This window comes from Pseudochrobactrum algeriensis, assembly GCF_018436245.1.
In the GTDB taxonomy this organism is placed as follows: domain Bacteria; phylum Pseudomonadota; class Alphaproteobacteria; order Rhizobiales; family Rhizobiaceae; genus Pseudochrobactrum; species Pseudochrobactrum saccharolyticum.
Window position 1 is genome coordinate 692,057 of sequence record NZ_CP075361.1, and the last position, 115,343, is coordinate 807,399.

Sequence of the window (115,343 nt, forward strand, 5' to 3'; positions counted from 1 at the left end):
TTGCCGGAGAGCACCTGCCTGATAAGGATTGGCGATCAGTCCTTTTACATGGTTCTGGCCGGATTGCTGGAGTTCTCGCAATGGTGCGGGGAGGGCAGGCAGCGGATGTGACGCAGCGATCACCAGAAAATCCGCTTCCCGCGTTTCGCCTTTATCTGTGGTAACCTGATAGCGGCCGGAGGCGCAGCGTTTTGCGCCGGTAGCGCTGGCACGAATATGCTGCACTTGTCCGCTTGCAAGCAGCGGTGCAAGTTGCTCCGCCATATAGGTGCCGAAAGTGCTGCGCCTTGCGTAAATCTGGCCGTTCTCCGTCATGGCTTCCGGATCATTGTTCAGGCTGTGCTGCTCTTCCATCCAGCGGGCAAAATGCGGCTTGTCCTCATAAAATATGCTCATCCGGTCGGAGAGAACATTGAGGCGGAAGGCATCCTCATTGGTGGAATAAGCCAGACCGGCACCAAGAGAGGAGCGCGGTTCTATGATTGTAATTTGAAGTTTTGCCGGATCGGTTATCGCTGCCAGATGATAGGCCAGAGAAGCGCCGGAGAAGCCGCCCCCGATAATGATGATGGATTTATGCCGGTTTTCATGATGCGGGCGGTCAGTGCAGGCAGAAGGCAATACAGTCAAAACATATATCCGGCTTCAGGTGACGATGCTGTAATCTGTAAGAAAAAATTATTACAGGTCGTTGCCAGTTTATAGTAATGAAATCCGGTTTTGCAATTCTACGGTAAAGTAATTTTCTTTGAAATGATGCCGGAATAAAAGTTTTCTCTCCGGTAATCAAAGGCCGAAGAGCTTTTTCAGGAACAATAATCCGCCATCGGTGCGGCGGATATAGCGCCGTGGCAAGCCAAACGGATCATCTGTTGCGCGGGCATGGCCGCGTTTTGTGGTGGTGGCGTGAACATAACCCGCTTGTCGGGCCACATCGCGCACAGCCTGTGTTTCGCCGCCATAAGGATAGCAGAAATTGGTGACTTCAGCGCCGAGTATCTCTTCAAGAATTTTCTTGGAACCGGCGATCTGCCGTTCTGCTTCCTGCAAATCCGCATCCGGCAGATAGATATGATCAAGCGTATGCGCGCCAACTTCATGGCCATGTGCAGCCCAGTCGCGCAATTGTTCGGCACTCATGCAGGGAATTTCAACCGCGCCTTTCGGAATGTCCCATTCATTGCGTCCGCCGATCTGATTGGCGACGAAATAATTGGTGGCAGTAAAACCCAGTTCATTCAGCACCGGCATGGCATGCTGATAGACATTGAGAAAACCATCATCAAACGTGATAACCGCAACCTTGCCCTGTTTTTTGCCCTCAAGATAAGGGCGGGCATCGCGCATGGACAATCCCTGATAGCCCAGTCTTTTCAGCCAGCGCATCTGCGAGCGGAACCGGTCCGGATGCACATGCAGGCTGCGAAACGGCTTGTCGCGCGCAGGCGGTACATCAATCGAATGATAGAGAAGAATGGGAATAGCAGAAGATTTCATCAGGCTTTTCCGGATTTGCGGGAATAGGTTTTGACGCTGTGCCGGTAGAAAGGCCGCATCAGTTCTCTGTGCAGTTTATGCGCCAGAGAGCGGTTCTGTTTCAAGGTGCTACCGCCCAGATTGGCCGATATTTCCTGTACACCACCCGGCACGACAGAAAGCGGTTGCAATCCGGTTACCCAGTTCATCTGGGTAAAAGTATCAACGGGGCGGTCAAATCTTTCTGTCGCTTTTAGCAAGGTCTGCGCGGCATCACGGGTAATCAGCTGGGCTACCATACCAAGCCCGACAGGTACCGGACGAATGACTTTCGTTGTTCCCTGTTCAAAAACAACAGCGCCGGTCTCACGGTCAGAACGGAACGGCAGACGCACCAACCCGCCTTCTTCTGCAATCTCTGTCGCCGCTTTAAAAGCAGCAGGAAAGTCCGCTGTCAGTGCCACATCATCTTCCAGCACAAGTGCTGCATCGAGATTTTGATCGATGATTGTCTGCCATGTTTTACGGTGCGACAGAAAACAGGCAATTTCGTTGCGGCTCAGGCGGAACGGATAATAAGGCTTGTGCAGGCGTGTCTGATAGGCTTGTGCGGCATCTGCATCGCTCAGCTGTTTTGCATCAACAGCTGTAATGATTTCTGCCGGTACCGGTAATTGGGAGATCAGTTCATTTACCTGCGCGCGGCGTTCTGTTGCGCGCTCCAGATGAATGATGAATGCTTTAATCTGCGGTTTCTGCATGACTAACCTTTGCCGGAGCGGCTTATATTTTTCGCTGATCGCAGCTTTGCGACCGCATATAAGAATTGCCTATAGCAGCTTAAAGGTCTTGTCGGAAAGTGAGAAATATTACCTATGTAAAATGGAAAACGGGCAGATAAAAAATCTGCCCGTATGTTGTGTTTTTGTAAAGCTTAGCCCCGTTTAATTGAAACGCGCAGCGATCACCGGATTGCGGGTATAATTCCGCAGAGCCTGACGCAGTAAACCACTTGCATCTGCATAAGTGGCAGGGAAATCTGCAGGCTGATATTTCATAATATGCGGTATCGCCGCTTTGAGTGATTGCAGAACATGTTGCGGCAACCGGTCTGAACATTGGGTCAGACGGCGGAAAATCACGCTGATGCGGACGGATTTTCCGTAAACGGCAACCTGTGGTTCCTGACCGGCCATATCCCAGTCTTCATAGGCATGAACAGCTTCGTGGAAGCCGTTCAGCAGATAAATTGATGCATGTCCGTTATGGAGCGGCGGCAGTAAACTTGACATTCCTGTCTCCTCTGTCGGGCTGCTTACTGCAAACTTTCCTTGCATGGAGTTCGCAGTAATTTGAAAAAATGCCTGTTTCTGTGTTTTGCGGCGCACAGACAGGCCGTTGAAAATATAAATCTGTTTCCGGCATCAAAGCCTGAACCGGAAAGTGTCGGCTGATTATCGCCTGATTATATGACAGTTCTATAATGGACGGCTGTTTCAGCCGTGTTTTCTGTTCGGGCTTTTAACCCGCAAAGACGATCATGAAACAAAGATCGTGCCTGTCAGAGTAACGAAAATATCGCTCTGGTAAATCCCGATATTATCGTACTTTCGGATAATGCTGTAAAAAAGAAAAATCTTTTTAAAATACAAAAAGAGAGAAGAGGCCCCGTCCTCTCTCCCTGTGGAAATGCAGTATTGTGTTTCAGCTTTTTCCAAGTTCAACAGAGCGGTTACGGGCAGCTTCAACCGCTTCGCTGACAAGATTTTGCAGGCGATTGTCGCCCATCAGCACTTCGAGAGCGGCGGCTGTTGTCCCGTTAGGGCTGGTGACATTAATGCGCAATTGCGATGGCGTATCCGTGCTTGTCGCAGCGAGCGCGCCTGCACCGTAAACTGTCTGCATGGCAAGCATGGCAGCAATATCCTGCGGCAGACCGGCGGCTACACCAGCTTGTGTAAGACATTCAATGAAATGAAACACATAGGCGGGGCCGGAGCCGGATATTGCGGTTACAGTATCCATCAGGCTTTCATCTTTGACCTGTGCCACCTGACCGCTGGTTTCCAGCAATTCTTCGGTGAAACGCATTACATCTGTCTGCACATTGCTATTGGCAAATGTCACCATCATACCCTTGCCAATCGCTGCCGGTGTGTTCGGCATACAGCGGATAATCGCGGCCTGTGTGCCCAGAATTTTCTCGAATAAGGCAACCGGTGTACCTGCAGCCACGCTGAGAAAAGCCGAGGCAGATGCATAGTTTTTATAGGCAGGCAGAATGTCCTGAATGACCTGTGGTTTGACCGCAATGATAATCAGCTGCGGAGAGCCGGTAATGCCTGTGCTGTCCGGCAGCGCTTTGACGCCGAGTTTTGCTGCACGTTCACGTAAACCGTCTGCCGGTTCAACCACTGTCACGTCAGAAGGCTGTAATTTGCCCGAGGAGAGCCATCCCTGCAGCATGGCAAACCCCATATTGCCGCAACCAACCAGAACAACAGTGTTATTTGCCATCAAATGCCTCTCCTGTGATTTGCCCGACCATAGAACATTCGACCGGCAGATGGAAATATCGTTCGCTGCACAGAGTGAAATTCCGGCTTCGTGACAGGCGCGGTGTCACATTAATCAGATAAATGTGAAATTTATTTCTTATAGTGGTTGCCAGAGTCATTAAGGTTTTGTTAACCATAAGGCAGAGTGATTTGCACCGGCTTCGCCGCGCTGCAAAGGCGTAACGGGTAAACGTGATTTACATTGTGAAATGCGTTGCTTCTGGCGTGTCGCTTATCTGCGAACAGTTTTGAAAAGCTTTCATGATCTGCTGTGAATTTTATTCCGGTCGGTCAGGTTCTTATGAGTCCGTTTTTTCGGGCAGAACAGGCGTTTCAGGCATGGAGTTTCCAAAAAAAACCTCGGTTTTGGCCGGATTTTTGGAATGTGCAGAGGAGGGGCAAAACACTCTGATACCGGATGCCGTTTGCGTGTCCGGCGCATATTATGCCTGCGTCTCTGACGCATATTATGAATGACTGTGTAAATAAATTTTAAGACGGGGCGGCATTATGGAACGTGATAATAAATTTTCCGGCACATTACCGCTTTTGGCCTATGCACCGCAGGACTTCGGCCTGAACATCCAGCGTTCCCGCGCTTACCGTGCACGTGCCGCAATGGGGCGCACCGGTGTGCAGCCGCTGCGCAGTCATGCGCAGGCTCCGGCACAGGCACCCGCACAGACATCGGTAAAAGCTGAGAGAGCTGTACTTGCCGAACCTGCACCGGTTTCGTCATCTTCGTTGTTCAAAAAACTGTGGCTGAACCTGTCCAGTCTTTTAAAGCGCGGCAAACAAGCTGAAACCGCTGCGGAACAGCCTGCGCAGCCGGTGGTTACAAGGCAAATGCCTGTCGCGCCTGTGGCAAAGCAAATGCCTGTCAAACAGGCCGATGCGGAACCGCAGGAGCTGAAACAGCAACCGGCGGAAGAGGTTATTGCGGAAGTGCGCCAGCCGGTTTCCAAAACCTATGCTGCCATGCGCAAAAATGCGCTCGGCAATGCCGCAGCAGATCAGACTATTCCTGAAGCTGCAGACCTTTCCCATGCACTGGCTGAAATCCGGCAGGCATTGCGTGAGCATGAGAAGCTGGCCAGTGCCAGACAGAATGAAAATTCGTCACGTTGATGCCGTTATTCCGATAGCATGACCGTTTTTTGATTGTCATCATCGCGCTGGCAGATTATGCGAGGGCAGGATGTGAGCGCGTGGCTTTGTGATCCCGCAATTTCGGCCTTGCATTGTTTTTTTGTCTGACGGAGTTGTGAGATGGCGACTGAGACGAGCGGCGCAAAAGTAATCGACGGTAAATTGCTGGCGGAAGATGTGGTGGTGGCGGTTAAATCCGCAACATCCGACTTGTTAAATACAACCGGCACAAAGCCTGGGATTGCTGTGGTGATCGTCGGGGAAGATCCGGCCAGTCAGGTTTATGTCGCCTCCAAAGGCCGCAAAGCACGCGAATGCGGCTTCCACTCTGTGCAGCACACATTGACTGAAGATACATCTGAGGCTGATCTGCTGGATCTGATCGACAGTCTCAATAATGACCCTGCCATTCACGGTATTCTGGTGCAGTTGCCGCTGCCGAAACATATTGATGAAGGTCGTGTCATCCAGACTATCGCGCCGGACAAAGATGTCGACGGTTTTCACTATATCAATGTCGGCAAGCTCGGTACCGGCGCTGTGGATAGTGCATTCGTGCCATGCACACCGGCTGGCAGTATGATTATGATTGAGCGCCAGCTCGGCCGTGATCTGTCCGGTCTGAATGCTGTTGTCATCGGCCGCTCCAATATTGTTGGCAAGCCGATGGCGAATTTGCTGCTTGCAGCCAATGCGACTGTCACTGTTGCCCATAGCCGTACCAAAGATCTGCCAGCCTTGGCACGCACCGCTGATATTCTGGTGGCAGCCGTCGGCCGTCCGCAAATGGTCAAAGGTGACTGGATTAAGCCGGGTGCAACTGTGATTGATGTGGGTATCAACCGCATTGATGCACCGGAAAAGGGCGAGGGTAAAACCCGTCTCGTCGGTGATGTGGATTATGCCGAGGCTGCAAAAGTGGCCGGTGCGATTACGCCGGTTCCGGGCGGTGTAGGACCTATGACCATTGCCATGCTGATGGCCAATACGCTGGTCGCCGCTTGCCGCGCTGCCGGTGTTAAGGCACCGAAATTTTGAAACTGTGTTAAGGCACCGAAATTTTGAAATTGTGCGAAAGCACCAAAATTTGATTTTAAGTAGTTAAAAGAACGGCGCGGTCATTTTGATCGCGCCGTTTTTTGTTACCTTTTAAAATACTGATGCGCCTTGATCTGCATGGCCTGCAATGTGCCGGAATGCGGAGAACAATTCCCGTCCCATACCAAAATAATTACGGGTAAGATCAGGTGTTTCAATATTGCGCGATTGCAATTCATCCCCGCTCAGCAAGACAGACAGGGTGCCTTGCACGGCATCAAGGCGGATAATGTCGCCTTCCTGAATCTTTGCAATCATACCATTATCAAGGGCTTCCGGTGTCACATGAATAGCGGAAGGCACTTTGCCGGATGCACCGGAGAGACGGCCATCTGTTACAAGTGCCACGCGCTGTCCACGATCCTGCAAAATGCCAAGCACAGTCATCAGCTTGTGCAGTTCCGGCATACCATTGGCCTTCGGGCCCTGATAGCGGACAACGGCGATGAAATCACCTTCGAGCTTGCCTGCCTTGAAAGCATCCTGCATTTCCGACTGATCGTGGAAGATTTTCGCAGGTGCTTCAATCACATGGCGATCCGGTTTGACGGCCGAAACTTTAATGATCGCGCTGCCAATATTGCCGCTCAGCACTTTAATGCCGCCATCCGGCTGGAAAGGCGCATTGGCTTTGGCCAGAACTTTTGCATCAGCACTCACTTCAGGGGCAGGGTTGCGTGCAATCGTACCATCTGCATTGAGTGCCGGTTCAATCGTATAGTCGCGTAAGGTTTCGCCCCAGACGGTACGCACATCTTCGTGCAGCAGTCCGGCATCCAGCAACTCACGGATCAGATAGCCCATGCCGCCAGCGGCGTGGAAATGGTTTACGTCAGCCAGACCATTCGGATAGACGCGGGCAAGCAGCGGCACAGCAGCCGAAATATCGGATATATCCTGCCATGTCAGTTTGATGCCTGCGGCTGCGGCCATGGCAATCAGATGGATGGTGTGGTTCGTGGAGCCGCCGGTGGCATTGAGGCCGACAACACCATTGACGAAAGAGCGCTCATCCAGCATCGCGCCGACCGGCGTATAATCATTGCCGCAGGCGGTGATTTGCAAAGCGCGCTTGGCGGCCTCCTTGGTCATCGCATCGCGCAATGGCGTATTCGGATTGATGAAGGATGAACCCGGAATATGTAGTCCCATGATTTCCATCAGCATCTGATTGGAATTGGCTGTGCCATAGAAGGTGCAGGTGCCGGGGCCATGATAGGATTTGGACTCGGATTCCAGCAATTCTGCACGACCGACTTTGCCTTCCGCATAAAGTTGACGGATACGGGCTTTTTCATCATTCGGCAGGCCGGAGGTCATAGGCCCTGCCGGAATGAAAATCGCAGGCAAGTGACCAAAGGTGAGGGCGCCGATCACCAGCCCCGGCACAATCTTGTCGCACACGCCGAGATAGACGGCAGCGTCAAACATATCATGGGACAGGCCGACGGCAGTGGCCATGGCAATCACATCGCGTGAGAACAGCGACAGTTCCATGCCCGCAAAACCTTGCGTAACACCGTCACACATTGCAGGCACACCACCGGCCACCTGCGCAATGCCGCCTGCTTCACGCGCTGCCTGTTTGATAAGCTGCGGAAACGTCTCAAATGGCTGATGCGCGGAGAGCATATCATTATAAGCGGTGATAATGCCGATATTGAGCAGCTGATCGCCTGCCAGTCCTGCTTTGTCGGAAGGGCCGCAGGCCGCAAAACCATGAGCCAGATTGGCGCAGCCAAGTGCAGTGCGCACAGGCTTGCGTGATGCAGCTTCACTGATCCGCCCCAGATAGGCTTCACGGGTCGAGCGGGAGCGCTCGATAATCCGGTTGGTGATCGCCTGCAGGGTTTGATTTACGGTCATTTCAGTCTCCCGTACCGGCAATTAACCGGTCATGCGCATTAATATTTAAACCGATTTAATAAGCAGTTTAATATACGGAAAGTAAGTATAGCGAAAGAGTGGAAAAAGGCTGATGCGTCTATAAAGCGCACGGGAATGGACGGGGGAGAAAGGAAGCACAATGTGGCTCATTCTCCGGCCGTATATCATCGGAGAATGAGCGGATATTGCAGTAATCGTTTTGGAATTATGGTGCCCAGTAAAGCTGTACGGCTTGTTTCGCATGGGCAAAAACAGCGCGCACGGGCATCAGATTAATATCTGCTTCGCTGAAATCACTGGCCAGTGCTTCTTCCAGAACAGCCAGTTTCTTCTGCCCTTCAATATGCAGGATCAGCAGATCGGCATTTGCAATCACCGGCAGTGTAAGTGTCAGGCGCGGTTCACCTGCGCCTTCAGCCTGCATTGGCAGCACAACAGCACGGGTTGTCGGATCAATGGCCTGATCCAGCCTGCTGCCGCCACGGAAGAAAGAGGCTGTATGGCCGTCATTGCCCATGCCGAGAACCACGACGTCAAAAGGTTTCGGCAGGGCATCAATGCGGTTTGCCGCAGTGACAGCAGCAACACTGGCTGTCTGGGCAGGAATATAAAGACTGACAAAAACGGCCTGCGCCGCCTTGTTTTGCAAAAGATGTTCGCGCGCCAGTTTCTCATTCGAACGGTCATTGTCCGGCGCTACAAAACGTTCATCGACAAGAGTAATCGTAACCTGTTTCCATGCCACATCCTGCATGGAGAGCGCCTCAAACAATTGTACCGGCGTTGTGCCGCCGGATACAGCGAGTACGGCCTGTCCTTTGGCCGCGACTGCTTTATTCAGTTGATCCGCGATTGTTCCGGCTAATTGCAGCGCCAAAGCGGATGGCTCTGCAAAATCATGCCTTTCAATATTGGTTATGTCAGTCTCCATCAGTGTTTCTGCGCCTTTACACCCCTATGTGGGGTGTGGTGCAGTCATTTTGTATCTTTATACAGAATACCGCCCCAGACGGTATTCATTTCCTGCCTTTTTAGCGGTGCTCCGGCCTCAATTTTTATTACGGTTATTGTATCCCAGTCTCCTCAGAGACTGTCATGCCCCTGTCTCGTAAGAGACAGTCATAAGAAGATCCTCGTAAGAGACAGTCATAAGCAGCATCTCGTCAGAGACTGTCATGCCCTCGGTCTCGTCAGAGACTATCATGCCCTCGGTCTCGTCAGAGACTATCATGCCATGTGCGGCCGTCACGCTCGATCAGGGCGATAGAGCCGGAAGGCCCCCATGTGCCGGATGTATAGCCCTGAACTTTCTGTTCATTGCTTTCCCAGGCTTCCAGAATAGGGTCAATCCAGCGCCATGCAGCTTCAACCTCATCGCGGCGCATGAACAGCGTCTGGTTGCCGCGCACGACATCCATAATCAGCCGCTCATAGGCATCCGGATTACGCTCGTCAAAAGAATCCGCAAAGCTCATATCCAGCGGAATATGACGCAGACGCATACCGCCCGGACCCGGATCTTTAATCATGATCCACTGTTTTACGCCTTCGTCCGGCTGCAGGCGGATAACCAGCTGATTGGCAATAATCTGCCCCGCACTGCTTTCAAAAATCGAATGGGGAATAGGTTTGAATGTCACCACAATTTCTGAAACGCGTTCGGCCAGTCTTTTGCCGGTACGCAGATAAAACGGCACATTTGCCCAGCGCCAATTGCCGATCTCGGCTTTCAGTGCCACAAAGGTTTCGGTATTGCTGGTGGTGCTTTCCAGATCATCGAGATAGGATTTAACCGGCCCGCCTGCAGAAGCGCCGGCGCGGTACTGGCCGCGTACAGTATTTTCCTGCGCATTGTCGGTGGTTATAGGTGTGAGCGAGCGCAGCACTTTAACTTTTTCATCATGCACAGCATCGGCTTCCAGTGAAGCCGGCGGCTCCATGGCGACAAGGCACAGCAATTGCAGAATATGGTTCTGCACCATATCGCGCAGCGCACCGGCTGTGTCGTAATAGCCTGCACGTCCTTCAAGGCCGACAGCTTCCGCAACGGTAATCTGCACATGGTCAATATGGGCTGAGTTCCAAAGCGGCTCATAAAGCGCATTGGCAAAACGCAGCGCCATCAGATTTTGCACTGTTTCTTTGCCGAGATAATGGTCGATACGGAAAATCTGGTCTTCGCGGAAAACACTGCCGATCGTGTCATTGAGGATTTGCGCGGATGCCAGATCACGGCCAATCGGCTTTTCAACGACGATGCGCGTATGATCGCTGATGAGATCATTGCTCTGCAGGCGCTGGGCAATATCACCGAACAGGCTCGGGCTGACAGCAAGATAAAAAGCGCGGATATCCGCCGGTTTGGTCTTGATGAGCTTTTTCAGTGCAGGCCAGCCCTGATCGGACTTGGCATCAACTGCCACATAGGAAATGCGTTGCAGAAACTGTTCGATCTGTGCTTCATCAATCTCGTCTTTTTTGACGTGTTCATGAATGGCATTGCGGGCAAATTCACGATATTCGGCATCGCCCATTTCACTGCGGGATGCACCGATAATGCGGGTCGGTTCGCTGAACTGTCCGGCACGCTGGCGCTGGTATAAAGCGGGGATCAGTTTACGTTCGGCAAGATCGCCTGAACCGCCGAAAACGATGCAGTCAAAGGGCTCTACCGGAATTGTCTGGCTGGTCATGAACCTGTCTCTTTATTCGCGTTTTCCTGATGAGTTCAAAGAATATCTCAGGATATGGAGAGAAAGTGGTGGGATTTGGTCCGGGAACGGAACGATGGTCGAAGCAGTGATTTGCATTATAATCTAGCGAAATAACAGCGTTGACAATAGTGGCTTTTTAAATCGATTTAATAAACCAATTTAAAAATGTTAATTTTACGGATCTTTATACCTGAGCAAACAGAAAACCGGCGCTTTCTCCTGCAAGATTCCCTTAAGCTCTGAAATGCTTTATGCATTGGGGTGACTGATTTGCATTGTAATGAAAGTTTCTGGAGAAGAGTATGGCACGATTGAAAGATAAAGTGGCTATTGTGACCGGTGCCGGTTCTGGCTTTGGTGAGGCAATTGCCCGTCGTTTTGCGCTGGAGGGCGCGAAAGTAACCGTTGCCGATATTAATCCGAAACGCGCCAATGATGTTGCAAGTTCTATCGGTAAAAGTGCTGTGCCGCTTGCTGTGGATGTATCGCGGAAAGATGATGTTGAACGGCTGGTCGGGGTGACACTGCAACAATTCGGCCGTCTTGATATTATGGTCAATAATGCCGGTTTTGCTTATAAAAACATGCTGCTGACCGATGTGCCGGAAGATAGTTTTGATCTGATTACAGCTGTGAATATGAAGGCGCTGTATCTGTCCACTCTGGCGGTTGTGCCGGTGATGCGTAAACTGGGCGGCGGCGCGATTATCAACACAGCGTCCATCGGTGCACAGCATCCGCGTAAAGGCCTGACCTGGTATAATGCATCCAAAGGCTGGGTGATGAGCGCGACGAAATCCATGGCGCTGGAACTGGCCGATGATAAAATCCGCGTCAATGCAATTTGCCCGGTGGAGAGTGAAACCGAAACTCTGAAACTGATCCTCGGTCAGGATACGCCGGAAGCCCGCGAAGCGCTCAAAGCTTCCATTCCTCTCGGTCGCTTCTCTAAGCCGGATGATATTGCCAATGCCGCTCTGTGGCTGGCCAGCGATGAAGCTGCATTTGTCACCGGTACATCTGTTGATGTGGATGGCGGCTACAGCCTGTAAAATAAAAATAGCCCGCCGGTTATGTGTAACCGGCGGGCTGTGGTGATTGATTAGTTGTTTATATGCGATCCATCATGGCGAACCATGAAAGCGCAAGGAAAAGCAGCGGTGCACGGAATGTGCGGCCGCCCGGAAATGCCGGTACTTTCAGCATTTCAAACTGACGCAGGCGTTCGCGATTATCAGTCACCGTTTCGGCATAAAGTTTACCCATAAAATTGGCGAGCATCACGCCATGGCCGGAATAGCCGCCCGCGCTGATGACATTGGGCATAACCTCACGCACAAAAGGCTGGCGCGGCATGGTAATGCCAACCGAGCCACCCCAGCTATGCGTGATCTCAATATCTTGGAGCTGCGGATAGATTTCCAAGATCTGGCGGCGGATATGGGTGGTAATGTCGCGCGGATTGTCGGCCGTATAGGCTTCGCGTCCGCCAAATAACAGTCGTCCGCCTTTGGAACGACGGAAATAACGCACCACAAAACGGGAGTCATCGACGGATTCACCACCCGGTAAAACGCGGCATGTATCATCCAGCGGTACAGTCGCGCCGATAAATGAGCGGATCGGCATCACATGGGCAGCGCTGACCGGCTCCAGATTGCCGCCATAGGCATTGACTGCGATCAAGGCTTTTTCCGCATTGATGATACCGCGCGCAGTTTTGACGATTACACGGCCATTGGATGAGGTAATGCCGGTAGCTTTGCTGTTCTCATAGAGTTTCGCACCCGCCTGAGATGCGGTTTTCGCCAGCCCGATCAGAAGTTTAAGCGGGTGAATATGGCCGGTGCCGCTGTCATAGGTGCCGCCGAAATAGCGGTTTGAACCGAGCTTTTCAGCAACCTCATCGCGTTCCATATAGCGCAGATGCGGATAGTTGAAGCGCGAGGCCATAATTTCGCTATGGGCTTTATATTGTTTGTCATAGCGTTGTTTATGCGTCACAGACATGTGTCCCTGCACATATTCCATGTCGATATTATGCTGCACAGCAAAACTTAAAAGATGATGTTTGGCTTCTTCCGCCAGATCAAAAAGTGCTTTGGCATGGTCGAAACCATATTGCTTTTCCAGATCTTCCGCACCGCAGCGCTGGCCGGTATTCAGCTGTCCGCCATTGCGGCCTGATGCGCCGTCACCGAAACGCGCTTCATCAAGCAGCACGACTTTAATGCCCTGAACCGCCAGATGATAGGCGGCAGACAGGCCGGTATAACCGCCGCCGATAATAACGACATCCGTCTGGACTGATCCGTCAAATTCGGGATAGCGCGGCCGCTCACTGATACTTGCCTCATACCATGACAGTCCTGGAGAAATCGGGCTCTGATAATGCTGTGACTGCTGCATTGGGTGCCTTGAGCTGGTGCTGTATGTCGGAGAGCAGAAAATTTATGACGTATATTTCGGCAGAAATTGTTCCGGCACATTGATTAAAAGCAACGTGCCGGAAGGAATATTATACGTTGAGCAGCAGATATTCCCGCTCCCACGGGCTGATCACTTCCATGAAAGTCTCAAACTCTGCACGCTTGATCGCGGCATAGGTGGTGGCAAAACTTTCACCGAGCAGAGCTTTCAGTTCCGCATCTTCTTCAAACAGGTTGACTGCCTCGATCAGACCGCGCGGCAGTTCCACCTCATTGCGGTTGACGGATGTTGCAACCGGCGCATCCGGCATGATCTTGTTTTTCAGCCCGATCAGACCGCAGGCAAGCGAGGCTGCCAGCGCCAGATAAGGATTGGCATCGGAAGACGGAATGCGGTTTTCTACACGTCGCGCCTGCGGGTCTGAACGTGGTACGCGCAGAGCGGTGGTGCGGTTATCGTAGCCCCATTTGACATTGACCGGCGCAGAAGCATCCGGTGTCAGACGGCGATAGGAGTTCACATAAGGCGCAAACATCACCAAGGCATTCGGCACATGTTTCTGCATGCCGCCGATGAAGTGATAAAACGCTTCGCTCTCGGTACCGTCTTCATTGCTGAAGATATTTTTGCCGGTCTTTTTATCAACAATAGACTGGTGAATATGCATGGCCGATCCCGGCTGTCCTTGAATAGGCTTGGCCATGAAAGTCGCATACATATCATGTTTGAGTGCTGCTTCACGGATGGTGCGCTTGAACATGAAAGCCTGATCGGCCAGTTCAATCGGATCACCGTGACGCAGGTTGATTTCCAGCTGACCAGCACCTTCTTCGTGGATCAGTGTGTCAATCTCCAGCCCCTGCGCTTCGGAGAAATGATAAATATCATCGATCAGTTCGTCGAATTCATTGACACCGGCAATGGAATAGCCCTGACCGCCGCCAATAGCGCGGCCTGAGCGCCCAACCGGCGGGGTGAGCGGATAATCCGGATCGGGGTTTTTGCGTACCAGATAGAATTCGATTTCCGGCGCTACAACAGGCTTGAGGCCGAGTTTGGCATATTCATCGACCACACGCTTCAGCACGTTGCGCGGGGTGAATTCCGCCACGCGGCCATCCTGATAAACGAGGTCGCACAGAACCTGTGCTGTCGGATCAGATTCCCACGGTACAACGGTGAGGGTGGAGAGATCGGCGACAAGGCGCAAATCACCGTCATCTTCCGGATAGACGAAGCCGTGACCATCATCAGGATAGTCGCCGGAAATGGTGACCATGAAGACGGCGGATGGCAGAGCCAGTGTGGAATTGGAGATGAATTTCTTGGACGGCATCATCTTGCCGCGGGCGACACCGGCCTGATCGGGCGTGATGCACTCAATATCTTCAATGTCGCGCCATGCCAGCCATTCAGAAGCTTCTTTCCAGTTTTTGACGCCGCGCAGCGACTTGACATAGGCTGGTGTACCGCGACGTACAGTTTTGCGCGGTTTTTTCTTCTCAGTAGGTGTGACAGGCATTAATCACCGGATAGCTGTTTACGTTAAGGTCACTATAGCTTCTCATGTGACCTTTAACAAACAGAGTAGCATTTGTGTGCGTAAGCGTAAGTCCTGTTGTCAAAAATATTTTTTGGCGGGAGCTGCTGAAAATGATGGCTTTTGAAATACGCAGGCTGCCCGGAAATACCTTGGAGAATTTGAGGATAATGCAAGGTAATCAGTCATGATATCAGAGCAGCCTGCGATTGTGCGGTTCCACCAGAAATAACGACCCTGAGGAAATGCGGGAAGGGTGGTTGGGGGGGATGGAGCCGAACCTGAGAAATCTGGATGCTGCCCTGCCGCCTTAAAAACGGCAGGGCAATAGGAGGATGCTTAGGAAAACTGTAAAGTTTAACTGCGGGTTACAACAACCGGCGTCAGCAGATCACCCCACTGGCCTTCGCCGTCCCGCATTGCCGCAGGCATGCAATTTAAAAGAGCATGGTGGCGAAGGCTGTTGAGCTTAACTACGGGTTACAACAACCGGTGTTAGCAGATCACCCCACTGGCCTTCGCCACCATGATGGCGGGCGGAGCGCACCAGCTCAACGGATACGCCGGCTTCAACTGCTTTCATAACAGCGTGGTTGAGGCGGTGAAGATCATTGGCCAGCATACGGATTGCAGCCTTCTGGTCTTCTGTCATAGCCGAAGCTTGTTCTTCGGCCCGTTCTTTAACCTGTGGTTTGGTCATCATGGTCTTTGTCCTTGGGTTACAGTCAGGTCGTGAGCTGAAGTTGCGTTTGAGGTGAATATCCGTAGCCGGCCGGGTGAAGGAGAAGCCGGCTACGGATGGCTGTCATGCAGAGTTGACTGGAGTCCGGCTCTGCTGATCCGTCTTCTGCTTATTCGGCAGCAGGGCGGAACTGGTCATGTTCGGTCGATTCACTCATGGCCGTTGTCGAAGACTGGCCGCCGGTGATCGCCATGGAAACGGCATCGAAATAACCGGTGCCGACTTCGCGCTGGTGCTTGGTTGCAGTGTAGCCGTTGGCTTCTGCTGCAAATTCAGCTTCCTGCAATTCCGAATAGGCCGCCATCTGACGATCTTTATAACCGCGTGCCAGTTCGAACATGCCGAAATTGAGCTGGTGGAAACCGGCCAGCGTGATGAACTGGAACTTGTAGCCCATCGCACCCAGCTCACGCTGGAATTTGGCAATCGTGGCGTCGTCGAGATTCTTCTTCCAGTTGAACGACGGCGAACAGTTATAGGCCAGCAGCTTGCCCGGATGGGCTTTATGCACGCCTTCGGCAAATTTACGCGCCTGTTCCAGATCCGGTTTCGAAGTTTCGCACCAGATCAGGTCGCAATGCGGAGCATAGGCCACAGCGCGGGCAATACATGGCTCAAGACCGTTCTTCACATGGTAGAAGCCTTCAACGGTGCGACCTTTGTCATAATCAACAAATGGCTGATCGCGCTCATCAATATCCGAAGTCAGCAACTTGGCGGCTTCCGCATCGGTACGGGCGATAACCAGTGTCGGCGTGCCCATAATATCAGCGGCAAGACGTGCGGCATTCAGATTACGGATATGGGCTGCGGTCGGGATCAGAACCTTGCCGCCGAGATGGCCGCATTTCTTTTCCGATGCCAGCTGATCTTCAAAGTGAACACCGGCAGCGCCAGCCTCAATGAAAGCCTTCATGATTTCAAAAGCATTCAGCGGGCCGCCGAAACCTGCTTCCGCATCGGCAACAATCGGCGCAAACCATGTGTCTACGGACAGGCCTTTGCCTTCTGCGGTTTCAATCTGATCAGCGCGCTGCAAAGTGCGGTTGATGCGTTTTGCCAGTTCCGGTGCTGCATTGGCCGGATAGAGTGATTGATCCGGATACATTGCGGAAGCGGTATTGGCATCGGCCGCAACCTGCCAGCCGGAGAGGTAAATGGCCTGCAACCCTGCACGAACCATCTGCATCGCCTGATTACCGGAGAGGGCGCCCAGTGCATTAACGAAGTTTTCCTCATGAATGAGTTTCCACAGACGGTTGGCGCCCATTTCGGCCAGACTGTAGCGGATTTCAACCGAACCGCGCAGGCGCTTTACATCTTCAGCAGTATGCGAGCGCTGCAAGCCGTCAAAGCGGCCTTTCGGTGCGGATGGAACCAGATTGTAAAAATCAGTCATGATCAAATATCCTGTAAAGCTGTGTCATCAGATTTTGAGTTGAATGCTTGTTTTGTCTGTGACCAGATTTACAGATGCTGCATATGTTGGCGAGAAAAATGCGCAATAACAGCATTTTATTCGGGTTATGCTGTATGTGTTTTGACAGTATGGGCTTGTAAATTTGTAAGTTTTGTAAATTTGACAAATCGTAAGAATTAGTCACATTCTTTACAGATCAGATAAGTCCGGTTGTTTCTTGGAGGGGGCAGACCTGTGGCAGAACGTAAAATATTTGCCGGTGCGCGTATTCGGCGTATCCGCAATGAGCGGGCGCTGACACAGGTTGCGATGGCCGAGGATTTGGGTATCTCGCCATCCTATCTCAATCTGATTGAGCGTAATCAGCGGCCGTTAACGGTGCAGCTGCTGCTGAAACTGGCCTCGGTCTATAAAGTGGATCTGGATCAGTTACAGGAAGAAACCGGCTCGGTGCTGGCCGGATTAAAAGAGGTGTTTTCCGAGCCTTTGCTTGCGGGGGAGTTGCCTGGTGATCAGGAGCTGATTGATATTTGCGAGGCTGCGCCAAACGCAGCTGCGGGCGTACTGAAATTATTCCGCGCCTATCGTGAGCAGCAAAAGCGTCTCACCGACCTGTCCGATATGATGGTGCGTGAAGGGAAGGCGCTGACACTCAGCCCGACGCGCCTGCCATTGGACGAAGTGCGCGAGGTACTGGCGCGCAAGCCGCATTATTTCGAGCGCATTGAGGCGGAGGCCGACAGTTTTAACCGCCTGCTGAAATCGGAAGACGGGCTGGCTGTTGCACTGAAACAATGGCTGAAACGTGAGCAGTCGATTACCGTGCGTACATTGCCAGCCGCGACTATGCCGAACTGGCGGCGGCGTTATGATCGCCACTCATTGCGGTTGTTTATCTCCGAGCGTTTGTCGATCTTTGACCAGACACGCGAGATTGCCATGGAAGCTGCTTCTATCCGTATGCAGGTGGTGATCGGAGCCGAGCTGGAAGATCTGAAGCTGAGTTCAGCGGAGGCCAAGCGCATCGCGCGTTTTGAGCTTTTGCGCTATGCAGCTCATGCATTGATGATGCCCTATACGCCGTTTCGCGAGGCGGCACAGCGTGCAAAATATGATATTGATGTGTTGCGCGCGCGTTTCAACGTGTCTTTTGAGCAGGTGGCGTGTCGGTTGACCAGTCTGCAAAAGCAAGGCGCTTCCGGTATCGCTTTCTTCTTGCAGGAGATCGATCAGGCCGGAAATCGCTTGCGACATTTCGGGGCGCAGGGGTTTCCGCAGGCGCGTTTTGGCGGTGCCTGTCCGAAGTTGCAAGTTTACAATGCTTTCTCCCACCCGCAGCAATATCTGGCCGAGCAGGTGGAGCTGCCGGATAAAACGCAATATCTGACCATCAGCCGCACGGTTGAAGGGCCGCAAACAGGCTTTGGTGAGCAGCCGCGCCGGACAGCGCTGATGCTGGGCTGTGATGCATCTGCGGCGCAGGATACGGTCTATGCTGCATATCTGGCGGGCATGTCTTCCGGCTCGGCTGTCAGTCCGGTTGGTACAGCCTGCCGTTTATGCGAGAGGCAGGCTTGCCTTGCCCGTGCTGAACCACCGCTCACCCGCCCGCTGGCGCTGGATGAAATGGTGTCAGGTTTCTCTACCTATGACTTCCAGTAAAGGGGCGGGGCATTTCCAGCAAAAGTGTGTAGCGCCTTCGCAGGAAAATCAGTTCGCCGGACTGATTTCTTTTCCCGCTACGATGCGTAGGAAAATGCGTAAAATTAAAATTTAGAGCGGGTAAGATTCGGGCATTTTGCCTGTCATGGTTTCTGTGTGGCATATCTTTGAAAGATAAGGCTTATATCCAAGTTCTCCGGCACCCGTTCTGACCGGATAAAATACCCCTTTGTGCGCCCTGAAGGACACACAAAGTTTAAAATTGTGTTCATTAAATTCAAATAATCGGCGCTATGCGGTTTAAGCGTCATCTTTCCGTTGACGAAAGCAAATTAATCTCAAAAGGTAACGGAGAATGCACATTGAAGGGCAATGTGTGAGGGATGATTTGGCTTGCAAGGCTTTTGCCCCATAAAGCTTTCTGGACGGAGTGACTGATGAAGATCAAAGCCCATTTGCTTTCATATGTTTCTGCCAGCTGTGTGGCACTTGCCGCGCTGCTGCCTGTTCTGCCGGCTGCTGCGCAGGAGCGCGTGCTGAACATCTATAACTGGTCTGATTATATTGATGATTCCATCCTGAAAGATTTTACCAAGGAAACCGGCATCAAAGTCGTTTACGACGTGTATGATTCCAACGAAATCCTTGAGACAAAATTGCTGGCCGGTGGCAGCGGTTATGACATTGTTGTGCCTTCCGCTGAATTTATGGGCCGTCAGATTCCGGCAGGCGTTTTCCAGAAACTGGATAAAGACAAACTGCCGAACCTGAAAAATATGTGGGACGAGATCACCAAGCGCACTGTCGCTTATGATCCGGGCAATGAATATTCGGTCAACTATATGTGGGGCACCACAGGGATTGGTTACAACAAAGCCAAGATCAAGGAAGCGCTCGGTGTAGACGAAATCGACAGCTGGGATGTGCTGTTCAAGCCTGAAAATTCGGCAAAGCTGAAAGATTGTGGTATTTATCTGCTGGATTCAGGCAGTGAAATGCTGCGTCCGGCTCTGCATTATCTGGGTTTTGATACCAATAATCCGACCGCTGAAAGCTTCGCCAAGGCGGAAGAACTTTATCTGAGTATCCGTCCGAATATCCGTAAATTCCATTCGTCTGAATATATTAATGCGCTGGCCAATGGTGATATCTGCATGGCTGTCGGCTATTCCGGTGATATTTTTCAGGCACGAGACCGTGCGGAAGAAGCCAAAAACGGCGTGGAAATCGGCTATTCGATCCCTAAAGAGGGCGCTCTGATGTGGTTTGACCAGATGGCCATTCCGGCAGATGCCAAACATGTTGAAGAAGCGCATGAATTTATCAATTATATCATGCGTCCTGAAGTGATCGCCAAGGCTTCGGACTATGTGTTCTACGCTAATGGCAACAAGGCTTCGCAGGAATTCATCGACAAGGAACTGCTGAATGATCCGGCGGTTTATCCGAGTGAAGAAGTGATGAAACAGCTCTTCGTTCCGATGCCTTACCCGCCGAAAATCAACCAGATGGCAACCCGCACCTGGACCAAGATTGTGACAGGTCACTAAGCAGATCAGGGAACAAACGGGGCAAATGCCCCGTTTGTTTTACGGCCTGTAACAAGCACCACCAACCGGATGCAAAGGCTTCCGGAATTTTATCCGCGACATTTCAAATATGTTTAAGGCTTACAAGACCCGCAATATGAGGGGAACAGCATGAAATCTTTTGGTAGTTTCCGCCGCAAGTTCTCACCCTGGAACGATCCGGCCGCCAAGCCCTATATTTCATTCGAGAACATCGTCAAAAAATTCGACGATGTTACGGTGATTGATGATCTGTCGCTGAATATTTTTAACCGCGAGTTTTTTGCGCTGCTGGGCGCATCGGGTAGCGGTAAATCCACTTTGATGCGTATGCTGGCGGGTTTTGAAGAGCCGACTTCCGGTCGTATCATGCTGGACGGGCAGGATATGCGCGGTATTCCTCCCTATAAACGCCCTGTGAATATGATGTTCCAGTCCTATGCTTTGTTCCCGCATATGACTGTTGAGCAGAATATTGCTTTCGGTCTGAAGCAGGACGGCATGGCCAAATCGGAAATGGCAGATCGTGTGAACGATATGCTGAAACTGGTGAAGCTGGAGAAATATGCCAAGCGCAAGCCGCATCAGCTTTCCGGCGGCCAGCGCCAGCGTGTAGCCTTGGCACGTGCGGTTGCCAAGCGTCCGAAAGTACTGTTGCTGGATGAGCCTCTGGGCGCGCTGGATAAGAAGCTGCGCGAAGAAACCCAGTTCGAGCTGATGGATTTGCAGATGAATCTCGGCCTGACCTTCCTGATCGTCACCCACGATCAGGAGGAGGCGATGACCATGGCTGACCGTATCGCTGTGCTGGATAAAGGCCAGATCATGCAGGTGGCGACACCGGCAGAAGTCTATGAAGCGCCGAGCAGCAAATTCGTCGCCGATTTTATCGGCAATATTAATATTATTGAGGGCGAGGTCAGCCGTTTCGCCAATGGCGAAGCGGATATTGACAGTCCGGCAAACAATGTCGCCATCCGCACCAAAACCGGTAAAGATCTGCATGCCGGTCAGAAGGTCTGGTATGCGATCCGCCCTGAGAAAATCACTATCAGCCGCGAGAAGCCGGAAGATGCTTCGATCAATGCCTTGCAGGGTGAACTCTGGGATATCGCTTATTTCGGCGATATGAACGTGTTCCATGTGCGACTGCCGAATGGCCGCACCATCAAGGCCTCCAGCATGAACTCTGTGCGCCGCACGGAAGATCCGCTGGGTTATGATGAACAGGTCTGGGTGTCGTTTGAAGATGATGCCGGTATGGTTCTGGTTGCCTGATCACCTAAAGCGCATACCGAAAAGTGTGAGCGGTTTTCGGATAATACGCGCGTCATTAGAGCGCCGTGCGCCCCATAGGCGCACAAAGGTCGCTCTAACACTTTAAAACTAGAGCATAATTTCATCTAAAACTGTTTCAAGTTTAAGAAATTATGCTCTAAAGAATTGAGGGGTAGTCCATGCAAAAAGTAATTGCAGCTATTGCTTCCAGAGCGGTGATCGCCGTGCCTTATATCTGGCTCGGTCTGTTTTTCCTGATCCCGTTCTTCATTGTTTTCAAAATTTCGCTGTCGCAGGTGGCGATGGCGATACCGGCCTATGATCCGCGCTTTTTCTGGAGTGACGGCTTAAGTGTCATCTGGCAGAAAATCCAGCAATTTTCTTTCGAGAATTATATCTGGCTGACGCAGGATTCGCTCTATTACAAGGCCTATTTGTCGAGCGTTAAGATTGCGGCAGTATCGACTTTTCTGGCGCTGCTGATCGGTTTTCCGCTGGCCTATGGCATGGCGCGCGCGCCGCTGACATTGCGTCCGACTTTGCTGATGCTGGTGATCCTGCCATTCTGGACATCATTCCTCATCCGCGTTTATGCGTGGATTGCTATTCTCAAGCCGGAAGGCCTGCTCAACCAGTTTCTGATGTCGCTGAATATTATTGATACGCCGCTGACGATTCTGAATACGGATACAGCGATCTATATCGGTATCGTCTATTCCTATCTGCCTTTCATGGTGCTGCCAATCTATTCGGCACTGGAAAAGATGGACTATTCGCTGATTGAAGCGGCACAGGATCTTGGCTGCACACCGCTGAAAGCCTTCTGGAAAATCACATTCCCGCTGGCTTTGCCGGGTGTGATCGCCGGTTCGATGCTGGTTTTCATTCCGGCAATCGGTGAGTTCGTGATCCCTGATCTGCTTGGCGGTTCCAGCACATTGATGATTGGTAAGACCCTGTGGAGCGAGTTCTTCTCCAACCGTGATTGGCCGGTTTCGGCTGCCGTGGCAGTGGTATTGCTGGTTATTCTGGTTATTCCGATTGTGCTGTTCCAGAAAATGCAGACCCGTGCCGAGGGGAGTGGCAAATAATGAACACAACATCCTGGTCACGTTTTAACATTGTCTCGGTGGTGCTGGGCTTTGCCTTTCTCTATTTGCCGATTGTGCTGCTGGTGATTTACTCCTTCAATGAATCGCGTCTGGTGACGGTCTGGTCCGGTTTCTCGGTCAAATGGTATGTCGAGCTTTTCAACAATCAGGGGCTTAAAGATGCCGCGTGGGTGACATTGCGCGTCGGCGTATTGTCGGCCACGATTGCCACCATCCTCGGCACTCTGGGTGCTCTGGCTTTGACCCGCTATACGCGCTTTCGCGGCCGCACCTTGTTCTCCGGCATGATCTATGCGCCGCTGGTAATGCCGGAAGTGATTACCGGTCTGTCCTTGCTGTTGCTGTTTGTGGCTGTCGGTTTTGACCGCGGCTTCTGGACAGTGACACTGGCGCATATCACCTTTGCCATGTGTTTTGTTGCCGTTGTGGTGCAGTCGCGTCTGGTGAGCTTTGACCGTTCACTGGAAGAAGCAGCGATGGATCTCGGCGCACCGCCGGTGACAACTTTCATGAAAATTACCCTGCCGATTATTCTGCCTGCGGTGGTCTCCGGCTGGATGTTGGCTTTCACTTTGTCACTGGATGATCTGGTAATCGCGAGCTTCACTTCGGGGCCGGGTGCTACAACACTGCCGATGAAAATCTACAGTCAGGTGCGTCTCGGCGTAACGCCGGAGATCAATGCAGTCTGTACATTGCTGATCGGTCTGGTGGCTACCGGCGTGATTATCGCTTCGGTCGTCAATAAACGCCGCGTGGTACAGCGCCAGCGTGATGAACAGGCAGCCTTCCGCCTCGGTTGATCTTTGTGATCAGAGTACGAATTAGAAAGCCGGTACATCCTATGATGCACCGGCTTTTGCTTATTTCGATGGTGAGATAAACGGTCTGTCCCATGAGCCGCCGACAAAGAAATGCAAATTTTCTGCCGGTGGGACGAGCGGTTCAGTTACCGTCAGTTCTGTGGTTTCCGGTGTGGCAACAGGAGCAGGCGGCGTTACTTCACCACTATCTGCCGGTGTATCCGCGGCTTCTTTTGCCGGTTGTGGCAGGGTCAATGTACCGGACAGTGCCAGACTGCGATCAGTCAGCGGGATAATGCCGGTCAGCGATAAAGCGCCCTGCATGGTCTCGGCTTTGGTGGTTTCCAGTGTGGCTACCCCATCGCCAAGCGAGGCTTTGACATCGAGGCGCTTGAAATCAAGGCTGACTTTGTCACGGCGTTGCAGGGCAAAGAAGCCCTCACTTTTCATTTTGGCAATGAAATCATTGAGGTCAAAGCCCAGCATCCGGCCATTATTCAGCGTGAAGCTGATTTGCCCACGTGCATTGCGCAACATGCTTTGCAGGCTTTGCGGCGAGGTTTCTGCTGTCACTGAGAGATTACCCTGACCACTCAAAATCGGATCATTCAAACCGAGAGCTGTCAGAAATGCAGCACTGTCAATATTGGCCGCGTTGAGGCGAACACCGATATTGTCCTGCCCGTCTTCAGTCTGGGACAGTTTGATACTGGTCTGGATCGAGCCTTTAAAGGCTTTGGCATCACCAATATCAAAAATTGCCTGACCATCGCGAATTTGCAGTGCAGCAGCAAGGCCGGTCATCTGCGCAGCGCCGATACTGGCATTCTGTGCAGAGAGACGAATATCCAGATCGGCGCTGTTCAGCAGTCGCGTGTCAATCATGCGTGGCGGGGCATAACGATAACCGCCGTAATTTTTCGCCTCTTCATCCTCACTGACTTTTGTAACCAGTGTGGTGACGGTGTGAAAGAAAGAAACGGCATTCAAAGTCTGGAAAGCCAGTGTACCGGTAACCACCGGCCGCTGTTTGCCGAAGCCGATTTCCGCAGCACCTTTGGCCGGCATATTGTTGAGGTTGAGCACAATGTCGGACAATTTAATACGCAGCGGCGTGGCGCTGACATTGGTTTCAATGCTGAAAGCATCATCCGCCATAGCGCGCAGGGAGTAGCTGGCATCGGATGACAGGCCCACCCAATGCAGGCTTTCGCTGAGCGACGGGCTGGACAGGCTGAACGCACCTTCCGTGAAGATGTTTTCAGAAATATTGCTGCGTCCGTCAAAGCTGATGGTCAGCGGTTTGCTGGTTATCTGTGCGCTCATCTGGCTCATGCCGCGCGCCAGCAACAAAAGCGGCTGCGCAACATTCAGATTATAGTCCACGGTTTCATCATGCCAGACAGCTTTGCCTTTGACTGTTGCCGCGCTGGTTGTCTGCGGCCAGTCGATGCTGGCATTGATCTTGCTGATCTGTTCCTGACGTTCGGTATTACGGGTTGTGAAGCCGATACTGCTGTTTTCCAGAACCAGCCTGCCGAAAGGCATGGTTTGCAACTGCTTGTCGCTTTGCTGATCGCTGTCCGTTTTACGGGCTGTCACATTGCGCGCCTGCCGGATGGCAAGGCCAAGACGGCCGGAAGATGAGGCCAGCGTATTCACAAATTGCGGCAGGTCTTCCACCGGCTCACTCAGAGCGAAATGCGCATTGATGAGGCGGGTTTCCGTAAAGGCAACACGCCCGAACAGGGCATCAAGCGGCGACATTTCCACTTCAATGCGTTCCGCAGCCATAAACGGCGTATTGGTGTCGCCCATTTTGCTGACAGTGACATCGCTGAGCGAAGCACGAAAGACCGGGAAGAAACTCATACGTGGCGGCTGACGTATTTCGACGCTGTAGCCCGTCCATGCACTGATATTCTGAGCCAGATGCAGCCGTATGGAATCGGTTGATACAATATAAGGCAGTGCTGCCAGTGCCCCTACAAACAGCACTGCTAAAATAACGATAACAGCCAGAACGGGGCGTATCAGCTTCATTGTGTTCCGATCACGTAACAAATTACATCAGGCTGAAATGATTTACAGCATTTCCAGCAAAAGTGTGAAGCGGTTTTGCGTTGGATAATGCGTAACACAAAGAGATAGAGCGGTTCCACGATCCAAACTTAACCGGAACCGCTCTGGATCTCATTCTGCGAGAACGCGGGTCGGCGGGAAAGTAATTTCCACAGTCGTGCCCTGTTCCGGCGCAGATTCAATGGAGAACTGCGCGCGGTTTGCCTCCACCATTGCTTTCGTCAGAGGCAGGCCAAGTCCGGTGCCTTGCTGACGCCAATCCTTGGTGTCGGGATTTTTGAGGGTTTGCGTCTGGCTATTATGATTGCTGACCTGCCGGAAAGGTTTCAGCGCCTGTTCCAGCTCGCTCTGGTTCATGCCGATACCGGTATCGCGCACGCGCATCACCACATGGCCTTCCGGCTCATAGCTGGTTGAAACAATCACCTGCCCGCCCTGACCGGTAAAGCGGATTGCATTGGACAGAAGATTGAGCGCTACCTGACGGATCGAACGGGCATCTGCCACAATATCCGGCAAAAAGGCCGAGAAGCTGGAGCGGATAATCACACGCTCGCGATTAGCCTGCGGCTGCATCAGCGCCACAGCCTCTGCCAGCGCATCATTGAGCGCCACGGCTTCAAATTCCAGATCAAGCGCACCGGCTTCAATCTTGGAAATATCCAGAAGGTCATTGACGAGCGCCAGCACATGATTGCCTGAACGATGAATGTCACGCAGATATTCACGATAGCGGTCATTGCCGATCGGGCCGAATTTCTCTTCCGCCATCAGTTCGGAGAAGCCGATAATCGCATTCAGCGGTGTGCGGATTTCATGGCTGATCCGCGCCAGAAACTCGGTTTTATGGGTCGAGGCACGCTCGGCTTCCTGACGCGCTGAGGTCAGTTCCTCTTCCGCACGTTTCCACTGCGTAATATCGCGCATTACCGCGCAATAGCCTTTGGAGGCAGGCAGTTTGCCTATGGTCATAAACAGCGGAATGAAACGTCCCTGCGCTTCACGGCCGATCACTTCCCGCCCGTCATTGAGCAGGCTGGCAACACCGTCGCCGGAGAGACCGTGAATATAGTCAATCGCTGCACGCTGGCTTTCAATAGCAAACAGAATGGCGAAGGACTTGCCTGATAATTCATTGATATCATAGCCGAATAGCGCCGCAGCAGACTGGTTGAGTGAACGGATTTTGCCGTCCTGCCCGATAATCACCACACCGTCTGTTGCCGTGTCCAGAATGGATGTCAGTTCATCAATCTGAGTTTGCAATGCATGCAAATCAGGCTGCGTACGATTGTCCGTTACAGAGGGAGTCGTTCCGGTATCTTCAGTTTTTGGTTCTGCTGGCTCAGCAGACTGAAATGCCAGCTCTGATTGCAGCTGATGAACGGCATTGTCCTGCGGCGCAGTCTCTGCTGCAATGCTATCGACCAGTTTTAACCGGCTTGGCTGCTTGCTGATATCGTCATCATTATCCGCTTTCAGCACCAGCTCCGGCAGCAGGCTCAGCATCAGCGCGCGTGCACCCTGCCATGGAACCGACTGGAGATGAGCTTCAACAATCTTATGTCCGCCATCAGCGAGGCACAGGATCATGCCGCTGAGATTGCTGTCGTCTGACTGGGCAAACAGCGCGTCAATGCCACCGGCATGGCGCAGATCATCCAGCGAATTATAGCCGGTCATGTCGAAAAATGCCTGATTGGCAAAATGCAGCCGGTCTGCACTGTGGATCAATACCGGAACCGGCAATCCGCTCAGCACATGCAGGTCTTCATCTTCCTGCGATGCCGTATCGGCCTGTGCCGGTTTTGATCCGGCTTGGTCGTGATGCTGGTTGTGGTTCGCAGGCTGTGTGTCATGCGGATAAGGGATATCTGCTGCTTCAACAGGCAGCTGCGGAGCCGCAATAACCGGCTCCGCCTGCGGAAGTACGGGGGTATCTGCCGCAGTAGGCTGCTCTGTTGTTTGAGATTTCGGTGTTTTCTGGAGAACTTCACGGCGCAGACGGTCGGCTATCTCGCGGAATGCACTGCGCTCGGTTGGCGATAGGCCGTTTTCCGGACGGGCAGGGCGGATTTCCGCAATAATATTAGCCTTATCTGCGGGAAGATTCTCGCTGGCTGGATCAGTATCTTGCTGACGCTTCTGCGAAGCGCGCAGCGCTTCCATCAGAATGATTTTCTCGCTGGAAAGAGGCGCGTTTTTCGCATCATCGGTTTGGGGGGCAGGTGCGTCCGGTACGACAGGCCCTGATATTAAGGCCATACCAATGGCTTCAGGATCCTGCTCCGTTAAAGACGGATAGAGAACGCCAAAACCGCTGAAACCGGAAAAAGCCTTGTCGCGTGCAAAAGCAGGCAGTGCAGCGAGATCAACAGGAACGCGCTGATCTGTACCCTGCACAGGCCAGAAAATTCTTTTGCCAGACCATGTTTCCTGCTGCTTCAACAGGGCAGCAATAACACCGTCATTATCAAAGCCGAAAACTTTAGCCACATCGGAGAATTTACGGCCGATAATATCAGCGGCATTGTCACCGACAATTGCTGCAAATTCCGGTGAGATTTCCGTAAAGCGGCTGTCAGCATCTACTTTCCAGATAAACCGTGCAGGGGCACTTTCTTCAGCTGCAGGAGCAGCAATCTCCGGATCGTCTTGCGTGACTTCAGTTATGTCAGCGACTGCGACAGCCTCAGTAGCATCCTGTGCAGATGCAGTTGTAGCCGTGCTGTCCTGTGTTCTCTCAACGAGAAAGAGATAGGATGCCTGTTCATTCTGATCGTCAAGGCGGATCATCATTGCGGGCAGGGTGCTTTGGCCAGCACGTACACGACGGCGCACAATACCATCGGTTTCATCCTGCGCTTCAACGATAAGATCAGCCAAAGTGTTGTTGTTGATGTTCAGGGCATCAAATTGCGCGTCGCTGTTCAGAATGGTTCCGTCTGCCTGCACTTGCATAAGGTGATGATGCGGCAAAGGCGGGATAATGTTGTTTGCTGTATCTGTTGCAGCCTTAGTCATGAGAATGACCGGCTCATTAGTATGTGCTAGCGTCAGCGGTGTTACAGTGCATTGCTGCAAGGCTGAGTGCAAACCGCCGCCCAGACGCAGCATAATTGTTTTTGCACCCTCTGTGCGAAGATCGAGAGCCAGAATCTGGCGCCGTGTCTGCGGGCTGAAATCTGCATCCTGTCCGATAAGTGCGGCTGCTGCATCTTCGTCAAGAAGACGGGCGCCGCTGTCATTTGCCCAGAGAACAGTTTGCAGGTCGTGCGACAGCACCAGCATGGCGTCTCCCCTTGCGAGAGCCGCACGGATGCCGGAAAGAGGGATCAGCTCCATGAAATCCAGATGCTGTTGCATATATTTAGTTCCGTACCCGACCAATAACTGATTTGATCTGTCTTAAGCTGTTGTCTGTTATCGGAAAATTTTGGTTCCGACAGAGAATTTACAGGCATTATCACCACAAAGCGGGCGGTTCTGACAAACACTTTCTTAACTATTAGTTAATGTCCCCAAGGGGCAAAGCGCTGTCTGATGAAACTTGCGGATAAAAATCTCCTGCTGCGGTTCCATCTGTCAGGGCGCATTATGGTTAATCAGTGGTAAATACAGGGTTTACATGGCATAATCATGATGAAAACATAAAAGCATCGCATTGGTTTTCCGGTTTTTCAGGCAGGCAGAATGAAATCCTGAGCAATAATTCGGTAAGGCATCATATTTTCACAAAGTTTTTTTGATATATGCTTGCAATATGCGATGATTTTACGTATCTGACCCCTATCGGCAGCCTGATTGATTCACTGCCGGATTGGTACGCGGTCGTAGCTCAGTTGGTTAGAGCGCAGGATTGTGGCTCCTGAGGTCAGTGGTTCAACTCCACTCGACCGTACCATTCCAAATTTCCCGCTTTCACATCAATAGATTGCGATCTGCCGCCTCATTTGAGAGCAGAGCAGTTTTGTTTTATTTTGACAAAAGCGGAGATGCTCCGCTTTTGTCCGGTATGATTTTGCTTAATAGTTCCGGCTCGGATCGACGTGGATATTGCCATCGTCATAGACCTGAATTTTCACGTCCGGATTTCCCTCAAATATTTGATATTCAACCCCGCGACGCATTTTCCATTGGTAGCCGCGCTGAGGATCAGAGGCATTCAAGGGCTCCCATTTCATTTCTGAAAATTCTTTGCCCTGAGACCAGCGATTTTCTTTTTTGGCAAAGACCTTGCTTGGTGTGTCAGCCTGATCGCGCAAATTGAAATCGTAATAATTTTTACGATCCTGAAGAAGAATATCGCGGGCGTTTTTCAGGGGCTTACCCTTTTCGTCAACCTTATCACGATCGCTGATATGTGCCGTATAGGTCTCAACCAGTTTGGCCGGTTTTGATGTGTCATTGCTCGCAGATGCTGGCTGATTTTGACTGGCTACGGGCTTGTCTGTCTGTGTTGCACTTGTTGTGCATGCCGTAAGTACGGAAAGCGATGTAAAGACTGTAATAATGCCGGTATACTTCAATCTTTTTCTCCCCCGCTGATTGAAGTCGCAGATATATGTTATTTTTTACGCTATTAAAACTATAGAAATGCGTATCTTCATTTGTGGTAGGTGAAATAGTAAAATAAATCTGAATAGACTGCCGGATATATTTTAGAAAAGTGTTCCCTGACCGCTGTCTTTGGCACGCGGAGCTTTAGTTTTCTTGTCTTTGACAGGTGGTTCGGCAGATTGCGGTTTTGGTGTCTGAACTGCCGGAGCTGGCGCTGAACCATCCGCAATGACGGAGCGATCACCGTCATGAAAGCGCAGTGTCAGATTTTCGCCTGTTTGCACTGCCGCTGCTGCTTTAACCGGCAGCCCCTGATCGTTCAGCACAATAGCAAAGCCACGCTTGAGAACGCTTGTATGGGACAGGGTTTCCATCAGGCGGGTCAGTTCCAGACTGCGGGTACGATATTTCTGCAGGCTATGGCGCATGGCCTGGTCGCCACGCCGTTGCAGATTGGCAATATTGAGTGCCCATTGGCGCGAGCGACGCAGGATCAGCTCGCCGGTCAGTCTTGATGATGCCTGCCGCAGCAAGTTGCGGCTGTTCTGTGTTTTGAGAGACAGGCCTCTCGGCAGGCGCTGATTGAGCTGTTGCAACTGCAAGCGGCGCTCTCTGATCTGCTGATTGAGCAGGCGCGGGGAGAGGTGGCGCTTCAATCCGTCAAACCGCGCACGTTTTTGCTCTGTGCTGACCAGCAGCGCACGGCCCAGTCTGGAACCGGCTTCATCAAAGCGGCGTCTCGGCAAGGCAAGTAACTGATCGGTCGACGGCAATGCTCTTTGCAAAGCGCGATAGGATTCACGTCGCCTGTCGATCAGCCGTGTCATGGCTGATGCCAGTCGCGCACTGTAAGATGCAAGCTGCGCTTGTAAATCTGTGCGAACCGGCACGGCCATTTCTGCAGCGCCAGTCGGTGTAGGAGCGCGTATATCTGCCGCAAGGTCAATCAGTGTCCAGTCGGTTTCGTGCCCCACGGCTGAGATAACCGGAATATCGGAGGCCGCAACGGCGCGTACTACATTCTCATCATTGAAGCCCCAGAGATCTTCCAGACTGCCGCCGCCACGGGCAACAATCAGTACATCCGGTCGGGGCAGCACTTCGCCGAAATAGGTCGAGTTGAAACCGGCAACGGCACGGGAAACTTCCTCTCCGGTTGTCTCGCCTTGCACGCGAACCGGCCAGACCAGTACATGCAAAGGGAACCGATCCGTAATCCGGTGAATAATATCGCGGATTACCGCGCCGGTCGGGGAGGTGATAACGCCGATTGTGCGGGGCATGAACGGCAGCAATTGCTTGCGGTCTGCATCAAACAGCCCTTCGCGTGCCAGCCGTTGTTTACGCTCTTCGAGCAAAGCCATCAGTGCACCGGCACCGGCAGGCTCCATCTGCTCGATTACGATCTGGTATTTGGATGAACCCGGATAGGTAGTGAGTTTGCCGGTGGCAATCACTTCCATACCTTCTTCCGGCCGGAATTTAATGCGGCTCATGGAGCCGCGCCAGATCACAGCCTCAATCCGTGCGCGCTCATCCTTGAGGGCGAAATAGGCGTGGCCAGAAGAATGCGGGCCGCGATAGCCGGAGATTTCGCCGCGCACCCGCACATGACTGAACGTATCCTCGACAGTACGTTTCAGCGCACCGGATATTTCCGATACAGAATATTCCGCAACATTGGTCGCGTTATTTTCTGTCTGACGGTCGGGCGAATCTGGAAAAAAACTCATGACTCTATTGGCCATTTTATGGGCTTAGCGGTCAAGAGACTTTGCTGTTGTCCAGCGTGAAACGGTTTTCGGATAAGATACGCGTTACAACAAAGAGTTAAAGCATCGATCTGATTCAATCAGTCCCAAATGCGTTCTGAAAACAGTTTTACCGGAAATGGATTTGATTATTCTGAAAAGCGGATCGGTTTTCGGAAGCTGGTTTTAATGGCACCGGCGATCAGATCAATGGCGGGTGCATGAATACCCTGTGCGCGAATGAGTGACAAAGCGCAGGACGGTAGTTTGGGGAAGCCGTCTTCCTCATTGAGCACGCGCATGCCGCTTCCCACCATATTGTCAGGCAGAATCGAGATTGCGCTGCCGGAACGCACCGCCATGAGGATGGAGCGGGCGGAGGAGGTGGATAAAACGATACGATACTCGCGCTGTATCGTGTTGAGTGTATCCGTCAGCACTTTGCGCCAGCTGCAATTTGTCTTGTTCATTGCTAGCGGAATAACAGGCTCTTCATGCGGAGAGTTTTCCGCTGAGGTTGCCCAGACAAACCGGCTGGTATTGAGAACTTCCGAGCGTTTTTGCCCCGTATTATGGGTGATGAGGGCAAGATCCAGCGCCCCGCGGCGAATATGGTCAATCAGCGCATCTGTCGGTTCACAATGCAGAATGGTTTCAAATGCCGGATAATCACGGAATATAGGCTGCAAAGCATCCTGCACCATATGTTCCAGATAAATATCGGGCAGGCCGATGCGTATATTGGCCTTCATTTTATCGGTGCGGAATGAGGCAACCGTTTCATTGTTCAGCTCAATAAGGCGCCTTGCATAATTCAGCAGTTTTTCGCCATGCGGTGTCAGCAGGAGATGACGCCCTTCGCGGGCAAAAAGCGGCTTGCCGATACGCTCTTCAAGGCGGCGTATCTGCATAGAAATCGCAGACTGGGTTCGGAAAACACTGTCAGCCGTTTTGGTGAAACTACCGGTTTCGGCAATCAGCAGAAAAGTACGCAACTGATCCAGGTCAAGTAGTGTCTGCATGCCATTCTCCGGTTAAGTTCCGGTAATCATATGGAATATCTTAATGAAGGCAAATGGTTTTATTGCAGTTTTTCAACATCTTTACTTGGGTAAATATAAAATAAGTCAAACTTAATATATTGTGGTTTGCTTTTATTAAGACCTGTTCAGCTTTGTTAAGGAAATCATTGTGTATGTTGACACTATGTCAGATGCAATTTGCAAAAATAAAAAGAGCGGCTGCATTTTTTGAATCAGGCAGCCGCTCTTTATTTCGTTAAGGCTATTAGTAGGAATAGGCCTTAAATACCGGCTCCACAGACTGGTTCCAGTCACTGTCAAAGTGAGACAGCATTACCTCAGCCAATGGTTTTCCTGATTTAGCAATAGCTTCAAGCGGTTCAACATAGATACTCTCGTCGCGGCCGTTTTCATCTGTATTTTTACGGTTCTTAAGGCCCTGAGACGCGATTGCGACTGCCTGTGCTGCAATATCCGCGACTTTGCCCTTGCCGAATGGCGTGGCAAGACCGCTTGCTGGCACAGCGTTACGCATTGTAACCACTTGCTCGAAATCCCAGTCCTTTGTCAGATCCAGCGCCGCATTCAGTGCATCCTGATCATAGAGCAGACCAACCCAGAAAGCGGAAAGCGCTGCAATATGGGATAGCGGGCCACCGTCAGCACCACGCATTTCGAGGAAACGCTTAAGGCGGACTTCCGGAAACAGTGTGGAAATATGGTTCGCCCAGTCGCCCATATTAGGCTGTCCGGCAGTCGGATGATCCTTCATTGCGCCGTTCAGAAACTGGCGGAATGTAATATGCGTGCAGTCAATATAGTGGCCGCCGCGCATGATGAAATACATCGGCACATCCAGCGCCCAGTCTACATAATCAGCAAAGCCAAAGCGCTCTGAGAACACGAATGGCAGGACACCTGCACGTCTGTTATCTGTATCGCGCCAGATGTCTGAGCGCCATGATTGCAGGCCGTTGGTTTTGCCTTCCGTGAATGGCGAGGAGGCAAAAAGCGCAGTCGCGACAGATTGCAGCTTCATGCTGACCTGCATCTTGTGCCGCATATCCGTTTCAGAACCGAAGTCGAGATTCACCTGAATGGTCGAGGTGCGATACATCATATCCAGCCCCTGACTACCGACTTTAGGCATATAGGCTGTCATAATGGCATAGCGGGATTTCGGCATAACCGGCGTTTCAGCACGCGTCCATTTCGGGCTGCCGCCCATACCAAAGAAACGGATGCCAAGCGGTGTCGCAATTGTCTGCACATCTTTCAGATGCTGACTGGCTTCCGCATAGGTTTGATGAATGGTCTGCAGCGGTGCACCGGAGAGCTCAAACTGGCCGCCGGGTTCCAGAGAAATTGCACCCTGACCCTGCGGGCTGACCAGCCCGATCAGTTTGCCTTCGTCGATAATCGGATCCCAGCCAAGACGCTGTTGCATCGCTTCCAGAATGGCGCGGATGCCTTGCGTGCCTTCATAGGGAACAGGGCTGTTATCTTTGGTATAATAGGGAAATTTCTCATGCTCAGTGCCGATGCGCCATTTGTCCTGTGGCTTACAGCCTTCTGCGAGATATTCAGCCAGTTCCTCAATGCCGGAAATGGCTGTTTCGTCTGTGGTATCCCGAGCCATGCTTTGCATTACCCTATTTTGTAGTTGTCACTATTCATATATGTGATTGGCGTTTTTTTATCCAACACGCAAGTGGAATTATTGGGCATAATTATTTGGAATAATAACAGGACGCGTAATTGAGCCTTGTCCTGTTGCGAAGAACCCTGAAAAAAATGCGCTATTGCCGGAATTATGCTGTGAGTGATGCATAAAATAACAGGATTATTGCCAGTCGCCGATACTTGCCTGAATCACAGCCATGGCTGCTACCGCAGCGGTATCAGCGCGTAAAATTCTGGGGCCAAGCGGAATCGCTGTCACAAAATCCTGCTTATGCAAATATTGACGTTCATCTTCTGAAAAGCCGCCTTCAGGACCAATGAAAACACCGGCAGGCTTGCCTTTCAGGCTGGTCAATAATGGCAGAGGATTGTTGCCCTCGGCAGCCTCGTCACAGAATATCAGCGCGCGTGCCTCATCCCATTGCTCCATGAATTTATCAAAGCGCAACGGCTCCCTGTATTCCGGCAGGATGAGAATTCCGCATTGTTCTGCGGCTTCACGCATATTGGCCTGCATCCGCTCGCTGTTGAGCTTGGGCATCTGGCAATGCTGGGTGATAACCGGCTGTAAGACGGAAGCGCCCATTTCAACAGCTTTCTGGATAATATAATCCATGCGGCCGGTTTTCAGCGGGGCAAAGCAATAATGAAAATCAGGTGCCGCTGGCTGCGGACGTGTCTGCTCGGCAGGGTGCAGAGAGACGCGTTTTTTGCCCGTTTGCTCTATATGCGCGAGCCATTCACCATCCCGCCCGTTGAACAGCAAAATCTTATCGCCGTCCCGCATACGCAAAACATTGAGCAGGTAATGTGCCATATCCGCCGGAGCCTCTATGAGGTGATCCGGTTGCAGGGGAAGGTCAATAAGCAGTCGTTGCATTCTGTAATTTGCGCGCATCGGCTACGGATGGCAGAGAGAAGGCTGGCAGGTCAAGTGATAAAGAGTGCTGTAACCTCGATGTTAAAAACAGAGCAGCAAAATAAACGGAGAAATACTCGGCAAAGGAAATGCAGTGGCCATTTGTGGCGCTGTCATTGTGCTTATCACGGAGACTCACTGCGGGGATCAGCCGGAATTTTGGGGCTTGGGCGGCGTATTTTGTTTATACGTAAAGATCTATGGTTACTATTTGATTGAGTGAGATCGGGTTTTTACACTGCATAGAGCCGTTTCAGTTGCTGATCTGCCACAATGAAAATCAAACTGATTTTTGTATGTGTTTTTAGCGTGTATCTTGCGCATGTTTTATTGCTGTTAAGATCGGCTGCTTATATCTGGAAGCACCTTTCAACAATGCTGAGTCCGTGTGCATCTTTATGCAATGTGCCGGTTCATGCTGAATTTAGTCCGCTTCCGGGAGACTTGTTTCCATGTCCGCAAAGAGCGCCACGCTCCTGACCGTCCTTATGTTGTCTGCAATCCTGTTTACCGGATTGGGTTTGCTCTCCGTTGAAACCGGCGGCAGCGCAGTTGCAAATGACGGATACGGCATTTCGTCTTTCCATCATTAATACAATCAGGATCAGCTGATATTTCTCTGACGGGAAATATTGGTTTCTTATAAAAAGCCGCGCTGGTCACTGATCGCGCGGCTTTTGTGTGTCTGATTTTTCAACTGTCTATATGTGCTCAGTCGCCGGTTGCATTAATGCGGAGTGCCGACCTCATCGCGATATTCAAGAATATCGCCTGGCTGGCATTCAAGGACACGGCAAATTTTTGCCAGTGTTTCAAAGCGTATGCCGCGCACTTTGCCGGATTTGAGCAGGGATACATTGGGTTCCGTAATGCCTATATCGGCCGCAAGCTGGCGTGAGCGGATTTTTTTACGTGCTAAAACAACATCAAGATTGACAACAATTGACATTTTTCACCTTAAAAAATTGAATAAAATATATTTATACTTGGCTCTGTTTTAATTCTTAAAATTGCATGGAATTTTCATAATCTGATTTCAGAAAAAACCGGAAATATAATAATTTAACAGGCGGAAAAAAATCATCCTTTCTCTATTGGAAATTTATAACTCATCATATGAAAAAAACCATAAATGGATACTGCAATAAAATGCAGGTAATAAAAAGGGTGGTGGTGAGTGTTTGTTGTAATTTTGATGTAGTGGTTAATTAATTTTATGTCGTTTTGTATTTAGAAATTTAATTAAATTGATAAATATTTATATTTTAATTTAATTTTTCAGTAAAAATGAAATTAATAGTTTGACAAAATCAGATTTTTTGTTGATTTATTCATTTTAAAATAAAGCACTCGTATAATTTATACGAGTGCTTTGATAATTAAGCGAATTTTTTGAAAAATATATTTCGAAATGACAGATTAACCGAAGGTTGTCGGATCAGGCCCGATACGTCCGTCAGAAGCATCCAGCTTGTTGATCTCGTCATGCTCGATACCCAGAAGCTTGAAATCTGTGACTTCAAAATTTTCTTTTATACGGGCAGGGGTGACGGATTTTGGAATGACGACATTACCGATATCCAGATGCCAGCGCAGAATGACCTGAGCGACAGATTTGCCGTGATTGGCGGCAATGGCTTTCAAAACCGGATTGTCCAGAATTTTACCCTGTCCGAGCGGGCTCCATGCTTCTGTAGCGATATTATGCTGCTGGTGGAACTGGCGCAGATTATCCTGCTGGAAATAAGGATGAAGTTCGATCTGGTTGATGGCCGGTACAACATCTGTTTCACGCAGGATACGTTGCAGATCGGCTGTGCGGAAATTGGAAACGCCAATTGATTTCACACGGCCTTCTTCACGCAATTTGATGAGTGCACGCCATGTATCAAGGAATTTATCTTTGTTCGGCATTGGCCAGTGAATGAGATAAAGATCAAAATAATCTGTGCCGAGGCGCTCAGCCGAAGCATCAAAAGCTTTCAGGGTGGAATCATAACCCTGATCGTCATTCCAGACTTTCGTTGTCAGAAAAATATCCTGACGTGCGATGCCGGAATTACGAATTGCCTGACCGACACCCTTTTCATTCTTGTAAATTGCGGCGGTATCAATGTGACGGTAGCCGGTTTCAAGTGCGGTTGTCACACTGGCGACGGCTTCTTCATCGCTGACCTGCCATACACCGAAACCCAGTTGCGGAATGGAGTTGCCGTCGTTCAGTTTGATCGCAGCTACGGTCATGTCCTTATTCCTTTTCTGTTTTTTGCGCCGGTAATTTCATCGCATTGTTTGGGATAAACCGGCGAAGCACTTTGCAGAACGCAATCTTGAATCAGTTCTTACAGTTTTTGCAAGACCGGCTTATGTCAAAAGCGATAAATTCTTGGGGGTGGTTTTTCACAAGCCTTCTGTCTCCGGACAGATTTCTTCTTGCGTGTGCAATGCCTGACAGGCTGCCGGAGGCGAGATGCGAGTAAAACCGCAACTTGCCATGCGATGAATAGAAAAGCCCTGCATCAGTGTCTGATGCAGGGCTTCTGGTTTGGAGGCGTTTAAGCAGAAATTCTATTCTGCTCTTCAGGGTAGATTCAGAGAACGACGACTTTTGTGCCCACCGGCACCCGTTCATAGAGATCTTCCACATCCTGATTGCGCATACGGATACAGCCGGAAGATACTGCCCGTCCGATGGTAGATGGCGCATTGGTGCCGTGAATACGATAGAGCGTATTGCCTAAATACAGCGCACGTGCGCCGAGCGGATTGGCGATGCCGCCTTCCATACGGACAGGAAGAATACGGCCTTTCTTGCGTTCGCGGGCAATCATTTCTTTCGGCGGATGCCATGTTGGCCATTCGGCCTTGCGGCTCACGGTTTCTGTACCTTTCCAGCTGAAGCCTTCTTTACCGACGCCCACGCCGTAGCGGCGGGCTTTACCATTATCTCCGACAAGATACAGAAACTTGTTTTTCGTATCGATCACGATTGTTCCGGACTTATGGGAAGCTGAGTAATCAACTTCCTGCGGCAGATAGATCGGGTTCATACCGCCTGCAACCTTTGCAGGATTTTGCGGTGCTGCCGTGCTGGTGCGGATGAATGAACCCTGCTGATAGGTTGCATTCCGTTGCAGAGCTTTATCCTGTTTTGTGCGTGCTTGCTGGCGTGTGGCGGAGCGTTGCGCCGGTGCCTGAATGCCTTGTGATCCGCTGTTGCGGTAGATACGCGGCTTTGATGGCGCAAGCTGAGTGGCATAGCGCTGCGGCTGCAATTGAGTGACCCAGGGCGCACTCAGATCAGGGCTGAGAACCAGAGGCGGCGGTGTGGCATAACGGTCATTGGCAAATGCTCCGCCAGCTGAAATGGCGGACAGGGCAAAAGCAGCAATGGATGCGATCAGCAGCAGATGACGTGGTTTCATCAGATCGTCCTGTGTTGAAGTCATGCCTGAAACTGTGATGCACTGTTCAGCAGGCGAGACATGCAGATTCCTTTGCCTCGACTGTGATGCCTGACCCTTTTGAAAAGGTGAATCACTGCCTTGCGGATGTGCAAATGCGGTGAAAACTTTCTCTTTTGGTTATCAGCAGGTAAATATTCTGAGTTGGGTTTCGCGGCTGCTTTCTGTCTTGAAACGGAAGATATGTTCTTTTTTTGTTCCATGTCAAATGAAATATGCTATAGAGAGACTCGTTGGTTTGGGCAGAGATGGTGCGGGTGAAAAATGACGCAGGATATACCGGTTCTGGAAGCAGGATTGCATTTAGGAGAGGATGGGCGGGTGCGCTGTGGTTGGCATGGCGGTTTGCCGGATTATCTGCTGTACCATGATACGGAATGGGGATTTCCGGTTGATAATGATCGTCGTCTTTTCGAGAAAATCTGTCTGGAGGGCTTTCAGTCTGGTCTGTCATGGCTGACAATTCTGCGTAAGCGTGAAAATTTCCGCCGTGCTTTTGCAGAGTTTGATTTTCATAAAATGACACAGTTTACTGAGGAAGATGTTGAGCGTCTGATGCAGGATAAGGGCATTGTACGCCATCGCGGCAAGATCAAATCAGCGATTAATAATGCAGGTCGTGCGATTGATCTGATTGCCGAAAAAGGTTCGCTGGCTGCTTATTTCTGGAGCTTTGAGCCGCAGCCGAAAGACCGGCCGCTGCGATTTGATCTGGCGGCCTATAAAGCGAACCCTTTAACCGAGATTTCTACCCGTATCAGCAAGGATTTGAAGAGGCGCGGCTGGTCATTTGTCGGTCCGACAACAGTCTATGCTTTTATGCAGGCGATGGGGTTGGTGAATGATCATCTGGAAGGTTGTTATTGTCGTCCGGTGATTGAGCGCTTGCGGCAGGATTTTGTACGACCGGCATAATATGTTTCTGCGCGGATCTTGCTCTTGCCGCATGCAAACTGATCGGTTAGGAAACATACGCGCCTTTCAAGGATATTAAGGCATTTAATCTTCAAGATAACTCAAGTTTAGCGGATCAGTATCATGGCAAATAAAGCGGAGAAGATGAAAGCGCGGTTGCCGCGCGGCTTTGTGGACCGTGAGCCTCATGATCTGCGTGCTGCTGAGAAAATGCTGGCGACTATCCGTGAGGTTTATGAGCGCTACGGTTTTGATCCGATTGAAACGCCGCTTGTTGAATATACTGACGCGCTGGGCAAATTCCTGCCGGATCAGGATCGTCCGAATGAAGGTGTGTTCTCGCTTCAGGATGATGATGAACAATGGCTGTCGCTGCGCTATGATCTGACTGCGCCGCTGGCGCGTCATGTGGCTGAGAACTTCAATGAAATTCAGCTGCCGTTCCGCACCTATCGCAATGGCTGGGTATTCCGCAATGAAAAGCCGGGTCCTGGCCGTTTCCGCCAGTTCATGCAGTTCGATGCCGATACTGTTGGTGCGCCGGGCGTGTCTGCCGATGCGGAAATGTGCATGATGGCAGCGGATACGCTGGAGCGTCTCGGCATTCAGCGCGGCGATTATATGATCCGCGTCAATAGCCGTAAGGTTCTCGACGGTGTTCTGGAAGCGATTGGTCTGGCCGGTGATGACAATGCTGGACGCCGCCTCAATGTGCTGCGTGCCATCGACAAGCTCGACAAATTTGGCGAAGAGGGCGTGAAACTGCTGCTCGGCGAAGGCCGCCGTGATGAATCTGGCGACTTTACCAAAGGTGCAGGCCTTGATGCCGCGGCAATTGCCAAAGTGCTCGACTTTACTGCTGCGGGTGCGGAAGATGGTCAGCAGACCATCGCGAATTTACGTGCTGTTGTTGAAGGCAATGCCCGCGGCACTGAAGGTGTTGAAGAGCTCGCACAGATGCAAATTTTGTTTGATGCAGGCGGCTATGCCGGTCGCGTCAAAATCGATCCGTCTGTTGTGCGTGGTCTCGAATATTACACCGGCCCTGTTTATGAAGCCGAACTGCAATTCGACGTCACCAATGAAAAGGGTGAAAAAGTCGTCTTCGGTTCTGTTGGTGGTGGTGGCCGTTATGATGGTCTGGTGTCGCGTTTCCGTGGCCAGCCGGTTCCGGCAACGGGCTTCTCAATCGGCGTTTCCCGTTTGATGACAGCGTTGAAAAACCTTGGCAAGCTCGGCACTGAAGATGCAATGGCACCGGTTGTCATTACGGTGATGGACGGTGATGCCGAAAGCCTCGGCCGCTACCAGAAATTCACGCAGGATCTGCGTGATGCCGGTATCCGTGCCGAGATGTATCAGGGTAACTGGAAGAAATTCGGTAATCAGCTGAAATATGCAGACCGCCGCAATGCGCCGCTTGCGATTATTCAGGGCGGTGATGAACGTGCCAATGGCGAAATCCAGATTAAGGATTTGATCGAGGGTAAACGTCTTTCCGGTGAGATCGAAAGCAATGAGGAATGGCGCGCCAGCCGTCCGGCGCAGATCACTGTCAAGGAAGCTGATCTGGTTGCGGAAGTGAAGCGTATTCTGGCTGAACAGGCAGAGGATCGCTTGCAGGAACTAAGCAGGCAGGCGAAGTAAAATGAACAATCGTCAAACAGCAGATATTGCCGCTGATCTGGCGTCTTATTTTGCAACCACGTCGAGTGAAGCCGTTGATATTCCGATCCTGCAGCCGGCCGATCCGTTTCTGGATATGGCCGGTGAGGATCTGCGTAGCCGGATTTTTCTGACCGAGAATGAAAATGGCGACAGTCTGTGCCTGCGTCCGGAATTCACCATTCCGGTCTGCCGCAATCATATTGCGCTGAATGCAGCCACGCCGAAGCGCTATTCTTATATTGGCGAGGTTTTTCGCCAGCGTCGTGAAGGCGGCACCAGCTTTCATCAGGCCGGTATCGAAGATCTTGGCGGCGATAATGAACCGGCCTCCGATGCGCGCTCTCTGAGCGATGCGTTGAATGCTGTGCATCAGGCCGCTCCTAATGCGTCACTGCAGGTGCTGCTCGGCGATCAGTCTGTGTTTGAAGCTGTTCTGGCATCTCTCGGCCTGCCACGTGGCTGGCAGAAAAAGCTGGCGCGTGCTTTTGGTAGTGCTGAACTGCTGGAACAGGCCTTGCAGGATTTGACGTCACCGCGTCTTGGTAATGTTATTCCTGAGCGTTTGCGTCAGATTGTTGATGAGCAGGGTGAAGATGCTTTGGTCACTGCACTTGCGCAGGAAATGCAGGCGGCAGGTATTTCACCTGTTGCAGGGCGCACACCTGCGGAAATCGCACGCCGCCTGATGGAAAAGCAGCAGCTGGCTGCGGTTCAGCTGGCAGATCGGGTGCTGACAGCGCTTAAGACATTCCTGTCCATCCGCGTGCCGCTGGAACAGGCGACTGTACAGCTGACAGAATTTGCCGAGCAAAATGGTCTTGATCTCGGCGCTGCATTGCAGAGCTTTGCTAAGCGTGTTGAGGAAATGCGTAAGGCTGGTATTGATCTCGGCATCATCACTTATGATGCAGGTTTCGGCCGCCCACTCGATTATTATACCGGTCTGGTTTATGAAATTACCAGTCGCGATGCTGATTGCGGGGTGATTGTCGGTGGCGGTCGTTATGATCGTTTGCTGACGATGCTGGGCGCGAAAGAACGTATTTCCGGTGTTGGTTTCTCCATCTGGCTTGACCGTTTGCAAAAATGTGCAGATGCAACACGGACAGGAGTGCAGTCATGACTGTAACACTGGCTTTGCCTTCCAAAGGCCGTCTGAAAGAGCAGACAATTGCAGTGATGGCGAAAGCCGGATTGCATGTAGTGTTGCCGGAAGATGACCGCAATTATCGCGCAACCATCGAAGGCGTGGATGATGTGGATATTCTGTTTTTATCGGCGTCTGAAATCGCCCGTGAGCTTGGTTATGGTGCGGTTGATCTTGGTGTAACCGGTGAAGACCTGATCCGTGAGACACTGGCGCGTGCCGATGAAAAAGTGCAGATTGAAACGCAGCTTGGCTTTGGCCATGCGGATGTGATCGTTGCTGTGCCGGAAGTCTGGCATGATGTTTCGACAATGGCCGATCTGGATGATGTGGCTGCGGATTTCCGTCAGCGTCATGGTCGCCGTTTGCGGATTGCCACCAAATATTGGCGGCTGACACAGCAGTTTTTCTCTCAGAAACACGGTATTCAGGTTTACCGTATTGTGGAAAGTCTGGGTGCAACAGAGGGCGCGCCTGCTGCGGGTTCTGCGGATATTATTGTTGATATTACTTCGACGGGTTCAACATTACGTGCCAATAATCTGAAAATTCTCGATGATGGCATTATGCTGAAATCGCAGGCTTGTCTGGTTTCTGCGCGCCGCAGTCTGGATAATCCGCGGGTGACGGAAATTATCAGCCGTATTTGTGACAGTTTGAAATAAGCTTACATATTTAAAAAAAGAAAAGGCCGCAATTCATGAGAATTGCGGCCTTTTTGATAGGTAGAAGTGTTCAGCTATTAGCGACCGCGACGGTCAACCGAATATGCGCCGGCACCGGTTACGGCGAGCAGCAGCAGACCACCTGCAATTGCGAGGTTCTTCTGTGCCATCAGTGCGTTCATGCCTTCGGCAAAATCCATATGAGCTACCAGTGTGGCGCCGATGGTGAACAGGGCAACAACGACTGCTGCGATACGGGTCTGGAAACCGATCAGAATGGCGAGGCCACCAACAAATTCAACCAGACCAACGAGAACTGCGGTCACGCTTGGCATTGGCAGGCCGATCGCACCGAAATATTGCGCAGTGCCTTCAAGGCCGGTCAGCTTGCCCCAACCTGCAAGAATGAAAAGAATAGCAAGAAAAACGCGGGAGATCAGAATAATAATGGAATTCTGGGAGGCGGAAACAGTGCTCATTATGAGGCTCCGGATGATATATTGCTGGAGGAGGGTAAGAGGCTTCCAGGCAATAAAAGTTAACAATAGAAAAGTGATTTATGCTGCAGGCTCATTATGCGCAGCATGAATTGCTGTTGCGCAATGGATAACTAATAAGTGACTGTATTGTAAATATAGACAGATATTGACATATTGTTCATCAATAGTGAACCCTAAAATAGCATGTTGAAATTTAACACCGATAGCCCTGCGTTGATAGCAGGTTAAGGTTACAAGAGCTTATAAAAGAAAGCGGCCCGTAACAGTGCGCTGTTACGGGCTGCAATTAATTCATCTGCAGAGCAGTTTATGCAGGGTGTAACATCAGTTCCGGACGCACTAAAGCTTCATATTCTGCTTCACTGACAAGACCACTTTTCAGAGCTTCCTCGCGCAAAGTCGTGCCATTATGATGGGCAGTCTTGGCGATTTTTGCTGCTGCGTCATAGCCGATCTGCGGTGCGAGAGCCGTTACCAGCATCAATGAATTTTCCATCAGTTCATGGATGCGGGCTTCATTGGCTTCAATACCGTCAATACAATGATCGACAAAGGAATTCATGCCGTCAGCCAGCAAGCGGATAGATTGCAGCACATTGGCCGCAATCACAGGCTTGAAAACATTCAGCTCAAAATGTCCCTGACTGGAAGCAACGGTGACGGTTGTATGGTTGCCGAAAACCTGAGTGGCAACCATGGTCAAAGCTTCTGCCTGAGTCGGATTGACCTTACCCGGCATGATCGATGAACCCGGTTCATTTTCCGGCAATTGTAATTCGCCGAGGCCGGAGCGGGGGCCGGAGCCGAGAAAACGGATATCATTGGCAATCTTAAACAGATCGGCGGCAAGCGCATTCAAACTGCCATGAAGATTGAGCAGAGCGCCGTGGGAAGCGAGTGCCTCGAATTTATTCGGGGCGGTTTTAAATGGCAGGCCGGTAATATTGGCAACCGCATCAGCAAAGCCGGTATCAAAACCTTTAGCGGAGTTCAGGCCGGTGCCGACCGCTGTGCCGCCCTGTGCCAGCAGATAAACATCTGTCAGGCTCTGCACAATACGGTGCTTGCCATATTCTGCCGCCGCACGGTAACCTGAGAATTCCTGTCCCAAAGTCACCGGTGTGGCATCCTGCGTATGGGTGCGACCGATCTTAATCAGATGCGAGAATTTCTCTTCTTTGGCTTTCAGCGCATCAATCAGATGATCGATGGCGGGCAGCAGGCGGGAGGTAACTTCAACCGCCGTGGCAATATGCATGGCAGTCGGGAAACTGTCATTGGAGGATTGCCCCATATTCACATGGTCATTCGGGTGAACCGGCTTTTTGCTGCCGATCGTGCCGCCGAGCATTTCAATCGCGCGGTTGGAGATCACCTCATTCACATTCATATTCGATTGTGTACCGGAACCGGTCTGATAAATCACCAGCGGGAAATGATCGTCCAGCTTGCCTTCAACAACCTCTGCAGCAGCCACAGTAATGGCGCGGCCTAAGACCGGATCCAGTTTGCCCAGAGCAATATTTGTTTCTGCAGCGGCCTGTTTGACAATGCCGAGTGCATGAATGAGCGGCAATGGCTGGCGATCTGTTCCGATTTTAAAATTTTGCAGAGAGCGCTGGGTCTGCGCACCCCAGTAACGATCATTATCAACAGCGATAGGGCCGAAACTATCGGTTTCGGTACGTTGGTCAGACATTTACAGCTCCTGAAGTTCTGTATTCTGGGAAGATGTCAGAGTGTCATATGGTATCAGTTACAAGTATTACGAGACCGTGCAAAACACAGTTTTGTGTAAGCTTCAGTACGGTCGCAAGTGAAAATAAGTTTAATATTTTCAGTGCGGTGCCGTTATCGCGCGCGCAATATTAAAGGCGGTTCAATCGTCCTCGGCCTCATCATCCGGATTTTCTATCCAGGCAGTCGGTTCGATTTTTTTCTGGGTTGTGCTGTCAATGAAAGTCCACCAGCCGGTGTCGCTTTCATTCCAGTCGCCACCGGCTTTTTGAAGCTGTTCAAGCCGGCGATAACGGGCAGGAGATTCATTGAGCTGACCATCAAAGTCTGTCCAGAGTACCGTGACTGTGCGTCCGTCCTGCGGTGCCGTTGTAATCGGGTGTTCTTTACGCATTCGTCTTCCCTCCGTTGCGGTGCAATGAAAGCACTGTCCAGATCAGAACAGCAAATCTTGTAAATGCAAACCTATAGCGCATTCCGGAAAGTGTGAAGCATTTATATGTAAAACAGAGTGCTGAGATGGAGCGGCCAGCCAACAGGCTGAACTATGAGTTTCACAGGCGCAAGCGGCATATCGGAGCTCTTATTTATGACTTGTGAAAAGCGGAAATTGTACTGAGAAAGGCGTGGGAAGACGGGTTTCCCCGTCTTCCCTATGCGCGGTCAGCAGTTCCTTCAAGCGGGGGCAAATAGGAGTGCCGACCAGCGCAAGCTGCAGATTTTCAATCTTTAAAGCCTGATCCTTAAGGAGATACTAAAATAATTTTGAGTTATCATTAAGTACAGTAACTTTAAAAAAATAATGCATTGCAATTGTGATGGTCGCTAATCGCATTGGTTACAATTTATTTAGAAATATCTCTCCTGAAAAATGGAGAGGCTACATAATCAGCTTAAATGCATAAGGCAAGCTATATCCTGTGACGCATCGTTATGCCGTGCAGATTTTAGTGTTTTGATATAAACAAAGCCCCTGATTTCTCAGAGGCTTTTCATTTCTTAGCCGCATTATCGTGGCCGCACAGGCGCTCACGCCTGTGCTACGAAGTGCTCGGATGGATTTCTTAGAAATCCATGCCGCTACCCGCACCGCTTTGCGGTGCAGGATTTTTAGTTCATGGGCGTAAAAAAAAGCCCCTGATTTCTCAGAGGCTTTTTCATTTCTTAGCCGCATTATCGTGGCCGCACAGGCGCTCACGCCTGTGCTACGAAATGCTCGGATGGACTTCTTAGAAGTCCATGCCGCCCATGCCGCCCATGCCGCCGCCTGGCATTGCTGGCATGCCGCCGTCTTTCTTCGGCAGTTCAGCAATCATGGCTTCGGTGGTGATCATCAGGCCAGCAATAGAAGCTGCGTTCTGCAGAGCAGTACGTACAACCTTAACCGGATCAACAACACCAGCTTTGATCAGATCGCCATATTCGTTGGTTGCAGTGTTGTAACCAAAGGTTTCGGAAGCGTTTTCGAGGATTTTACCAACGATTACGGATGCTTCTTCACCGGCGTTTGTGGTGATCTGACGGGCAGGAGCCTGGATCGCACGACGGATGATGTTGATACCGGCGTCCTGATCAGCATTGATACCTGTAACGGTAATCTTGGCCGATGCGCGGAGCAGGGCTGTACCACCACCAGGTACGATACCTTCTTCAACCGCAGCGCGGGTTGCGTTCAGAGCATCGTCAACGCGGTCTTTGCGTTCTTTAACTTCAACTTCAGTCGCACCGCCAACGCGGATAACTGCTACACCGCCAGCTAGCTTGGCAAGACGTTCCTGCAGCTTCTCGCGGTCGTAGTCGGAAGAAGTTTCTTCGATCTGCTGTTTGATCTGGCCAACGCGGGCTTCGATTTCAGCTTTCGAACCGGCACCATCAACAACAGTTGTGTTTTCTTTGGTGATCGCAACTTTCTTCGCACGGCCGAGCATGTCGAGGGTCACGGATTCCAGCTTGATGCCGAGATCTTCGGAGATAACCTGACCACCGGTGAGGATAGCGATATCTTCGAGCATTGCCTTACGACGATCGCCGAAGCCCGGAGCCTTAACAGCAGCAATTTTCAGGCCGCCGCGCAGCTTGTTAACAACCAGAGTTGCCAGTGCTTCACCTTCCACGTCTTCAGCGATGATGACGAGTGGCTTGGAAGTCTGAACAACAGCTTCGAGAACCGGCAGAAGAGCCTGCAGGTTGGAAAGCTTCTTTTCGTGCAGAAGGATGTAAGCGTCTTCCAGTTCTGCAACCATCTTTTCTGGGTTGGTTACGAAATACGGAGACAGGTAGCCGCGGTCAAACTGCATACCTTCAACAACTTCCAGCTCGGTTTCAGCTGTCTTGGCTTCTTCAACAGTGATGACGCCTTCGTTGCCGACTTTCTGCATCGCTTCCGCAATCATGCGGCCGATTTCAGCTTCGCCGTTAGCGGAGATTGTGCCAACCTGAGCAACTTCTTCAGAAGTGTTGATTTTCTGAGCTTTGCCGAGCAGGTTTGCAACAACTTCAGTCACAGCCAGATCAATACCGCGCTTCAGATCCATCGGGTTCATGCCGGCAGCAACAGCTTTTGCGCCTTCCTGCACGATGGCCTGACCGAGAACAGTAGCGGTTGTTGTACCGTCACCGGCAGTGTCATTGGTCTTGCTTGCGACTTCGCGCAGCATCTGTGCGCCCATGTTTTCGAACTTGTCTTCAAGTTCTACTTCTTTGGCAACCGATACACCGTCTTTGGTGATGCGTGGCGCACCGAAAGATTTGTCGATAACAACGTTACGACCTTTAGGGCCGAGCGTTACTTTAACAGCATCTGCAAGGATATCGACGCCGCGCAGCATTTTTTCGCGCGCTGAACGACCGAATTTTACGTCTTTAGCAGCCATTTTTCTCTCCTGGAGCCTGAGGTCTTACCTTCAAAGCTTCCCGATTTGAACTGTTGAAAAGGGATGGTGAATAAGCCCGGGCTATGAACCGCTCAGGCTAAATCGAAAATCAGGCAATGATTCCGAGAATGTCGGATTCTTTCATGATCAGCAGGTCTTCGCCACCGATCTTCACTTCTGTGCCGGACCATTTGCCGAACAGAACGCGGTCGCCAGCTTTAACGTCCAGAGCAACCAGCTTGCCGCTTTCATCGCGGTTACCGGAACCAACGGCGACAACTTCGCCTTCAGACGGCTTTTCTTTGGCTGAATCAGGAATAATGATGCCACCGGCTGTCTTTGCTTCCGATTCTACACGACGAACGACAACGCGGTCATGAAGAGGGCGGAAATTGATCTCTGCCATGGATATAACCCTTGAAAATACGCCTTGAAATAAGGCAGCAAAATGAGTTGAAGGCCTTTCGGCCCGTGGATTATTAGCACTCTCTTTGTGTGAGTGCTAACGTGCTTTTGATATAGGAAAGAGCCGTTTCGGAGTCAAGGTTTCCGGCGGGCATAAAAGACAATATTGCCGGTGATAAACCCTGTAAAAACTGACAGGGGGCATCGTAAATCAGATGCTTAGGCACAAATATGATGCCCGTCCTGCGGATTTATAAGTGCCTGACGGCAACAAATTTACATGTCGCAAAAGCGTGTCGCTGGGTTTCGGATATTATTGTTCGAATGTGAAGGCGGTATGAATTCTGTTGTGAGGGTGAAAAACATAAAACCACGGCGGGCTCTGTGCAGCCGCGCCGTGGTTTTTCTCATCAATCAGCGGACAACACGCAAATTGGATAATTCATCCGCAATTTCACGGAATGTCTGTTCAAGATTGCCGCCGGTTGTATTCCAGAAAAGTTTTGCCCGCTGGGTAGGAAAGTCCTTATCAAATCGCACCCGAGATTCTGAGGCGCATTGTTTCATAGTTTCCATCTGCTTGCGATCTGTCGCATTGTTCTGCCGCAGATCAAGCGCAACAGTCATCACCATGATTTTGTCCTGTTTTGCAAGCTCGCACAATTTTTTGAAGCGCGCATTCAGTGCTTCAGTATAATAGGCATTGTCATGAACATTGCTGGCGCCGCGTGCTTCCTGAAAAATACGTGTTCTGTCGTAGGATTTAGTTGTAACTGCGGTATATCCCAGTGAAGAATAGTTGGATATGTTGTTTGCATAGTCTGTACCGCCGAGTGAGTTGTAACGGTAATAAGTGTTGGCACCATCGGTCAGAACAATGACGACTTTATCATTGCCCCGCTCCGAAATAGCTCTTCCGCCTGCAAATGGCGAATTCTGGATAAGTGTTCTCCAGCCCCAGACCATACCTTCCGGCACATTTGTACCGCCATCCGGTTGCATTTTGGCAATGGCATTTTTTACCGTTCTCAGGCCATTGTCAGTTGTTACATCTGTAAGTGTAGTGATCGGCGTTGTTGTGCAGCTGTAATTCGGACCGGATGTTCCTTCACCAGACGTGTTTTGCGCGATGTAGTATTTTTTCAAATCCCGTTGCATCGTTTGATAGCTGTCGTAGCGTCCCCCGTTATCCGACCACCAATGGTTCAGAGAGCGGCTGGTGTCATATTCATCGGGGGCGAACATCGGCACATACATCGTGTCAGGCTTATCAATCGTCGGGCGATCAGCATTAATGCCGTACTCTCCGGGGCGTGCTTCTACACAACCTTTCCAGCTTGTATATGTTCTGCCACGTGTGGTTTGCATGTCATTATACAGGCTGAACCGCGTGAAATAATGGCCGTTTTCGCTTCCCCAACCAGACCCTTGTTTAAAATAAGCACCATCACGAAGAATGATATTTTTATTGTACCCGACATTGATAGGGTTGTTTGCCGTGGGCATGGTGAAGTTTTCATAATGAACCGGCGAAATGCCGGTCTGATCCATCCACGGCTGGGTCTGGTTTTCAGGGCCGATATTGACTGAGGCAGCAAAAGGAACCAGGGAAAACTGTACCGGATTTTCAAGATGCGTTATAAGCTTGGCCTGTTCTGCCAGCTTGTCTACAAGTTGAGTGGATGCCTGCTTAAGTAAATCTATGCGTTTGAGACCTGAGCCCGAACCGCGCTCAGCCATCGAGCCGGAATTATCAAGGACAAGAGCGACTTCCAGAGTATTCTTAAGGCGTACAGTTGCAGACATTGAAAAAGTATATTGATCCCAGTCAACCTCATCTTTCGTCATTGCCATTACGGCTCTTCCGTAAAATGAAATATAACGGAAGGATGCGCCGGCAACGATTTGCTGGTCTGAATCGCGACCTTTAGGAAACTCCAGAGTAAACTGAGTTTTGTCCGGTTCGATGGCACGCAGATTAGCATCAAATATTTTTTTGCCGAATGCCCGGATCTGGCTTTCTTCCGAAACGACAGTGAAGCGCTTACCGACAGCCAGCGCAGCGGCATCAAGTGACTGCTGAACATTTCCGCGCACACGCATCAGATTGGCTGTGTCAATCGCCAGCATCATTGCAAAAAGAATAGGCGGGAGCATCAATGCGAAAAGCGGGGCAATAGCGCCGGTCTGGTTTCTGCGAAACCGCATTATCAGTGCAGAAAAACTGCCGGATCGCTGTTTTGGGCTTTTTACGCAACGCATAGTCTCTCCTGCCGGCACAGGCCGGAACATAGTCTTCTTATTGTCCGTCTGTTTCATGTCGTGTGACGTTTCAGATAACGGCAGGCAAAACAGGAAACGCGATTCAATCTTTTCATTTTCTCTGATGGTAATGGATTGGTTCTAACAAGCCGTCACGAAACACAGTAAAAAAACTGGGTACAGGGTAGAGTTAATGAAACATGAGCGGCATTGTTCCGTGCTGCGTCAAAATATAAACAGTGTTGTGATATTTTCGCCCACGCAAAACGGGTGACATATGCTGCCTGTTGGTTTAGAGCATTTATAAAATCCGGCGCCTGAAGCTTTGGCTTCGACCGCGTCTTTCATGCAGATCCGTGCGCGCGAATGGTGCGCCTGTGCTCCGTTTAGCTGCGGAGATAATTGATTTAAGGATAGTTTTATGCTGCATCCGGCGAAACTCGATGATCTTTTTGACCGCTATGATGTGATCTTCAGTGATGTCTGGGGCGTGTTGCATAATGGGGTGGAAGCCTATCGTCCGGCTGCAGATGCTCTGAAACGTGCCCGCGAGGCCGGTGTCAAAGTGGTGCTGATTACCAATTCGCCGCGCCCAAATCCCGGTGTTGCCGCCCAGATGGAAATGATGGGCATCACTAATGAGAGCTATGACCAGATCGTGACATCCGGTGATGTTACCCGTGATCTGATCGCTGCAGGCCCGCGCAAAATCTATCATCTGGGGCCTGAGCGCGAATTGGCGATTTATGACGGGCTGGATGTGGAGCTGGTTGAAGAATATGAGGCGTCCGGTGTTGTCTGTACCGGTCTGGTCGATGATGAAGTGGAAAAGCCGGAAGATTATGCCGAACTGCTGCAGCGTTTCCGTTCGCGCAATCTGCCATTCATCTGCGCCAATCCTGATATCGTTGTGGAACGCGGCACCCGCCTGATCTGGTGTGCCGGTGCACTGGCGCGTGATTACACGCAGCTCGGCGGTCGCACGCTTATCGCCGGTAAGCCGCATCACCCGATTTATGCGGCTGCAATGCAGGCCGCAGAAAAGCTGACCGGCAAGTCTGTCGATAAATCCCGCATCCTTGCTATCGGCGACGGTATGCTGACCGATGTGAAAGGTGCGCAGAATTACGGCGTGGATGTTCTGTATATTTCCGGCGGTATTCACGCGGCTGATTATGTGGCCAAGGGCGAAGTCGATCACGACAAGCTGCTGGCATTTCTTGGCCGTCACGGTGAGGCGCCGGCAGCAGTGATGCGTTATCTGGTGTGATTGCCGGAAGTTTTTAATCCCTGAACAACTGATCTGAAACAACTCAATGACTGCGATGCCTTCAGAATTTGCTGCAAAATCCGCAATTCTTCGTCTCACCTGCGGTGTGAACGGCAGTGAGCCGCTGCCTGCACATATGCGCGGCGGCGTGGTGGCGATCGGCAATTTTGACGGTGTGCATCGCGGTCATCAGGCTGTGCTTGAGAAAACCCTGCAACTGGCCAAAGAGCGCAATTGTCCGGCAGTTGTGCTGACATTTGAGCCGCATCCGCGCAGTTTTTTCAATCCGGATCAGCCGGTTGACCGCCTGACTGATGCGCAGGAAAAAGCGGCTATTCTGGGTTTGCTCGGTTTTGATGTTGTGGTGGAGCAGGGCTTTGATGCCGGATTTTCCTGCCTGAGTGCGCAGGAATTCATCGATCAGGCATTGATCGAACGGCTGGGTGCATCGGAAGTCATTACCGGTGTTGATTTTCACTTCGGCAAAAAGCGGCAGGGCAATCCTGAGTTTTTGAAACAGGCGGGTGAGAAACACGGTTTCGGCGTCACGCTGATTGAGCCTTTCACCGATGAGGGCGGCGAGGTGGTTTCCTCCTCGCGCATTCGCTCCCATCTGGCGGAAGGTGACGTGGCGGGAGCCGCGGGACTGTTGGGCTACCGCTACACGCTGGCCAGTACAGTTATTAAAGGCAAGCAACTGGGGCGCACGCTTGGTTTTCCGACAGCTAATATGGCGCTGCCGGAGCAGACCAATCTGAAGCACGGTATCTATGCTGTGCGTTTCCGCCGTGCTGACGGCACACTTTATGATGGTGTTGCCAGTTTTGGCCGCCGCCCGACCGTGGATAGTGACGGTTGCGCATTGCTTGAGACATTCTTGTTTGACTTCTCAGGCGATCTCTACGGCGAATTCTGCTCTGTATCTTTCTTTGCTTATTTACGCGGAGAAGAAAAATTCGATTCGCTTGATGCATTGATGGTGCAGATGCGGCAGGATGAAGCTGAAGCACGGGCAATATTATCCGCTGTACAGCCGCTTTCTTTGCTGGATTCCTATCTGACATTCTCCCGCAGCTGAATTGATCTCAATATTTCAGAATATATTTACCGCTTTACTTGAAAAATAAGCGCATACCTGTTTGTCCGCCTGCAAATGGCGTCTGGAGTATGCGTTTTGCGTAATATGTTTAACCGGTTCCGGATTGCCGGATTGGCTGTTTTGTCTGCTGCATCATTCATTCATCCGGCTTTGGCGGAAGAGGGCGGACAATCATCAGGAAAACATTTCTGGTCAGGTGACTGGTCGCTGACCGTCGGCGGCGACTTTTACCGCCAGCCCCGTTTTACAGGCTCCAGCAAATATATAATGAGTGCGCAGCCTCTGATTTCCTTCGGCCGCACAGGTGTTGCCGAGCGCTTTTCATCCCGCAATGACAATATTTCCTTCGCTCTGATGGATATGGAAGATTTTCGCGTGGGGCTGACCGGCGAGTTTTTGATGGCACGCGGGGGCAGTCAGGCCGATGGCTTGAAAGATGTGCCATGGGGCGGTGAGGTCGGCGGCTTTATGGAATTCTATCCGACGGACTGGTTTCGTCTGCGCTCAGAACTGCGTCACGGGGTTCGGGCGCATAATGGTATTGTCGGCGAACTGGCAGGGGATGCATTTTATGATGTGACACCGGCTATCCGTGTTTCCGGCGGGCCGCGCATGTCCTTTGCTTCCGAGAAATATCTGGATACCTATTATGGTATTAATGCTGAGGAATCCGTTGCCAGCGGTCTTTCCGTTTATGATCCGGATGGCGGGGGAGTTACATCTGCTGGACTGGGCGGCGCAGTGACATGGATGACAACCGATAAAATCACAACCAGCCTTTACGCCGAATATACTAAATTGCAGGGTAAAGCAGCGCGCTCCAGCCTTGTATCCGAGCGCGGATCGCGCCATCAGTTGACGGTTGGTGTTTCGGCAACCTATCGTTTTGATTTTACGCTGGACTGATGTTTGGAGCGAAAACCGTCAGGTTTTAGAAAAGTAACGGCTTATTTGCTTTGAAAATCTGCCGGAAGGGCAAAGTTTATCTGTCTTGCCTCTTTATTCTGCGCGCCTGCATTGGTAAAAGCATCACCATGATGAGACAATACTCGATATTTATAATGCTGCGCTATGCCGGCCGAATTATTGGCCCGGCCTTTTCTTAAGCCTGACCGGATGGTTCAGGGGGAAAGGTCCGGGAAGAATAGCTGACATCCTGAGGTATGATGAACTCTGCCGCAATTTCAGGATATATATTTTCTTAAGACTGCCTGCCTGAGAGAAGCATAGTGCCTGCATTATGCTTGGTAGTCCAACTGAATGCTCAAGATAATGACTGCTGAAAAAATCGATTATTCCAAAACGCTTAACCTGCCGCAGACCGACTTTCCGATGCGTGCCAGCCTTCCGCAGCGTGAGCCGCTGCTGGTCGCACGCTGGGAAGAGATGAATCTTTATAAGAAGCTGCGTGAAGATGCCAAGGATCGTCCGCTTTGGGTGCTGCATGACGGCCCTCCATATGCCAATGGTAATATCCATATCGGTCATGCGCTGAACAAGACGCTGAAAGATGTGATCACCCGCTCGTTCCAGATGCGCGGCTATAATTCGAACTATGTCCCAGGCTGGGATTGCCACGGTCTGCCGATCGAATGGAAGATCGAAGAAAAATACCGTGCGCAGGGCAAGAATAAAGACGAAGTGCCGGTTAATGAATTCCGCAAGGAATGCCGTGAATTTGCTGAAGGCTGGATCAAGGTTCAGACCGATGAGTTCAAACGTCTGGCAATCACCGGTGATTTTGAACAGCCATACACCACAATGAATTTCCATGCGGAAGCCCGCATTGCCGGTGAATTGCTGAAATTCGCCCGTTCCGGCCAGCTTTATCGCGGTTCCAAGCCGGTTATGTGGTCAGTTGTTGAGCGCACTGCTCTGGCCGAGGCCGAAGTTGAATATCACGATGTTGAGTCGGATATGATCTGGGTGAAATTCCCTGTCACATCCGTGCCGGAACTAGCTGACGCGCATGTGGTGATCTGGACGACGACACCTTGGACAATTCCGGGCAACCGCGCCATCGCCTATTCGCCAAAGGTTTCCTACGGTCTTTATGAAGTGACCGGCGCGGAAAATGATTTTGGCCCGCAGGCTGGTGAGAAGCTGATCTTCGCTGATAATCTGGCTGAGGAATGCTTCAAGAAAGCCAAGCTGACTTTTAATCGTTTGCGCGATGTTTCCACTGCACAGCTGCATGGCATGACTGCTGCCCATCCGCTCAAAGGCTTTGGCGGCGGTTATGAATTTATTGTGCCGCTGGTTGCCGGTGAGCATGTGACCGATGATGCCGGTACAGGCTTCGTCCATACTGCGCCAAGCCATGGTCGTGAAGACTTTGAAGCATGGATGGATGCTGCACGTGAACTTGAAGCACGCGGTATCAATCCTGCGATTCCTTTCCCTGTGGATGATGCCGGTTTCTATACTGCCGATGCGCCGGGCTTTGGCCCTGACCGTGAAGGCGGTGCTGCCCGTGTTATCGATGATAACGGCAAGAAGGGTGATGCCAATGAAGCGGTTATCAAAGAACTGATCGCGCGTGGTCTGCTGTTCGCCCGTGGCCGCATGAAGCATTCCTATCCGCATTCATGGCGCTCGAAAAAACCGATCATCTTCCGCAATACACCGCAATGGTTCGTCTATATGGACAAAGAACTGGGCGACGGCACAACGCTGCGTTCCCGCGCTCTGAAAGCCATTGATGATACACGTTTTGTACCGGCTGCCGGACAGAACCGCCTGCGTGCGATGATTGAAAATCGTCCTGACTGGGTGCTGTCACGCCAGCGCGCATGGGGCGTGCCGATCTGCGTTTTCGCAGCCGAAGATGGCGCAGTGCTGATTGATGAAGCTGTGAATGAACGTATTCTCGCGGCTTTTGAAGTGGAGGGTGCTGATGCATGGTTTGCAGAAGGTGCGCGTGAGCGTTTCCTCGGCAACCGCGCCGGTGAGGCTTGGGAGCAGGTTACCGACATTCTCGATGTCTGGTTCGACTCCGGTTCAACCCATACTTTCACGCTGGAAGACCGCCCTGATCTGAAATGGCCTGCCGATCTTTATATGGAAGGTTCGGATCAGCATCGCGGCTGGTTCCATTCCTCGCTGCTGGAAAGCTGCGGAACCCGTGGCCGTGCACCTTATAATGCAGTGCTGACCCATGGTTTCACCATGGATGAGCATGGTAAGAAAATGTCGAAGTCGCTCGGCAATACAGTGACCCCGCAGGAAATCATCAAGGATTCCGGTGCAGATATTCTGCGTCTCTGGGTGATGACCTCGGATTACTGGGACGATCAGCGCCTCGGCAAGAGCATCATCCAGACCAATATCGACGCTTACCGCAAGCTGCGTAACACTATCCGCTGGATGCTGGGTACATTGGCGCATGATGAAGGCGAAGAAGTTGCCTATGCCGATCTGCCGGAGCTTGAAAAGCTGATGCTGCATCGCCTGAGCGAGCTGGATGAAGTTGTTCGCAATGGTTATGATGCATTTGAATTCAAACGCATCACCCGTGCGCTGATCGACTTCACCAATATCGAGTTGTCGGCTTTCTATTTCGATATCCGCAAAGATGCGCTTTATTGCGATGCACCATCGAGCCTGCGCCGCAAAGCTGCTTTGCAGACCGTGCGTCACCTGTTCGATAATATCGTGACATGGCTCGCACCGATGCTGCCTTTCACAACGGAAGAAGCATGGCTTGACCGTTATAAAGATGCGGTTTCCGTGCATCTGGAGCAGTTCCGCAACATTCCTGCTGAATGGAATAATCCGGTTCTGGCTGCGAAATGGGACAAGGTGCGCGATGTACGCCGCGTTGTTACCGGCGCTCTGGAACTGGAACGTGCGGACAAGCGTATCGGCTCGTCGCTGGAAGCTGCACCTCTCGTACACATCACCGATGCGTCGCTGCTCTCAGCGGTACAGGGTCTGGATATGGCTGAGATCTGCATCACCAGCGGATTGATCATCAGCGACCAGCCGGTTGCCGGTGAGGCATTCGCGTTGAGCGATGTGAAGGGTGTTGCTGTTGTGCCTGCCAAGGCCGACGGTGCAAAATGCGCCCGTTCATGGCGTTATACCAATGATGTCGGCAGTGATTCTGAGTTCCCTGATGTATCGGCACGCGATGCTGCGGCATTGCATGAGCTGAAAGCTCTTGGTCGTTTGGGATAAGTATGAATCTGCGGCGATCACAGGTAAGCATTTCCAGCAAAAGTGCGAAGCGGTTTGCGTTGGATAATGCGTAAAACAAAGAAAAAGAGCGGTTCCGGTAATTCAATTTTAACAGGAACCGCTCTGACAAGCAGTTATCAGTGATTGCCGCATATTTTCTGCCGTGCTAAGGCACTGCATTGAAATATTTTGTCGGCAGTGAAAATCTGCTTTCATGCCTTGGAGTTGCCGGAAAGTACGGATAACGCCATAATGCATGAAATTTAATGTAGCGGTGGTTGGGTAATCTGGCCGAATACGGATAAAAGTGGTGCTCATGAAGATTGAAGGACGCATTTTCGCTTTCGCAACAGTGCTGGCCAGTTTGGGTCTTGCCGGTTGTGTGTCCGATCCGACCTATGGAACAGGCAAGTCAGCCAGCACGCAATTGCTGGATGATATGTCATCCATTGCTACAATCGGTCCGAAAAAGAGAACCGGTATTGAATATAAGCCGCGTCCGGAGCTGGTGAAGCCTGTTGCAGGGCAGAAAGAAAGCCTGCCGCAGCCGCAGGAAAGTGTTGCCCGCGCCGGTGATCCTTCATGGCCGGAATCGCCGGAAGAGCGCCGCAAGCGTCTGCGTGCAGAGATTGAAGCAAACCGCGACAACCCGAATTTCGTTTCGCCGATTGCACCGGACAGCCCGAGCGATTTCACACCGCGCCGTCAGATTCTGCCAAGCGGTGCCAGCCGTCGTGAAGATTATGCATCACGTGATTCTGTTGCCGATCCGGCAGTTGCTGCAGCCGCCAAGCAGGCGCAGCTTGATCGCGCAGGCGGTTCTGCCACACAGCGTAAATATCTGAGTGAGCCGCCGGTCAGCTATCGCCAGCCAGCCGCCACTGCTGCAGTTGGTGATCTGGGTGAAGACGAGGCGAAGAAAGAACGCCGTCGTAAGGCTGAAGCCACCGGTTCAAAAAGCTGGCGCGATAAGCTCGGTCTTTAATTCGGATTTGAATGAAGTTTGAAAAAGCCGCGTCTCGATAAAGGACGCGGCTTTTTTATTTGCGTTTTTCCTGAAAGAAACGTCTCAGCATGTCGGTTGCCTCCGCTTCACCTATGCCGGAATAGACTTCAGGTGCGTGATGGCAGGTCGGCTGGCTGTAGAAGCGGGGGCCATATTCCACGCCGCCGCCCTTCGGGTCGCTTGAAGCATAATAAAGACGGCGGATGCGGGCAAAAGAAATCGCCGCCGCGCACATGGCGCAAGGTTCCAGCGTCACATAGAGATCGCAATCACCGAGCCGCTCATTTTCCAGAGCCTCACAGGCAATGCGGATTGCCAGAATTTCGGCATGGGCGGTCGGATCATTGATTTCGCGGGTGCGGTTGCCGGCACGGGCGATAATCCGGTTTTTATGCGTGATGACCGCGCCGATCGGCACTTCGCCCCGTGCTTCTGCGGCGCGGGCTTCTTCCATCGCGGCCTGCATAGGAGATATCTTTGCATGACCGCTTGCCGGATGTGTCACAGAAACCAAACTTGCCGCAGGGGATTGTGAATTTTCATCGTTCATCTTGCCGGAATTGCCGCCGGTTGCGTTTTTTTGCATAATGTGCGGCAGCCTTTCAGATATTTTACTCGCAAGCGCGGTGATGATTTGTTAGAGCGTAGCTTTAATAAGGTGTGTAGCATAAGAACTGCGCTGCAATCGTGCCAGCTTTATCCTAAATTTTGCCGGATCGGAATGATTTAGCATAAAGCATGTCCGGCGAAAACGCGCAGCGGTTTTGCAGCAGGGCTTTCCGCATCCTGATTTTCGATTTTTGACGCCGGGCAGAAATACCGGTGAAAGGCTGATATTCTAATGACCCGTGATGATCATGATAATGAACGCGGCAAGCGTCCTTTTGTAAAGCGTGAGCGTACGCGCGATGACAGAGGTTCTGACCGTCCGCGTCGTTTTGAAGGTGAATCCCGTGGTGACAAGCCGCGCGGCTTCGGTGAGCGCGGCGACAAACCTCGTGGTTTTGAACCTCGCGGCGATAAGCCCCGCGGCTTTGATATGAGTGCCGCTGAAGAAGGCGAACGTATCGCCAAACGTCTGGCGCGTGTGGGTATTGCCTCGCGTCGTGAAGCGGAAAGCATGATTGCTGCCGGTCGTGTTGCTGTAAACGGTAAAGTGCTGACCAGCCCTGCCGTCAATGTTCTGCGCACAGATCGTATTACCGTTGATAATAAAGTTCTGCAGCAGGCTGAACGTACCCGCCTGTGGCTCTATCACAAGCCTGCCGGTCTGGTGACAACCAACCGTGATCCGGAAGGTCGTCCGACAGTGTTTGATGCACTGCCTGCTGAATTGCCGCGCGTTTTGTCGGTTGGCCGTCTTGATATCAACACCGAAGGCCTGTTGCTGCTGACCAATGATGGCGGTCTGTCCCGCGTTCTGGAACTGCCTGCTACCGGCTGGCTGCGCCGCTACCGCGTGCGTGCTCACGGTACAGTGACACAGGCACAGCTTGATGAGCTGAAAAACGGTATCGCTGTTGACGGCGTGTTCTACGGCGCGGTTGAGGCAACTCTGGAGCGCGAGCAGGGCGCCAATGTCTGGCTGTCCATTGGTCTGCGCGAAGGCAAAAACCGCGAAGTTAAGAATATTCTTGGTGCGCTTGGTCTGGCCGTTTCCCGCCTGATCCGCGTTTCTTTCGGTCCGTTCCAGCTGGGCGATCTGGAAGAGGGTGCGGTGCGCGAAATCCGTGGCCGTACCCTGCGTGAACAGCTTGGTGAGAAACTGGTTGAAGATTCCGGTGCGGATTTTGATGCGCCGATCCTCAATGAATTCTCGAATGAAGCGGTTAAAGGCGAATTGCCGTCCCGCAGCCCGCGTTTTGATGCCTATGAAGAGCGCGGCAGCGACGAGGAAGGCGAGGGCCGTTCCCGTTACAAATCCGACTGGATTTCCAGCAGCCGCAATGCAGGCGGCGGCCGTGGCGGCAAGGGCGGCTTCGGTGCCAAGCGTGGTGAAGGGCGTATGGACGGTGAGCGTAAACCGTTCCGCCGTGACCGTGAAGAAGGTGACCGCCGTGAAGAAGGCCGTGCGCCGCGTGATGGTGAGCGTAAGCCTTTCCAGCGTGATCGCGATGGCAAGAACTGGCGCGAAGATGGCCTGTCACGCCTCAGCACATCTGCACCGCGTGCCGGTGGTTTCGACAAGCCGCGCTTTGCTAAAGGCGGCCGTAGTGACAAGGATGATGACAAGTTTGGTTCACAGCCGCAGCGTCCGCGCGGCGTGAATGTATGGATGGCACCGGGTGCCAAGGCCTACAACTCGTCGTCCAAGCCGACTCCGGGCGATGATCGCCGCCGTTCGCGCCGTGACGGTGATGACCGTCCGCAGCGTGAAGAAGGCGGTCGCGGTTATCAGGGCCGTTCAGAGGACAGAGACGGTTATAAGCGTCAGGGTTTCCGCCGTGATGAAGACAATCGCGACGGTTTCAAGCGCGAAGGCTTCCGTTCGGAAAACCGTCGTTCTTTTGATGAAGGCGATCGTCCGGCACGCGAAGAGCGTCGTTTCTCCGGTGAGCGCAATTTTGACAAGAAGCCATTTGGTGACAAAAAGCCGTTTGGTGATCGTCCGTCGGGCGACAAACCATTCCGTGGCAAGCCTGAAGGCGGTCGCGGTGGCAAGCCTTTCGGTAAAGGCCCGCAGGGTGGTAAGCCATCCGGCAACCGTCCGTCCGGTCCTCGCGGGGCAGGCCCTCGCGGTGCAGGTCCGCGTTCCGGCCCGCGCGGAGATAAACGTTAATGCGCATTGTCGGCGGTAAATTCCGCGGACGTGCACTGGTGACGCCGGAAAGCTCTGCAATCCGGCCAACCAGCGACCGGACACGTGAAAGTCTGTTCAATATTATCACGCATGGTTTTCGTGAGAAGCTGGACAATACACGGGTGCTGGATCTGTTTGCCGGCACCGGTGCGCTTGGCCTTGAAGCCTTGTCACGCGGCTGCCGCTATACGGTTTTCGTTGAGGAATCCGTAGAAGGGCGTGGCCTGTTGCGCCAGAATGTGGAGGCTTTCGGCCTTCAGGGGAATACAAAAGTGTTCCGCCGCAATGCAACGGCCTTGGGACCGACCGGCACAATGGGTGAATTTGATCTGGTTTTTGCCGATCCGCCCTATGGCAAAGGTTTGGGGGAACAGGCTTTTATCTCTGCCCTTGAGGGCGGTTGGCTCAAGCCGGATGCGCTTTTGATACTGGAAGAAGTGTCAGAAGCCGTTATCACGCTGGATGACCGCTTCATATTGCGCGATGAACGCAATTACGGGATCACCACGATAAGGCTTTATGAACTGGCCTGACAATTTATTATTAGATAACAAATTGCCCGCTCTGTGCGGGCAATTTGCATTTCAGCATAGTGCTGCCCTTTTTGGGGGCATATTTATTAAATTATTGTCATCATGACATAATTCTTGATGGCTGGTTGCGAATTTGCCGCAATCTCGTTTAATTAAGGTTGTTTTGCAAAACAGGAAGGGACACTTTTCGTGCCATATCTATCCTTTTGCCGGCAACTGGTCAGCACATCCATGCTGGCGCTGATTGTCAGTTCTGCGACTGTGGGCGCATCTTTCGCGCAGGCTGCCAAGCCCGCCGAGGCGCAGGTTGCCCCCGCTGCGACCACCCAGACCAATCCGGCCAATGATAATCAGCCGGCTGCTCTGCCTGAAATCAAGACCCAGAAAGGCGTCAGCAGTTTTAAGCTGACCAATGGCATGGATGTTGTGGTGATTCCCGATCACCGCGCACCGGTTGTCACGCAGATGGTCTGGTATCGCGTGGGTGCCGCTGATGAGCAGGAAGGTGTATCCGGTATTGCCCATTTTCTTGAGCATCTGATGTTCAAGGGTACGAAGAATGTTCCTGCCGGTGAATTCTCTGCAAAAGTTGCAGCGATTGGCGGTCAGGAAAACGCTTTCACCTCGTCCGATTATACCGGCTATTACCAGCAGGTTGCACCGGATGCGCTGGAAATGGTGATGAAATACGAGTCAGACCGTATGGCCAATCTGGTTCTGACCGAAGATGTGATTGTACCGGAACGCGATGTTATTCTCGAAGAGCGCCGCATGCGTGTGGACAGCAATCCGGGCGCAATGCTGAGCGAAGAGGTGAGTGCCGCTTCTTTCTTTAATCACCCTTACCGTCGCCCGATTATCGGCTGGCAGCAAGAAATGGAAAAGCTTAGCCTTGAGGATGCCATCGGTTTTTACGAGCGTTATTATACGCCGAATAATGCCATTCTCGTTGTGGCCGGTGATGTGACGCCGGAGCGCGTCCGTGATCTGGCGCTCAGCACCTATGGCAAATTGCCGAAGCGCTTTGAAGTTGCACCGCGTATCCGCCCGCAGGAACCTGTGAAGCACACAGCCCGCACCGTGACATTGCGCGATGCCCGTGTGAATCAGCCGTCCTTCAATTCCACATGGGTGGTGCCGTCTTACGTAAACGCCAAGGCGAAGGGACGTGAAGGCGACGCTGAAGCACTTGATCTGCTGGGAGAAATTCTCGGCGGTGGTATGCGTAGCCGTCTCTATCAGAAGCTGATTGTTGAGCAGGGCATTGCTGCCAGTGCCGGTGCTTATTATGCCGGTGACGCGCTGGATGACGGTACATTCATGCTCTATGGTGCGCCGCGCGGCGATGCCACGCTTGAGCAGGTACAGGCTGCAATCAATGTTGAAGTCGAGCGTCTGATTAAAGACGGTGTGACGGAAACAGAACTTAATCAGGCACGCAATCGTTTTCTGAAGTCGGAAATTTTTGCCCGTGACAGCCAGACTGGTATGGCGCGGATTTATGGTTCCTCACTGGCCGTTGGCCAGACTGTTGAGGATGTGCAGGGCTGGTCGGATAAAATCCGCACCGTTAAGCCGGAGCAGATCCGCGATGTGGCAGAGCGCTATCTGAAACCGTCAATTGCTGTGACCGGTTATCTGCTGCCACCGGAAACGGCAGAAGGAGCCGCAAAGCCTGAACAGAGTGCAAAACCAGCCGCAGCCGATAAGGCGCAAACCGGTGCTGCCGGTGAAAAACCAGCAGGCAATGATCTGAACAAGAAGACAGATGCGAAGCCAGAGGTGAAAAAATAATGACATATTCTCTTCACTCTGAGGCAGGGTTCGAAAATGCACGCCCTGTCCGTAGCAATGCTTTGCGTGGTTTCAAAGCTGCGGCTGTTGGTCTTTTCGCATTGCTGACAACATTGCCTGCCTATGCGCTGGATATTCAGGAAGTGACCTCGCCGAAGGGTGTCAAAGCCTGGCTGGTGGAAGACGGCAGTGTGCCACTGATCTCTGTGCGTTTTTCGTTTAAGGGCGGCAGTGCGCAAGACCCTGAAGGCAAAGAAGGTCTGGCTAATCTGATGACCGGTCTGTTCGATGAAGGTGCGGGTGATATGCCATCCGATGCCTATCAGGAAAGACTGGATAATATCGGCGCGGAAATGAGCTTCACAGCCAGTGATGATACGATTTCCGGCGGTATGCGGATGCTGAAAGAGAACAGTCCGGCAGCTTTTGACATGCTGGCTCTGGCTATTCAGAAGCCGCGTTTCGATCAGGCGGCAGTTGATCGTATCCGCGATCAGGTGATTGCAGGGATTAATGCTTCCAAGAATGATCCGAACACAATTGCTTCGCAGAAATTTGCCGAAGTGCTCTATGGCAAGCATCCTTATGCCCGCCGTGAAGAGGGTACAGTACAGTCGCTGGAAACAATTACCCGCGATGATCTGCTGGATGCGCATAAAAAACTGTTCGGCAAAGATCAGCTGAAAATCGGTGTGGTTGGTGCGATCAGCGCCGAGGAACTGGCGCCTCTTTTGGATAAGCTTTTCGGCAATCTGCAGGATAAAGCAGAGCTCAAGCCGATGGAAATGGCCAAGCTCGCTTTGGGTGCCACAACATCTGTGACCTATGATCTGCCGCAGACTACGGTCAGTCTGGTTTATCCGGGTGTAAAGCGCAGTGATAAAGATTTCTTCGCAGCCTATCTGATGAATCAGGTGCTGGGTGTCGGCTTTACTTCACGTCTTTATAATGAAGTGCGTGAGAAGCGCGGCCTTGCCTATACGGTGAGTTCCGGTCTCAGTGGCCGGGACTATTCCAACAGTCTCAATATTGCCACCGGTACACGTCCTGGCCGTGCACAGCAGAGTCTGGATGTGATCCGCGCGGAAGTTGCCCGTATGGCGAAATCCGGCGTGACAGAGGAAGAGCTGGCCGCAGCCAAGAGCTTTGCAATCGGTGCCTATGCGATCAATAATCTGGATTCATCCGTGGCCGTTGCCCGCACATTGGTTGGCTTGCAGGAACAGGATCTGGGGCGTGACTATATCGACCGCCGTGCTGATCTCATCAATGCTGTGACCACAGATGATGTGAAGGCCGTTGCCGCAAAACTGCTCAAAGCAGATCCTGCCATTCTCGTGGTTGGGCCGAGCCTGAACTAACGAGCCTGAACTAAGATACAGGTTTGTAAGAATATAAAAAACGGCGCGGTGGATGACCACCGCGCCGTTTTTGTATTTGACCGGCGATGATTTATTCGCTTGCCGGAGTGAGGACAATGCCTGCTTCCGGATAGGGTTTGGCAGGTGCGATTGTCTCTTCTGTTGCCTTGTCGAGTGGCACTGCCGAGCGTGTCGGTTTGACCAGAGGTTCCGGTGTTACCGGCTTGTTGAACAACAGGTGACGACCGGCGAGAATACCTTCCGAAGCCTGTACATGCAGGCGGTCTTCATCGCGCTGGCGCACATCATCGGCAATGGTCTGAGCCTCTTCCTCCGGCATGCCGAGCGCTTCCAGTGTTTTGCGGCCAAACAGCAGACCGGATTCAAAAGTTTCACGCAGCTCGTAATCCACACCCTTTGCCCGCAATTGCAGCGTATGCTCGCGGTCAAAGGAACGGACATAGAGTTTCACATCCGGAAATTCTGTCTGAATGAGATCGACAATCCGGTCGGTGATTTCTTTTTTCTCGGTGCAGATGGCAACCAGTTTGGCTTTGCGGATACCTGCCATTTCCAGCACGTCTTTACGCTGCCCGTCACCGAAATAAATACGGAAACCAAAGCGTCCGGCTGCGCGGATTTTATTGGCGGAATTGTCGATCACCGTCACATCCGAACCACCGGCCAGCAAAATTTGCGAGGCAATCTGTCCGTAACGGGAGAAACCGATCATCAGCACATCGGAACCTGCACCCTCGAAATTTTCCTCCATACCGTCTTCCTGCTTCGTATTCGTCAGCAGGCGATTGCCGATTGTTACGCAGAGTGGTGTCAGCGCCATGGAAATCGTGATGGCAGCAATCAGCTCGGAGGCCAGCGCATCGGTGATAACCGCAGCAGCACTGGCCGTGGAGAACAGAACGAAGGCAAATTCACCGCCCTGTGGCAGCAGAAAGGCGACTTTGACCGCATCATTATGGCTGGTGCGGAAAATACGGCACAGCAGATAAATGATTGCGATTTTTGTAACGATAATCACCGGAACCGATAGCAGGATCATCAGCCAGTTATCGAGAATGACCACCAGATTAAGCGACAAACCAACCGCGACAAAGAACAGGCCGAGGAAAATACCGCGGAATGGCTCCACGTCGGCTGCCAGTTCATGACGGTAGGAGGAATCTGCCAGCAGCACACCGGCGATAAATGCGCCCATCGCCATGGACAGGCCGGCAGCTTCCATCAGCGCCGCCGAACCGAGTACCACAAACAATGCGGCGGCGATCATCACTTCACGCGCACCGGTATTGCCGATGATACGGAACATCGGGTTCAGCAAATAGCGACCGGCAATAATCAGGATAATAATAGCACCGAGTGCCGCTGCCACATGGAAATTCGCAGCGCTCTGTGAGCTTTCGCTTGGCGACAATGCAGGAATAAGCGCAAGAATAGGCACGATCGCCAGATCCTGAAACAGCAGAATAGCAAAGGCTTTTTGTCCGTATTTCTGGCTGGTTTCGCCTTTGTCTTCCAGAATTTGCATGGCAAAGGCGGTTGAGGAGAGTGCAAAACCGCAACCGACAATAATCGCTGCCGGAACTGGAAGACCGGCAACATAAACGCCCAGAAAAGCAAGAGTGACAGCACATAGTGCTACCTGTGCCAGACCGAGGCCGAAGATCGCATGGCGCAGAGACCAAAGGCGGGATGGCTTGAGATCAAGACCGATAATGAACAGCAGAAACACTACGCCCAGTTCGGAGAAATGCAGCAGCTCTTCACCATCGGTAATAAAACGGGCAATCGGGCCGATAATCACACCGGCGGCCAGATAGCCCAGAACGGTTCCCAACCCCATACGCTTGAACAAAGGTGCGGCAATGATTGCCCCGCCGAGGATCATCAGGGTCTGCAGATAAAGACTGCCGATGGAAATATTGTTTTCCATAATTAAAACATCACATATTACGTTTGTCGGGGCGGGTGCGGAATAAGCTACCGGCAGAAAATCATCAAATACAATGCTGCAGGCAAATCATGCCGAACATAATATGAAACAACGCGTGCAGATAACGGTTTTTTAAAGAAAAATATCACGTTTATGGGTTCATCGTTTTCAAATATGAAGTCATGAACATGGGCGAAACACTGAGGTTATTATTCTGAAGAAGGCGTCTGCTTACCCGCATATGTTTCTTCAGGCCTGAGTTGTCATGCATAAACATAAAATGAGACTTAAAAAATACACGGCTTATCCGTATATAGAACCTATACAGGCGGCAAAACCTGATAATTAACTGTTCGCAGATTGCAAAATGCGGGCGCTGAATTATCTCTCACCACCGCGCCAGACGAATGACAGGAAGAATGATGGACGCACAAAGCTCTGCTCAAAAACTCGCCGATCAGGCTCGTTTTCTCGTTGCCGCGGCTAAAAAAGCCGGTGCGGATCATGCCGATGCGGTGGTTGTGCGCAGCCGTTCCAGCAATGTCAGCGTGCGTTTAGGCAAGGTTGAAGCGACCGAAGCCTCGGAAAGTGATGATTTCTCGCTGCGGGTTTTTGTCGGTAAGCGCATTGCCAGTATTTCGGCCAGTGCCAATAAAGGGGCTGATCCTGTTGCGCTGGCAGAACGTGCCGTCGCGATGGCAAAAGTCTCGCCGGAAGATGCTTATGAGGGGCTGGCTGATCCGTCGAAACTGGCTAAACAAATTGCCGATCTTGATCTGTTCGATCCGACACAAATTGACAGCAAACGCATGACTGAAGATGCGCTGGCAATGGAAGAAGCTGCGCGGGGAGTTGCCGGTGTCACCAATTCCGGCGGTGCAACAGCTTCTGCCGGTTTGGGCGGTATGGTGCTGGTGACCTCCGGCGGTTTTGAAGGTTTTTACACGCTGAGCCGTTTTGGCCGCTCTGTCAGTGCGATTGCCGGTGAAGGCACCGCGATGGAACGTGATTATGATATGCGCGTGCGTCTGCATTTTGCCGATTTGCCGGAGCTGGAAGATCTTGGCCGCACCGCCGGTGAACGGGCTGTGCGCCGTCTCAATGCGCGTAAGGTTAAAACAGGCCCGGTCAATGTGATGTTCGATCCGCGTGTGGCACGCGGCATGGCCGGTCATATTGCCGGTGCCATCAATGGTGCATCCGTTGCCCGTAAAAGCAGCTTTCTGAAAGATAAAATGGGACAGCAGGTTCTGAGCAAAGGGGTCAGCATCACCGATGATCCGATGCGCCTGCGCGGCTCATCGTCCCGCCCGTTTGACGGTGAGGGCATTGCCGGTGAAAAACTGACCATGATTGAGGACGGTGTGCTGAAGCACTGGTTCCTCTCCGGCTCGACCGCCCGTGAGCTGGGGCTGGAAACCAATGGTCGAGGTGTGCGTTCCGGTTCAACTGTTGTGCCGTCCTCTACCAATCTGGCGATTGAAGCCGGTGCACGCACACCGGAAGAACTGATGAAAGAACTCGGCACCGGTTTCTATGTCACCGAGGTTTTCGGACAGGGCGTGGATATGATTACCGGCCAATATAGCCGTGGTGCTTCCGGCTTCTGGATTGAAAACGGCGAGCTGACCTATCCGGTGAGTGAAGTGACCATCGCGTCCAATCTCAAAGATATGTTTATGAATATGACCGCTGCCAGCGATCTCGACCGGTCTTACGGGACCGCAGCACCAACGCTGGTCATTGAAGGAATGACGCTTGCCGGAAACTAAAGAAGCAACCAATCAAACAGCAGACAGCGATGACCTGCAACTCATCCGTGAAGCGGCAGCGGAAGCGGGTAAAATTGCCTTGCGCTATTATGGCAATAATCCGGAGGTCTGGCTGAAAGGCGGTCAGTCTCCGGTGAGCGAAGCGGATTTAGCCGTTGATCGCTTCCTTCAGGAGTTTTTGCTGCAGGCGCGGCCGGATTATGGCTGGATTTCAGAAGAAACGGCAACTGACCAGCAGCGTACCGGCAGAGAACGGGCATTTGTGGTCGATCCGATTGACGGTACCCGCGCATTTCTTGCCGGTGATGACCGCTGGTGCGTGAGCATTGCAGTGATCGATCAGGGCAAGCCGCGCTGCGGTGTGCTGGATGTTCCGGTGCGTAAAGAGGTGCTGAGCGCCGTCAGCGGACAGGGTGCTTTCCAGAATGGCACGCCGGTTGCAGCGCTGCTGCCTGCGGATGGCCGCAGCTATCCTGTGGCGATGTCGCGCTCACATTTTAATGATCTGCCGGAAGGCTTTCGCAGTAAGGTAGCATTCTCTCCCTATGTGCCGTCGCTGGCTTATCGTATTGCCATGGTCGGACGCGGTGAGCTGGCCGGAACTTTCGTGCGCGGCGGTGCTCATGACTGGGATCTGGCTGCGGCGGATCTGCTGCTTTCCGAGGCCGGCGGCAGGCTTTTGACCCTTGAGGGGCAGGCACTTAGCTATGGCGCGGCAGGTGGTGCAGTTGCGGGTCAAAAACCGTTCAGCCATGATGTGCTGGTGGCTGCGGTTGCGGGTTTTGAAGAAGAAATGCTGAGCGTTGTACGGCAGTTATTGTCGGATCAGAATTATTCCTGAGCCGGCTTGTCGCGGGTGCTTTAGAAAATACGATAAATTAAAGAGTGTGCAATAAGTACTCCGGTTGAACTTGGACGTAAACCGCTCTAAAGAGGGCGGCAACAAAGGCAGGTTATAAATGCTCTGCCTCCGGCAAAACATAATCTCAGTGACAGGATTAGAAACATGACCGCATCTGGTGAAAACAAACAACTGCTGCATCTGGTATTCGGCGGTGAATTGAAGACGCTGAATTCTATGGAATTCCGCGATCTGGACAAGCTGGATATCGTCGGCATCTATCCGAATTATGAAGCCGCTAAAATGGCTTGGAAGTCCAAGGCCCAACAGACCGTTGATAACGCCCATATGCGTTATTTCATCGTGCATATGCATCGTCTGCTCGATCCTGCAAGTGCAGTTGCTGAAGCTGTGCGCTCTGCTGATAAAGCCTGACGTGCGTTCTGACTGTGGCAGGTGACAAACCGCACCGAACCGGATTTCTGACCAAGTTTTTGAAACGCGCCTGGCAGCGTATTCGCGGGCCTTTGGCGCGTTCAGAAGTTCTGAAGACGGTGCTGGTCAATTTGATTTCGGGCTATCTCCGGCTGGTTTATGCAACCAATAAACGCCTGCCGGGATTTTACGAAACGATTGCATCCCAAAAAAAGCAAACGCCCTATATCGTCACTTTCTGGCATGGCCAGCATTTGATGGGACCGTTTGTGCGTGATAAATCCGTGCCGGTTGTGGCTATGTTTTCACGCAGTGCCGATGCGGAGCTCAATGCCCGTGTGGCGGAAAAGCTCGGCCTGCAAACGGTTCGCGGTTCCGGTGGGCGTGCTGACAGCGATAATAGCGGAAAAGGTGGCGCACGTGCTTTGATCACCCTGAAGCGGGCATTGGATCAGGGCACCAGCACCGGCATGATTGCCGATGTGGCGCATAGTCCGGTGCGTGAGGCAGGACAGGGCATTATCCTGTTGGCCAAATTATCCGGCCGCCCGATCCTGCCTGTTGCCTATGCTTTTTCACGCAGCAAAATTCTGGAAAAAAGCTGGGATAAAACCTCAATACCGCTACCTTTCGGGCGTTCCGCTGCCACCACGACCGAGCCGGTCTGGGTGCCTGCGGATGCGGATGAAAATTTACTTGAGGAAAAACGGCTCGAACTGACCCGCAAACTCGATGCTGCCACGCTTGCCGCTTATAAACAGCTGGGAATGCTGCCACCTCCTGCCAGAGCATGTCACAGTCAAGTTGATCCAACTTGATCGTTTTAATTTTGTCAGGTTGGATCAAATTGACGGCCGTGACAATGCGGCCAACTAAAGAATCCAGAGCGAGCGTCGTTATTAAATTTGAACGCAACCCGCTCTGGCTGACAATAAATTGTGATAGCGGCCGGCATTCTTTTATATAATCACCTTGTGACCGGTTTATTCGTGTATAAACTTAAGATAGGCTTGGTTCGCCGGGCATCTTTATGCAAGATTTCAATAGCTTGCGCAGGGGCGCAAATAGTCTTTGTGCCCTTTGTGTTTCCGGTATTTTATGTTCGTTTTACAGAACAGAACTGCTGTACGGCATAAAACAAGGCCGGTATGGAGATAAGAATGAGTGAAAAATGGGCCCGCACTGTTCTTAAGATCTATAAGGCTGCCGGTTGTGCGGCCTATCCGCTGATCGGGCCCTATATCAGCTATCGTGTTTCCAAAGGCAAAGAAGACCGCAGCCGCCGCGCCGAACGTTACGGCCGCAGCCAGATTGCCCGCCCTGACGGGCCGCTGGTCTGGATGCATGCTGCGAGTGTGGGCGAATTTACCGCCATTCTGCCGCTGATCGAGCATTTTCTGGCACAGGATATCCGCATTTTGCTGACCACCGGCACGCGCACTTCTGCTGCGCTGGTGGGCGAACGTCTTGGTGACAGGGTTATTCACCAATATGTACCGCTGGATTTGCTGCCTGCCGTGCGCCGTTTTCTGGATCACTGGCAACCGGATGTGGCGATTAAATGTGAATCCGAAATCTGGCCGATGACCATTCTGGAACTTGGCAAACGCCATATTCCGCAAATCCTGATCAACGGGCGGATGTCTGATCGTTCCTATACGAAATGGAAAAAGCGCAGCTCCGTTGCTGAGGCTTTGTTTGAAAATTTTGCCCATGTGGTGGCGCAGTCTGATGCGGATGGCGAACGCTTCCGTCAGCTCGGCGCACGTCCGGTCACGATTTCCGGCAATCTTAAAGTAGACACCGATGCCCCGCCGGTTGATCCGCAGGAACTAGAGCGTTTGCAACAGCAAATTGGCAAGCGCAAAGTCTGGGCTGCGATTTCTACCCATGAGGGTGAGGAAGATATTGCTGCGACAGTGCATACAATGCTCAGCACCCGCCACCCGGATTTGCTGACTATGATTGTGCCGCGTCATCCGGATCGCGCTGAGGCAATCCGCGCCATGATCGAAGCCAAGGGGCTGACTGTTGCTCAGCGCAGCCGTAATGAGGAAATCACTCCGCAAACAGCGGTTTATCTTGGCGATACAATCGGCGAAATGGGCTTGTATCTGCGCCTGTCACAGATTGCTTTTGTCGGCAAATCCCTGACCGGTGACGGCGGGCAAAATCCGCTGGAACCAGCGATGCTCGGCACGGCAGTTTTGTCCGGCCGCAATGTGCAGAATTTCCGTGAATCCTATCAGCGCCTGATTAAAAACGGCGGTGCCAAACTTGTCAGCGATCACAATATGCTGGCCGGTGCGGTGAATTTTTTGTTCAATAATCCGGAAAAGCTGAAAACCATGACCGAGGCCGGAAAACGCACGGTCGGTGATATGCGCGGCGCGCTGGAGCGCACACTCACGGCGCTTGAGCCTTTTATACAGCCGCTGGCTGTCAAATCCCGTCTGGATACGACAGTTGTTGAACCTCTGGCTGAGACAGATGTCGCGGAGCAGCCGTGATGGCTGCAAATAAGACACCGGCAGATATTTCAGGTTTCTGGTGGCGTAAGGCTGGCTGGCAGTCTGTATTGCTATCGCCGGTGGCTGCAATTTATGGCTCGGTTGCTAAAAAGCGTATGGTGAATGCAGAGCCGCCGGAAATTGCCATGCCGGTTTTGTGTATCGGTAATTTCACCGTTGGCGGAGCGGGTAAAACGCCGACCTGTATCGCCTTTGCTGAGGCTGCAAAGGCTGAAGGCTTTAAGCCCGGTATAGTCTCGCGCGGTTATGGCGGTTCTTTCAAAGGCGTGCATCTGGTGGATGTGGCGCAGGATACAGCCAAGCTGACCGGCGATGAGCCGCTGCTGCTGGCAAGACATGCCATGGTCGCGGTTTCGGCCAATCGTTTGCATGCAGCGCAATTGCTGGAAAAGCATGGTTGCAACTTCATCATTATGGATGACGGCTTTCAGAGCGCGCGTCTGTTTTATGATTATGCACTGCTGGTGGTGGATGCCGCACGCGGGATAGGCAACGGAAAAATCATTCCGGCTGGGCCTTTGCGTGCGCCTTTGATGGCGCAGATGCAGCAGGCATCGGCACTGCTGCGCATAACGCCGAACCATCTGAAAGGCGAGGATGCCTCGGAGAATGTGATCCGCATGGCGGCGCGCAGTAATAAGCCGTTTTTTGATGCGCGTCTGGTTTCGGTGGCGGAACAACCGGTTGAGAGGAAAAAGTTTCTCGCTTTTGCCGGTATCGGCAATCCGCAGAAATTCTATGACAGTGTGACAGAACTGGGCGGGGAAGTGGTCATCAACCGCTCATTTGGCGATCATTATAATTACAAGCCGGAAGATGTCCGTCAGCTTATTGCGCAGGCGCGGGAAGCTAATCTGATATTGGCAACCACAGCGAAAGATTATGTGCGTCTGCATGGATTGCAATCTGCTGTCGAAGGCGACTGGCTGCGCGACATTGCTATTTTTGATGTGCGGCTTGATTTTGGCCGTGAGAAAATTTTGCAACGCATTATCAAAACAACACGACAAAATTTTCTTGAGCGTAGTCTTGAGCTCTAATCAGAGGGGTTGACGGTAAATATTGAGGCCATCAATATTTTCTTCAATCAAAAGCCAGCCGCGCGCAGCATAATAATCATGCTTGTCAGCTTCAGCGCAAAGATAGACTTCCGAGAAATTCAGGTCGCGGGCTTGTTGCGCTGCGGCTTTCAGCAAGGCACCGCCGATGCCATGCGAACGCTGCTGTTCATCAACCCAGAGGGCTGCGACCCACGGCGTATATTGCGGGCGGGCTTCCATATCACTGTCAATCAGCGAAACAGTGCCGAGAAACTCACTGCCTTCATGGGCGATGAGCGCAACCGGTGTGGTCTCTGCCGTCAGATTTTCCTGAAACAGGCCTTTTATGAAGTCCAGTTCATGACCGTCCTGCCGCCACCATGCATTCCAAACGCGGTCGGCTGCATCATCGAGAAAATGCGGCTGGGTCTTCAGGTCTGATATTTCGTATGCCATTTTAGCTCTTGCTGCGCTGGCGCAGTTCAGGATTGGCTTCCAGTTCACGCTGATAGGAGACGAGGCCGTTCACATAGGCTTCCTGACGGGCAACGCTCCAGTAGCGCAGATCATCCAGTTCAATTTTTTCGCCGGTAACCGCACAGATCACATAGGAGCCCGGTTCGAGAACCTGATAATCACCATCGAGGTAGCGCAATTTGGCTTCACCGTTGCGATTGCTGGAAAACATATTCATTATTCTTTCTTGTCTTCAGTGTGTTTGGGTAATCTTTACCTGCGTCCGAACAGACGTTCAATATCGCTGAGTTTTAATTCTATATAGGTCGGCCGCCCGTGATTACAGGTGCCTGAGCCCGGTGTGGCTTCCATCTGGCGCAACAACGCGTTCATTTCCTCGCCTTTCATGCGGCGGCCGGAGCGCACAGAGCCATGACAGGCCATAGTCGCGGCAACATGATTGAGCATATCTTTCAAACCGTTGGCGGTGTCATGTTCGGCAATTTCATCCGCCAGATCGCGGATCAGCTGCTGCACATCCATTTCGCCGAGCATGGCCGGTGTCTCGCGCACAGCCACAGCACCGGGGCCGAACTGTTCCACACTCAGACCAAAGCGCTCCAGCGTCGGCGCGTGGGCGACAACACGCTCCGCATCTTCTTCCGGCAGGTCAACAATCTCAGGGATCAGTAGCATCTGCGCAGCCATCGGTTTGGATTCCAACGCGGTTTTCAGCGCTTCATAAACCAGTCTTTCATGGGCGGCATGCTGGTCAACAATCACCAGACTGTCTTCGGTCTGGGCAACAATATAATTCGCATGGATTTGCGCCCGTGCGGCACCAAGCGGAGCACGCAATAACTCTGCCGGTGCTTCAATTTCTGCGGCACGGCTGTCAGCACTGGGCGCCGCGAATTGTGAAATCGTTGCCTGTAAAGCCTCACCGAAACCGGCCTGTTCAAAGCGTGGTGCCGGTTGTGTATCGAGATGCAACGGGCGCTGAGCCGGATGTGCGGTCTGCGGTGACCATTCCTGACGCGGCGGTTCAGGTCGATAATTGGATGCAGACTGCCAGTTGCGTGCAGGGGATGAGGTAAATGAGCTTGATGAACGCTCGGGTGCTGTGAAATCTTTTGCTTCAAAACCTTGCGCCTGAAAGGCTTTCAGCATGGCCTCAGTTCCACTCGTGGCTGGGCGGATGCCTGATTGCGCCAAAGCATGACGAATGCTGCCGACAATCAGACCGCGCACCAGTCCCGGATCGCGGAAACGCACATCAGCCTTGGCCGGATGCACATTGACATCAACATGAGCCGGATCAAGCTGGAGAAACAACACACCGACCGGATGGCGGTCACGGGCAATCACATCGGAATAGGCGCCGCGTAATGCGCCAAACACCTGCTTGTCACGCACCGGACGGCCGTTAATATAGGCAAACTGGTGCAGGGAATTGGCACGGTTGAAAGACGGAATAGCTGTAAAGCCGGTAAGGCGCACGCCTTCACGCTCACTGTCGAGTGCCAGTGCATTTTCGGAGAAATCAGCGCCAAGCACCTGCGAAATGCGCTCCAGCATGGCGGTTTCAGTGACAGTTTCGCCGGCACTGCATGTGGCAGGCAACTCCAGCGGGCTGCGATCCGTACCGGCGATGGAAAAACGGATTTGCGGGAAGGAAATCGCGATGCGCTTCACCACTTCCGTTATGGCGGTGGATTCGGCACGGTCGGTTTTCATAAATTTCAGGCGGGCAGGGGTCGCATAAAACAGATCGCTGACTTCAACAATCGTCCCGCGATTGATCGCAGTCGGGCGCGGGCCTTCCAGATGTCCGCCACGCACCACAACCTCATAGCCGGAATCGGCATCAGTTGTGCGTGATTTAATGCTCAGTCGCGCAACGGAACCAATGGATGGCAGCGCTTCACCGCGAAAGCCAAGAGCGCGGATATCATGCACATCATCGGTCAGCTTGGAGGTGCAGTGGCGGGAGACTGCGAGTGCCAGTTCATCAGCCGGAATACCACCACCATTATCCGTTACGCGGATCAGGTTCTTGCCGCCGCCTGCAGTCACAATTTCAATACGTGTAGCACCGGCGTCAATCGCATTTTCCACCAGCTCTTTCACCACGCTGGCAGGGCGTTCAATCACCTCACCGGCAGCAATCTGGTTGATAATGGTTTCGCTCAGGAGCTTGATAGACATAAAATGATCCGCTGCGTTTTGTAGAATTCAGATGATGTGCGGAACGTATCCGCACATCATCATTGAGCTTAATCAGCGCTGTTTCTGCTGCTGAACAATGCCGTAAAGATTGGTGCAGCGGGTGCCGGAGCGGCAATAAGCGAGCACAGGCTGCGGTGCATTTTCCAGAGCCGCTGTCATCTCGTCCAGATTTTCCTGCGTGATCTGGCCACCGGCCACAGGGATGAAATAGGTTTGCAGACCGGCGGCTGTTGCTGCCTGCGCAACCGCATCATAGAGCGGCTGGCCGTCGGATTCATGATCCGGACGGTTGCAAATCAGGGTTTTGAAGCCCTGTGCCACAACACCGGCAATATCTTCCGGTGCCAGCTGGCCGGTGACAGCAAAATTTTCATCAATCAGACGAATGTCCATAAATCAGAACCTCATTAAAGCATGTCGGCTCAAATGGAGTCATTTGAGCTCCCGCGAACATGCGACAATTAAAAGAATCCAGAGCGAGTGCCGTGGCTGTGATCAAATACAACACGCTCTGGTGGATTTGTTTCAGAATATAGCATCGTGATGTGCTTACCACCCCGAAAGCGCTTATTGCCTGTTGAAACTGCCGCGTCATGGCGGAAATTATCATCCGTTTAAACGCTGGTATATGCTTCCGATAAAAGCATATAGTTATGGCGTCAGAGGGTTGAAAGGGAAAACTATGGATAAAACCTGCGGACTTGAGAGAGAAGGTGCGGATATTCCGTCGGCTACATCTGAGGTCAGTAATATTATCCACCGTCAGGGCGTGCTGAAAGCCTCGCAGCGGCAGGTGGCAGAAGAGCTTCCGGTGGCCTTTTCCTATGGCGGTACCACCCATGCGGTGATGATGGCCAGCCCGCAGGATATTGAGGATTTTGCTGTTGGTTTCAGCCTCTGCGAAGGCATTATTGCACAGGCTTCTGAAATCGAGGCGATGGATATTCAGAGCTTTCCCGCCGGTATTGATGTGCAGATGCAATTATCTGATCTGAAACGCGATGCACTGACTGCCCGCCGCCGTCATATGGCGGGGCCGGTTGGCTGTGGCCTATGCGGTATTGAATCGATTACTGAGGCCGTGCGGGAGTTCCCGCCGGTTGCTGACAGTGATTTCACACTGCGTTCTGAGCAGATTGTGCAGGCCGCAGAGCAGATGTGGGATTTGCAAATTTTGCATCGGACGACCGGAGCCGTTCATGCTGCTGGTTTCTATCAGGCACATCAGAGCGGTGGCGAGATATTGGCCGTGCGCGAGGATGTCGGGCGGCACAATGCGCTGGACAAGCTGGCGGGCTTCTTGTTGCGCGGTGAGGGCAAGGCTGAAAATGCCAATCCGGCGCGGGGGGCTGTGGTTGTAACCAGCCGTGTTTCACTGGAAATGGTGCAGAAAACAGCGGCTATCCGTTCGCCGGTGATTATGGCGATTTCCGCGCCGACGGCTTTGGCAATCCGCACCGCTGAAGCGCTGAATATTACACTGGTTGCACTGGTGCGCGGTGCGGAATTTGATGTTTATACGCATCCGCACCGTATTACAGAGTAGAGACGGCTCGTTAAACGAGCTGTCTCTATAATTATCAGGCTTCGATTTTGCTGTAAGTATTCAAAATCTGCACGGTTGCATGGGCTGCTTCACGGCCTTTGACTTTGAAATGCGCATAGAAGAAATCATGATGCTCTTTGCTGTCATGGTAGTGATGCGGGGTCAGTACAACGCTTAAGACAGGCACATCAGTATCCATCTGTGCCTGCATCAGGCCCTTGATAACTGCGTCGGATACGAAATCATGGCGATAAATGCCGCCGTCAACCACAAAACCCGCTGCCACAACAGCAGCATATTTGCCGGTGCCGGCCAGCGTGCGGGCAAGAAGCGGTGCTTCGAATACACCCGGCACGTCAAAGACTTCGGTTTCAATGCCGTTGTCAGTCAGTTTAGCCAGTTCTTCAATATAGGATTTGCGTGCTTCATCCACGATATCGGCGTGCCAACGCGCCTGAATGAATGCAACTTTGAGGGAAGATGGGTTGGTCAAGCTCTGGTTCATAGTTTCATCTCTTGATACTAGAATCAGGGCGCAAATTCACAAATCGACAGATCACACGCAGAAAGCGGGTGCTGTTTAACCGTGTCTTTGCTCTCTTTCATCCGGACTATACCGTCGGCTCCGGCATCGCACCGGATCTGCTGACTCTGAACAAATTGCTTCATTCAGACGCTCGCGGGCTCAAAGAGTTTCCTCTTCATACCGCCGGTGGGGAATCGCACCCCGCCCCGAGAACAACATCGCGCATTATTGCGCGACGCATGTCTCATACAGACAGCTGACGGGGAAGTCGAGTGGACAATGTGTTTCCGTTTTACTTTACAATCTTGCTTCGCTTTTGTGCCGGTGATATGGAGGCGCAGTCCAATCAGGAGATTTATGCGCAGCAACTCATAGCAAGTGTTTCCCCGACAGCCTTTTCATAAATGGCTGAGGGTTGAGTTGCGCCTTTTGCAGCCCATAGCAGGGCGCGTATAATATCTTTCAATGGACTAAAATTATCATGATACAAATACGAAATGAAATCCGCCCGATCCGCAATGAGGATACGGAAACTCTGGTCGCTATCTGGCTGGAGGCCTCGCAATTCGCCCATAGTTTTCTGGGACAGGAGCGCCTGCAATTACAGTCTGAACAGGTGCGGGATATCTATCTGAAACAAGCTGAAAACTGGGTGATCCTCGAAAACGGACAACCGGCCGGATTTATCGGTCTGATGGATCAGTTTATCGGTGGCCTTTTCATCGATACCAAAATTCATGGCAAGGGTCTTGGCCGTCAATTGCTCGACCATGCACTGCAATTGAAGAAAACGCTGTCGCTTGAAGTTTATGCACTGAACACGCAGGCACATAGTTTCTATCTGCGTAACGGTTTTACTGAAACCGCGCGTGATCCGCAGGATGGCGAAGGCCTGCCTTTTGAAGTCATCCATATGCGTCGTGATCTGTAGCTCTACAGATAATAAAAAAGGTCTGCCGGAACACTTCCGGCAGACCTCTTGTGAAATCTGCAGCACGGGAGTTCTCCCGCATAAACAGGTTAAGAGCATTCATTCGCTTATCAATACAGCGCCGCTATGCTCATCCGTCATGATGATTATGGCAGGAAATCCAGCCCGATCACACTAATGGCAATGGCCGTATTCAGCGTGATGATCATCATGGTATAAAGTATTGCGCTTTTGGTGATCTCAGTCATCTCACACCTCTACGCATCGGCCCCTTATCGATGCTTTGCTCATTTCTGTTTACTCACCAAATGTAACAGCGTGTAACCGGTCACGCAACCCGAAAGCGCTTTTTTCTGCCGCTCCGGCGATGCCGGTCATGGTTTGAGCCTTGTTTTCCGGCCTTGGCAGACAAGAGGGAGCGGGTTCTTCAATTGTAACACGCTCATCACAATCCATTGTTTTTTAAGTCGAAATTAATCACGTTCGCACACGATTTGTTGCCCGCGTTAAATTTTGTGACACTATGTTTTTGCCCGTTAAAAAACTTTGCCGGTCCGGTCAATTCTGCGTGTAATCCGGTCTGGCTGGTTTATATAATGACCATGATGAAACATATCTGACATTCAGGATTCGTATTGTGAATCGCATTATTCCGCTGGTTCTGGCCGTCGCGCTCTTTATGGAGCAGATGGATTCGAATGTGATTTCGACCTCTCTGGCGGCAATTGCAGCCGATATCGGCACCAGCCCCATTGCGCTGAAGCTGGCGCTCACATCCTATCTCGTATCTTTGGCGGTGTTTATTCCGGTCAGCGGCTGGATGGCCGACCGCTATGGCGCACGCAATGTATTTCGTGCAGCGATTGCGGTTTTTGTGATCGGCTCTGTGGCCTGTGCAGCATCCAATTCTCTGATGAGCTTTGTGGTCGCGCGTTTTCTGCAGGGCATGGGCGGGGCGATGATGACGCCGGTCGGTCGTCTGGTCTTGTTGCGCTCTACACCGCGTAATCAGTTGGTCAATGCGATGGCATGGCTGGCAATCCCGAGCATGGTGGGGCCTCTGGTCGGGCCACCGGTCGGCGGTTTCATCACAACCTATTTCAGCTGGCACTGGATATTCCTGATCAATGTGCCGATTGGTTTGGCCGGTATCTGGTTTGCCACCAAATATCTGCCGGTGCTGGATGTGCCGCTGCCGCGCAAGCTGGATGTGACCGGTTTTATCCTGTCGGGGCTGGCAATGTCCGGTGTGGTCTTCGGGCTTTCTGTGGTTAGTCTTCCGGCGCTGCCGCCTGCGGTGGGTATTATCACGCTTGGTGTCGGTCTGCTGTCGACAGCTCTATATATCCGCCATGCAAAGCGCGTGGAAAATCCGCTGCTGGATTTGTCATTGTTTCAGAATGATGTGTTCCGTATTTCCGTTGTCGGCGGCAGCCTGTTCCGTTTGGGCATTGGTGCTATTCCGTTTTTGCTGCCGCTGATGTTGCAGCTCGGTTTCGGGCTTGATCCGTTTCAATCCGGTATGATCACTTTTGTTTCGGCAATCGGGGCATTGCTGATGAAATTCGGAGCGACACGGGTTTTCTCCCGTTTTGGCTTCCGCCGGTTGCTGATGTTCGGCTCTCTCGCATCCGCATGTTTTATTATCCTGAACGGTTTTTTCACCCCGCAAACACCGATGACACTGATCCTGATCGCCTTGCTGTTTGGCGGCTTCCTGCGCTCAATGTTCTTCACAGGAGTGAATGCGCTGGGATTTGCAGAAATTCCCGACGACAAAACCAGTCAGGCAACGCCGATTTCTGCGGTTGCCCAGCAGGTTTCAATTGCAATGGGTGTGGCGCTGGCCGGTGTGATACTGGAACTGAGCACAATCATTCGTGGTTCTGTGCTGCAATTGCAGGATTTTCATATCGCGTTTTATATTGTCGGCGCTATTTCCGCGCTGGCTTTCTTCTCTTTTGTTAAACTGAAGCCTGAAGCAGGGCAGGAGCTTTATGAAAAGAAATTCGCGCCTAAAGTGAAAAAGATACATTGAGCATTTGGTACTTGAAGCAACAAAAAAGCGCGGCTGAACCGCGCTTTTTGGTTGAATAGAATGAGGCGAATTTATTCTTCGCTGTCATCATCCTTACGGCCTTTGAAATCACGGGCGAGCAGATAAAGCTCAACGGATTCCGCACGCGATGCAGGTGGCTTAACGTGATGCACAGAGCGGAAATTCTGCTTCAGCATGGTCAGCAGGTCGTTCTCGGTGCCGCCCTGAAAGGTTTTGGTCAGGAAGTGACCGCCCGGTTTCAGCACCGAAACGGCGAAATGCGCTGCCACTTCGCACAAATGCGCGGTGCGCAGATGATCGGTGCGGCGATGACCGGTCGTTGGTGCCGCCATATCAGAAATCACCAGATCAGGTGAGTCGCCCAATGCATTCATAATTGCATTCGGTGCTTCATCATCCAGAAAGTCCATTTTCAGGAGCGCAACACCCGGCAACGGATCAACGTCGAGATAATCGATGCCGACAACATGCGGCTGCTCATCATTGGAACCAACGATCTTCGCTGCAATCTGGCTCCAGCCACCAGGGGCAGCGCCAAGATCGATAATCTTCTGGCCTTTTTTCAGAATATTATAGCGCTCATTAATCTCGATCAGCTTATAGGCCGCGCGGGAGCGATAGCCGTCTGCCTTGGACTGCTGCACATAAGGGTCGTTGAGATGGCGTTCCAGCCAGCGGCGCGATGTTTCTTTGATCGTGCCGGCCTTTTTCTTGACACGCACATGCATACCGCGCGTGCCTGCGCCGCCACGGCCACCGGTGGTGTTGCCGAATTTTGATTTGCCGGACTTGCTTCCAGAACCGCTCATATCGACTGTCTGCCCTTTAGCTGCGTGTCCCTGCCGGAACCGTTTTTCATATAAGTTTCTTTTGCCTGATGAGGGCGGCGGTGGCGCCATGCGCCATCGCGGGACATCAATTCAGTGAGGATACCTTCACGCAAACCGCGATCGGCAACCAGTAATCTTTCGCTCGGCCAGATCTGACGGATGGCATCGAGAATAGCACAACCGGCCAGCACCAGATCAGCACGGTCAGCACCGATGCACGGATTGGCCACACGGGTTTTGAAATCCCATGACAATAGCTTGGCGGTCATGTCGGTTACATCCTGTGACCCCATCCACATGCCATCCACGCGGCGGCGGTCATAGCGCTCAAGCCCAAGATGAATGCCTGCCAGAGTGGTTACGGTGCCGGATGTGCCGAGCAGATGGAAATGTGTGCTTTGGGCAAGTTCACCAAGTTTATGCCGCTCGCTGAAATCATTCAGCATACCGGCAACATAGGCAACCATTTCTGCATAATTTTCAGGCGTAACATCGCGTCCACCGAATTTCTCCGCCAGAGTGACAACGCCTACGGGCAGGGAGGTCCATGCGGTGATATGTTCTGCAAGACGCGAAGAGCGGCGGCAGGTCACATCAATCAGGGCGATTTCCGAAGAACCGCCGCCGATATCAAACAATACGAGTGCATCGGTCTCGCGATTGACCAGAGTGCCGCAACCGGAAACCGCAAGGCTTGCTTCAGTCTGACGGTCCACAATTTCCAGCTCAAGACCGGCTTCCTCGCGTACCCGCTCCAGAAAATCCGCACCATTGCTGGCCGAGCGGCAGGCTTCCGTCGCGATCAGGCGTCTGCGGCGGATATTCTTGCTCTCAAGCTTATCACGGCAGATTTTCAGCGCTTCAATCGCACGATTCATTGCCTGATCGCTCAGGCGGCCGCTGGTGCCGAAGCCTTCACCAAGACGCACAATACGCGAGAAGGAATCGACAACGCGGAATTGTCCGGGTCTGCTTGGTGTGGCAATCAGCAGACGGCAATTATTGGTGCCAAGATCAAGCGCTGCATAAAGTGGCGGCTCATAGGCGCGCGGCTGCGCAGCCTGCGGCGCGCGGCTTTCGCCTGCATGGCCGGAATTATGCTCTGCTCTGGCCGCAATTGGTTTCGGGCTTTGGCGGTTCGGTGCATGGCCGTGCTTGGCGGTTTGCGCTTGTGAAGCGGACTGAGCAGACGGTGTTGCAGCTATATTGTTGGCTGCGGCCGGATTGTCCTGCTTTTTACGACGCGAGCGTCTGCGGCGGTTCGAGAGTTTTTTCCCGTTTCTTTGGCCGTTTTTCTGCTCGCTTTTCGGTGCATGATTGCCGGAGGCGTTTTCTGCACGCGCTGATTTAGCTGAGGATGACTTATCGCTGTTTGCAGAAACCCGTTCGGCGGCAAGGGAAGACCCTTGTGCACCGGCTGACATCGTTTCCGAGCCATTATGCTTACCGGCTTTTCGCCGGCGCGCGCGTTTGCGCTGTTTTTTATCGAAGCGCCCCGATTCATCTGCCACGGGCTTTGGTGACGATGAGCCGACAGGAGAACGGCCTGGCCGTTGCCCTGTATTTGGCGGTTCAGAGGAAGATGTTCTTCCTTCTTTGCCGCCAGACGCCCCGTTGATAGACACCTTTGGGGTGTGCAGATCGGGGTTCTTCAAAGTTTTTGTCCTTTTGGCACCGCGCGAACCCTTCAGGGACGCAGGCATGGTGCAGACTATTTCACGTTGCCCTTAATGTAACAGTCCTTTGCCGATTTACCAAGGGGCGCAAATTGCTAAGAGAAAGGAGAATTTTGTGATCTGTGGAAAAATATATTGAAATCAGTGCAAAGAGGGTTTGCATTTGTGAAAATATCAATTATATGACCACCCACGGCGCCGCGAGCGTCACCGCTTCGCTCTCACAGAGCAGCGATGCTGGGGAATAGTTTAATGGTAGAACGACGGACTCTGACTCCGTTAGTCTTGGTTCGAATCCAGGTTCCCCAGCCAATTTTCTTCTCACTTTACAAAATACAGAGATTCATCCGCTTAAAGCGGTAATTCATTGTTTTGATACGGTATATTTCCGTGTCAGCGGTATTTTCTGAAGAAGAATCGAATTTTCCGAAAATTGTAATTTATCCGAATCGCACCAGCCGATGCGGCATGTGATTCTTTTATTTCCCTGTCATCTGCCTTCATTTTTTAATTATCCGGTCTGATTTTATTGCTGAGGCATAGAAATCTTATTTTTTTCGATACTCGAAAAATAGATGACAAGCAGAAAAATCCGTGCCAGTCTTATCCGCAGAGGAGACAGACGGAAACAGGTCGCTAAGAACCGTTCCGTATAAGGGAGGTGTCGTGTGACGGGAGGCGTTTCACGATCTGAAGAGTTGCGCTGGCAAAACCGGCGACGGATTCTGCGGTTGCTGCGGCAGTCCGGCAGTCTGTCACGCACGGATATCGCCGGCATGACCGGCATGAGCCACTCCACAATTTCCGCTATCAGTGCCATGTTGCTGGCAGAGCAGGTGCTCGTTGAAGTGCCTGAAACAGAAGCCACGAATAATGCCGAGGGCAAGCGCGGCCGTCCGCAGGTTTTGCTCGGGCTCAATCCGCAATGCGCATCTGTCGTTGCGGTCAATATCGCGCTGAATGTGATTGACACAGACCTGTTCGATTATGCGGGGCAGAGAATTGCTTTTGAGCAATTGCAGCTTGATACGCTGACTATAGCGCCGGATGCACTTCTTGCAGCCTTGGAGCGTCAGATCAGCGAATTACTCAACCGCTATCCTGATCAGGCGAAAAATCTGCGCCATATCTCTGTGAGTGTGCAGGGCATGACCGATGCTGCCCATCAGATGCTGGTCTGGTCACCGACAATCGGTGCGGAAAATGTAACTATCGCTGAGTTTCTGAAGCAGGCTTTTGATGTTCCGGTGATGGTTTTCAACGACTGCCTGATGATCGCCGAAGCCTTGCGCTGGTCGCAGCCGGATATCTTCCATGGGGATTTTGCTGCCATTCTGTTTTCTTCCGGTATCGGCATGGGGCTGTATCTGAAAGGCGAGCCGTTTTCCGGTGCGCGCTCGTCGGCAGCGGAATTCGGCCATGTGGTCTATATGCCGGATGGTGCTTTATGCCGCTGTGGTCGCCACGGTTGTCTTGAGGCCTATGCCAGTGATTATGGCATCTGGCGCAAGGCGCATGGTGTTGATGAAAACAGTGCGCCCGTGGCGATGATTCCCGAGAGCGATTTTTATGCGCTGGCGCATGAGGCCAGAACGGCAGACGGCGTTGCGCGGCAGGCTTTCCAGCAGGCAGGCAAGGCGCTTGGTTTTGCCTTGCGCAGCATTTTCTCGCTGATTGATCCGGTGCCGCTGGCCTTTGTCGGTCCCGGTGTGCACGCCTTTGATCTCATCGAGGATGAATTGCGCCAGACCATCAGCGGCGATCTTGCCGATGGACGGCAGGTCGGGCCGCGTAACGGCCTGCAATCACCAAAAGATCTGACCATCCGTTGCTATCCGTCGGAACAGCCGCTGATCCTGCAAGGCTGTGCAATCACATCTTTGCTCCGCGTTGATGCGGAGACGGAAGTTCAGAAATCAAAATTGCTGGTGACAAATAATAATAACGCACAGAGGGTAACGGCATGAGCACAGGTTTCTTCGGATTGGATAAACCCATCCGCTATGAGGGTGAGAAAAGCACCAATCCGCTTGCCTATCGTTTCTACAATCCGGACGAGATTGTGCTGGGCAAAAGGCTGGAAGATCACCTGCGCTTTGCCATTGCCTATTGGCACAGTTTTGCATGGGTTGGCGGCGATCCGTTCGGCGGGCAGACTTTTGAGCGCCCGTGGTTCGGCGACACGCTGGATCATGCGAAACGCAAAGCTGATGTGGCTTTTGAATTGTTTACGCTGCTCGGTACACCTTATTATTGTTTCCACGATGCGGATATCCGCCCTGAGGGCAAAAATTTTGCGGAAACATCGGCCAATCTCGACCATATGGCCGATTATCTTCAGGAAAAGATGAACCAGACAGGCATCAAACTGCTCTGGGGAACAGCCAATCTTTTCTCGCATCGCCGCTATATGGCCGGTGCTGCCACCAATCCTGATCCTGAAATTTTTGCCTATGCTGCCGCCACGGTTAAGCATTGCATGGATGTGACGCACCGCCTGAATGGTGAGAATTATGTGCTCTGGGGCGGGCGTGAAGGCTATGAAACCCTGCTGAATACCGATGCAGGGCGTGAGTTAGACCAGATGGGGCGCTTTCTCTCACTGGTGGTCGATTACAAGCATAAAATCGGTTTCAAAGGCACAATCCTTGTCGAGCCTAAGCCGCAGGAGCCGACCAAACATCAATATGATTTTGATGTCGCCACCGTTTACGGCTTTCTCAAGCGCTATGGTCTGGAAGGCGAAGTGAAGGTCAATATCGAGCAAGGACATGCCATTCTTGCCGGTCATTCATTTGAACATGAACTGGCAATGGCCAATGCGCTGGGCATTTTCGGCTCCATTGATATGAACCGCAATGATTACCAGTCCGGCTGGGATACTGACCAGTTTCCGAACAATGTGCCGGAAATGGCGCTGGCTTATTATCAGGTTTTGCAAGGCGGCGGCTTTACCACCGGCGGCACAAATTTTGATGCCAAGCTGCGTCGTCAGTCGCTCGATCCGCAGGATCTGCTGATTGCGCATATCGGCGCGATGGATTGCTGTGCACGCGGGCTTAAAGCCGCAGCGAAAATGATTGAGGATAAAGCTTTGTCCGCTCCGCTTGATGCACGTTATGCCGGATGGCAGCAGCCGCAGGCGCAGGCCATGTTGCAGGGCAAACAATCACTGGAAGACATTGCTGCCTATGTGCGTGACAGCGGGATTGAGCCGCAGCCGGTTTCCGGTCGTCAGGAATATCTGGAGAATATCGTGAATTGTTACGTTTAGTTGCCCTTCGTGCAACGGCGTTACGTCTAGTTGCACTTCTGGCAATGGTGAACATCAGAAACGATACAGACAATTCGGGAGTGGGATGATGAAAACGATTAAAGGGCCGGCGATATTTCTGGCGCAGTTTGCGGGGGATACGGCACCGTTTAACTCCTTTGAGAATATCTGCAAATGGGCAGCCTCGCTGGGCTATAAAGGCGTGCAGATTCCGACATGGGATAAGCGTCTGTTCGATCTGAAAAAAGCATCGGATTCGCAAACCTATTGCGATGAAATCAAAGGCATCGCCGCTGATAATGGTTTGGAAATTACCGAGCTTTCAACGCATTTGCAGGGGCAGCTTGTTGCGGTGCATCCGGCCTATGATGCAGCCTTTGACGGCTTCGCCGATGAGGAAGTGCGCGGTAATCCGCAGGCGCGTCGGGTATGGGCGGAAGATCAGGTGCGCCGCGCGCTGCGGGCTTCCAAACATCTTGGCCTGACTGCGATGGCATCCTTTTCCGGTGCGTTGGCATGGCCCTATGTCTATCCGTGGCCGCAGCGGCCTGCCGGTCTTGTTGAGACAGCTTTTGATGAGCTTGCGCAGCGCTGGACACCGCTGCTCAATTATGCCGACGAAAACGGTGTGGATGTTTGCTACGAATTACATCCGGGGGAAGACCTGCATGACGGTATTTCCTATGAGATGTTTCTGGATCGGGTGAAAAATCATGCCCGTGCCAATATCCTGTATGATCCGTCGCATTTCGTGTTGCAGCAGCTCGATTACCTTGATTTCATTGATATTTATCACGAACGCATCAAGGCGTTTCACGTCAAGGATGCGGAATTTAATCCGACCGGACGACAGGGCGTTTATGGCGGCTTCCAGAGCTGGGTGAACCGCGCAGGCCGTTTCCGCTCGCTGGGGGACGGGCAGGTCGATTTCGGTGGTATTTTCTCAAAACTGACAACGCATGACTTCGACAGCTGGGCAGTGCTTGAATGGGAATGCGCATTGAAGCATCCTGAAGACGGTGCACGGGAAGGTGCGGAATTTATCCGCCATCATATCATCCGCGTCACAGAGCGTGCTTTTGATGATTTTGCCGATGCGGGCACTGATGATGCGGCAAACCGTAAAATGCTCGGTCTGGGTTAAGAGGAGGTGGCTATGGGAAACGCAGCACATCGTATCAGACTTGGCATGGTTGGCGGCGGGCAGGGCGCTTTTATCGGCGCGGTGCATCGCATTGCAGCGCGGATCGACGATCAGTATGAACTGGTTGCCGGTGCGCTTTCATCCGATCCGGCACGCGCCGGTGCTTCTGCGCAGGAACTGGGCATTGCACCTGAGCGCTCCTATGCGTCTTTTGAAGAAATGGCACTGGCGGAAAGCAAAAGGCCGGATGGGGTTGAGGCTGTGGCTATAGTCACGCCGAACCATCTGCATGGCGCAGCTGCCCGTGCTTTTCTGGCCGCAGGCATTCATGTGATTTGCGACAAGCCGCTGACAACAACAGTTGCTGAAGCCGAGCAACTGGTTGAAGCTGTTCAGCAATCCGGCAAAATCTTTGTGCTGACCCATAATTACAGCGGCTATCCGATGATCCGGCAGGCGCGGGAAATGGTCGCCAATGGTGATCTGGGCGATATCCGTGTCGTACAGGCCGAATATGCGCAGGACTGGCTGACAGAACGCAGTGAGCTGAGCGGTAATAAGCAGGCTGAATGGCGCACTGATCCGAAACGCTCCGGAGCCGGTGGTGCAATCGGGGATATCGGTACCCATGCCTATCATCTGGCCGGATTTGTCAGCGGTCTTGAAACCGAGGCTGTGTTGGCGCAGCTGACCAGTTTTGTTGAAGGTCGGGCACTGGACGATGATGTGCAGATTATGCTGCGCTACAAAGGCGGCGCACGCGGTATGTTATGGGCAAGTCAGGTTGCGGTCGGCAATGAAAACGGTCTGAAACTGCGGGTCTATGGCAGCAAAGGCGGGCTGGAATGGTCGCAGTCTGATCCGAACTATCTGTGGTTCACACGTTTTGGCGAGCCGAAGCAACTCATCACCCGTGGCGGTGCCGGAGCCGGTGCCTCAGCGGCTCGTGTTACCCGTATTCCGGGCGGACATCCGGAAGGTTATCTCGAAGGATTTGCCACGATTTACACGGAAGCAGCACGCGCTATCCGTGCCGCGCGCAATGGTGAAAAACCGGATGCGGCAGTGTTATATCCGACTGTTGAAGACGGGCTTGAAGGAATGCGCTTTATTGAAGCCTCTGTGGCTTCATCCAAAGCGGGCAATGTCTGGACAAATTTGCGATGATAGAAACTGACACGAGCAGCAGATCACCATTTATGCGTGTTGAGGGACTGGCCAAAAGTTTTGGACCGGTGGAAGTGCTGCGCGATATTACGCTGGATATCCGTGAGGGTGAAATCCACACGGTGATCGGCGAAAACGGTGCCGGTAAATCGACATTGATGAAACTGCTGGCCGGACATTTAAACCCGAGCAAGGGCACAATCTTTATTGATGGGCAGCCGGTTGTGCTGTCTGGGCCGGTAGATGCGGAACATCGCGGTATTGTGCTGGTGCATCAGGAGATTTTGCTGGCACCGGATATGACCGTTGCACAGAATATTTTCCTCGGCCGTGAGCAGCGCAAAGGTCTGATGCTGAATGACCGTGCGATGAATGCGCAGGCCAGAGCGGCAGTTGCAGATCTCGGTGCTGATATCGATCCGACAACCCGTGTTGAGCAATTGTCGATTGCACAGCGTCAGCTGGTGCAGATTGCCCGTGCTTTGCTGGTGCCGCACAGGCTGGTGATTTTTGACGAGCCGACTGCTTCACTGACGCCGGTTGAAACCGAGGCTTTGCTCAAAGTCATCATGGCTATCCGTAATCGCGGTGCTGCGATTTTGTATATTTCGCATCGCCTGCCGGAAGTGAAAGCCATTGCCGATCGTGTGACAGTGCTGCGCGACGGGCAGATGATTACAACGCGTGAGGCTGAGGGGCTGGAGCCTCTGGATATGGCACAGCTGATGGTCGGTCGGGATATGTCCCAGCTTTATCCTGAACGCGTTATCCCGCAGGTCAAAACGCCTGTGCTTGAAGTCTCGGATTTTACTGTTCCGGGTTATGCATCCGGTTGTGCTTTCACGCTGCATAAAGGCGAGATACTCGGTTTTGCAGGGCTGATCGGTGCGGGTCGCACCGAGCTTTGCGAGGGCATGGTGGGCTTGCGTCATGCGCATGGTACTGTGCGTGTGAACGGAACCGCACGGCGCTTTCACAATGCCCGTGAGAGCATGGATGCCGGACTTGTTTACCTGAGTGAAGACCGCAAAGGCAAAGGACTGTTGCTGGCACAAAATCTGCGCACCAATCTGACATTGGCTGCTTTAAGCCAGTTTTCAGGTTTGCAGATCAACCGCACTGCCGAGGCTGCCGCTTTGCAGAAGGCAATCGGGGATTTTGATATCCGTACCCGCAATCCTGATCTTCTCGCCGGACAGCTTTCAGGCGGTAATCAGCAGAAATTGCTGCTGGCGAAGATGATGCTGCTTGAACCGGATATTGTGATTATTGATGAGCCGACACGCGGTATCGACATTGGCACCAAAGAGCAGATTTACCGTTTTATTGCTGAGCTGGCCGCGCAGGGCAAAGCCGTTATCGTGATTTCTTCGGAAATGCCGGAGCTGATCGGCCTGTGTCATCGCACGCTGGTGATGCGTAATGGCCGTATCGTTGCGGAACTCAGCGGAGACAAAATGACCGAGAATGAAATTGTTGTGCATGCCACCGGTGTCACATCTTCAGAGGCTGCAATTTTTGCAGAGGCGCTATGACAGAACAGGCTAAAACCACTCCGCAAAATACAACAGAACGCCGCTTCTGGCAGGATATGGATTTGCGTGCTGTTGCCCCTTTCGTGGCATTGGCGGCTCTGCTGGTCTTCGGAACGCTGGTGAATTCCAATTTCATCGGTGTGGACAATCTGCTGAATATTGCAACCCGCAGTGCCTTCATCGCGATTATTGCTATCGGCGCGACCTTTGTGATTTCATCCGGCGGTCTTGATCTGTCTGTCGGCTCGATGTCTGCCTTTGTCGCCGCTGTTACGATCATGTTCATGAACTCCGGCATCATCACCGGCATTCTGCCGATGTTGCTGGTGGCTGCCTGTATTGCCATTGTTGTCGGCGCGCTTTGCGGACTGGCTAATGGTGTCACCACCACACTCGGACGTATCGAACCATTTATCGTTACACTCGGCACAATGGGGATTTTCCGCGCACTCACGATCTATCTGGCTGAGGGCGGTTCCATTGCCATGAAATCGCAGGAGCTGCGGGCAGCCTATCGTCCGGTTTATTTTGGTAATATTCTGGGCGTTCCGGTGCCGATTGTTGCAATCATTGTTGTGGCGCTGATTGCATCTTTCATACTCTACCGCACAGCTTTTGGCCGCCATATTATCGCGGTTGGTTCCAATCAGGATGTGGCGCGTTATTCCGGCATTCCGGTTAATCGCGTGCGCACAATGGCTTTTGTCATTCAGGGCATCTGTGTTGCCATCGCTATTCTGATTTACATTCCGCGTCTGGGCGCAGCCACACCGACCACAGGTCTGATGTGGGAATTGCAGGCAATTACCGCGGTGGTAATCGGCGGTACAGCCTTGCGCGGCGGTGTTGGCCGTATCTGGGGCACTGTTTGCGGTGCACTCATTCTGGAAGTTGTCGGTAATATTATGGTTCTGTCTGATCTGGTCAGTGAATATTTGATCGGAGCGGTGCAGGGCGCGATTATCATTATTGCAATGCTGGTGCAGCGGTCATTGTCGCGGCGTCAGTAATTGCAGATGTACTTGGCGGCGGGGCTGTGGCTCCGCTGTCGCAAAGCGGCGGAGGGAAGGCCGGACCGCCGTGTCGTCAGGCCAAATATCAGGGAGTGAGACCATGAAAAATATTCTGTTAGGTGCTGTTTGTGCTGCTGCCCTGTTCGGGACAGCGGCTCAGGCACAGGAAGAAAAGAAAGTCACGATTGCCGTGTCGATACCGGCGGCTGACCACGGCTGGACAGGCGGCGTTGTCTATCACGCAGAACGGGCAAAAGCGGTTCTGGAGAAGAGCCATCCGGGTTTGAAAATTGTTATCAAAACCTCGCCGGACGGCGCTTCGCAGGCCAATGCTCTGGAAGATCTGACCACGCAGGGCATGGATGCGCTGGTAACACTGCCGCATAATTCTGATGAGCTGACCGATCCGATCCGTCAGGTGAAGGATAAGGGCATTTTCGTTACCGTTGTTGATCGCGCATTGTCCGACCAGTCCATTCAGGATCTTTATGTTGCCGGTAATAATGAAGAACTCGGCCGTGTTGCCGGTCAGTATCTGAAAGATACGCTTGGCAAAGGCGATGTCGTGGTTATCCGCGGCCTGCCGATTGTGATTGATGAAGAGCGCCAAAAGGGTTTTGACGGCGCAGTCGCCGGCAGCGACATCAAGGTGCTGGACAAGCAGTTCGGTAACTGGTCGCGCGATGATGCCTTTAAAGTGATGCAGGACTATCTGGTTAAATATCCGAAGATCGATGCGGTCTGGACGCAGGATGATGATATGAGCGTTGGCGCTCTTGAAGCCATTCAGCAGGCCAAACGCACAGATATTAAAATGGTTGTCGGCGGTGCCGGCATGAAAGAAATGATTAAAAAGGTTGCCGACGGCGATGCAATGGTGCCGGTAGATGTGCTCTATCCGCCAGCAATGATTGCAACTGCAATGGAACTGACCGTTGCCAATTTCTACGATCAGGTGCCGGTACGCGGACGCTATATTCTGGATGCAACCCTTGTCACCAAGGACAATGCACAGGAATTTTACTTCCCTGATTCACCATATTGATCAGGTTGTATCTGAAAAAGAAAAGCTCCGGTTCGCCGGAGCTTTTTTGTTTTGTACTATGAGCGGACACTTATTTCAGCAATTCTCTGGTGCGTTTTATAGCGGAGGCAAAGCCATCCAGCGGGACTGCGAGTTTAAGGTCTTTCCCGTCCGCAGATTGTATGAGGACAGACAGGTTCTGCCCCTTACTTAAGGCATCTGTCTTCGCTGTATCAAAACTGGCGGGTACAATACAACCGGCCGGCAGGCAGGTTGAGAATGCAACAGCTTTGTCGGCAGTCGTTTCATCAATCTGCAAAACCGCTCCGGCACTGAGATTGAGGCCGAACGGCAGAACAAAGACACCGGATGCACCGCTTTTGTCAGGGCTAATCTCAACGGCAAGAGCCCGCTGTCTTTTATCATCAACCTGTTGCTGGGACATGGAACAGAGGACTTTCTGCGCTTCGTCCTGCTTTTGCACAAGGCAGGAAACTGTCCAGTTGCCATAAGTTTCAGAGAGCGATGATGCCCCGCCGGGTAATCCGGTGGTTGCCGATACAGATGCAATATGCAGGGTCAGACAGAGTGTGGTTCCGGTTATTATTCTGAGGATGTTTTTGTTATTCATCAGTTTGCTCTCCCCCGTTTTATTGAATGACTGACGGATATTTCAGAAACCGGCAGATATGGTTTTCGCCGGTTCTGAAGAATTGAAAATAACCCGCACCATAGACAGTTTTGGCCGGTGAAATACTGACAATTATGTATGTTTTACGGGGATAAAATCGGAGCATTCCGGCAATGCGGAAATATCGGGCTTTATTGGTTCAGCCTGTGCTTGCAACTGTGCAAACAAGCCGTTAAATCAGATTATGATGGGCTGAAACTCCGGTCATTGAATATACATTTCTGTATGGTGAAAAACATATGTTGTTTTTGTGCTGACAATAATGATGTGAATGATTGTGCAGACAGAATGAAATCCCATCCGGTCGGGGAGCCTTGGGAGGGGTTTATGAACAGAAGACATTTACTGGCTTTAACTGCAGCAGCTGCATTGTCAGCAGCATTGCCGCAAATGAGTTTTGCGGCGGAAACCATCAAAATCGCAGACGTGATTGAACTGTCCGGCGCAGGCGCGACCGTTGGCACGAATTGGCGCGATGGTCTGAAGCTGGCTGTTGAAGTGATCAATGCCGCAGGCGGCGTACTCGGACAGCAGCTCGAAGTTACAGACTATGACACGCAGACCGATGCAACGACTTCGCGCGCTATGGTGCAGAAGGCGATTGACGACGGCGCTTATGTGATTATGGGGCCGATTTATTCCGGTTCGGTCAAAGTCAATATGATGGTTGCCATGCAGAATGGCGTGCCGCAGCTGACTGGTGCGGAAGCACCATTCATCACCGATCTCGGCAATCCTTATATTTTCCGCACATCCTTCGGCGCGCAGCAGTCGATGCCGAAACTGGTGAAATATCTCACCGATGAGCTGAGCGCTAAAACCGTTGCCGTTGCATGGGTCAATAATGATTTCGGCAAGGGCGGACGCGATGCATTTGTTGCTGAACTCGACAAACGCGGCATCAAACTTGTCGGAGATGTGTCCAGTGAAGTCGGTCAGGCGGATTTCGCCGCTGACGTGGTGAAGCTTAAAGACAGCAATGCCGATGTGATCTTTGCCTATCTGCATGAAGAAGAAAGCGCACGTTTGCTGAAAGAAATGCAGAAGCAGGGCGTGAAGCAGCCGATCTTTGGTGAAACCACGCTGATGAACCAGAAGGTGATTGATCTGGCCGGTGATGCAGTGAACGGCGTACGCGGCCATGTTGGTTTGACCGCCGATGCACCGGTGCAGGCTGTGCAGGATTTTGCCAAGAAATTTGAAGGCAAATATGGTTATAAGCCGGATCACAATGCGATCAAAGCCTATATGGGCGCTTATATCGTGAAATATGTGACCACGAAAAACGGCAAAGTTGACCGTCAGGCCTTTGCTGATACGCTTCACGGACTGACCATCACCCCTGCCGATGAGCCGGGCATTCTGATGGAAACCACATGGGACGACAAAGGCGAAGTGAACCGTGAGAGCTTCCTTGTGGAAGTCAAAGACGGCAAGCAGTCTGTCGTTTCCACGCTGCCTAAGCTTTAACGCATGTCGCGGAAAAGTGGATGCCGGTTTTCCGATAACGACATGCGTAACAATAAATAGTCGTTGCATATTCCGGCGGGGTGCCCGCCGGATTATGCCCGCAAAACGGACTTTTCCTGATGGCTACTTTCTTTCAGTTGCTGGTGTCGGGTCTGGCAACAGGCTCGATCTATGCCCTTGTGGCAATCGGCTTTACGTTGCTCTGGCAGGCTTCGCAGACGATCAATTTCGCGCAGGGCGAATTTGTCATGCTGCCCGCATTTTTTGTGCTGGCAGGCACGCAGATTTTAGGTCTCAGCTTTCCGGTTGCCATTTTGCTGGCGCTGGTGCTGACGCTGCTGTTTCTGGGCTATGGCTTCAAGCGTATCATTATTGATCCGTTGCTGCCGCATGGCGTGTTGCCGATTGTTATTGCGACAATCGCGCTGGGCATTTTGCTGAAAGAAGGCGTCAAACAATTCTATACGGCGGAAGCCATGCCGTTTCCGGCGCTGTTTACCGACCGCACGCTGAATGTTTTCGGTGCGGCGATCTCGGTGCAGGATATTGCGGTTCTGGTGATCTCGCTCGGCACTGTGGCGCTGCTGCAATTCTTCCTCAATGGCACCAAGACGGGGCGCTGTATGCAGGCAACAGCGCAAAACCCGCAGGTAGCGGAAATTCTCGGTGTGCCGGTTAAGCGCATGATCTTCTATACATTTTTAATCAATGGCGCGCTGGCTTTGCTGGCCTCTATTCTGATCTCACCGATCTATCTGGCGAAATTCTCCAATGGTGAGACGCTGGGGCTGATCGCTTTTATCGCGGCGATTGTCGGTGGCTTTAACCAGATTCGTGGTGCCTTGGCCGGTGGCTTGCTGATCGGCGTGATTGATAATCTCTCGGCTGCTTATATTTCCGCATCCTATCGCTCGGCAGTGCCGCTGATCCTGCTGATTGTGATTATTCTCGTGCGCCCGCAGGGGCTGCTCGGCAAGGCGGAAGGACGCACAATATGAGCCTTCGCAAAATACTCCTTCTGCTGGCAGGACTGGCAATTCTGATCGCTTTGCCATTCTCGCAAACCAATTACGGCCTGCTGGTGTTGTCCTCATGGCTGATCTATTCCATTGCTGCCATGGGGCTTAACCTGACGCTCGGCTATGCAGGGCAGATTTCGCTGGCGCAGGCCGGATTTATGGCGCTGGGTGCCTATATTGTGGCGCTGATGACCATGGCCGGTATCGCATGGCCATTCGCGCTGATTGCGGCAATGCTGCTGTGCTTTGTGCTCGGTCTTCTGCTCGGTTATCCGGCTTTGCGGGTTCAGCATCATTTTCTGGCTTTCGTCACGCTGGCTTTCAATGCGCTGGTTATCCTCGTGCTGCGCAATGAAGAATGGCTGACAGGCGGGACATACGGCCTGACTGGCATTCCGCGTCCGGAAATTTTCGGCATGAAAACCATGATGGCCACGCCGTTTTATTATTTCGTGCTTGGCCTGTTTGTGCTGATGGCACTGGCGCTTTACGGCATTATCCGCTCTCCTTGGGGGCGGGCATTTAAAGGCCTGCGTGAGAACCCGATCCGCGCCAATAGTCTGGGCGTTGATGTCCGCAAAATGACCCTGTTGGCCTTTGCTATCGGTGCTGCTTATGGCGGTCTTGCGGGCGGTCTGATTGCGCAGCTCACCCAATATATCGAGCCGCATTCTTTCGGTCTGCCGATCTCGCTTAAAATCCTGCTGATGGTGATTGTCGGCGGTGCTGGCTTCTTCTTCGGGCCGGTATTAGGAGCTTTCCTCATCGTGCTGGCACCGGAATTCCTGCGCTTTACCGAGGGCTATTATCTGATGCTCTATGCGGTGCTGGTGATTGTGCTCATGGTGTTCTGCCCGACAGGACTTTTGGGACTGGCAGAGCGCGCTAAAAATGCACTCAAGCAGCGCCGTAATCCGCAGGCAACGGCATGGACGACAAAAGCTGCGCTCGATAGCAACGGGGAGAAAAACCAATGAATCCGGTTCTTTCCGTGCGTAATTTGAGCAAGAATTTTGGCGGTGTAACCGCTGTGGATGATGTGTCCTTTGAGGTGTATGAAGGGGAAATCCTCGGCCTGATCGGGCCGAATGGCAGTGGCAAATCTACTTTGTTCAACTGCATTCTCGGGCAATTGCCTGCCACAAATGGCACGGTGCTGGTGGACGGGCAGGATGTTGCAGGCAAACGCCCTAGCGACCTCAATAGGCTCGGCGTCGGCCGCACTTTCCAGATGTTGCAGGTGTTTCCGGATATGAGCGTGCTGGATAATATCATCCTGGCTGGTCAGGAGCATAAAGGCTCGATGCTGTCGCGTTTGTTCGGTCGTCCGGATGCCGGTTTGACTGAGGAAGCGAAGACGATGATCGAGTTCTTCCGTCTCACACATCAGACCCATGAAAAAGCAGGTTCGCTGTCTTACGGGCAGCAGAAATTGCTCGACGCGGCTATGGCCTTTATGGCGGGACCGAAGCTGGTGATGCTGGATGAACCCGCAGGCGGGGTTAATCTCACTATGCTGGCCGACCTCAAAGAGCGCCTCAAGGCGTTTAACCGTGAGCGCGGCGCGACCTTTGTGGTGATCGAGCATAATATGGAATTTGTCATGTCGCTCTGCACGCGCATTATTGTGCTGGCAAACGGGCGTATCATTGCCGAAGGCGATCCGGAAACTGTGCGTAATAATCCGGACGTCATTGAAGCCTATCTGGGAGGCTGAGCCATGCTGGAACTGAAAGAGGTCTTTGGCGGTTACGGCAAAATGACCATTCTCAACGGTACGTCTTTCCGCATTGAAAAAGGCACGATCACCACTGTGATCGGCCCTAACGGTGCGGGTAAGTCTACGGTTTTTAAAGCGATTTTCGGCCTTCTAAATATCCGCTCAGGGCAAGTTCTGCTCAACGGCAAGGATGTGACAGGACAGGCGCCTGCAAAAATGCTGGCGCATGGCGTGAGCTATGTCCCGCAGGGGCGCAATCTGTTTCCGATGTTGTCGGTGAAACATAATCTGGAGATCGGCGGTATTTCCGCGCCGGATCAGAGCAGGGTTGCACGGCGGATTGATGAGGTGATGGAGCAATTCCCGATCCTCAAAGAGAAAGCCAATCAGCAAGCGATTACGCTCTCCGGTGGGCAGCAGAAGCAGCTGGAAATTGCCCGCGCATTGCTGCTTGATCCGAAACTGATCCTGATTGATGAACCGTCCATCGGCTTGTCACCGCAAATGGTGAGCGAGACATTCCGCACGCTGATCCGCCTGCGCGATGAGGGTGTGACCGTGCTGATGGTTGAGCAGAATGCCAAGGCGGCACTGGCGATGTCTGACTATGGTCTGGTGCTGGAACAGGGGCAGACTCGGATACACGACAAGGCAGATGCGCTGCTGGCTGATCCGCGTGTCGGGCAGTTATTTCTCGGTGCCAGCCTCGAAGAGGCGTAGGGAAAAGAGCCTCGAAAAGGCGTAAATTAAACAATTCCTCAAAGAAGTTTAAATAAGAACAGCCCCGCAAGTTTCCTCATGCGGGGCTGTTCTGTTTCTGGTTGTTCTCAGGCTGATTTCAGCAGATCGCCATGCGGATCGATGACGAATTTCTTCGCAGCGCCCTGATCGAAACTTTCATAGCCTTTTGGCGCATCATCCAGCGAGATCAGTTGAGCATTGACGATTTCCGCAATATTCAGCCGGTCGTAGAGAATGGCCTGCATCAGCTGGCGGTTATATTTCAGCACTGGTGTCTGGCCGGTGTGGAAGCTCTGTGCTTTTGCCCAGCCAAGGCCAAAGCGCAGAGACAGGCTGCCGACTTTGGCGGCTTTGTCCACAGCGCCCGGGTCTTCAGTCACATAAAGCCCCGGAATACCGATATTGCCTGCTGCACGGGTGATCTCCATCATCTGATTGAGAACAATGGCCGGTTGCTCGCCGCCTGCATGGCCGCGCGCTTCAAAGCCTACAGCGTCAATCGCACTGTCCACTTCATTGCTGCCGGTAATATCAGCAATCAGATCGCCGAGACGGTCGGAAGCCGAAAGATCAACCGGCTCAAAACCGACTTTTTTGGCATGGGCAAGGCGTTCTTTGTTGAAGTCGCCGATCATCACAACAGCCGCGCCGAGAATACGGGCAGAGGCGGCAGCCGCCAGACCGACAGGGCCTGCACCGGCCACATAAACGATAGAGCCAACGCCGACACCGGCTTTAACCGCGCCGTGGAAGCCGGTTGGCAGAATATCGGAAAGCATGGTCAGATCGCGGATTTTGGCCAGCGCACGGTCGCGATCCGGAATTTTCAGCAGGTTAAAATCGGCATAGGGAATCGTGACATATTTGGCCTGACCACCGATCCAGCCGCCCATATCCACATAACCATAGGCACCGCCTGCGCGCGACGGATTAACGGTGAGGCACACGCCGGTATCCTGCGCACGGCAGGTGCGGCAGCGGCCGCAGGCAACGTTGAACGGAACGGAGACGATATCGCCGATCTCCAGCATTTCAACATCCGCGCCTTTTTCAATCACTTCACCGGTGATTTCATGACCGAGAACAAGGCCGGCTTCCGCTGTGGTGCGGCCGCGCACCATGTGCTGATCAGAGCCGCAAATATTGGTGGTAATAACTTTCAGGATAACGGCATGTTCGATTTTACGTCCCGTCGGATCGGCAAAAACCGGATCTGCAATATTCTGTACTTCAACCTGCCCCGGACCCGTATAGACGACACCACGGTTGCTGCTCATGGATTTTCCTCCCAGATAAATCACCAGATGAATGAGATGCGTAAAAGTTGGATTGAAGATCACTGCAATGCTGACCAGAGCATAGGCCAAGTTTGGCGAGATATCGTTCTGGACGCGACATCTGGTGTAGTGAATGGGCAGGCTGATATTTTGGGTTCAGGCAAGTGTCCGCTCATGGTGAAAGCTGCGGCTGTCCTGCGGTGCCTGTTCGCGGCTGTTCAATCCGTAATCACGGGTAATATCGGCCACCCGCAGCCGGTAATCGGCAAAACACCGCTGCGCCCTGCAGCTTGCGCCGAGCGATGCATGAAGCTTGAGCGCCAGCTTTTCACGGCTTCTTCATCACGGAAAAAGGAGAGGGAGAGAATTTTCTCCGGATCAGTCAGGCTCTGAAAACGCTCAACGGAGATAAATCCGTCAATTTTTTGCAGTTCTTCTTTCAGGCTTGCAGCAATATCCAGATAGGTGTTTTTCTGTCCTTTAGTTGGGTGGACTTCAAAAATAACAGCGATCATGGGGAGACTCCTAGTTCGTTTCTGAGCAGGCAAATACCCCATTGAGTTGCATCAATGCTTCGGTTATCATCGAACTATGAAAGATGGTCCTGTTATAGCTTCTGTCGCTGCATTGATCGGCGATCCCGCCCGCGCAAATATCCTCACGGCGCTGATGGATGGCCGTGCTTTGACGGTCAGTGAATTGGCAGGCGTGGCCGGTGTCACCGTGCAAACAGCCAGCGGACATCTCACCAAGTTGAGTGACGCCGGTTTGCTCACAGCAGAAAAACAGGGGCGCCATCGTTATTTTCGTCTCTCGGGTGCGGATGTGGCGCAGGTGCTTGAAGCCCTTATGGGGCTGGCACAACGCACGGGTGCGGTGCGGGTGCGCACAGGCCCAAAAGATGCAGCGTTGCGGGAAGCGCGGATTTGCTACGATCATCTGGCGGGTGAGGCGGGTGTCACGCTGTTCACCGGCCTGACGGCGCGTAATTATCTCGAACACTTAGAGCAGGATGCACTTCAGCTGACTTCGGAGGGGCGGGAGTTTTTCAGTGGATTAGGGCTTGAGCTGAAGCCGCTGGAAAGCAAACGCCGTCCGCTTTGTCTGCATTGTCTGGACTGGAGTGAGCGTCGCCATCATCTCGGCGGTGCGCTGGGTGCAGCAGTGCTGGATATGATGCTGGAGCGCAACTGGCTGCGCCGCGAGCAGGGGCGTGCACTCTATTTTACGGCGCAGGGGCGGCAGGAATTTGATCGCCGCTTTAGCTGTCAGTAGTTGTTATCACGCTATATCTGGTAAAATTTACGCGATTTTCACGAATAGTCTTTTCAAAAAGTCATATCCGTGTTACCAGCCGCTGCCAATTCAATTGAAACGATAAGAGTCGTTGCACCCTCTGCTCCCACAGGGTGTTTTACCTGTTTAAAGGAATTGGCCATGGCGAAAATTGTTGAATCATCCACCGGCGCATATGCGCTGACTTTTGATGATGTCCTGCTGCAACCCGGTCATTCCGAGGTTATGCCTGGTCAGGTCGATCTGCGCACCACTATTGCTGAAGGTATTGAACTGAACCTGCCGCTGCTCTCCGCAGCGATGGATACAGTGACTGAGTCCCGCTTGGCGATTGCTATGGCGCAGGCTGGCGGTATCGGCGTTATTCACCGCAATCTGACACCGGAATTGCAGGCAGAAGCTGTTCTGCGCGTTAAGAAATTCGAATCCGGCATGGTTGTAAACCCTGTCACTATCGGCCCGGACGCAACATTGGCTGATGCACAGGCGCTGATGCGCATGCATGGTATTTCCGGTATTCCGGTTGTTGAAAATGCGGGCAAAGGCCCGGGTCGTCTGGTCGGTATTCTGACCAACCGCGATGTGCGTTTTGCTTCTGACCCTGCACAGAAAATCTACGAGCTGATGACCCGTGAAAATCTGGTCACTGTGCGCGAAAACGTTAATCAGGAAGAAGCCAAGCGCCTTCTGCACCAACACCGCATTGAAAAACTGCTGGTTGTTGATGCGCAGGGTCGTTGCACTGGTCTGATCACTGTTAAGGATATGGAAAAGTCGCAGCTCAACCCGAATGCCGCTAAAGATGTGCAGGGTCGTCTGCGTGCTGCTGCTGCAACTTCCGTTGGCGATGATGGTTTTGAACGGGCGGAACGTCTGATCGAAGCCGGTGTTGACCTTCTGGTAGTTGATACTGCCCATGGTCACTCACAGCGTGTTCTGGATGCGGTTACCCGCATGAAGAAACTGTCTTCCGATGTGCGTATCCTTGCCGGTAACGTAGCAACCGGTGCGGCAACACAGGCTCTGATTGATGCCGGTGCCGATGCGGTTAAAGTCGGTATCGGACCTGGCTCGATCTGCACCACACGTATTGTTGCAGGTGTTGGTGTACCGCAGCTTTCCGCGATTATGGGTGCTGTTGAAGTGGCTCAGAAGGCCGGTATTCCGGTTATCGCTGACGGCGGTATCAAATTCTCCGGTGATTTCGCCAAGGCATTGGCTGCCGGTGCATCGGCTGCTATGGCCGGTTCGCTGCTGGCCGGTACAGAAGAAAGCCCGGGTGAAGTTTATCTGCATCAGGGACGTTCTTATAAATCTTACCGCGGTATGGGTTCCGTTGGTGCGATGGCACGCGGTTCCGCTGACCGTTACTTCCAGGCGGAAGTGCGTGATGAGCTGAAACTGGTGCCGGAAGGTATTGAAGGTCAGGTTGCCTATAAAGGCCCTGTTGCCAATATCCTGCATCAGCTGGCTGGTGGTCTGCGTGCTTCTATGGGTTATGTCGGTGCCAAAACTCTGCCGGAATTCCGTGAGAAGGCAACATTTGTCCGCATTACCAATGCGGGTCTGCGCGAAAGCCATTCGCACGGCGTGACCATCACCCGTGAAAGCCCGAACTATCCGGGTAGCGTATAAGACGAATAAAAAAGGCCGGTTTAACCGGCCTTTTTTTATTGCTTGGGGAGTTGGGTGATTTCATTGTCTGAAAGCAACAATGGTTGTGCTGCTTGTCTGGTCAGTTCGGCCAGTGCGTTAAAGTCAGCTAAGCGCAGGCTGTGTTTGCGCCAGAACAGACCGACCTGACGTCTCGGGCAATTATCTGAGAATGGTACAATGCGGATGCGCTTATGAGGAACTTCGGAACGAATGGCGATTTCCGGTATCAGCGTCAGTCCCATATCATTGCTGACCATTTGCAACAGCGTTGCCATGCTGGTCGCACCGAAATTCACTAAAGTGCGTTCGCGTGGAAGTGCGCAGACCTCAAGTGCCTGATCGCGCAGACAATGCCCTTCTTCAAGTAGCAGCAGTTTTTCCAATGCCGCATTGCCCTGTGTGAGTGGTGAGGGCAGCACATCATTATTATTGCTGGAAGTGGCAATCAGAAACCGGTCATCAAACAAGTGTTTACCCGTCAGATAGGGATCATGCACCGGCATAGCGGCAATCACCGCATCCAGTTCACCATTGCGCAATTCTTCCAGCAGCTTGTCGGTCAGTGCCTCGCGCAGTTCTAGCGTCAGTGCCGGATATTGCTGTTTCAGCGCCTGAATAAGATCCGGCAGCAAATAGGGGGCAATGGTTGGGATGATGCCAAGCCGCAGCCGTGATTGTAAAATGCCGCTTTTCTGCTCGGTCAGTTCTTCCAGCGCACGGATTTCCTGTAAAATCACTTTAATGCGCGGCCAGAGCGTGTGGCCGAGTTCTGTGAGCAGAACCGATTTATTGGCGCGCTCAAAGAGCGGGCTTCCGGCGAGATTTTCCATTTCTGCAATCTGTGCGGATAAAGCGGGTTGCGAAACAAAGACTGTTTCGGCGGCTTTGCGAAAATGCAGATGGGTGGCGAGCGCATCGAAATAGCGCATTTGCTTGACTGTAAACATGATAAGAAAATCCTATCAATAACTACAGGAAATTCAATTGGAAATTATGGTTAGAATAGTTCTATTCTGTAGAAAGAGCATGAGAATGCAATTTCAATCCTGATCGGTATACATCGTTAAGCGATTGAAATTGAGTATTTAATACATGTTTTGACTGGTGCGGAATGCCTGAGGGTGGTTCTGTGCCCGTCATAATCTTGTCATGCAGATTTTTTTATAATGGCTCAAAACAGAGCCAATCATACAAGGGAGAGCTAAAAATGGCCGATCGTCCGATTATGACCACAAGTGCGGGTTCACCGATTCCGGATAACCAGAATTCCCTGACAGCAGGCGAGCGCGGTCCTGTCCTGATGACTGACTACCAGCTCATTGAAAAGCTGGCACACCAGAACCGTGAGCGCATTCCTGAGCGTGCGGTTCATGCCAAGGGCTGGGGTGCCCATGGTACACTGACTATCACCGGTGATATTTCCAAATATACCAAAGCGAAAGCCTTGCAGCCGGGTGCGAAGACCCCGATGATTGCGCGCTTCTCCACAGTTGCCGGTGAAGCCGGTGCGGCCGATGCCGAGCGCGATGTGCGCGGTTTTGCATTGAAATTCTACACCGAAGAAGGCAACTGGGATCTGGTTGGCAATAATACGCCGGTCTTCTTCGTGCGTGATCCGGTGAAATTCCCGGACTTCATCCACACCCAGAAGCGTCATCCGAAAACCAATATGCGCTCCGCCACAGCGATGTGGGATTTCTGGTCATTGTCGCCGGAAAGTCTGCATCAAGTGACAATCCTGATGTCTGACCGTGGTCTGCCGACGGATGTGCGCCACATCAATGGTTATGGCTCGCATACTTATTCGTTCTGGAATGATGCCGGTGAGCGCTATTGGGTGAAATTCCACTTCAAGACCATGCAGGGGCACCAGCACTGGACGAATGCGGAAGCCGAAAAAGTTGTCGGCCAGACCCGTGAATCCACACAGGCTGACCTGTTTGGTGCGATTGAAAAGGGTGAATTCCCGCGCTGGAAAGTGCAGGTTCAGATCATGCCTGAACTCGATGCCGATAAAACACCTTATAACCCGTTTGATCTGACCAAGGTCTGGCCGCATGCGGATTATCCGGTGATGGATATCGGTATTATGGAGCTGAACCGTAACGCTGATAATTATTTTGCGGAAATCGAACAGGCTGCTTTCTCGCCATCGAATATCGTGCCGGGTATCGGCTATTCGCCGGATAAGATGCTGCAGGCACGCGTATTCTCCTATGCGGATGCGCATCGCCATCGTCTTGGCACCCATTATGAGCAAATTCCGGTCAATAAGCCTGCCTGTCCGGTGCATCACTATCACCGCGATGGCCAGATGAATACTTATGGCGGGATCGCAACGGGAAATTCCGATGCTTATTATGAGCCGAATTCATTCAATGGTCCGGTTGAGCAGCCATCGGCGAAAGAACCGCCGCTGAAAATTTCCGGTAACGTTGATCGTTACAATCATCGTATCGGCAATGATGATTATTCGCAGCCGCGAGCACTGTTTAACCTGTTTGATGCAGGTCAGAAGAGTCGTCTGTTCTCGAATATTGCTGCGGCTATGGGCGGAGTTCCGGGCTTTATCATTGAGCGTCAGCTTGGCCATTTCAAACTGATCCATCCGGATTATGAAGCTGGTGTCCGTGCGGCCCTCAAGGAAGCGCATGGCTATGAAGCCAATACGATTTCCAATGAGGAAAAGCAGACTGCTGCTGAATAAGTGGTAGGAACGCAATATAAAAAAGCCGGAGCAGTGATGCTCCGGTTTTTTCTTTTGTTCAGGTCGTTTCACTTTGGCGTATTTTAAGCTATGCGGTGAGAACATATGAACAAGATAAAGACAGGAAAGCGGTAAAGATGCGTTTGGGCGGACGGTTGCAGGCAGCGATAGAAGTGCTGGAAGATATTGAACGCCAGAGCCGTGCTGCTTCCGATGCGCTGAAAGACTGGGGTGCAGCGCACCGCTTTGCCGGAGCCGGCGACCGCGCTGTGATCGGCAATATTGTCTATGACGTTCTGCGCCGTAAATTGTCATTCGGCTGGCAGATGGATGCGCAGGATGCCCGCTCACTGGTTTATGCCTCTGTCCTGAGCGATCCAGATATGGGGGCGGAGTGGCTGGAGGCTAATCTGGCCGGTGATAAATTTGCTCCAAAGCCGCTTGAAGCGGAGCGCTTGCAGGCTTGGGAAAGTCGTGATCTGAGTGATGCGCCGGATTATATTCGCGCCGATATTGCCGAGAGCTGGGTGCCAGAATTTTCAGCCTTGTTTGGTGATAATTGGGTTGAGCAGGCTGCTGAGCTTGCCACTCGTCCACCGGTTGATCTGCGGGTCAATACGCTGAAAACCAATCGCGACAAGGTGCTGACCGCGCTGGAAGGTCTGAAAAATGCCGGTGCAGAAGCTGCGCCTTTTCTGCCGGAAGCGGTGCGTATTCCGCCTTTGCGTGCGCTTGGCCGTCATCCGAATGTACAGACCGAGCAGGCTTTTCTTGATGGCTGGTATGAGGTGCAGGATTTAGGCTCGCAGCTTGCCGCGAAACTGGTTGGTGCGCAGCCCGGTCAGCAGGTGATGGATTATTGCGCCGGTGCCGGTGGTAAAACGCTGGCTCTGGCCGCAGCCATGCAGAATAAAGGGCAGATTCATGCCTATGATGCCGAGCGCTCGCGCCTTAATCCGATTCATGATCGCCTGAGCCGCGCCGGTGTGCGTAATACACAGGTACATAACCGGCCGGAAAATCTGGAGCCTTATAAAGGTCAGATGGATATTGTGCTGACCGATGCGCCATGCACCGGTTCCGGCACATGGCGTCGCCGTCCGGATGCAAAATGGCGCCTGACCGATGTGCAGCTTGAGCGCCGCGTTGCCGATCAGCACGAGGTGCTTGAAGCGGCCAAACATTATGTGAAGCCGGGTGGTCGTCTGGTCTATGTGACCTGTTCGCTGTTTGCTTCAGAGAATAACCGGCAGGTCGCCCGTTTTCTCTCGGAAAACTCCGAATACAAGGCACTGCCGATGGCGGAGCTGTGGAGCGGCATCACCGATCAGGCGCAGCCGCATTATCCAGATTTCGGTGCCGTGTTCTCGCCGCTTTCCACGGATACAGACGGCTTCTATATTGCTGTTTTGCAAAATCAGGCTGTCTGAGTATCGGGTATTATTCTTATCCGGATCGTAATATTGAAAAAATACGGGCTTTTTCTCCATTAAAGCTGGTATTTTTTTCTGTTTGCGCTATTAGCTGGGCTTGAATAGCAGTATCCGATATAAATATATGTCTATAAGGATATATCCTGTTTTCGGTCGTATATGGGCATGCTTTGTACGAACCGGTGGTTGGAATAGGTTCTGAAGACTGTTATGGAGATGCCATAAAACTGACATTCAGTGTATAAGACTGAGGGATATTATGGCAGTACCGAGAATAGCAGAACCGGATTTCAAAGAACGGGTTGAGCAGAGTTTTGCACGTCAGGCGGCGATGAAGCTGATCGGCGCACAACTCACACGCTGCGAACCGGGTGTGGTTGAAGTGGAGCTGCCGTTTCGTGCCGATCTGACCCAGCAGCATGGATTCTTGCATGCGGGAATTGTGTCAACGGCTCTCGATGCGGTCTGCGCCTATTCGGCACTGACAATGATGCCGGCGGATGCCGCAGTGCTGACCATCGAGTTCAAGGTCAATCTGCTGGCGCCCGGTAAAGGCGACCATTTTCTGTTCCGCGGGAATGTAACCAAGCAGGGACGTACGATTATGGTCAGCGACGGTCAGGCATTTGCCGTCGGTGAGACTGAAGTGAAATTGGTAGCCACGATGACAGCGACGCTGATGGTGGTGAAAGATCGTGAAGATTTGCAGGACTAGGTTATCCTCTGAATACCTGTCCTGAGTGTGCTGTTTACGGAAGCGCTTCTGTAAACAGCTTTTTGATTTGAACCTCGCGCGGATTTATCCCAAAGCTCCGCGCAAGTCCGAATAAAAGGGTGTGCCGCAATCATCTGTATTGACGGCCTCAGGTGTTAGAATGACCAAGATTATGTCCGCGCCGGTACAGGGTGCTTCAGAAGATGCGATGTCGATGCTGCAATATGTGCATGATTTCGGCGGCAAAAAAGTTCTGTTTGTTATGGCGTCCCCTTCGGAATACGGCCCGCATTTGCAGGCTATGTTCAAGCCGCTGATTACCGGTATCGGCCCTGTTGAAGCGGCTGTCGTGGTTTCTGCGGTTCTGGCCGATCTTTCCATGCGCGGTGCCCTGCCTGATCTGGTGGTGTCGCTTGGTTCTGCCGGTTCTGCCAAGCTGGTGCAGACCGAGATTTATCAGGCGGTCAATGTCGGCTACCGCGATATGGATGCCTCGGCTCTCGGCTATGCCAAAGGTCAGACACCATCTGCTGATTTCCCGATCATTATTCCGTTGCCATATCATATTCCGGGTATTGCCAGCGCGTCCTTGTCCACAGGTGCAAATATCGTCACCGGTTCTGCCTATAATGATATTGATGCGGATATGGTGGATATGGAGAGCTTTGCGATCCTGCGTACCTGTCAGCGTTTTGCTGTGCCGCTGATCGGTTTGCGCGGTATTTCCGATGGTGATGAGGCGGTGAAGCAGGTGTCTGACTGGACACGCTATCTGCACATCATTGATGAAAAACTGGCACAGGCCGTGCGCTTGCTGGAAGCGGCAATGTTGCAGAGCACATTGGTCAAAACAACCGGCCATCCTGATCCGGGTCTTTACAAGGCTGATCTTGAGCGTACAGTGCCGCTGACGGTAAAATCCGGCGACTGATCTTATCTCCACTGTTTGTACCCTAATATATTGTCGCGGGTTTCGATTCCGGCTTGCAACAATCAACATAATTCTCTAGATGCTGCCCATGAGCACCCATCCCGATACTATCCTTATCATTGACTTTGGCAGTCAGGTCACGCAGCTGATAGCGCGGCGTGTGCGCGAGGCCGGAGTCTATTCCGAAATCGTGCCGTTCCAGCTGGCAGATGAAGCGTTCAAGCGCATCAATCCGAAAGCTGTGATCTTGTCCGGCAGCCCGCATTCGACCACCGATATCGGTAGTCCGCGCGCACCACAGGCAGTGTTTGAAGCCGGTATTCCGGTTATGGGCATTTGCTATGGTCAGCAGACCATGTGCGAGCAGCTGGGCGGCAAGGTCGAAAGCGGCCATGACCGTGAATTCGGTCGTGCGTTCCTCGAAGTGAACGAGGACAGCGCACTGTTTTCCGGCATCTGGGCCAAAGGCACCCGCCATCAGGTTTGGATGAGCCACGGTGACCGTGTGACAGCCCTGCCGGAAGGCTTTAAGGTTGTCGGCACATCGCCGAATGCACCATTCGCAGCCATTGCCGATGAAAAGCGCAAATATTTTGCGGTGCAGTTCCATCCGGAAGTGGTGCACACACCGGACGGCGCGAAACTCCTGCAGAATTTCGTCCATAATATTGCTGGCATCAAGCCGGACTGGACAATGTCCGCCTATCGCGAACAGGCTGTTGAAGCTATCCGCAAACAGGTTGGCAAAGGCAAGGTTATCTGCGCGCTTTCAGGCGGCGTGGACTCTTCCGTTGCAGCGCTGCTCATCCATGAAGCGGTTGGCGATCAGCTGACCTGTATTCTGGTTGATCACGGCCTGATGCGTAAGGATGAAGCGGCACAGGTTGTTGCAATGTTCAAAGAACATTACAACATGCCGCTGGTTCTGGTGAATGCGCAGGATCGTTTCATCTCCGCTCTGGAAGGTGAAACCGATCCGGAAGTGAAGCGCAAGACCATTGGCCGCCTGTTCATTGAAGTGTTCGAAGAAGAAGCTGCTAAACTCGGCGGCGCAGACTTCCTCGCGCAGGGTACACTCTATCCTGACGTGATCGAAAGCGTATCTTTCACCGGTGGTCCTTCTGTGACGATCAAGTCGCATCACAATGTTGGTGGTCTGCCTGAGCGCATGAATATGCAGCTCGTGGAACCGCTGCGTGAACTCTTCAAGGATGAAGTGCGCGTTCTCGGTAAGGAACTCGGTCTGCCGGACAGTTTCATCGGTCGCCATCCGTTCCCGGGGCCTGGTCTGGCAATTCGTTGCCCGGGCGGTATCACCCGTGAGAAGCTGGAAATCCTTCGTGAAGCCGATGCAGTCTATCTGGATGAAATCCGTAAAGCCGGTCTCTATGATGTGATCTGGCAGGCATTTGCCGTGTTGCTGCCGGTGCAGACCGTTGGTGTTATGGGCGACGGTCGCACATACGAATTCGTTTGTGCGCTGCGTGCGGTAACGTCGGTTGACGGTATGACCGCTGATTTCTACCACTATGATATGGACTTCCTTGCCAAGGCAGCGACCCGTATTATCAATGAAGTGCGCGGCATCAACCGCGTGGTCTATGATATTACCTCGAAGCCTCCGGGCACCATTGAGTGGGAATAAGTTGAAGAACAATGCGCCAATCGGCGCATTGTTTTTTTCTGGAGCATTTCACAGTCAAGTTGATCCAATTTGACGTAGGGATAATGCGACAAACTAAAGAATCCAGAGCGAGCATTGCGATCCAACATGAACGTAAACCGCTTTGGGTATGATCAGCGCATAAACCTGAGCGGGCAAACGAATGAACAGCAGCGAAAAGATTTACTCCGGCAAGACCAAAGACCTCTACGCCTTGGAGAACGGCAACATTCTTCTGGTGTTCAAGGATGATGTAACCGGCTCGGATGGTGTGATTGATCCGGGTGCAAATACCGTTATCGGTCAGGTTGAAGGCAAGGGTCGTAAATCTCTTGGCATGACGGATTATTTCTTCAAGCGACTGCATGCTGCTGGCGTGCCTACCCATTTGGTCAATCTTGATCTTGAAAAGGGCACGATGGAAGTTCGCCGTGCCGAGCCTTTGGGCAAGGATATTAACGGCACCGGCGGCTTTGAATTTGTTTGCCGCACCCGTCCTTGGGGTAGTTTCATTCGCCGTTATCAGCAATATATTCGTAATACCGAACAGAAATTTGACTATCTCGTTGAAATTACTGTGAAAGACGATGAACGCGGCGATCCGCTTATCAATGATGACGCCATCGTTGCTCTCGGCCTCTTAAGCCCTGACCATCTTGCAAAGGCTAAGGACATTACCCGTAATGTGTGCCGTATTGTAGAAGCTGATCTGCGTGGTTTGGGTCTGACGCTGATCGATATGAAGATCGAAATCGGCCTGATCGACGGTGAAGTCGTGGTTATCGATGAGATTTCCGCTGATGCCATGCGCGTTATGGATGAAACAGGCAAAGTGCTTGAACACGGCAAAGTCTATGAAAAGCTGATCGGCTGACTGAGAAAATATTTCTATCTTCTTTTCATAAGTGAAACGGATAATAAAAACACCGCCGCAGTTGCGAAAACTGCGGCGGTGTTTTTATGTCCGGAGATTGAAAACCTGCCCCGAAATACAGCTGATTACGGGGCAGATTATAATTATTTCACAACAATGCGTGCACCAGGCTTTACGCGGGAATGCAGGTCGATAATGTCCTGATTGATGAGGCGGATACAGCCTGCGGAAACGCCTTTGCCGATCGATGAAGGTTTATTCGTGCCGTGGACACGGTAATAGGTGTCGATGCCGTCTTTATGCATATAAAGTGCGCGCGCGCCCATCGGATTTCCCGGGCCGCCGTCAACGCCGTCTTTGTAGCGCAGATACTGGTTCGGATTGCGCTTGATCATGTTCTGGGTCGGCGTCCAGCGCGGCCATGCGGCCTTATGCGCGATAATTGCATCGCCGCCGTTAAAGCCGCGTGCTGCGGGGCCGACACCCACGGCATAACGGACAGCCTTGCCTTCCGGCAACACAAAATAGAGATAGCGGGCAGGCTGGTCGACAATAATGGTGCCCGGTTTTTCTGTGGTCTTGTAATCGACAACAGTCCGGCGGTGTTCCGGTTTCAGCTTGGCCAGATCAATGGCAGGGATCTGGTAATTCTGATCCGTCATTGCGCGATACATATACGCGGCGCTGTCAGTTTCCGGTGTCGCTGCCGGTGCTTCCGGCTCGGATACCGGTTCCGGTTTCACCGGCTGCGGCTGGGTTACGCTGGCATTGAGCACAGGTGGCGGATTCTGGACAGTGGTACAGGCAGAAAGAGCAGCAGCGCAGGCGAATAACAGGGATAATTTCAGCGGGGATAATGACACGGACAAACCGGCTCCAGTTTTTAGCAATGAAGACAGCTTGCTCCCTCGCGATACTAAGGTTTTCTTAAGCGTCTACAAAGAGTTTACCAAGTGATCAATTATTTTTACAAAGATTGGGCGAATGTCAGAGGGATGGTATCTTTTTGGCAACGCTCAGTTCTGCGCAGGGCAGGGGAATGCAGAGCGGTTACTTGCCGCGCTTCGGTTTCTGTCCCGATAAATGCTGGCACATATGGGACTGGAAAACAGTAATCGGTTGCGGCTTGGAGAAATAAAAGCCCTGAAGGTACTGGACGCCTCTTTCCTGAAGATAATCGGCCTGTTGGCGTGTCTCGATACCTTCTGCGATGATCCGGAGTCCCAGTTGCTGCGACAGATCAATAATGCTCTGCAAGACATGGCGGGAGAAGTCATTGCTGCCGATGCCGGTAATAAAGCTACGGTCAATCTTGAGCAGATCCGCCTGAAACTCTTTCAGATAATTCAGATTGGAATGGCCGACACCAAAATCATCCAGGGCGATCAGAATACCGGCCTGACGCAACGTATGGATTTGCTGTAAGAGTTCCGGCGTTGGATCAATTGCTTCACGTTCGGTCAGTTCCAGCATCAGCCGTATCTTGTTTTGCGAAAACTGACTCAGGAAATAGTGACAGCTTTTGATCAATTCAGGATCAGCCAGATAGACTGCGGAAACATTGATGCTGATATGGAAACCGTCCGGAAGTTGTTTCTCCAGCGGTGTAAATTCTTCCGCAACGCGCCGGATCAGGGCTGCCGTCATCGGAATAATCAGTCCTGAACGCTCCATAAAAGGAATAAAACTGTTCGGCAGGATCATACCTTCAAGCGGATGATCCCAGCGGGTCAGCACTTCCGCGCCAACCCATTCATGGGTGTCGCTCCGCACAATTGCCTGATAATAAGGGATAAATTCATTGTTGCGAATGGCGCGCTTGGCCTCAGCAGTCATGTTGCGGGCATTGACCGTCATCCGGTTTGTTGCAAATGCACTCAGCCCGCCAAGAATGACGAGCAGGATGATAAGCGGCAGATGGCGGGATAAAATATAGTCCCGTAATGCGCCGCTGTGAAAACCGGTCTCAACCGAAAACGGATATTTATCGGAGCGGTCGCGGATCAGAATGCTGTTGCTGGTTCCTGCAGATATGTTGCGGACTTTGCCGTCCTGCTCAAGCCGGTAAGAACCGATAATCAGCGTTGTTGCCGGTGTCATCTCATGACTGTTGAGCAGCTGAATGATATGCAGGCCGTCAATACCGGCCAGAATAGAGGACGTGCCGTTTTTCCACCGGTAGAGCAAAATTGCACGGTCAGGAGAAACTCTGTTTCCGGCGATTAAGGCCAGACGGTCATCATAAAAATGGGCGCTTGTTACAGGCAGCCGCGTGTCACCGTAAATCGTACTGCAGGTAATAGTATCATTTTTGATGACTGCCAGTGATCTGACAAAGGATGTCGTAGTGGCTTTGATGCGCAGTGTCTCGACAATCTCGGAGCAGGGCCTGTCAATCAGGGGGGCAGCGTCTTCGGTCACTTTTCTCGCATTATCGAGAATATCATCAACATGTTCAATAACGGCGCGGCTGGCTGACTGGGCTCTTTCGTGTAGAGCATTGCCGGATTGCCAGTATAAAATCGGCAACCCCAGAAGTATAGGCGTGAAAAAAGCCAGCAAAACGACAATGATATGTCGTGCTGTATAATTGCTTTTTCCGAGCTTAAACTGACGATGCCAAATCACTGCAAAGGCTTTCGTATTTATCTGTCTTTCCTCCCATACAGGGAAAGACTTAGGATTCAGTGTAAAATTTCATTTTTTGGTTTAATAAAACAACATTTCTCTTTGTGTTTAGCTGTATTTTTTAACCGTGCAGAGCGCAGCAATGTCCCCTTGACTTCGGTTTATACTGCTGTCTTTATCGGGCTTGCGATGACTCAGATTTATCAATCCGCATCGCAGTTTTTTCTTCATACAGAACTGAAATGACAGGGCCGAGATTGCTGACTTTTTTTGTCGTTAATCACATGATGGAACATTTCTCAGGACTTAATGTCGGCTAGTTTCAGCCGCTGCGAAGTGCTGATGCCCTTTCTGTATTGCTAATCCGTATCATCCGAAATTCACCGGCCTAGCCGATGCTGCTTGCGGGCGTATTGCGTCCTGTAATCATCGCTATGATTGTAATCACCGTCTGAATATAGGCGGTGGTGATGCCGTGTAATCTGCAACGCTTCCTGTTCTGCAGGACGCGTTGTGATGTCATTGATATTGGTCAGTGCAAAGCGCATCAGCTGTGTTTTCTCGCAGCACATCCATTCTTCACACAGGCTCCTTGAAATTCATAGCGGCTTGCCGAGGATTTGGCACGCCTTGCGATTTGCTGCGCCTGTGTTTCCCCGAAAATAAAGGAGACACCATTGCATCTTACACCTCATGAAACCGACAAGCTGATGCTTGTAACCACCGGTCAATTGGCACAACGCCGTCTCGCACGCGGGTTGCGTCTCAATTATCCGGAAGCCATTGCCCTGATCTCACTGGTCATGCTGGAGCTGATCCGCGACGGTCAGCACTCAGTCGCTGAACTGATGCGCCTCGGCAGCACCATTCTCGGCAAGCGTGAAGTCATGTCCGGTGTTGCCGAGATGATTGACGATGTGCAGATTGAAGGCACATTCAAAGACGGCACCAAACTGGTTGCTGTGCGCACGCCGGTCAGTGCTGACAAGGGCGATATGAAACTGGCGCTTTATGGCAGTTTCCTGCCAGTTCCAGCTAAAATGCAGGATGATGCAGAGATCGGTATTGCCGGTCAGGTTATCTGTGCAGAGGGCGATATTGCGCTCAATGAAGGGCGTGAAACTGTCACGATCAGCGTCACTAATACCGACAGTCGTCCGGTACAAATCGGCAGCCATTTCAACTTTGTTGAAACCAATCCGCGTCTGAAATTCAATCGTGAAGCAGCCTATGGCAAACGTCTGGATATTCCTGCGGGGCTGGCTGTGCGCTTCGAGCCGGGTGAGACCAAGGAAGTTACACTGGTCGCGATTTCCGGCAATCAGATCATTCGCGGCGGCAATAATCTGGTCGATGGCGCGGTGGATGCGGACAATAAAGCACGCACACTTTCCCGCGTGAATGAGCGGG

General features: G+C 52.2%; 94 protein-coding genes, 2 tRNA genes, 1 pseudogene and 1 riboswitch (2 of these 98 running past the window's edge). Of the genes and pseudogenes, 54 read left to right on the forward strand and 43 right to left on the reverse strand.

Annotated elements, in window-relative coordinates:
• From KHQ09_RS05160 to proC, 5 genes are all read right to left on the reverse strand, one after another.
• Positions 1–630, reverse strand: partial view of an FAD/NAD(P)-binding protein gene (locus KHQ09_RS05160; RefSeq protein ID WP_213596795.1) — the start only. The gene continues 906 nt to the left of window position 1, outside the view; the window shows 630 of its 1,536 coding nt (coding positions 1–630); its start codon is at positions 628–630; its stop codon lies beyond the left edge, outside the window.
• 156 nt (positions 631–786) lie between these two features.
• The gene (locus tag KHQ09_RS05165) at positions 787–1,497 is read right to left on the reverse strand and encodes a polysaccharide deacetylase family protein (RefSeq protein WP_213596797.1); all 711 of its coding nucleotides are present in this window, start codon (positions 1,495–1,497) and stop codon (positions 787–789) included.
• Positions 1,497–2,237, reverse strand: coding sequence for a glycosyltransferase family 25 protein (locus KHQ09_RS05170; protein ID WP_213596799.1), 741 nt, complete (start codon positions 2,235–2,237; stop codon positions 1,497–1,499). Before KHQ09_RS05170 ends, KHQ09_RS05165 begins: the two co-directional genes overlap by 1 nt.
• A 183-nt stretch (positions 2,238–2,420) precedes the next feature.
• Complete coding sequence (locus KHQ09_RS05175; protein WP_213596801.1) at positions 2,421–2,768, reverse strand: BRA0787 family protein; 348 nt, start codon at positions 2,766–2,768, stop codon at positions 2,421–2,423.
• Between the two features lie 412 nt (positions 2,769–3,180).
• Positions 3,181–3,993 (reverse strand): pyrroline-5-carboxylate reductase, encoded by an 813-nt coding sequence (proC, locus tag KHQ09_RS05180; RefSeq protein WP_213596803.1) that lies wholly within the window; start codon positions 3,991–3,993, stop codon positions 3,181–3,183.
• Between the two features lie 551 nt (positions 3,994–4,544).
• Between proC and KHQ09_RS05185 the strand changes: the two genes are divergently transcribed.
• Both KHQ09_RS05185 and folD read left to right on the forward strand, forming a co-directional pair.
• Complete coding sequence (locus KHQ09_RS05185) at positions 4,545–5,162, forward strand: hypothetical protein (RefSeq protein ID WP_213596805.1); 618 nt, start codon at positions 4,545–4,547, stop codon at positions 5,160–5,162.
• A gap of 141 nt (positions 5,163–5,303) precedes the next feature.
• A complete protein-coding gene (folD, locus tag KHQ09_RS05190) occupies positions 5,304–6,221 on the forward strand; it encodes a bifunctional methylenetetrahydrofolate dehydrogenase/methenyltetrahydrofolate cyclohydrolase FolD (RefSeq protein WP_213596806.1) in 918 nt (305 codons plus the stop codon).
• A gap of 111 nt (positions 6,222–6,332) precedes the next feature.
• On the opposite strand, the gene edd is transcribed toward folD, so the two are convergent.
• The 3 genes from edd to zwf form a co-directional block, all read right to left on the reverse strand.
• Positions 6,333–8,147 carry a phosphogluconate dehydratase gene (gene edd, locus KHQ09_RS05195; RefSeq protein ID WP_213596808.1) on the reverse strand — a complete coding sequence of 605 codons (1,815 nt, stop codon included), beginning with the start codon at positions 8,145–8,147 and terminating at the stop codon, positions 6,333–6,335.
• A gap of 226 nt (positions 8,148–8,373) precedes the next feature.
• Positions 8,374–9,099, reverse strand: coding sequence for a 6-phosphogluconolactonase (pgl, locus tag KHQ09_RS05200; RefSeq protein WP_075654390.1), 726 nt, complete (start codon positions 9,097–9,099; stop codon positions 8,374–8,376).
• Between the two features lie 286 nt (positions 9,100–9,385).
• Positions 9,386–10,861, reverse strand: coding sequence for a glucose-6-phosphate dehydrogenase (gene zwf, locus KHQ09_RS05205; protein ID WP_213596810.1), 1,476 nt, complete (start codon positions 10,859–10,861; stop codon positions 9,386–9,388).
• Positions 10,862–11,184: 323 nt separating this feature from the next.
• On the opposite strand from zwf, the gene KHQ09_RS05210 reads away from it, so the two are divergent.
• On the forward strand, positions 11,185–11,934 hold the full coding sequence (locus KHQ09_RS05210; RefSeq protein WP_022711172.1) for a glucose 1-dehydrogenase: 750 nt from the start codon (positions 11,185–11,187) through the stop codon (positions 11,932–11,934).
• Positions 11,935–11,992: 58 nt separating this feature from the next.
• Here KHQ09_RS05210 and KHQ09_RS05215 read toward each other — a convergent pair whose 3' ends face one another.
• The 4 genes from KHQ09_RS05215 to aceA all read right to left on the reverse strand — a co-directional run bounded on the left by KHQ09_RS05215 (position 11,993) and on the right by aceA (position 16,993).
• Positions 11,993–13,291, reverse strand: coding sequence for an NAD(P)/FAD-dependent oxidoreductase (locus KHQ09_RS05215; protein WP_213596817.1), 1,299 nt, complete (start codon positions 13,289–13,291; stop codon positions 11,993–11,995).
• Positions 13,292–13,400: 109 nt separating this feature from the next.
• Positions 13,401–14,834 (reverse strand): glutamine synthetase family protein, encoded by a 1,434-nt coding sequence (locus KHQ09_RS05220; RefSeq protein WP_213596819.1) that lies wholly within the window; start codon positions 14,832–14,834, stop codon positions 13,401–13,403.
• A gap of 487 nt (positions 14,835–15,321) precedes the next feature.
• Positions 15,322–15,555 (reverse strand): SMc00767 family acetate metabolism repressor, encoded by a 234-nt coding sequence (locus KHQ09_RS05225; protein ID WP_213596821.1) that lies wholly within the window; start codon positions 15,553–15,555, stop codon positions 15,322–15,324.
• A gap of 148 nt (positions 15,556–15,703) precedes the next feature.
• Positions 15,704–16,993: an isocitrate lyase gene (gene aceA, locus KHQ09_RS05230; protein ID WP_075654394.1), complete on the reverse strand. Its 1,290-nt coding sequence runs from the start codon at positions 16,991–16,993 to the stop codon at positions 15,704–15,706.
• A gap of 255 nt (positions 16,994–17,248) precedes the next feature.
• Here aceA and KHQ09_RS05235 point away from each other — a divergent pair, with 255 nt between their 5' ends.
• The 5 genes from KHQ09_RS05235 (at position 17,249) to KHQ09_RS05255 (ending at position 23,437) form a co-directional block, all read left to right on the forward strand.
• Positions 17,249–18,676, forward strand: coding sequence for a helix-turn-helix domain-containing protein (locus KHQ09_RS05235; protein ID WP_213596823.1), 1,428 nt, complete (start codon positions 17,249–17,251; stop codon positions 18,674–18,676).
• A gap of 437 nt (positions 18,677–19,113) precedes the next feature.
• Positions 19,114–20,226: a polyamine ABC transporter substrate-binding protein gene (locus tag KHQ09_RS05240; protein ID WP_022710503.1), complete on the forward strand. Its 1,113-nt coding sequence runs from the start codon at positions 19,114–19,116 to the stop codon at positions 20,224–20,226.
• 150 nt (positions 20,227–20,376) lie between these two features.
• Positions 20,377–21,522 carry an ABC transporter ATP-binding protein gene (locus KHQ09_RS05245; protein ID WP_116086931.1) on the forward strand — a complete coding sequence of 382 codons (1,146 nt, stop codon included), beginning with the start codon at positions 20,377–20,379 and terminating at the stop codon, positions 21,520–21,522.
• 179 nt (positions 21,523–21,701) lie between these two features.
• The gene (locus KHQ09_RS05250; protein WP_213596825.1) at positions 21,702–22,613 is read left to right on the forward strand and encodes an ABC transporter permease subunit; all 912 of its coding nucleotides are present in this window, start codon (positions 21,702–21,704) and stop codon (positions 22,611–22,613) included.
• Positions 22,613–23,437, forward strand: coding sequence for an ABC transporter permease (locus tag KHQ09_RS05255; protein WP_022710506.1), 825 nt, complete (start codon positions 22,613–22,615; stop codon positions 23,435–23,437). The genes KHQ09_RS05250 and KHQ09_RS05255 overlap by 1 nt, the downstream gene beginning before the upstream one ends.
• Before the next feature lie 60 nt (positions 23,438–23,497).
• On the opposite strand, the gene KHQ09_RS05260 is transcribed toward KHQ09_RS05255, so the two are convergent.
• Positions 23,498–25,480 (reverse strand): AsmA family protein, encoded by a 1,983-nt coding sequence (locus KHQ09_RS05260; protein ID WP_213596827.1) that lies wholly within the window; start codon positions 25,478–25,480, stop codon positions 23,498–23,500.
• A gap of 150 nt (positions 25,481–25,630) precedes the next feature.
• The gene (locus KHQ09_RS05265; RefSeq protein WP_213596829.1) at positions 25,631–28,885 is read right to left on the reverse strand and encodes an ATP-binding protein; all 3,255 of its coding nucleotides are present in this window, start codon (positions 28,883–28,885) and stop codon (positions 25,631–25,633) included.
• Between the two features lie 461 nt (positions 28,886–29,346).
• Between KHQ09_RS05265 and KHQ09_RS05270 the strand changes: the two genes are divergently transcribed.
• Positions 29,347–29,423, forward strand: a tRNA-His gene (locus KHQ09_RS05270).
• A gap of 121 nt (positions 29,424–29,544) precedes the next feature.
• On the opposite strand, the gene KHQ09_RS05275 is transcribed toward KHQ09_RS05270, so the two are convergent.
• The 5 genes from KHQ09_RS05275 to KHQ09_RS05295 form a co-directional block, all read right to left on the reverse strand.
• Positions 29,545–30,048: a hypothetical protein gene (locus tag KHQ09_RS05275; RefSeq protein WP_213596831.1), complete on the reverse strand. Its 504-nt coding sequence runs from the start codon at positions 30,046–30,048 to the stop codon at positions 29,545–29,547.
• Positions 30,049–30,180: 132 nt separating this feature from the next.
• Positions 30,181–31,812 (reverse strand): exodeoxyribonuclease VII large subunit, encoded by a 1,632-nt coding sequence (xseA, locus tag KHQ09_RS05280; RefSeq protein ID WP_213596833.1) that lies wholly within the window; start codon positions 31,810–31,812, stop codon positions 30,181–30,183.
• A 167-nt stretch (positions 31,813–31,979) separates the two neighbouring features.
• Complete coding sequence (locus KHQ09_RS05285; RefSeq protein ID WP_022710512.1) at positions 31,980–32,852, reverse strand: LysR family transcriptional regulator; 873 nt, start codon at positions 32,850–32,852, stop codon at positions 31,980–31,982.
• 265 nt (positions 32,853–33,117) lie between these two features.
• Positions 33,118–34,491 carry a glutamate--cysteine ligase gene (locus KHQ09_RS05290; protein WP_213596835.1) on the reverse strand — a complete coding sequence of 458 codons (1,374 nt, stop codon included), beginning with the start codon at positions 34,489–34,491 and terminating at the stop codon, positions 33,118–33,120.
• A 204-nt stretch (positions 34,492–34,695) separates the two neighbouring features.
• Positions 34,696–35,433, reverse strand: coding sequence for a 16S rRNA (uracil(1498)-N(3))-methyltransferase (locus KHQ09_RS05295; RefSeq protein ID WP_338019229.1), 738 nt, complete (start codon positions 35,431–35,433; stop codon positions 34,696–34,698).
• A gap of 473 nt (positions 35,434–35,906) precedes the next feature.
• Between KHQ09_RS05295 and KHQ09_RS05300 the strand changes: the two genes are divergently transcribed.
• Positions 35,907–36,047 (forward strand): hypothetical protein, encoded by a 141-nt coding sequence (locus tag KHQ09_RS05300; RefSeq protein WP_162994564.1) that lies wholly within the window; start codon positions 35,907–35,909, stop codon positions 36,045–36,047.
• Between the two features lie 134 nt (positions 36,048–36,181).
• Here KHQ09_RS05300 and KHQ09_RS05305 read toward each other — a convergent pair whose 3' ends face one another.
• The 3 genes from KHQ09_RS05305 to KHQ09_RS05315 form a co-directional block, all read right to left on the reverse strand.
• Complete coding sequence (locus KHQ09_RS05305) at positions 36,182–36,403, reverse strand: helix-turn-helix domain-containing protein (protein ID WP_121993780.1); 222 nt, start codon at positions 36,401–36,403, stop codon at positions 36,182–36,184.
• A gap of 470 nt (positions 36,404–36,873) precedes the next feature.
• Positions 36,874–37,698: an aldo/keto reductase gene (locus KHQ09_RS05310; RefSeq protein WP_022709446.1), complete on the reverse strand. Its 825-nt coding sequence runs from the start codon at positions 37,696–37,698 to the stop codon at positions 36,874–36,876.
• 347 nt (positions 37,699–38,045) lie between these two features.
• On the reverse strand, positions 38,046–38,879 hold the full coding sequence (locus KHQ09_RS05315; protein WP_213599819.1) for a L,D-transpeptidase: 834 nt from the start codon (positions 38,877–38,879) through the stop codon (positions 38,046–38,048).
• A gap of 303 nt (positions 38,880–39,182) precedes the next feature.
• Between KHQ09_RS05315 and KHQ09_RS05320 the strand changes: the two genes are divergently transcribed.
• The 4 genes from KHQ09_RS05320 (at position 39,183) to hisG (ending at position 43,313) form a co-directional block, all read left to right on the forward strand.
• Positions 39,183–39,833, forward strand: a complete 651-nt coding sequence (locus KHQ09_RS05320) for a DNA-3-methyladenine glycosylase I (RefSeq protein WP_213596840.1) — start codon at positions 39,183–39,185, stop codon at positions 39,831–39,833.
• A 123-nt stretch (positions 39,834–39,956) separates the two neighbouring features.
• Positions 39,957–41,480, forward strand: a complete 1,524-nt coding sequence (hisS, locus tag KHQ09_RS05325; protein ID WP_213596842.1) for a histidine--tRNA ligase — start codon at positions 39,957–39,959, stop codon at positions 41,478–41,480.
• A gap of 1 nt (position 41,481) precedes the next feature.
• On the forward strand, positions 41,482–42,624 hold the full coding sequence (locus tag KHQ09_RS05330; RefSeq protein ID WP_213596844.1) for an ATP phosphoribosyltransferase regulatory subunit: 1,143 nt from the start codon (positions 41,482–41,484) through the stop codon (positions 42,622–42,624).
• On the forward strand, positions 42,621–43,313 hold the full coding sequence (gene hisG, locus KHQ09_RS05335; RefSeq protein ID WP_213596846.1) for an ATP phosphoribosyltransferase: 693 nt from the start codon (positions 42,621–42,623) through the stop codon (positions 43,311–43,313). The genes KHQ09_RS05330 and hisG overlap by 4 nt, the downstream gene beginning before the upstream one ends.
• Before the next feature lie 77 nt (positions 43,314–43,390).
• Here hisG and KHQ09_RS05340 read toward each other — a convergent pair whose 3' ends face one another.
• From KHQ09_RS05340 to KHQ09_RS05365, 6 genes are all read right to left on the reverse strand, one after another.
• Complete coding sequence (locus KHQ09_RS05340; RefSeq protein ID WP_075654409.1) at positions 43,391–43,792, reverse strand: DoxX family protein; 402 nt, start codon at positions 43,790–43,792, stop codon at positions 43,391–43,393.
• A gap of 328 nt (positions 43,793–44,120) precedes the next feature.
• A complete protein-coding gene (gene fumC / locus KHQ09_RS05345) occupies positions 44,121–45,512 on the reverse strand; it encodes a class II fumarate hydratase (RefSeq protein ID WP_213596848.1) in 1,392 nt (463 codons plus the stop codon).
• Positions 45,513–45,692: 180 nt separating this feature from the next.
• The gene (locus tag KHQ09_RS05350; RefSeq protein ID WP_213596850.1) at positions 45,693–45,944 is read right to left on the reverse strand and encodes a hypothetical protein; all 252 of its coding nucleotides are present in this window, start codon (positions 45,942–45,944) and stop codon (positions 45,693–45,695) included.
• Positions 45,945–46,779: 835 nt separating this feature from the next.
• Positions 46,780–48,423 carry a chaperonin GroEL gene (gene groL / locus KHQ09_RS05355; protein WP_075654413.1) on the reverse strand — a complete coding sequence of 548 codons (1,644 nt, stop codon included), beginning with the start codon at positions 48,421–48,423 and terminating at the stop codon, positions 46,780–46,782.
• Positions 48,424–48,532: 109 nt separating this feature from the next.
• On the reverse strand, positions 48,533–48,829 hold the full coding sequence (gene groES / locus KHQ09_RS05360) for a co-chaperone GroES (RefSeq protein WP_022711248.1): 297 nt from the start codon (positions 48,827–48,829) through the stop codon (positions 48,533–48,535).
• 413 nt (positions 48,830–49,242) lie between these two features.
• The gene (locus KHQ09_RS05365) at positions 49,243–50,961 is read right to left on the reverse strand and encodes a Tad domain-containing protein (protein ID WP_238481567.1); all 1,719 of its coding nucleotides are present in this window, start codon (positions 50,959–50,961) and stop codon (positions 49,243–49,245) included.
• Positions 50,962–51,511: 550 nt separating this feature from the next.
• Here KHQ09_RS05365 and KHQ09_RS05370 point away from each other — a divergent pair.
• From KHQ09_RS05370 to KHQ09_RS05390, 5 genes are all read left to right on the forward strand, one after another.
• A complete protein-coding gene (locus KHQ09_RS05370; RefSeq protein WP_213596852.1) occupies positions 51,512–52,360 on the forward strand; it encodes a TIGR01459 family HAD-type hydrolase in 849 nt (282 codons plus the stop codon).
• Between the two features lie 55 nt (positions 52,361–52,415).
• Complete coding sequence (locus tag KHQ09_RS05375) at positions 52,416–53,438, forward strand: bifunctional riboflavin kinase/FAD synthetase (RefSeq protein WP_151158945.1); 1,023 nt, start codon at positions 52,416–52,418, stop codon at positions 53,436–53,438.
• Positions 53,439–53,543: 105 nt separating this feature from the next.
• Complete coding sequence (locus KHQ09_RS05380) at positions 53,544–54,365, forward strand: MipA/OmpV family protein (RefSeq protein ID WP_213599822.1); 822 nt, start codon at positions 53,544–53,546, stop codon at positions 54,363–54,365.
• Between the two features lie 366 nt (positions 54,366–54,731).
• The gene (gene ileS / locus KHQ09_RS05385) at positions 54,732–57,638 is read left to right on the forward strand and encodes an isoleucine--tRNA ligase (protein ID WP_213596859.1); all 2,907 of its coding nucleotides are present in this window, start codon (positions 54,732–54,734) and stop codon (positions 57,636–57,638) included.
• Positions 57,639–57,954: 316 nt separating this feature from the next.
• Positions 57,955–58,623, forward strand: coding sequence for a hypothetical protein (locus KHQ09_RS05390; RefSeq protein WP_075654416.1), 669 nt, complete (start codon positions 57,955–57,957; stop codon positions 58,621–58,623).
• A gap of 55 nt (positions 58,624–58,678) precedes the next feature.
• Here KHQ09_RS05390 and KHQ09_RS05395 read toward each other — a convergent pair whose 3' ends face one another.
• Positions 58,679–59,110, reverse strand: coding sequence for a nucleoside deaminase (locus tag KHQ09_RS05395; protein WP_238481702.1), 432 nt, complete (start codon positions 59,108–59,110; stop codon positions 58,679–58,681).
• A 375-nt stretch (positions 59,111–59,485) separates the two neighbouring features.
• On the opposite strand from KHQ09_RS05395, the gene KHQ09_RS05400 reads away from it, so the two are divergent.
• From KHQ09_RS05400 to KHQ09_RS05415, 4 genes are all read left to right on the forward strand, one after another.
• Positions 59,486–61,423 (forward strand): pseudouridine synthase, encoded by a 1,938-nt coding sequence (locus KHQ09_RS05400; RefSeq protein WP_213596861.1) that lies wholly within the window; start codon positions 59,486–59,488, stop codon positions 61,421–61,423.
• Positions 61,423–61,977 carry a 16S rRNA (guanine(966)-N(2))-methyltransferase RsmD gene (gene rsmD / locus KHQ09_RS05405; RefSeq protein WP_022711239.1) on the forward strand — a complete coding sequence of 185 codons (555 nt, stop codon included), beginning with the start codon at positions 61,423–61,425 and terminating at the stop codon, positions 61,975–61,977. Before KHQ09_RS05400 ends, rsmD begins: the two co-directional genes overlap by 1 nt.
• Before the next feature lie 231 nt (positions 61,978–62,208).
• Positions 62,209–63,771 carry a M16 family metallopeptidase gene (locus KHQ09_RS05410; protein ID WP_213599826.1) on the forward strand — a complete coding sequence of 521 codons (1,563 nt, stop codon included), beginning with the start codon at positions 62,209–62,211 and terminating at the stop codon, positions 63,769–63,771.
• Positions 63,771–65,132, forward strand: a complete 1,362-nt coding sequence (locus KHQ09_RS05415) for a M16 family metallopeptidase (RefSeq protein ID WP_213596863.1) — start codon at positions 63,771–63,773, stop codon at positions 65,130–65,132. The genes KHQ09_RS05410 and KHQ09_RS05415 overlap by 1 nt, the downstream gene beginning before the upstream one ends.
• 91 nt (positions 65,133–65,223) lie before the next feature.
• Here KHQ09_RS05415 and KHQ09_RS05420 read toward each other — a convergent pair whose 3' ends face one another.
• Entirely contained in the window at positions 65,224–67,083 is a 1,860-nt protein-coding gene (locus KHQ09_RS05420; protein ID WP_075654420.1) for a monovalent cation:proton antiporter-2 (CPA2) family protein, read from the reverse strand.
• 422 nt (positions 67,084–67,505) lie between these two features.
• Between KHQ09_RS05420 and KHQ09_RS05425 the strand changes: the two genes are divergently transcribed.
• The 6 genes from KHQ09_RS05425 (at position 67,506) to lpxK (ending at position 73,702) form a co-directional block, all read left to right on the forward strand.
• Entirely contained in the window at positions 67,506–68,855 is a 1,350-nt protein-coding gene (locus KHQ09_RS05425; protein WP_213599828.1) for a TldD/PmbA family protein, read from the forward strand.
• Positions 68,842–69,696 (forward strand): 3'(2'),5'-bisphosphate nucleotidase CysQ, encoded by an 855-nt coding sequence (locus KHQ09_RS05430; protein ID WP_213596865.1) that lies wholly within the window; start codon positions 68,842–68,844, stop codon positions 69,694–69,696. The genes KHQ09_RS05425 and KHQ09_RS05430 overlap by 14 nt, the downstream gene beginning before the upstream one ends.
• Positions 69,697–69,861: 165 nt before the next feature.
• Positions 69,862–70,131 (forward strand): DUF4170 domain-containing protein, encoded by a 270-nt coding sequence (locus tag KHQ09_RS05435; RefSeq protein WP_022711233.1) that lies wholly within the window; start codon positions 69,862–69,864, stop codon positions 70,129–70,131.
• Between the two features lie 59 nt (positions 70,132–70,190).
• Entirely contained in the window at positions 70,191–70,949 is a 759-nt protein-coding gene (locus KHQ09_RS05440) for a lysophospholipid acyltransferase family protein (protein ID WP_370627042.1), read from the forward strand.
• Between the two features lie 342 nt (positions 70,950–71,291).
• Entirely contained in the window at positions 71,292–72,641 is a 1,350-nt protein-coding gene (gene waaA / locus KHQ09_RS05445) for a lipid IV(A) 3-deoxy-D-manno-octulosonic acid transferase (RefSeq protein WP_213596867.1), read from the forward strand.
• The gene (lpxK, locus tag KHQ09_RS05450; RefSeq protein WP_213596869.1) at positions 72,641–73,702 is read left to right on the forward strand and encodes a tetraacyldisaccharide 4'-kinase; all 1,062 of its coding nucleotides are present in this window, start codon (positions 72,641–72,643) and stop codon (positions 73,700–73,702) included. Before waaA ends, lpxK begins: the two co-directional genes overlap by 1 nt.
• On the opposite strand, the gene KHQ09_RS05455 is transcribed toward lpxK, so the two are convergent.
• From KHQ09_RS05455 to KHQ09_RS05470, 4 genes are all read right to left on the reverse strand, one after another.
• A complete protein-coding gene (locus tag KHQ09_RS05455; protein WP_213596871.1) occupies positions 73,703–74,158 on the reverse strand; it encodes a GNAT family N-acetyltransferase in 456 nt (151 codons plus the stop codon).
• A 1-nt stretch (position 74,159) separates the two neighbouring features.
• A complete protein-coding gene (locus KHQ09_RS05460; RefSeq protein WP_022711228.1) occupies positions 74,160–74,396 on the reverse strand; it encodes a DUF2093 domain-containing protein in 237 nt (78 codons plus the stop codon).
• Positions 74,397–74,431: 35 nt separating this feature from the next.
• Positions 74,432–76,366, reverse strand: a complete 1,935-nt coding sequence (mutL, locus tag KHQ09_RS05465; protein ID WP_213596873.1) for a DNA mismatch repair endonuclease MutL — start codon at positions 76,364–76,366, stop codon at positions 74,432–74,434.
• A 72-nt stretch (positions 76,367–76,438) separates the two neighbouring features.
• Positions 76,439–76,780 (reverse strand): protein tyrosine phosphatase family protein, encoded by a 342-nt coding sequence (locus tag KHQ09_RS05470; protein WP_022711226.1) that lies wholly within the window; start codon positions 76,778–76,780, stop codon positions 76,439–76,441.
• A 289-nt stretch (positions 76,781–77,069) separates the two neighbouring features.
• Here KHQ09_RS05470 and fdhD point away from each other — a divergent pair, with 289 nt between their 5' ends.
• Positions 77,070–77,933, forward strand: a complete 864-nt coding sequence (gene fdhD / locus KHQ09_RS05475) for a formate dehydrogenase accessory sulfurtransferase FdhD (protein ID WP_213596875.1) — start codon at positions 77,070–77,072, stop codon at positions 77,931–77,933.
• Positions 77,934–77,967: 34 nt separating this feature from the next.
• Here fdhD and KHQ09_RS05480 read toward each other — a convergent pair whose 3' ends face one another.
• Positions 77,968–78,438, reverse strand: coding sequence for a 6,7-dimethyl-8-ribityllumazine synthase (locus KHQ09_RS05480; RefSeq protein ID WP_213596877.1), 471 nt, complete (start codon positions 78,436–78,438; stop codon positions 77,968–77,970).
• Positions 78,439–78,523: 85 nt separating this feature from the next.
• Positions 78,524–78,677: riboswitch (FMN riboswitch) on the reverse strand.
• Positions 78,678–78,940: 263 nt separating this feature from the next.
• On the opposite strand from KHQ09_RS05480, the gene KHQ09_RS05485 reads away from it, so the two are divergent.
• Both KHQ09_RS05485 and KHQ09_RS05490 read left to right on the forward strand, forming a co-directional pair.
• Positions 78,941–79,390: a GNAT family N-acetyltransferase gene (locus KHQ09_RS05485; protein ID WP_213596878.1), complete on the forward strand. Its 450-nt coding sequence runs from the start codon at positions 78,941–78,943 to the stop codon at positions 79,388–79,390.
• A gap of 637 nt (positions 79,391–80,027) precedes the next feature.
• The gene (locus tag KHQ09_RS05490; protein WP_116086991.1) at positions 80,028–81,428 is read left to right on the forward strand and encodes a DHA2 family efflux MFS transporter permease subunit; all 1,401 of its coding nucleotides are present in this window, start codon (positions 80,028–80,030) and stop codon (positions 81,426–81,428) included.
• 71 nt (positions 81,429–81,499) lie between these two features.
• Here KHQ09_RS05490 and KHQ09_RS05495 read toward each other — a convergent pair whose 3' ends face one another.
• Both KHQ09_RS05495 and KHQ09_RS05500 read right to left on the reverse strand, forming a co-directional pair.
• Positions 81,500–82,258 carry an RlmE family RNA methyltransferase gene (locus tag KHQ09_RS05495; protein WP_213596880.1) on the reverse strand — a complete coding sequence of 253 codons (759 nt, stop codon included), beginning with the start codon at positions 82,256–82,258 and terminating at the stop codon, positions 81,500–81,502.
• Positions 82,255–83,934 (reverse strand): Ppx/GppA phosphatase family protein, encoded by a 1,680-nt coding sequence (locus KHQ09_RS05500; RefSeq protein WP_420801431.1) that lies wholly within the window; start codon positions 83,932–83,934, stop codon positions 82,255–82,257. Before KHQ09_RS05500 ends, KHQ09_RS05495 begins: the two co-directional genes overlap by 4 nt.
• Positions 83,935–84,193: 259 nt before the next feature.
• Here KHQ09_RS05500 and KHQ09_RS05505 point away from each other — a divergent pair.
• The 8 genes from KHQ09_RS05505 (at position 84,194) to KHQ09_RS05540 (ending at position 93,133) form a co-directional block, all read left to right on the forward strand.
• Positions 84,194–84,267, forward strand: a tRNA-Gln gene (locus tag KHQ09_RS05505).
• A gap of 356 nt (positions 84,268–84,623) precedes the next feature.
• Entirely contained in the window at positions 84,624–85,922 is a 1,299-nt protein-coding gene (locus tag KHQ09_RS05510; protein ID WP_213596884.1) for an ROK family protein, read from the forward strand.
• A complete protein-coding gene (xylA, locus tag KHQ09_RS05515) occupies positions 85,919–87,229 on the forward strand; it encodes a xylose isomerase (RefSeq protein WP_116086996.1) in 1,311 nt (436 codons plus the stop codon). The genes KHQ09_RS05510 and xylA overlap by 4 nt, the downstream gene beginning before the upstream one ends.
• A gap of 88 nt (positions 87,230–87,317) precedes the next feature.
• Positions 87,318–88,373 (forward strand): sugar phosphate isomerase/epimerase family protein, encoded by a 1,056-nt coding sequence (locus KHQ09_RS05520; protein WP_213596886.1) that lies wholly within the window; start codon positions 87,318–87,320, stop codon positions 88,371–88,373.
• A gap of 12 nt (positions 88,374–88,385) precedes the next feature.
• On the forward strand, positions 88,386–89,540 hold the full coding sequence (locus tag KHQ09_RS05525; RefSeq protein WP_213596888.1) for a Gfo/Idh/MocA family protein: 1,155 nt from the start codon (positions 88,386–88,388) through the stop codon (positions 89,538–89,540).
• Positions 89,537–91,075, forward strand: a complete 1,539-nt coding sequence (locus KHQ09_RS05530) for a sugar ABC transporter ATP-binding protein (RefSeq protein WP_213596890.1) — start codon at positions 89,537–89,539, stop codon at positions 91,073–91,075. Before KHQ09_RS05525 ends, KHQ09_RS05530 begins: the two co-directional genes overlap by 4 nt.
• Entirely contained in the window at positions 91,072–92,085 is a 1,014-nt protein-coding gene (locus KHQ09_RS05535) for an ABC transporter permease (protein ID WP_075654437.1), read from the forward strand. Before KHQ09_RS05530 ends, KHQ09_RS05535 begins: the two co-directional genes overlap by 4 nt.
• A 103-nt stretch (positions 92,086–92,188) precedes the next feature.
• Entirely contained in the window at positions 92,189–93,133 is a 945-nt protein-coding gene (locus KHQ09_RS05540) for a substrate-binding domain-containing protein (protein ID WP_075654438.1), read from the forward strand.
• 70 nt (positions 93,134–93,203) lie between these two features.
• Here the strand turns inward: KHQ09_RS05540 and KHQ09_RS05545 are convergent, their stop codons facing one another.
• Positions 93,204–93,743 (reverse strand): invasion associated locus B family protein, encoded by a 540-nt coding sequence (locus KHQ09_RS05545; RefSeq protein WP_213596892.1) that lies wholly within the window; start codon positions 93,741–93,743, stop codon positions 93,204–93,206.
• A gap of 387 nt (positions 93,744–94,130) precedes the next feature.
• On the opposite strand from KHQ09_RS05545, the gene KHQ09_RS05550 reads away from it, so the two are divergent.
• From KHQ09_RS05550 to KHQ09_RS05570, 5 genes are all read left to right on the forward strand, one after another.
• On the forward strand, positions 94,131–95,273 hold the full coding sequence (locus KHQ09_RS05550; RefSeq protein WP_213596894.1) for an ABC transporter substrate-binding protein: 1,143 nt from the start codon (positions 94,131–94,133) through the stop codon (positions 95,271–95,273).
• 119 nt (positions 95,274–95,392) lie between these two features.
• Positions 95,393–96,271 (forward strand): branched-chain amino acid ABC transporter permease, encoded by an 879-nt coding sequence (locus tag KHQ09_RS05555; RefSeq protein ID WP_213596896.1) that lies wholly within the window; start codon positions 95,393–95,395, stop codon positions 96,269–96,271.
• Positions 96,268–97,269 carry a branched-chain amino acid ABC transporter permease gene (locus KHQ09_RS05560; RefSeq protein ID WP_213596898.1) on the forward strand — a complete coding sequence of 334 codons (1,002 nt, stop codon included), beginning with the start codon at positions 96,268–96,270 and terminating at the stop codon, positions 97,267–97,269. Before KHQ09_RS05555 ends, KHQ09_RS05560 begins: the two co-directional genes overlap by 4 nt.
• Positions 97,266–98,009, forward strand: a complete 744-nt coding sequence (locus KHQ09_RS05565) for an ABC transporter ATP-binding protein (RefSeq protein WP_213596900.1) — start codon at positions 97,266–97,268, stop codon at positions 98,007–98,009. The genes KHQ09_RS05560 and KHQ09_RS05565 overlap by 4 nt, the downstream gene beginning before the upstream one ends.
• A 3-nt stretch (positions 98,010–98,012) precedes the next feature.
• Positions 98,013–98,732, forward strand: a complete 720-nt coding sequence (locus tag KHQ09_RS05570; protein ID WP_213596902.1) for an ABC transporter ATP-binding protein — start codon at positions 98,013–98,015, stop codon at positions 98,730–98,732.
• Between the two features lie 107 nt (positions 98,733–98,839).
• Here the strand turns inward: KHQ09_RS05570 and fdhA are convergent, their stop codons facing one another.
• Together fdhA and KHQ09_RS05580 are read right to left on the reverse strand one after the other, a co-directional pair.
• Positions 98,840–100,030, reverse strand: a complete 1,191-nt coding sequence (fdhA, locus tag KHQ09_RS05575; RefSeq protein ID WP_075654791.1) for a formaldehyde dehydrogenase, glutathione-independent — start codon at positions 100,028–100,030, stop codon at positions 98,840–98,842.
• A 156-nt stretch (positions 100,031–100,186) separates the two neighbouring features.
• Positions 100,187–100,545: pseudogene (locus KHQ09_RS05580) on the reverse strand (antibiotic biosynthesis monooxygenase family protein).
• Positions 100,546–100,621: 76 nt separating this feature from the next.
• Here KHQ09_RS05580 and KHQ09_RS05585 point away from each other — a divergent pair.
• Positions 100,622–101,305: an ArsR/SmtB family transcription factor gene (locus tag KHQ09_RS05585; protein WP_213596904.1), complete on the forward strand. Its 684-nt coding sequence runs from the start codon at positions 100,622–100,624 to the stop codon at positions 101,303–101,305.
• Between the two features lie 162 nt (positions 101,306–101,467).
• A complete protein-coding gene (gene guaB, locus KHQ09_RS05590) occupies positions 101,468–102,961 on the forward strand; it encodes an IMP dehydrogenase (protein ID WP_213596906.1) in 1,494 nt (497 codons plus the stop codon).
• A gap of 35 nt (positions 102,962–102,996) precedes the next feature.
• Here the strand turns inward: guaB and KHQ09_RS05595 are convergent, their stop codons facing one another.
• Positions 102,997–103,929 (reverse strand): hydrogen peroxide-inducible genes activator, encoded by a 933-nt coding sequence (locus tag KHQ09_RS05595; RefSeq protein WP_213596908.1) that lies wholly within the window; start codon positions 103,927–103,929, stop codon positions 102,997–102,999.
• Positions 103,930–104,189: 260 nt separating this feature from the next.
• On the opposite strand from KHQ09_RS05595, the gene katA reads away from it, so the two are divergent.
• From katA to KHQ09_RS05625, 6 genes are all read left to right on the forward strand, one after another.
• Positions 104,190–105,689: a catalase KatA gene (gene katA / locus KHQ09_RS05600; RefSeq protein WP_213596910.1), complete on the forward strand. Its 1,500-nt coding sequence runs from the start codon at positions 104,190–104,192 to the stop codon at positions 105,687–105,689.
• 137 nt (positions 105,690–105,826) lie between these two features.
• Positions 105,827–107,119 (forward strand): RsmB/NOP family class I SAM-dependent RNA methyltransferase, encoded by a 1,293-nt coding sequence (locus KHQ09_RS05605; protein WP_213596912.1) that lies wholly within the window; start codon positions 105,827–105,829, stop codon positions 107,117–107,119.
• 262 nt (positions 107,120–107,381) lie between these two features.
• Entirely contained in the window at positions 107,382–107,837 is a 456-nt protein-coding gene (locus KHQ09_RS05610; RefSeq protein ID WP_213596914.1) for a PaaI family thioesterase, read from the forward strand.
• 214 nt (positions 107,838–108,051) lie between these two features.
• Positions 108,052–108,768, forward strand: a complete 717-nt coding sequence (locus KHQ09_RS05615; RefSeq protein ID WP_083646896.1) for a 5'-methylthioadenosine/S-adenosylhomocysteine nucleosidase — start codon at positions 108,052–108,054, stop codon at positions 108,766–108,768.
• Positions 108,769–108,856: 88 nt separating this feature from the next.
• A complete protein-coding gene (gene guaA / locus KHQ09_RS05620; protein ID WP_213596916.1) occupies positions 108,857–110,413 on the forward strand; it encodes a glutamine-hydrolyzing GMP synthase in 1,557 nt (518 codons plus the stop codon).
• 181 nt (positions 110,414–110,594) lie between these two features.
• Positions 110,595–111,305, forward strand: coding sequence for a phosphoribosylaminoimidazolesuccinocarboxamide synthase (locus KHQ09_RS05625; RefSeq protein ID WP_213596918.1), 711 nt, complete (start codon positions 110,595–110,597; stop codon positions 111,303–111,305).
• Positions 111,306–111,448: 143 nt separating this feature from the next.
• Here KHQ09_RS05625 and KHQ09_RS05630 read toward each other — a convergent pair whose 3' ends face one another.
• Both KHQ09_RS05630 and KHQ09_RS05635 read right to left on the reverse strand, forming a co-directional pair.
• Positions 111,449–112,168: a L,D-transpeptidase gene (locus KHQ09_RS05630; RefSeq protein WP_238481704.1), complete on the reverse strand. Its 720-nt coding sequence runs from the start codon at positions 112,166–112,168 to the stop codon at positions 111,449–111,451.
• Between the two features lie 187 nt (positions 112,169–112,355).
• Positions 112,356–113,933, reverse strand: coding sequence for an EAL domain-containing protein (locus KHQ09_RS05635; RefSeq protein ID WP_213596920.1), 1,578 nt, complete (start codon positions 113,931–113,933; stop codon positions 112,356–112,358).
• Between the two features lie 677 nt (positions 113,934–114,610).
• Between KHQ09_RS05635 and ureB the strand changes: the two genes are divergently transcribed.
• Positions 114,611–115,343 carry the 5' portion of an urease subunit beta gene (gene ureB / locus KHQ09_RS05640; RefSeq protein ID WP_213596922.1) on the forward strand. Its footprint extends 29 nt past the window's final position, so only the first 733 of its 762 coding nucleotides appear in the window; it begins with the start codon at positions 114,611–114,613; its stop codon lies off the right edge, out of view.

What these genes read in the sequence shown, in the direction of transcription:
- katA (WP_213596910.1), top strand. Translation starts at nt 104,190, where the DNA reads ATGGCCGATCGTCCGATTATGACCACAAGTGCGGGTTCACCGATTCCG.
- KHQ09_RS05375 (WP_151158945.1), top strand. Translation starts at nt 52,416, where the DNA reads ATGCCTTCAGAATTTGCTGCAAAATCCGCAATTCTTCGTCTCACCTGC.
- KHQ09_RS05245 (WP_116086931.1), top strand. Translation starts at nt 20,377, where the DNA reads ATGAAATCTTTTGGTAGTTTCCGCCGCAAGTTCTCACCCTGGAACGAT.
- KHQ09_RS05415 (WP_213596863.1), top strand. Translation starts at nt 63,771, where the DNA reads ATGACATATTCTCTTCACTCTGAGGCAGGGTTCGAAAATGCACGCCCT.
- KHQ09_RS05595 (WP_213596908.1), bottom strand. Translation starts at nt 103,929, where the DNA reads ATGTTTACAGTCAAGCAAATGCGCTATTTCGATGCGCTCGCCACCCAT.
- KHQ09_RS05330 (WP_213596844.1), top strand. Translation starts at nt 41,482, where the DNA reads ATGAACAATCGTCAAACAGCAGATATTGCCGCTGATCTGGCGTCTTAT.
- KHQ09_RS05170 (WP_213596799.1), bottom strand. Translation starts at nt 2,237, where the DNA reads ATGCAGAAACCGCAGATTAAAGCATTCATCATTCATCTGGAGCGCGCA.
- KHQ09_RS05220 (WP_213596819.1), bottom strand. Translation starts at nt 14,834, where the DNA reads ATGCCTGTCACACCTACTGAGAAGAAAAAACCGCGCAAAACTGTACGT.
- KHQ09_RS05410 (WP_213599826.1), top strand. Translation starts at nt 62,209, where the DNA reads ATGCTGGCGCTGATTGTCAGTTCTGCGACTGTGGGCGCATCTTTCGCG.
- lpxK (WP_213596869.1), top strand. Translation starts at nt 72,641, where the DNA reads ATGGCTGCAAATAAGACACCGGCAGATATTTCAGGTTTCTGGTGGCGT.
- KHQ09_RS05305 (WP_121993780.1), bottom strand. Translation starts at nt 36,403, where the DNA reads ATGTCAATTGTTGTCAATCTTGATGTTGTTTTAGCACGTAAAAAAATC.
- KHQ09_RS05530 (WP_213596890.1), top strand. Translation starts at nt 89,537, where the DNA reads ATGATAGAAACTGACACGAGCAGCAGATCACCATTTATGCGTGTTGAG.
- KHQ09_RS05210 (WP_022711172.1), top strand. Translation starts at nt 11,185, where the DNA reads ATGGCACGATTGAAAGATAAAGTGGCTATTGTGACCGGTGCCGGTTCT.
- groES (WP_022711248.1), bottom strand. Translation starts at nt 48,829, where the DNA reads ATGGCAGAGATCAATTTCCGCCCTCTTCATGACCGCGTTGTCGTTCGT.
- KHQ09_RS05175 (WP_213596801.1), bottom strand. Translation starts at nt 2,768, where the DNA reads ATGTCAAGTTTACTGCCGCCGCTCCATAACGGACATGCATCAATTTAT.
- zwf (WP_213596810.1), bottom strand. Translation starts at nt 10,861, where the DNA reads ATGACCAGCCAGACAATTCCGGTAGAGCCCTTTGACTGCATCGTTTTC.
- proC (WP_213596803.1), bottom strand. Translation starts at nt 3,993, where the DNA reads ATGGCAAATAACACTGTTGTTCTGGTTGGTTGCGGCAATATGGGGTTT.
- guaA (WP_213596916.1), top strand. Translation starts at nt 108,857, where the DNA reads ATGAGCACCCATCCCGATACTATCCTTATCATTGACTTTGGCAGTCAG.
- groL (WP_075654413.1), bottom strand. Translation starts at nt 48,423, where the DNA reads ATGGCTGCTAAAGACGTAAAATTCGGTCGTTCAGCGCGCGAAAAAATG.
- ileS (WP_213596859.1), top strand. Translation starts at nt 54,732, where the DNA reads ATGACTGCTGAAAAAATCGATTATTCCAAAACGCTTAACCTGCCGCAG.
- hisS (WP_213596842.1), top strand. Translation starts at nt 39,957, where the DNA reads ATGGCAAATAAAGCGGAGAAGATGAAAGCGCGGTTGCCGCGCGGCTTT.
- rsmD (WP_022711239.1), top strand. Translation starts at nt 61,423, where the DNA reads ATGCGCATTGTCGGCGGTAAATTCCGCGGACGTGCACTGGTGACGCCG.
- KHQ09_RS05555 (WP_213596896.1), top strand. Translation starts at nt 95,393, where the DNA reads ATGGCTACTTTCTTTCAGTTGCTGGTGTCGGGTCTGGCAACAGGCTCG.
- xseA (WP_213596833.1), bottom strand. Translation starts at nt 31,812, where the DNA reads ATGAGTTTTTTTCCAGATTCGCCCGACCGTCAGACAGAAAATAACGCG.
- KHQ09_RS05285 (WP_022710512.1), bottom strand. Translation starts at nt 32,852, where the DNA reads ATGCAGACACTACTTGACCTGGATCAGTTGCGTACTTTTCTGCTGATT.
- KHQ09_RS05605 (WP_213596912.1), top strand. Translation starts at nt 105,827, where the DNA reads ATGCGTTTGGGCGGACGGTTGCAGGCAGCGATAGAAGTGCTGGAAGAT.
- KHQ09_RS05255 (WP_022710506.1), top strand. Translation starts at nt 22,613, where the DNA reads ATGAACACAACATCCTGGTCACGTTTTAACATTGTCTCGGTGGTGCTG.
- KHQ09_RS05215 (WP_213596817.1), bottom strand. Translation starts at nt 13,291, where the DNA reads ATGCAGCAGTCACAGCATTATCAGAGCCCGATTTCTCCAGGACTGTCA.
- mutL (WP_213596873.1), bottom strand. Translation starts at nt 76,366, where the DNA reads ATGTCTATCAAGCTCCTGAGCGAAACCATTATCAACCAGATTGCTGCC.
- KHQ09_RS05520 (WP_213596886.1), top strand. Translation starts at nt 87,318, where the DNA reads ATGAAAACGATTAAAGGGCCGGCGATATTTCTGGCGCAGTTTGCGGGG.
- KHQ09_RS05550 (WP_213596894.1), top strand. Translation starts at nt 94,131, where the DNA reads ATGAACAGAAGACATTTACTGGCTTTAACTGCAGCAGCTGCATTGTCA.
- KHQ09_RS05290 (WP_213596835.1), bottom strand. Translation starts at nt 34,491, where the DNA reads ATGGCTCGGGATACCACAGACGAAACAGCCATTTCCGGCATTGAGGAA.
- edd (WP_213596808.1), bottom strand. Translation starts at nt 8,147, where the DNA reads ATGACCGTAAATCAAACCCTGCAGGCGATCACCAACCGGATTATCGAG.
- KHQ09_RS05565 (WP_213596900.1), top strand. Translation starts at nt 97,266, where the DNA reads ATGAATCCGGTTCTTTCCGTGCGTAATTTGAGCAAGAATTTTGGCGGT.
- xylA (WP_116086996.1), top strand. Translation starts at nt 85,919, where the DNA reads ATGAGCACAGGTTTCTTCGGATTGGATAAACCCATCCGCTATGAGGGT.
- KHQ09_RS05525 (WP_213596888.1), top strand. Translation starts at nt 88,386, where the DNA reads ATGGGAAACGCAGCACATCGTATCAGACTTGGCATGGTTGGCGGCGGG.
- KHQ09_RS05535 (WP_075654437.1), top strand. Translation starts at nt 91,072, where the DNA reads ATGACAGAACAGGCTAAAACCACTCCGCAAAATACAACAGAACGCCGC.
- KHQ09_RS05615 (WP_083646896.1), top strand. Translation starts at nt 108,052, where the DNA reads ATGCTGCAATATGTGCATGATTTCGGCGGCAAAAAAGTTCTGTTTGTT.
- fdhA (WP_075654791.1), bottom strand. Translation starts at nt 100,030, where the DNA reads ATGAGCAGCAACCGTGGTGTCGTCTATACGGGTCCGGGGCAGGTTGAA.
- KHQ09_RS05315 (WP_213599819.1), bottom strand. Translation starts at nt 38,879, where the DNA reads ATGAAACCACGTCATCTGCTGCTGATCGCATCCATTGCTGCTTTTGCC.
- KHQ09_RS05250 (WP_213596825.1), top strand. Translation starts at nt 21,702, where the DNA reads ATGCAAAAAGTAATTGCAGCTATTGCTTCCAGAGCGGTGATCGCCGTG.
- KHQ09_RS05300 (WP_162994564.1), top strand. Translation starts at nt 35,907, where the DNA reads ATGTCCGCAAAGAGCGCCACGCTCCTGACCGTCCTTATGTTGTCTGCA.
- fdhD (WP_213596875.1), top strand. Translation starts at nt 77,070, where the DNA reads ATGGATAAAACCTGCGGACTTGAGAGAGAAGGTGCGGATATTCCGTCG.
- KHQ09_RS05480 (WP_213596877.1), bottom strand. Translation starts at nt 78,438, where the DNA reads ATGAACCAGAGCTTGACCAACCCATCTTCCCTCAAAGTTGCATTCATT.
- KHQ09_RS05570 (WP_213596902.1), top strand. Translation starts at nt 98,013, where the DNA reads ATGCTGGAACTGAAAGAGGTCTTTGGCGGTTACGGCAAAATGACCATT.
- KHQ09_RS05625 (WP_213596918.1), top strand. Translation starts at nt 110,595, where the DNA reads ATGAACAGCAGCGAAAAGATTTACTCCGGCAAGACCAAAGACCTCTAC.
- KHQ09_RS05420 (WP_075654420.1), bottom strand. Translation starts at nt 67,083, where the DNA reads ATGGAAAACAATATTTCCATCGGCAGTCTTTATCTGCAGACCCTGATG.
- KHQ09_RS05185 (WP_213596805.1), top strand. Translation starts at nt 4,545, where the DNA reads ATGGAACGTGATAATAAATTTTCCGGCACATTACCGCTTTTGGCCTAT.
- KHQ09_RS05495 (WP_213596880.1), bottom strand. Translation starts at nt 82,258, where the DNA reads ATGAGCGGTTCTGGAAGCAAGTCCGGCAAATCAAAATTCGGCAACACC.
- aceA (WP_075654394.1), bottom strand. Translation starts at nt 16,993, where the DNA reads ATGACTGATTTTTACAATCTGGTTCCATCCGCACCGAAAGGCCGCTTT.
- KHQ09_RS05545 (WP_213596892.1), bottom strand. Translation starts at nt 93,743, where the DNA reads ATGAATAACAAAAACATCCTCAGAATAATAACCGGAACCACACTCTGT.
- KHQ09_RS05455 (WP_213596871.1), bottom strand. Translation starts at nt 74,158, where the DNA reads ATGGCATACGAAATATCAGACCTGAAGACCCAGCCGCATTTTCTCGAT.
- KHQ09_RS05310 (WP_022709446.1), bottom strand. Translation starts at nt 37,698, where the DNA reads ATGACCGTAGCTGCGATCAAACTGAACGACGGCAACTCCATTCCGCAA.
- KHQ09_RS05350 (WP_213596850.1), bottom strand. Translation starts at nt 45,944, where the DNA reads ATGCGTAAAGAACACCCGATTACAACGGCACCGCAGGACGGACGCACA.
- KHQ09_RS05395 (WP_238481702.1), bottom strand. Translation starts at nt 59,110, where the DNA reads ATGCAGGCCGCGATGGAAGAAGCCCGCGCCGCAGAAGCACGGGGCGAA.
- KHQ09_RS05380 (WP_213599822.1), top strand. Translation starts at nt 53,544, where the DNA reads ATGTTTAACCGGTTCCGGATTGCCGGATTGGCTGTTTTGTCTGCTGCA.
- KHQ09_RS05460 (WP_022711228.1), bottom strand. Translation starts at nt 74,396, where the DNA reads ATGAATATGTTTTCCAGCAATCGCAACGGTGAAGCCAAATTGCGCTAC.
- KHQ09_RS05425 (WP_213599828.1), top strand. Translation starts at nt 67,506, where the DNA reads ATGGACGCACAAAGCTCTGCTCAAAAACTCGCCGATCAGGCTCGTTTT.
- KHQ09_RS05320 (WP_213596840.1), top strand. Translation starts at nt 39,183, where the DNA reads ATGACGCAGGATATACCGGTTCTGGAAGCAGGATTGCATTTAGGAGAG.
- KHQ09_RS05610 (WP_213596914.1), top strand. Translation starts at nt 107,382, where the DNA reads ATGGCAGTACCGAGAATAGCAGAACCGGATTTCAAAGAACGGGTTGAG.
- KHQ09_RS05225 (WP_213596821.1), bottom strand. Translation starts at nt 15,555, where the DNA reads ATGATGACCAAACCACAGGTTAAAGAACGGGCCGAAGAACAAGCTTCG.
- fumC (WP_213596848.1), bottom strand. Translation starts at nt 45,512, where the DNA reads ATGTCTGACCAACGTACCGAAACCGATAGTTTCGGCCCTATCGCTGTT.
- KHQ09_RS05370 (WP_213596852.1), top strand. Translation starts at nt 51,512, where the DNA reads ATGCTGCATCCGGCGAAACTCGATGATCTTTTTGACCGCTATGATGTG.
- pgl (WP_075654390.1), bottom strand. Translation starts at nt 9,099, where the DNA reads ATGGAGACTGACATAACCAATATTGAAAGGCATGATTTTGCAGAGCCA.
- folD (WP_213596806.1), top strand. Translation starts at nt 5,304, where the DNA reads ATGGCGACTGAGACGAGCGGCGCAAAAGTAATCGACGGTAAATTGCTG.
- KHQ09_RS05165 (WP_213596797.1), bottom strand. Translation starts at nt 1,497, where the DNA reads ATGAAATCTTCTGCTATTCCCATTCTTCTCTATCATTCGATTGATGTA.
- hisG (WP_213596846.1), top strand. Translation starts at nt 42,621, where the DNA reads ATGACTGTAACACTGGCTTTGCCTTCCAAAGGCCGTCTGAAAGAGCAG.
- waaA (WP_213596867.1), top strand. Translation starts at nt 71,292, where the DNA reads ATGAGTGAAAAATGGGCCCGCACTGTTCTTAAGATCTATAAGGCTGCC.
- KHQ09_RS05585 (WP_213596904.1), top strand. Translation starts at nt 100,622, where the DNA reads ATGAAAGATGGTCCTGTTATAGCTTCTGTCGCTGCATTGATCGGCGAT.
- KHQ09_RS05470 (WP_022711226.1), bottom strand. Translation starts at nt 76,780, where the DNA reads ATGGACATTCGTCTGATTGATGAAAATTTTGCTGTCACCGGCCAGCTG.
- KHQ09_RS05295 (WP_338019229.1), bottom strand. Translation starts at nt 35,433, where the DNA reads ATGCGCGCAAATTACAGAATGCAACGACTGCTTATTGACCTTCCCCTG.
- KHQ09_RS05340 (WP_075654409.1), bottom strand. Translation starts at nt 43,792, where the DNA reads ATGAGCACTGTTTCCGCCTCCCAGAATTCCATTATTATTCTGATCTCC.
- KHQ09_RS05560 (WP_213596898.1), top strand. Translation starts at nt 96,268, where the DNA reads ATGAGCCTTCGCAAAATACTCCTTCTGCTGGCAGGACTGGCAATTCTG.
- guaB (WP_213596906.1), top strand. Translation starts at nt 101,468, where the DNA reads ATGGCGAAAATTGTTGAATCATCCACCGGCGCATATGCGCTGACTTTT.
- KHQ09_RS05400 (WP_213596861.1), top strand. Translation starts at nt 59,486, where the DNA reads ATGACCCGTGATGATCATGATAATGAACGCGGCAAGCGTCCTTTTGTA.
- KHQ09_RS05260 (WP_213596827.1), bottom strand. Translation starts at nt 25,480, where the DNA reads ATGAAGCTGATACGCCCCGTTCTGGCTGTTATCGTTATTTTAGCAGTG.
- KHQ09_RS05365 (WP_238481567.1), bottom strand. Translation starts at nt 50,961, where the DNA reads ATGATGCTGGCGATTGACACAGCCAATCTGATGCGTGTGCGCGGAAAT.
- KHQ09_RS05540 (WP_075654438.1), top strand. Translation starts at nt 92,189, where the DNA reads ATGAAAAATATTCTGTTAGGTGCTGTTTGTGCTGCTGCCCTGTTCGGG.
- KHQ09_RS05485 (WP_213596878.1), top strand. Translation starts at nt 78,941, where the DNA reads ATGATACAAATACGAAATGAAATCCGCCCGATCCGCAATGAGGATACG.
- KHQ09_RS05435 (WP_022711233.1), top strand. Translation starts at nt 69,862, where the DNA reads ATGACCGCATCTGGTGAAAACAAACAACTGCTGCATCTGGTATTCGGC.
- KHQ09_RS05390 (WP_075654416.1), top strand. Translation starts at nt 57,955, where the DNA reads ATGAAGATTGAAGGACGCATTTTCGCTTTCGCAACAGTGCTGGCCAGT.
- KHQ09_RS05240 (WP_022710503.1), top strand. Translation starts at nt 19,114, where the DNA reads ATGAAGATCAAAGCCCATTTGCTTTCATATGTTTCTGCCAGCTGTGTG.
- KHQ09_RS05265 (WP_213596829.1), bottom strand. Translation starts at nt 28,885, where the DNA reads ATGCAACAGCATCTGGATTTCATGGAGCTGATCCCTCTTTCCGGCATC.